The 115,343-nt window shown below is 56.4% G+C and carries 93 protein-coding genes and 5 pseudogenes (2 of these 98 only partly in view); 39 read left to right on the top strand and 59 right to left on the bottom strand.

Annotated features, from left to right (window positions below):
• Window positions 1-2,222: the 5' portion of a hypothetical protein gene (locus F1C16_RS05700; RefSeq protein WP_185283381.1), read on the bottom strand. Its footprint begins 514 nt before the window's first position; the window shows 2,222 of its 2,736 coding nt (coding positions 1-2,222); the start codon lies at window positions 2,220-2,222; its stop codon lies beyond the left edge, outside the window.
• Window positions 2,223-2,352: 130 nt separating this feature from the next.
• Between F1C16_RS05700 and F1C16_RS05695 the strand changes: the two genes are divergently transcribed.
• Entirely contained in the window at window positions 2,353-3,828 is a 1,476-nt protein-coding gene (locus F1C16_RS05695; protein ID WP_185283380.1) for an APC family permease, read from the top strand.
• A 93-nt stretch (window positions 3,829-3,921) separates the two neighbouring features.
• On the opposite strand, the gene F1C16_RS05690 is transcribed toward F1C16_RS05695, so the two are convergent.
• The 7 genes from F1C16_RS05690 to F1C16_RS05660 form a co-directional block, all read right to left on the bottom strand.
• A complete protein-coding gene (locus F1C16_RS05690; RefSeq protein ID WP_185283379.1) occupies window positions 3,922-4,380 on the bottom strand; it encodes a carboxypeptidase-like regulatory domain-containing protein in 459 nt (152 codons plus the stop codon).
• Window positions 4,381-4,839: 459 nt separating this feature from the next.
• Window positions 4,840-5,217, bottom strand: a complete 378-nt coding sequence (locus F1C16_RS05685; RefSeq protein WP_185283378.1) for a hypothetical protein — start codon at window positions 5,215-5,217, stop codon at window positions 4,840-4,842.
• A gap of 204 nt (window positions 5,218-5,421) precedes the next feature.
• The gene (gene arsB, locus F1C16_RS05680; protein ID WP_185283377.1) at window positions 5,422-6,528 is read right to left on the bottom strand and encodes an ACR3 family arsenite efflux transporter; all 1,107 of its coding nucleotides are present in this window, start codon (window positions 6,526-6,528) and stop codon (window positions 5,422-5,424) included.
• An 18-nt stretch (window positions 6,529-6,546) separates the two neighbouring features.
• Window positions 6,547-7,038, bottom strand: a complete 492-nt coding sequence (locus tag F1C16_RS05675) for a GNAT family N-acetyltransferase (RefSeq protein WP_185283376.1) — start codon at window positions 7,036-7,038, stop codon at window positions 6,547-6,549.
• A gap of 11 nt (window positions 7,039-7,049) precedes the next feature.
• Window positions 7,050-7,823, bottom strand: coding sequence for a metallophosphoesterase (locus tag F1C16_RS05670; RefSeq protein WP_185283375.1), 774 nt, complete (start codon window positions 7,821-7,823; stop codon window positions 7,050-7,052).
• 84 nt (window positions 7,824-7,907) lie between these two features.
• Complete coding sequence (locus F1C16_RS05665; protein ID WP_185283374.1) at window positions 7,908-8,366, bottom strand: DUF6428 family protein; 459 nt, start codon at window positions 8,364-8,366, stop codon at window positions 7,908-7,910.
• Window positions 8,367-8,393: 27 nt separating this feature from the next.
• The gene (locus F1C16_RS05660; protein WP_185283373.1) at window positions 8,394-8,744 is read right to left on the bottom strand and encodes a helix-turn-helix transcriptional regulator; all 351 of its coding nucleotides are present in this window, start codon (window positions 8,742-8,744) and stop codon (window positions 8,394-8,396) included.
• Between the two features lie 227 nt (window positions 8,745-8,971).
• On the opposite strand from F1C16_RS05660, the gene F1C16_RS05655 reads away from it, so the two are divergent.
• Window positions 8,972-9,199 (top strand): hypothetical protein, encoded by a 228-nt coding sequence (locus F1C16_RS05655; RefSeq protein ID WP_185283372.1) that lies wholly within the window; start codon window positions 8,972-8,974, stop codon window positions 9,197-9,199.
• A 168-nt stretch (window positions 9,200-9,367) separates the two neighbouring features.
• Here the strand turns inward: F1C16_RS05655 and F1C16_RS05650 are convergent, their stop codons facing one another.
• The 8 genes from F1C16_RS05650 to F1C16_RS05615 form a co-directional block, all read right to left on the bottom strand.
• A complete protein-coding gene (locus F1C16_RS05650) occupies window positions 9,368-10,615 on the bottom strand; it encodes a tol-pal system protein YbgF (protein ID WP_185283371.1) in 1,248 nt (415 codons plus the stop codon).
• 396 nt (window positions 10,616-11,011) lie between these two features.
• Window positions 11,012-12,016 (bottom strand): alpha/beta hydrolase, encoded by a 1,005-nt coding sequence (locus F1C16_RS05645; RefSeq protein WP_185283370.1) that lies wholly within the window; start codon window positions 12,014-12,016, stop codon window positions 11,012-11,014.
• Between the two features lie 63 nt (window positions 12,017-12,079).
• Entirely contained in the window at window positions 12,080-12,640 is a 561-nt protein-coding gene (locus F1C16_RS05640; RefSeq protein WP_185283369.1) for a hypothetical protein, read from the bottom strand.
• A 19-nt stretch (window positions 12,641-12,659) separates the two neighbouring features.
• Window positions 12,660-13,688 carry a LacI family DNA-binding transcriptional regulator gene (locus F1C16_RS05635; protein ID WP_185283368.1) on the bottom strand — a complete coding sequence of 343 codons (1,029 nt, stop codon included), beginning with the start codon at window positions 13,686-13,688 and terminating at the stop codon, window positions 12,660-12,662.
• Between the two features lie 319 nt (window positions 13,689-14,007).
• Window positions 14,008-14,859, bottom strand: a complete 852-nt coding sequence (locus tag F1C16_RS05630) for a hypothetical protein (RefSeq protein WP_185283367.1) — start codon at window positions 14,857-14,859, stop codon at window positions 14,008-14,010.
• A 115-nt stretch (window positions 14,860-14,974) separates the two neighbouring features.
• On the bottom strand, window positions 14,975-15,538 hold the full coding sequence (locus F1C16_RS05625; protein ID WP_185283366.1) for a heme NO-binding domain-containing protein: 564 nt from the start codon (window positions 15,536-15,538) through the stop codon (window positions 14,975-14,977).
• Window positions 15,539-15,669: 131 nt separating this feature from the next.
• Window positions 15,670-16,530, bottom strand: a complete 861-nt coding sequence (locus tag F1C16_RS05620; protein WP_185283365.1) for an anti-sigma factor domain-containing protein — start codon at window positions 16,528-16,530, stop codon at window positions 15,670-15,672.
• A gap of 2 nt (window positions 16,531-16,532) precedes the next feature.
• Window positions 16,533-17,090 carry an RNA polymerase sigma factor gene (locus tag F1C16_RS05615; RefSeq protein WP_258049036.1) on the bottom strand — a complete coding sequence of 186 codons (558 nt, stop codon included), beginning with the start codon at window positions 17,088-17,090 and terminating at the stop codon, window positions 16,533-16,535.
• 234 nt (window positions 17,091-17,324) lie between these two features.
• Between F1C16_RS05615 and F1C16_RS05610 the strand changes: the two genes are divergently transcribed.
• A complete protein-coding gene (locus F1C16_RS05610) occupies window positions 17,325-18,722 on the top strand; it encodes an NAD-dependent succinate-semialdehyde dehydrogenase (RefSeq protein ID WP_185283364.1) in 1,398 nt (465 codons plus the stop codon).
• Window positions 18,723-18,870: 148 nt separating this feature from the next.
• Here F1C16_RS05610 and F1C16_RS05605 read toward each other — a convergent pair whose 3' ends face one another.
• From F1C16_RS05605 to F1C16_RS05580, 7 genes and pseudogenes are all read right to left on the bottom strand, one after another.
• Entirely contained in the window at window positions 18,871-19,653 is a 783-nt protein-coding gene (locus F1C16_RS05605) for a YdcF family protein (RefSeq protein WP_185283363.1), read from the bottom strand.
• A gap of 53 nt (window positions 19,654-19,706) precedes the next feature.
• The gene (locus tag F1C16_RS05600; RefSeq protein ID WP_185283362.1) at window positions 19,707-20,048 is read right to left on the bottom strand and encodes a thioredoxin family protein; all 342 of its coding nucleotides are present in this window, start codon (window positions 20,046-20,048) and stop codon (window positions 19,707-19,709) included.
• 215 nt (window positions 20,049-20,263) lie between these two features.
• Complete coding sequence (locus F1C16_RS23325) at window positions 20,264-21,034, bottom strand: DUF885 domain-containing protein (protein ID WP_374940594.1); 771 nt, start codon at window positions 21,032-21,034, stop codon at window positions 20,264-20,266.
• An 88-nt stretch (window positions 21,035-21,122) separates the two neighbouring features.
• Window positions 21,123-22,055, bottom strand: a pseudogene (locus tag F1C16_RS23320) (DUF885 family protein); the annotation flags it as partial.
• A 230-nt stretch (window positions 22,056-22,285) separates the two neighbouring features.
• A complete protein-coding gene (locus F1C16_RS05590) occupies window positions 22,286-23,770 on the bottom strand; it encodes a helicase C-terminal domain-containing protein (protein WP_185283361.1) in 1,485 nt (494 codons plus the stop codon).
• Window positions 23,676-25,007: a hypothetical protein gene (locus F1C16_RS05585; protein WP_185283360.1), complete on the bottom strand. Its 1,332-nt coding sequence runs from the start codon at window positions 25,005-25,007 to the stop codon at window positions 23,676-23,678. The genes F1C16_RS05590 and F1C16_RS05585 overlap by 95 nt, the downstream gene beginning before the upstream one ends.
• Window positions 24,986-25,894, bottom strand: coding sequence for a hypothetical protein (locus F1C16_RS05580; RefSeq protein ID WP_185283359.1), 909 nt, complete (start codon window positions 25,892-25,894; stop codon window positions 24,986-24,988). The genes F1C16_RS05585 and F1C16_RS05580 overlap by 22 nt, the downstream gene beginning before the upstream one ends.
• Before the next feature lie 397 nt (window positions 25,895-26,291).
• Here F1C16_RS05580 and F1C16_RS05575 point away from each other — a divergent pair, with 397 nt between their 5' ends.
• The 12 genes and pseudogenes from F1C16_RS05575 to F1C16_RS05530 all read left to right on the top strand — a co-directional run bounded on the left by F1C16_RS05575 (window position 26,292) and on the right by F1C16_RS05530 (window position 41,533).
• Window positions 26,292-26,837: an RNA polymerase sigma factor gene (locus F1C16_RS05575; protein WP_185283358.1), complete on the top strand. Its 546-nt coding sequence runs from the start codon at window positions 26,292-26,294 to the stop codon at window positions 26,835-26,837.
• A gap of 198 nt (window positions 26,838-27,035) precedes the next feature.
• The gene (locus F1C16_RS05570; RefSeq protein WP_185283357.1) at window positions 27,036-28,070 is read left to right on the top strand and encodes a FecR family protein; all 1,035 of its coding nucleotides are present in this window, start codon (window positions 27,036-27,038) and stop codon (window positions 28,068-28,070) included.
• Between the two features lie 145 nt (window positions 28,071-28,215).
• Window positions 28,216-30,105: pseudogene (locus tag F1C16_RS22835) on the top strand (TonB-dependent receptor plug domain-containing protein); the annotation flags it as partial.
• Between the two features lie 109 nt (window positions 30,106-30,214).
• On the top strand, window positions 30,215-31,549 hold the full coding sequence (locus F1C16_RS22830; protein ID WP_258049035.1) for a TonB-dependent receptor: 1,335 nt from the start codon (window positions 30,215-30,217) through the stop codon (window positions 31,547-31,549).
• Window positions 31,550-31,567: 18 nt separating this feature from the next.
• Window positions 31,568-33,094 carry a SusD/RagB family nutrient-binding outer membrane lipoprotein gene (locus F1C16_RS05560; protein ID WP_185283356.1) on the top strand — a complete coding sequence of 509 codons (1,527 nt, stop codon included), beginning with the start codon at window positions 31,568-31,570 and terminating at the stop codon, window positions 33,092-33,094.
• Between the two features lie 104 nt (window positions 33,095-33,198).
• Complete coding sequence (locus F1C16_RS22825; RefSeq protein WP_219733427.1) at window positions 33,199-34,029, top strand: alpha-L-fucosidase; 831 nt, start codon at window positions 33,199-33,201, stop codon at window positions 34,027-34,029.
• On the top strand, window positions 33,956-34,834 hold the full coding sequence (locus F1C16_RS22820; RefSeq protein WP_219733496.1) for an alpha-L-fucosidase: 879 nt from the start codon (window positions 33,956-33,958) through the stop codon (window positions 34,832-34,834). Before F1C16_RS22825 ends, F1C16_RS22820 begins: the two co-directional genes overlap by 74 nt.
• Before the next feature lie 175 nt (window positions 34,835-35,009).
• Window positions 35,010-37,319 carry a family 20 glycosylhydrolase gene (locus F1C16_RS05550; RefSeq protein WP_219733426.1) on the top strand — a complete coding sequence of 770 codons (2,310 nt, stop codon included), beginning with the start codon at window positions 35,010-35,012 and terminating at the stop codon, window positions 37,317-37,319.
• Window positions 37,320-37,325: 6 nt separating this feature from the next.
• Window positions 37,326-38,630, top strand: coding sequence for a gluconate:H+ symporter (locus F1C16_RS05545; protein ID WP_185283355.1), 1,305 nt, complete (start codon window positions 37,326-37,328; stop codon window positions 38,628-38,630).
• A gap of 211 nt (window positions 38,631-38,841) precedes the next feature.
• On the top strand, window positions 38,842-39,306 hold the full coding sequence (locus F1C16_RS05540) for a RidA family protein (RefSeq protein ID WP_185283354.1): 465 nt from the start codon (window positions 38,842-38,844) through the stop codon (window positions 39,304-39,306).
• Window positions 39,307-39,349: 43 nt separating this feature from the next.
• Complete coding sequence (locus F1C16_RS05535) at window positions 39,350-40,456, top strand: D-TA family PLP-dependent enzyme (RefSeq protein ID WP_185283353.1); 1,107 nt, start codon at window positions 39,350-39,352, stop codon at window positions 40,454-40,456.
• A 3-nt stretch (window positions 40,457-40,459) separates the two neighbouring features.
• Window positions 40,460-41,533, top strand: coding sequence for a dipeptidase (locus F1C16_RS05530; protein ID WP_185283352.1), 1,074 nt, complete (start codon window positions 40,460-40,462; stop codon window positions 41,531-41,533).
• A 61-nt stretch (window positions 41,534-41,594) separates the two neighbouring features.
• On the opposite strand, the gene F1C16_RS05525 is transcribed toward F1C16_RS05530, so the two are convergent.
• Both F1C16_RS05525 and F1C16_RS05520 read right to left on the bottom strand, forming a co-directional pair.
• A complete protein-coding gene (locus F1C16_RS05525) occupies window positions 41,595-42,599 on the bottom strand; it encodes an endonuclease/exonuclease/phosphatase family protein (RefSeq protein ID WP_185283351.1) in 1,005 nt (334 codons plus the stop codon).
• 137 nt (window positions 42,600-42,736) lie between these two features.
• Entirely contained in the window at window positions 42,737-44,179 is a 1,443-nt protein-coding gene (locus F1C16_RS05520) for a M48 family metalloprotease (protein WP_185283350.1), read from the bottom strand.
• A 351-nt stretch (window positions 44,180-44,530) separates the two neighbouring features.
• On the opposite strand from F1C16_RS05520, the gene F1C16_RS05515 reads away from it, so the two are divergent.
• Both F1C16_RS05515 and F1C16_RS05510 read left to right on the top strand, forming a co-directional pair.
• Window positions 44,531-45,940: a DNA/RNA non-specific endonuclease gene (locus tag F1C16_RS05515; RefSeq protein WP_185283349.1), complete on the top strand. Its 1,410-nt coding sequence runs from the start codon at window positions 44,531-44,533 to the stop codon at window positions 45,938-45,940.
• Between the two features lie 136 nt (window positions 45,941-46,076).
• Window positions 46,077-47,774 (top strand): ATP-binding protein, encoded by a 1,698-nt coding sequence (locus F1C16_RS05510; protein WP_185283348.1) that lies wholly within the window; start codon window positions 46,077-46,079, stop codon window positions 47,772-47,774.
• 98 nt (window positions 47,775-47,872) lie between these two features.
• Here F1C16_RS05510 and bglX read toward each other — a convergent pair.
• From bglX to rsmA, 12 genes and pseudogenes are all read right to left on the bottom strand, one after another.
• A pseudogene (gene bglX / locus F1C16_RS05505) lies at window positions 47,873-50,039 on the bottom strand (beta-glucosidase BglX).
• Between the two features lie 262 nt (window positions 50,040-50,301).
• A complete protein-coding gene (locus F1C16_RS05500) occupies window positions 50,302-51,099 on the bottom strand; it encodes a prolyl oligopeptidase family serine peptidase (RefSeq protein ID WP_185283347.1) in 798 nt (265 codons plus the stop codon).
• Window positions 51,100-51,269: 170 nt separating this feature from the next.
• Window positions 51,270-52,631, bottom strand: coding sequence for a glucoamylase family protein (locus tag F1C16_RS05495; protein WP_185283346.1), 1,362 nt, complete (start codon window positions 52,629-52,631; stop codon window positions 51,270-51,272).
• 169 nt (window positions 52,632-52,800) lie between these two features.
• A complete protein-coding gene (locus tag F1C16_RS05490; RefSeq protein ID WP_185283345.1) occupies window positions 52,801-54,285 on the bottom strand; it encodes a RagB/SusD family nutrient uptake outer membrane protein in 1,485 nt (494 codons plus the stop codon).
• Window positions 54,286-54,312: 27 nt separating this feature from the next.
• Window positions 54,313-57,606 carry a TonB-dependent receptor gene (locus F1C16_RS05485; RefSeq protein WP_185283344.1) on the bottom strand — a complete coding sequence of 1,098 codons (3,294 nt, stop codon included), beginning with the start codon at window positions 57,604-57,606 and terminating at the stop codon, window positions 54,313-54,315.
• A gap of 125 nt (window positions 57,607-57,731) precedes the next feature.
• On the bottom strand, window positions 57,732-58,763 hold the full coding sequence (locus F1C16_RS05480; protein ID WP_185283343.1) for a FecR family protein: 1,032 nt from the start codon (window positions 58,761-58,763) through the stop codon (window positions 57,732-57,734).
• Between the two features lie 148 nt (window positions 58,764-58,911).
• Window positions 58,912-59,499, bottom strand: coding sequence for an RNA polymerase sigma factor (locus F1C16_RS05475; RefSeq protein ID WP_185283342.1), 588 nt, complete (start codon window positions 59,497-59,499; stop codon window positions 58,912-58,914).
• A 144-nt stretch (window positions 59,500-59,643) separates the two neighbouring features.
• Window positions 59,644-59,712, bottom strand: coding sequence for a hypothetical protein (locus tag F1C16_RS23315; RefSeq protein ID WP_374940597.1), 69 nt, complete (start codon window positions 59,710-59,712; stop codon window positions 59,644-59,646).
• Between the two features lie 70 nt (window positions 59,713-59,782).
• A pseudogene (locus F1C16_RS23195) lies at window positions 59,783-60,538 on the bottom strand (HIT domain-containing protein); the annotation flags it as partial.
• 146 nt (window positions 60,539-60,684) lie between these two features.
• Entirely contained in the window at window positions 60,685-61,158 is a 474-nt protein-coding gene (gene greA / locus F1C16_RS05465) for a transcription elongation factor GreA (protein ID WP_185283340.1), read from the bottom strand.
• Window positions 61,159-61,302: 144 nt separating this feature from the next.
• A complete protein-coding gene (locus F1C16_RS05460; protein WP_185283339.1) occupies window positions 61,303-62,253 on the bottom strand; it encodes an NAD(P)-dependent oxidoreductase in 951 nt (316 codons plus the stop codon).
• Window positions 62,254-62,381: 128 nt separating this feature from the next.
• The gene (gene rsmA / locus F1C16_RS05455; RefSeq protein ID WP_185283338.1) at window positions 62,382-63,167 is read right to left on the bottom strand and encodes a 16S rRNA (adenine(1518)-N(6)/adenine(1519)-N(6))-dimethyltransferase RsmA; all 786 of its coding nucleotides are present in this window, start codon (window positions 63,165-63,167) and stop codon (window positions 62,382-62,384) included.
• 132 nt (window positions 63,168-63,299) lie between these two features.
• On the opposite strand from rsmA, the gene F1C16_RS05450 reads away from it, so the two are divergent.
• The 12 genes from F1C16_RS05450 to F1C16_RS05395 all read left to right on the top strand — a co-directional run bounded on the left by F1C16_RS05450 (window position 63,300) and on the right by F1C16_RS05395 (window position 75,946).
• Window positions 63,300-64,751, top strand: coding sequence for a M17 family metallopeptidase (locus F1C16_RS05450; RefSeq protein WP_185283337.1), 1,452 nt, complete (start codon window positions 63,300-63,302; stop codon window positions 64,749-64,751).
• A 199-nt stretch (window positions 64,752-64,950) separates the two neighbouring features.
• Window positions 64,951-65,967 (top strand): 4-hydroxythreonine-4-phosphate dehydrogenase PdxA, encoded by a 1,017-nt coding sequence (gene pdxA / locus F1C16_RS05445; RefSeq protein WP_185283336.1) that lies wholly within the window; start codon window positions 64,951-64,953, stop codon window positions 65,965-65,967.
• Between the two features lie 104 nt (window positions 65,968-66,071).
• Window positions 66,072-68,951: a glycoside hydrolase family 2 TIM barrel-domain containing protein gene (locus F1C16_RS05440; RefSeq protein WP_219733424.1), complete on the top strand. Its 2,880-nt coding sequence runs from the start codon at window positions 66,072-66,074 to the stop codon at window positions 68,949-68,951.
• A gap of 269 nt (window positions 68,952-69,220) precedes the next feature.
• Window positions 69,221-69,568 carry a helix-turn-helix transcriptional regulator gene (locus F1C16_RS05435; RefSeq protein WP_185283335.1) on the top strand — a complete coding sequence of 116 codons (348 nt, stop codon included), beginning with the start codon at window positions 69,221-69,223 and terminating at the stop codon, window positions 69,566-69,568.
• Window positions 69,569-69,644: 76 nt separating this feature from the next.
• The gene (locus F1C16_RS05430; RefSeq protein WP_185283334.1) at window positions 69,645-70,178 is read left to right on the top strand and encodes a DUF177 domain-containing protein; all 534 of its coding nucleotides are present in this window, start codon (window positions 69,645-69,647) and stop codon (window positions 70,176-70,178) included.
• 48 nt (window positions 70,179-70,226) lie between these two features.
• Window positions 70,227-70,451 carry a 50S ribosomal protein L32 gene (gene rpmF, locus F1C16_RS05425; protein ID WP_185283333.1) on the top strand — a complete coding sequence of 75 codons (225 nt, stop codon included), beginning with the start codon at window positions 70,227-70,229 and terminating at the stop codon, window positions 70,449-70,451.
• A gap of 71 nt (window positions 70,452-70,522) precedes the next feature.
• Entirely contained in the window at window positions 70,523-71,467 is a 945-nt protein-coding gene (gene plsX, locus F1C16_RS05420; RefSeq protein WP_185283332.1) for a phosphate acyltransferase PlsX, read from the top strand.
• Window positions 71,468-71,525: 58 nt separating this feature from the next.
• Window positions 71,526-72,530: a beta-ketoacyl-ACP synthase III gene (locus F1C16_RS05415; RefSeq protein WP_185283331.1), complete on the top strand. Its 1,005-nt coding sequence runs from the start codon at window positions 71,526-71,528 to the stop codon at window positions 72,528-72,530.
• A 125-nt stretch (window positions 72,531-72,655) separates the two neighbouring features.
• Entirely contained in the window at window positions 72,656-73,219 is a 564-nt protein-coding gene (gene efp / locus F1C16_RS05410) for an elongation factor P (protein ID WP_185283330.1), read from the top strand.
• A gap of 30 nt (window positions 73,220-73,249) precedes the next feature.
• On the top strand, window positions 73,250-73,750 hold the full coding sequence (gene accB, locus F1C16_RS05405; protein WP_185283329.1) for an acetyl-CoA carboxylase biotin carboxyl carrier protein: 501 nt from the start codon (window positions 73,250-73,252) through the stop codon (window positions 73,748-73,750).
• Window positions 73,751-73,871: 121 nt separating this feature from the next.
• Window positions 73,872-75,218 (top strand): acetyl-CoA carboxylase biotin carboxylase subunit, encoded by a 1,347-nt coding sequence (accC, locus tag F1C16_RS05400; protein WP_185283328.1) that lies wholly within the window; start codon window positions 73,872-73,874, stop codon window positions 75,216-75,218.
• Between the two features lie 104 nt (window positions 75,219-75,322).
• Window positions 75,323-75,946: a Uma2 family endonuclease gene (locus tag F1C16_RS05395; RefSeq protein ID WP_185283327.1), complete on the top strand. Its 624-nt coding sequence runs from the start codon at window positions 75,323-75,325 to the stop codon at window positions 75,944-75,946.
• On the opposite strand, the gene F1C16_RS05390 is transcribed toward F1C16_RS05395, so the two are convergent.
• Both F1C16_RS05390 and F1C16_RS05385 read right to left on the bottom strand, forming a co-directional pair.
• Window positions 75,943-76,515 (bottom strand): DUF3109 family protein, encoded by a 573-nt coding sequence (locus F1C16_RS05390; protein ID WP_185283326.1) that lies wholly within the window; start codon window positions 76,513-76,515, stop codon window positions 75,943-75,945. The genes F1C16_RS05395 and F1C16_RS05390 overlap by 4 nt on opposite strands.
• A 114-nt stretch (window positions 76,516-76,629) precedes the next feature.
• The gene (locus tag F1C16_RS05385) at window positions 76,630-77,793 is read right to left on the bottom strand and encodes a glycosyltransferase family 4 protein (RefSeq protein ID WP_185283325.1); all 1,164 of its coding nucleotides are present in this window, start codon (window positions 77,791-77,793) and stop codon (window positions 76,630-76,632) included.
• A gap of 111 nt (window positions 77,794-77,904) precedes the next feature.
• Between F1C16_RS05385 and F1C16_RS05380 the strand changes: the two genes are divergently transcribed.
• The 3 genes from F1C16_RS05380 to murA all read left to right on the top strand — a co-directional run bounded on the left by F1C16_RS05380 (window position 77,905) and on the right by murA (window position 82,425).
• On the top strand, window positions 77,905-80,160 hold the full coding sequence (locus F1C16_RS05380) for an ATP-dependent helicase (protein ID WP_185283324.1): 2,256 nt from the start codon (window positions 77,905-77,907) through the stop codon (window positions 80,158-80,160).
• 147 nt (window positions 80,161-80,307) lie between these two features.
• Window positions 80,308-81,003 (top strand): DUF4290 domain-containing protein, encoded by a 696-nt coding sequence (locus F1C16_RS05375; RefSeq protein WP_185283323.1) that lies wholly within the window; start codon window positions 80,308-80,310, stop codon window positions 81,001-81,003.
• A 117-nt stretch (window positions 81,004-81,120) separates the two neighbouring features.
• A complete protein-coding gene (murA, locus tag F1C16_RS05370) occupies window positions 81,121-82,425 on the top strand; it encodes a UDP-N-acetylglucosamine 1-carboxyvinyltransferase (RefSeq protein ID WP_185283322.1) in 1,305 nt (434 codons plus the stop codon).
• A gap of 76 nt (window positions 82,426-82,501) precedes the next feature.
• Here the strand turns inward: murA and F1C16_RS05365 are convergent, their stop codons facing one another.
• The 8 genes from F1C16_RS05365 to F1C16_RS05330 all read right to left on the bottom strand — a co-directional run bounded on the left by F1C16_RS05365 (window position 82,502) and on the right by F1C16_RS05330 (window position 92,450).
• Window positions 82,502-82,837 (bottom strand): phage holin family protein, encoded by a 336-nt coding sequence (locus tag F1C16_RS05365; RefSeq protein ID WP_185283321.1) that lies wholly within the window; start codon window positions 82,835-82,837, stop codon window positions 82,502-82,504.
• A gap of 95 nt (window positions 82,838-82,932) precedes the next feature.
• Entirely contained in the window at window positions 82,933-84,024 is a 1,092-nt protein-coding gene (locus F1C16_RS05360; RefSeq protein WP_185283320.1) for an agmatinase family protein, read from the bottom strand.
• A 112-nt stretch (window positions 84,025-84,136) separates the two neighbouring features.
• On the bottom strand, window positions 84,137-84,760 hold the full coding sequence (locus F1C16_RS05355) for a chemotaxis protein CheC (RefSeq protein ID WP_185283319.1): 624 nt from the start codon (window positions 84,758-84,760) through the stop codon (window positions 84,137-84,139).
• A 78-nt stretch (window positions 84,761-84,838) separates the two neighbouring features.
• Window positions 84,839-86,473 carry a chemotaxis protein CheA gene (locus F1C16_RS05350; RefSeq protein WP_185283318.1) on the bottom strand — a complete coding sequence of 545 codons (1,635 nt, stop codon included), beginning with the start codon at window positions 86,471-86,473 and terminating at the stop codon, window positions 84,839-84,841.
• Window positions 86,470-87,540 (bottom strand): chemotaxis protein CheB, encoded by a 1,071-nt coding sequence (locus F1C16_RS05345; RefSeq protein ID WP_185283317.1) that lies wholly within the window; start codon window positions 87,538-87,540, stop codon window positions 86,470-86,472. Before F1C16_RS05345 ends, F1C16_RS05350 begins: the two co-directional genes overlap by 4 nt.
• Window positions 87,541-87,593: 53 nt before the next feature.
• A complete protein-coding gene (locus F1C16_RS05340) occupies window positions 87,594-87,977 on the bottom strand; it encodes a response regulator (RefSeq protein WP_185283316.1) in 384 nt (127 codons plus the stop codon).
• Between the two features lie 89 nt (window positions 87,978-88,066).
• Window positions 88,067-88,579: a chemotaxis protein CheW gene (locus F1C16_RS05335; RefSeq protein WP_185283315.1), complete on the bottom strand. Its 513-nt coding sequence runs from the start codon at window positions 88,577-88,579 to the stop codon at window positions 88,067-88,069.
• A 76-nt stretch (window positions 88,580-88,655) separates the two neighbouring features.
• A complete protein-coding gene (locus F1C16_RS05330; protein WP_258049034.1) occupies window positions 88,656-92,450 on the bottom strand; it encodes a HAMP domain-containing protein in 3,795 nt (1,264 codons plus the stop codon).
• Between the two features lie 345 nt (window positions 92,451-92,795).
• On the opposite strand from F1C16_RS05330, the pseudogene topA reads away from it, so the two are divergent.
• The 4 genes and pseudogenes from topA to F1C16_RS05310 all read left to right on the top strand — a co-directional run bounded on the left by topA (window position 92,796) and on the right by F1C16_RS05310 (window position 100,890).
• Window positions 92,796-95,287 (top strand): annotated as a pseudogene (gene topA, locus F1C16_RS05325) (type I DNA topoisomerase).
• A gap of 74 nt (window positions 95,288-95,361) precedes the next feature.
• Entirely contained in the window at window positions 95,362-96,054 is a 693-nt protein-coding gene (locus F1C16_RS05320; RefSeq protein WP_185283314.1) for an NAD-dependent deacylase, read from the top strand.
• Window positions 96,055-96,146: 92 nt separating this feature from the next.
• Window positions 96,147-99,839 carry a hypothetical protein gene (locus F1C16_RS05315; RefSeq protein ID WP_185283313.1) on the top strand — a complete coding sequence of 1,231 codons (3,693 nt, stop codon included), beginning with the start codon at window positions 96,147-96,149 and terminating at the stop codon, window positions 99,837-99,839.
• A gap of 67 nt (window positions 99,840-99,906) precedes the next feature.
• Complete coding sequence (locus F1C16_RS05310; RefSeq protein ID WP_185283312.1) at window positions 99,907-100,890, top strand: phosphatase; 984 nt, start codon at window positions 99,907-99,909, stop codon at window positions 100,888-100,890.
• 213 nt (window positions 100,891-101,103) lie between these two features.
• On the opposite strand, the gene ppk1 is transcribed toward F1C16_RS05310, so the two are convergent.
• Both ppk1 and gyrB read right to left on the bottom strand, forming a co-directional pair.
• Complete coding sequence (gene ppk1 / locus F1C16_RS05305; RefSeq protein ID WP_243900086.1) at window positions 101,104-103,440, bottom strand: polyphosphate kinase 1; 2,337 nt, start codon at window positions 103,438-103,440, stop codon at window positions 101,104-101,106.
• A 149-nt stretch (window positions 103,441-103,589) separates the two neighbouring features.
• Window positions 103,590-105,566: a DNA topoisomerase (ATP-hydrolyzing) subunit B gene (gene gyrB, locus F1C16_RS05300; protein WP_185283311.1), complete on the bottom strand. Its 1,977-nt coding sequence runs from the start codon at window positions 105,564-105,566 to the stop codon at window positions 103,590-103,592.
• Window positions 105,567-105,818: 252 nt separating this feature from the next.
• Here gyrB and F1C16_RS05295 point away from each other — a divergent pair, with 252 nt between their 5' ends.
• Window positions 105,819-106,031 (top strand): hypothetical protein, encoded by a 213-nt coding sequence (locus F1C16_RS05295; RefSeq protein ID WP_185283310.1) that lies wholly within the window; start codon window positions 105,819-105,821, stop codon window positions 106,029-106,031.
• A 99-nt stretch (window positions 106,032-106,130) separates the two neighbouring features.
• Here the strand turns inward: F1C16_RS05295 and F1C16_RS05290 are convergent, their stop codons facing one another.
• The 3 genes from F1C16_RS05290 to F1C16_RS05285 all read right to left on the bottom strand — a co-directional run bounded on the left by F1C16_RS05290 (window position 106,131) and on the right by F1C16_RS05285 (window position 108,237).
• A complete protein-coding gene (locus F1C16_RS05290) occupies window positions 106,131-106,679 on the bottom strand; it encodes an SDR family NAD(P)-dependent oxidoreductase (protein WP_219733421.1) in 549 nt (182 codons plus the stop codon).
• Window positions 106,634-106,867 (bottom strand): SDR family NAD(P)-dependent oxidoreductase, encoded by a 234-nt coding sequence (locus F1C16_RS22815; protein ID WP_219733418.1) that lies wholly within the window; start codon window positions 106,865-106,867, stop codon window positions 106,634-106,636. The genes F1C16_RS05290 and F1C16_RS22815 overlap by 46 nt, the downstream gene beginning before the upstream one ends.
• Window positions 106,868-106,977: 110 nt before the next feature.
• Window positions 106,978-108,237 (bottom strand): family 1 glycosylhydrolase, encoded by a 1,260-nt coding sequence (locus F1C16_RS05285; protein ID WP_185283309.1) that lies wholly within the window; start codon window positions 108,235-108,237, stop codon window positions 106,978-106,980.
• A 302-nt stretch (window positions 108,238-108,539) separates the two neighbouring features.
• On the opposite strand from F1C16_RS05285, the gene F1C16_RS05280 reads away from it, so the two are divergent.
• Entirely contained in the window at window positions 108,540-109,610 is a 1,071-nt protein-coding gene (locus tag F1C16_RS05280; protein ID WP_185283308.1) for a 3-oxoacyl-ACP synthase III family protein, read from the top strand.
• A 261-nt stretch (window positions 109,611-109,871) separates the two neighbouring features.
• A complete protein-coding gene (locus F1C16_RS05275; protein ID WP_185283307.1) occupies window positions 109,872-111,230 on the top strand; it encodes a phage integrase SAM-like domain-containing protein in 1,359 nt (452 codons plus the stop codon).
• 490 nt (window positions 111,231-111,720) lie between these two features.
• Here the strand turns inward: F1C16_RS05275 and F1C16_RS05270 are convergent, their stop codons facing one another.
• The 7 genes from F1C16_RS05270 to F1C16_RS05240 all read right to left on the bottom strand — a co-directional run.
• The gene (locus tag F1C16_RS05270) at window positions 111,721-112,119 is read right to left on the bottom strand and encodes a hypothetical protein (RefSeq protein WP_185283306.1); all 399 of its coding nucleotides are present in this window, start codon (window positions 112,117-112,119) and stop codon (window positions 111,721-111,723) included.
• Between the two features lie 218 nt (window positions 112,120-112,337).
• A complete protein-coding gene (locus F1C16_RS05265; RefSeq protein WP_185283305.1) occupies window positions 112,338-112,682 on the bottom strand; it encodes a DUF6717 family protein in 345 nt (114 codons plus the stop codon).
• Between the two features lie 18 nt (window positions 112,683-112,700).
• The gene (locus F1C16_RS05260) at window positions 112,701-113,354 is read right to left on the bottom strand and encodes a glycosyl hydrolase 108 family protein (protein ID WP_185283304.1); all 654 of its coding nucleotides are present in this window, start codon (window positions 113,352-113,354) and stop codon (window positions 112,701-112,703) included.
• Between the two features lie 17 nt (window positions 113,355-113,371).
• Window positions 113,372-113,875, bottom strand: coding sequence for a hypothetical protein (locus F1C16_RS05255; RefSeq protein WP_185283303.1), 504 nt, complete (start codon window positions 113,873-113,875; stop codon window positions 113,372-113,374).
• Between the two features lie 8 nt (window positions 113,876-113,883).
• Window positions 113,884-114,201 (bottom strand): hypothetical protein, encoded by a 318-nt coding sequence (locus tag F1C16_RS05250; RefSeq protein WP_185283302.1) that lies wholly within the window; start codon window positions 114,199-114,201, stop codon window positions 113,884-113,886.
• Entirely contained in the window at window positions 114,201-114,650 is a 450-nt protein-coding gene (locus tag F1C16_RS05245) for a hypothetical protein (protein WP_185283301.1), read from the bottom strand. Before F1C16_RS05245 ends, F1C16_RS05250 begins: the two co-directional genes overlap by 1 nt.
• A 133-nt stretch (window positions 114,651-114,783) precedes the next feature.
• Window positions 114,784-115,343 carry the final stretch of an Ig-like domain-containing protein gene (locus tag F1C16_RS05240; protein WP_185283300.1) on the bottom strand. 1,582 nt of this gene lie beyond the right edge of the window, so the window shows 560 of its 2,142 coding nt (coding positions 1,583-2,142); its start codon lies beyond the right edge, outside the window; its stop codon occupies window positions 114,784-114,786.

Below are 115,343 nucleotides of genomic sequence, written 5' to 3'. Positions count from 1 at the left end.
CCCATGCTGATGGGGAAACCAGGGTAGAGCCCGCCCTGCGCATCGTAGGCGTAGACATATCCGTTTTCCAACGGCACCACAATGATGTCGCGGCCGTTTATGCTTAGGTACTGCGGCTCGCCGGCCAGACTGAACTCTACGCGTTTGGGCTGCCAGCCAGCGTAGGGCTGCCCGTTGGTATCATACAAAAACAGATTGTTGCCGCCCCCCAGCACCAGCAGGCGCGTGGCGGTATTGCCTACGGGAGGTGAGGCGACCAGCCCCGTAGCCTGCACGGTATCAGGAAGATTGAAGGGGAAATGTGGCGCTTCTGTCCCGCGCTCGTTCAGCAGATGCAACTGGGTAGGCGTTAGCAGCAGGTGCTGATTGCTGCCGTCGCGCCGCAGCCGCTGAATAGGCTGCACCAGCGGCCCCGGCAGCGAATCGGACCACGCCACCACATTTTCGGGCGTTACGTAGTGCAGCACTTGGGCTGCGTCCTGCACCAGCACACCAGCATTGCGAGTGCCCGGCACGGCCACCAGCGCCGGCCCCGAGGTAAGGGCTGTCTTGAAGGTAAGCACAGCGTCGTTGCCGTTGGCGCCCTGTGCCTGCGACACCGCCGGCCCAATAGCCGGATGGCGTAGCAAAAACTGCGTGAAGTACTGCGCAGTCGTATCGTTTTCATTGGTGGCAGGCACCCACTGAAAAGCAATCTGCGGAAAGCGCTTGAACAGGTTCTCGTTGCGCAGTAGGCCTGCCCGACGGTCTTCCACAGCGGCACGCAGTAGCAAGTTCCAGGCGTTGCGCATGTCCAGCAGTACGCTCAGGCGAGTCATTGAAGCAGTTTCCTGCAAAAAAGCTACCTGCACCGGCGAGCGGCTCCACACCTCACGGGCGGCTATGTCCGTCAGCCAGGTGCGCAGGGTAGCCGCATCGGTTCCGAAGGCTACGTAGTTGCCTACCTGCGTCATCACGGGCTGCCCAAAATTGGAGAACTGCGGCCCCAACAACCGGGCCGGCAGCTCGGGCACGCCGGTTTGGTACATCTGATACGGCCCTACCCGCTCAAACGACGGCGTAGTTCCCGTAGCCCGGCGCAACTGCCCCAACAGGATACCAGCGCGGTCGGGGGTAGCACAATACGCCAGCGCCAGCTTGCCCGGCACCGCCCGCGCCGACGGAGCCGCCAAGTAGCACAGGGCCACTTCGCGCGAGAACTGCCCGGCCAGGCTATCGAGCAACGGCTGCGTAAGCTGGCTCAACGAGTCGGTATCAAGGGGATGAGGGTCGCGCAGTACGCTGGCCGGCCCTACCCCCATGTGCACCAGCAGCGCCGTGCGCAGCGAAAGCACCTCGGCCATTTGCAGGCGCTGCGTCGGCTGCCCGCGCAGGCGCTGGTGAAGAGAGCCACGGGCAATTTCGGGATTACTGAATCCACTCAATATCACCTTATTGCCCGCCAATCGAATACCCAGCATGCCGTTGCGGCTCAGGCTGGTGAAAGCCGTCAGGTCGCCTTCCAGCTCCGACCTGAAAAACACACCCAGGAGCTGCGGCAGCCGCCGGTAGTTCACCAGCAGGGTAGCATCGGTATTGGGCATGTTCAGGTAGTCGGTGTTCTGAAAATCGGCGGCTACTGTGGGGGCATCGGGGTGTTCCAGGCGCAGCACCACGGCTTCTACCAACGTCGGGTTGGCGCTAATGAGCAATTGGTTGCGGTAGTTGAAGTAGGTGAGACTGGTGCCGTTGCCACGCTGCTGAATGGTCACGAGCTGGTTGTCGTGAAACGTGCGCGTGCTGACTTGGTAGCGCGCATCGCGGCGCAGGGCGTCTTCCAGGGCCCGCACCTGCCGGTACTCGCGCACAGTGGCTACGGGCACCTGAAACAGCACATCGAACGTGCCCGGCGCCGTGACGTGCACAGAGGTGAACACCCGCTTGTGGCCCAGGAAACGCAGCACTACGTTGCGCCCCCCTACCAGGCTATCGGCTAGCGTTAGGTTGTCTTCTACTTGCTGGAAGTAACGCACGGCCGTGAGGTTGTCCCAAAGCTGGCTTTCCTGCAAGTGGCGCACCAGCGTGGGGTGGTCGTCGGTGGTGAGCACCAGCGCCGCGTCGTCGGGCACCAGCGTCCAGGGGTCTACGGGCACGGCCGCCACAGTATGGCGATAATACACATAGGAGCCCAGGGCCGAAACCAGGAGCAGCCCAATCAGAAAGACGAGTAGCTTATGCGACATGCAACCGCAAAAGTAGCTATTCGTGATTGGGCACGACAAAGTTGTTCCGGCAGGTTCCCCGTTTGGCTAGCTGGCTACCCAACAGAATCTAATTATCTTCCGCCCCTGAACACACTCCTACTCCCTATCTATGTCTGAAAAACAAGGCCACTTTCAGCGGGCCATTACGCTGTTTGATGCCGTCATGATCGTGACCGGCGGCATGATTGGCTCCGGTATCTTCATCGTTTCCACTAGTATTGCCCGGCAGGTTGGCTCGGCGGGTTGGCTGCTAGTAGTGTGGATTATCACGGGCCTGATCACGCTGGCCGGCGCCGTGAGCTACGGCGAGCTGTCGGCTATGTTCCCGAAGGTAGGCGGGCAGTACGTGTACCTGCGCGAGGCCTACAACAAGCTGGTGGCGTTTCTCTACGGCTGGTCGCTGTTCACGGTCATCCAGACGGGCGTTATTGCGGCCGTGGGCGTGGCGTTTGCCCGCTTCACGGGCGTGCTGGTGCCGTGGTTCAGCGAGGAGCACGTGCTGTTCAACGTCGGCCCGCTGGCCTTCACCACCGTGCAGCTGCTGGCCATTCTGATGATTGTGGGCCTCACCTGGATCAACGCCAACGGCGTGCGCAGTGGCAAGCTGATTTCCAACGTATTCGGCAGCACCAAGCTGGTGGCGCTGGCTTTGCTCATCTTGTTCGGTCTGATTTTGGGTGTCAACCACGAGGCCGTGCAAATCAACTTTACGGATATGTGGCAGGCCGCCAGCTTCGACGATCTGGGCAACGCTACCCCCTTGGACACCTGGGGCCTGGTAGGCGCCATCGGCCTGGCCATGACCGGCTCCCTGTTCAGCTCCGACTGCTGGAATAACATCGGGTTTTCGGGCGATGAAATCGTACGGCCCGAGCGCACCATTGTGCTCAGCATGGCCATCGGCACGGCCATTGTCACGGCCTTGTACCTGCTCATCAACGTGGTATACCTGCTGGTGCTGCCCATCCCCGGCAACCCTACCGCCGCTGCTACCGATGTGGTAGGGCGCGGCATTATGTACGCCGCCAACGACCGGGTAGCCACCGCCGTGGCCGAGAGCATGCTGGGCCGCACCGGCGCCTACGTGATGGCCGTACTCATCATGATCAGCACCTTTGGGGCCAACAACGGCATCATCCTCAGCGGTGCCCGCGCCTACTATGCTATGGCAAAGGATGGCCTGTTCTTCCCGCCCCTGGCCCGTCTGAACCGCGCCGGCGTGCCCGGCGTAGCCCTCTGGACCCAATGCGCCTGGGCTTGCCTGCTTTGCCTTACGGGCTCGTATGGCGAACTGCTCAACTATGTGATGTTCTCAGTGATTCTGTTCTACGTCATCACCATCATCGGCATCTTCGTGCTTCGCCGCACCCGCCCTACCGCGCCCCGCCCCTACCGGGCGTTTGGCTACCCGCTGGTGCCGCTGTTCTACATTGTGCTGGCCTCAGCCTTCTGCCTCATTCTGCTGTTCAGCGACGCTACAGCTGCATTTTCTCAACGCGGGTTACTCCTGCTGGCGCTGGGTGTGCCAGTTTACTTTTTGCTGGGCCGGCAGTTCAACAAACAACTACCCAACGAAGAGCAGTAAGTAATCTAAGTTGTGGACTAACCGCTAGTTACTTTCCACAAAAAAACGCCCCGTTACCAGTAACGGGGCGTTTTTTGTGGAAAATCATTTCACTTAACGCTTGATGCGTTTGAAAGCATCCGGCCGGTATTTCAGCACTACTGTCTGGTTGGTGGCCGTTGGACGGGCAGACACCTCATCATCGTAGTAGCCCGCGGAGCCGCAGCGGAGCGTGTAGCGGCCCGCAGGAATGGTGAGTTTGTAGCAGCCGTCGGCATCCGTGATACCGATTATCTGGGTGCCTTTCACCACAATGGTAGCTCCTACCAATGGATCTTTGTCCACGTCTATCACGCGCCCTTGAATCGTCATCATGGGCACTCGGGCGCTAGCCGTCGTTGTCGTTACACGAGGCGCCTCTGCCTCTTTTTCATCTTCTGCTACCTCCCCTACAGTCGTTGCAACGGTGTTGCTAGCCAGCAAAGCGTCGTCTGCATATCCTTGAGCATAGCTACCCATGCTTACTACGAGTAGCAGTACAACAAGAACGAGCGTGGTAAGCAGTGATTTCATTTGTGCTAGCTTGATAATGTTCGTAGTGACAATATCGCCCCGGTTGTGTCATGGCTAGAGTTCAACTCATTGAACAGTATCCTTCTTCCGATCAGGCATACAAATATATTGTACTATTATCAGAAATCCATATCACTTTAAAATTTTTTATTCCAAAATTGACTAAAATTATTCTAATAATGAGCCAATGACTTTTCACTGAATCAGGCGTATTTAGGGAATTTTTGCATATATAGTTTCATAATGGGTTGCGTTATGCTATTACACTTCCTTTGCTACTTACGAGTAAAAAGAGCGTTTTACTTATAATGAGCACACATACAGCATGACACGAACCATAATTACTACCTTGGCAATATCATATTATCAGAATAGCCCATCTGTCTTGCAAACGCAAGAATCCCGCACGTTGTCGTACGGGATTCTTATTAGACAGTGTAATCGTGGGAAACGAAAACGCTAGTCGTGCGCCGGGCGCGAGGGGCCGCTTGGGGCATCTTCGCCAAAATCCTGGTCCTGGGTGCGGATGCTGTTGCCCATTTCGTAGCTACCTTCTTTGGTGAAACCCGGCCCTTGGGCGTTTTCGCCTTCGGCATGGTGCTCGTTGCCACCCTGGGGATGGGTTTCGTCGCCGCCGATGTGCAGGTTTTCGAGTTGATCTTTCTGGTTGCTGCGCTGTTTGTAGCCGTTGGCTCCGGTATAGCGTGCCGCCGAAGGGTCGCTCATCTCTTTGCCATTGCTCTGGCTTTCGTCAAAATCCTTTTCGTTTTCGAGCTGCTCGTTTTTCGGAATAATGTTTTCCTGGTCGGTGATGCTACCGTCTTTATCTGTGGCCATATGCTGAGGATGAATTGCGTGGGAAAATACTCTCTAGCAATACGCAGTCCGGCAAGCATAGTTGGGGATGCTTAGGGCCAGTAGATGGTTTAAAGCTGTGCTCATGCAGTGCCCTGAGCGCAGATAGCACAGCGTTGCACGTATGAGCATGATTTGCAACGTAATGCAGCATCCTCATTCTACCCATACCCCATTATCTGACCACTAGAAACTATGCGGCTGGGGTTCCTGCTTGTCCCCGTACCAGCGGCGACGAAACCAGAAAGCCAGGTTGACTAAAGCAATCAGGGCCGGCACCTCAATCAGCGGACCAATAACGCCCGCGAAGGCCTGGCCCGAGTTCAACCCAAATACGCCAATGGCTACCGCAATAGCCAGTTCGAAGTTGTTGCCGGTGGCGGTGAAGGCAATGCTGGCATTTTCGGCATAATCGGCTCCCAGGTACTTGCCTGCCGCAAAGCTGAGCACAAACATGATTCCGAAATATAAGGCCAGTGGCAAGGCGATGCGCAACACATCGAACGGAATACGCACTATAGTTTCGCCTTTTAAACTGAACATCACGACAATCGTGAGCAGTAGGGCTACTAGCGTAATGGGGCTAATAGCCGGGAGGAAAGTCTGCTCGTACCATGTGTCTCCCTTCAGCCGCCGTAACACCAAGCGCGAAAGAAAGCCAGCCGCAAACGGAATACCCAGGTAGATGAGCACGCTCTGGGCAATGTCGCCAATGCCGATGTTCACGGCGTAGCCTTTCAGGCCGAAGTAGGGCGGCAGCACGGTAATAAACAGCCAAGCCAACACCGAGTAGAACAGCACCTGAAAAATAGAGTTGAGCGCCACCAACCCGGCCGCGTACTCGCGGCTACCGTCGGCCAAATCGTTCCATACCAACACCATAGCAATGCAACGGGCAATGCCAATCAGGATCAGGCCCATCATGTACTCGGGCCTATCAGGCAGCAGCCACACGGCCAGTAAAAACATAAGCAATGGCCCCAGAATCCAGTTCAGAAACAAGGATAAGCCAATAATGCGCGTGTTCTTAAAGACCTTCGGCAGCTGCTCGTACTTCACCTTAGCTAGTGGTGGGTACATCATCAAAATCAGGCCTAAGGCCAGCGGTACGTTCACTGTGCCTACTGAGAAGTAATTCACGGCTTCGTTGATGTCGGGTACGAAATAGCCCAGCGCGACACCCAGCGCCATCGCCAGGAATATCCAGAGCGTAAGGCCCCGGTCAAGACCCGAAAGTTTCTTTTCTGCCAGCACGACAGGGGTTGCCGGAAGGGGTTGAGGGAGCGTGTTCATGGAGAGGTAGGGAATACGTTACGTCAGGCCGATGTACGGGCTGCGTCGCTCCAGCAGCACGGTGTTGCGCCATACACCGTGGTGCTGGCCAATCCGCTCGCGGTAGCCAACGACGCGAAAACCAGCCTGCCTGTGCAGGCCAATACTGGCTGTATTCTCGGCAAAGGTGCCGGCTTGTAACGTCCAGATACCATGCGCTTCCGAGTCGAGAATGAGGCTTTGCAGCAACTGCCGACCCACGCCTTGCCGGCGGGCGTCAGCGGCGATGTACAGGCTGATTTCAGCAACCCCGCCGTACACGCAGCGGCTCGATACGGGCGAAAGGGCCGCCCAGCCCAGCACTGCACCACCAGCAATAGCGACCAAGCGGCTGTGAACCAGGTGCGCCCGGTCCCAGGCCTCCCATGTGGGTGCCTGGGTTTCAAAGGTGGCGTTGCCAGTGGCTATACCCTGCTCGTATATGGTGCGCACGGCGGGGTAGTGCGCGGTGGTCATTGGTTGAATCTGCATGGCAGAACGGCTTAATATGCCTTGCGCAGCATATCGGCATACGCATTGGGCAGCGGCGAATCTTCCACGGCTTTTGCCGCTTTCTCCACATCATACGCCACACGAATCAGCTCGGAACGCACGCCGTCCGGGCTGATTAGCTGCGTGTCCTCATCGAGGTGCAGCAGCTGGTAGGCGGCGCGGGGGTCGCCGTCTTTAGGCTTGCCCACCGAGCCAATGTTGAGCGCATGCCGGTAGCGGGTTTCGCCTTCTACCTCATAGGCGAAGGTGCGGTGGTAGGGCTTATGCGTGTGCCCAAAGAGCAGAATGTCGGCTTGGGCATCGGCCAGCACCCGCAGAAAGCTGGCTTCGGGTCGGTCTTCAAATAGGTATTCGTTGATTTTGCGCGGGGAACCATGCACCATCAGCAAATTCAGCGTACACGGCTCGTCCTCAAAGTCGAGACGCATGTGCTTGGGCAGCAAGCGTAGGTAGCGCCGTTCGTCGTCGCCCATTACGTGGTTGGTGTAGGCAATACTCTGCGCGCCCAGATCCTTTTCAGTGTCGGTTTTGTAGGCGCAGCCGCAGTTGCTACTAGCCAGGCCAATGCCTTGGTCGTAGTTGCCAGCCAGGGTAGGAATACCCCGACGGCGCACCTCGTTCACTACCTCATTGGGCCAAGGCGCATAGCCTACCAAGTCGCCGAGGCAGAAGATCATGTCGGGGCGGCGCTGCTCCATGTCGGCCAGCACTGCTTCCAACGCCGGCAGGTTACCGTGCACATCGGAGAAAAAGGCAATCGTCATCAGAAACAGAAAGAAGAAGTTAGGAAAGAGGAAACCAGACCTGCAAAACGGCGCTTCCCTTCCCGGTAGCGCCGTTGAAAAGGGTTAGCAGCATCCGCCGCCGGGCGTGCAGGCCAGCATTTGCAGTTGGGGTGGGGCAACCTCTTTGCTTGGAATGCCACAGGCATCCTGCGCCAGGCAGGCCGTTTGCTTGGGTAGGAGCACAAAGTCCTGCCCGTCGAACGAGAGGCCAAATTTGCCTATGGTGGCCTGCTGATACTCAACCTCGATATCCAAATCTTCCTGGCCCAGAATTTTCTCTGATAGCGCGAGAATGTGCAGGAACTTCTGTGGAGCCAGGCGATGGTCGTAGTCACCGGCTTCCCAGAGCTGGAAGTTGGCAACCGTTTCCTGGCGCTCCACGCCGCCGCAGTCAATGAAATGCTTGCTCACCAACCCCACTTCCGTCACATGGAAATGCGGGGGTAAATACTCGCCCGAGGGTAGGCGAAAATGAACAGCGTCGAGCCCAGCCAATGACTGCTTCATTTCGGAGATTTTCATCGTCAGTAAGTAAGGTGAATAAAAAGATTAGCAGGCGCAGGCATCGTCGGGGCCGCAGGCCGTGCCGCTTGTTGCCTCTATGAAAAAGCTGACAAACTGCTGCTGCACCCGTTGTAGCAATTCGGTATTGAGGCAATAGCAGACCGTGAGGCCGTCAATCTCTCCTTTTATTAACTCCAGCGCTTTCAGCTCCTGTAGGTGCTGCGACACTGTGGTGCGCGAGAGCGGCAACTCAGCAGCAATATCGCCGGAGATGCAGGTTTGCTTGCTGGCCAGCAACTGGATAATAGCTACTCTGGCCGGATGGGCCAGGGCTTTGGCCACGCGGGCTAACTGCTGCTGCTCGGCGGTGAAAGCCTCGGTTTTAGCGTAAGTCATGGATAAATGGATGACAACAGTAACTTTATGTCGTAAATATACGACACAATATGACGCATGTTTACGACATGCGGTTTTTAGTTGTAATTAGCTACACTAATCTGAGTTTTGCAGCCATGTGTAACTTGACCACTACGACCAAACCTGCGTACTCAGAATGTTTTCGGACTTTTGCTCCTCTTTCAGCCGGTAGCGTCCTTCTGCTTACCCTTAGCTCCCTCCTACCCGTGGATTTTTCTAAACTTTACCATCCCAGCGCCCTCAACAGCTATCAGTTCATTGCCCTCACAGGTCTCATCATGAGCGGTGGGGCGCACCTGTTGTTGCATTTTGTGTTTCACCACACGGTGCAGGGCTTCAATTGGCTCTACGTGTGTTGGGCTGCTTTATATGTGATAGGTACGCTACGCAACCTCTTCGGCAAGCCTGATGCGGGCCACCATCATCACCACTAAGAAAAGTGAAGTTGTGAAAAGTGAGATTGTGAATGAGTATCATTCTGAACAGCGCGAAGGCCCTTTTCACGGCTGAACCAATCGTTGTTACGGTTGTCGTTCAGCCGTGAAAAGGGCCTTCGCGCTGTTCAGAATGACAGTTTGCTCTAACGCACTACCCCGCTATTTCTAGTTGTTCTTCAGGTAGATTTGGGCTTCACGGCACATATCCGATTTGCGCTCGGCGCGCTCTGCTACTACGGCGTAGTACTGCTTGGCGCGGCGCACGTCTTTTTCGCCGTTTGCCAGGTGTGCTAGGTTCAGGTTGGCGTAGAGATAGAAGCCGCTCTGCGTTTCGCTGGTGCTTTCGGCAAATACGATGCAGCGCTGGTAGTATTCCTTGGCTTTAGCCAGGTTGCGCACTTTGTTCTGCATAATCCACCCCATGAAGTAGGTCGCGTAGCGGCCGCTAGTGCCTTCGTAGCCGGGTAGGCCTCGGTTTAGCTTGTCCAGAATGTCCTTGCTGATCTTCTCGCACTCCCAAAATTCGCCTTCGTTGAAGCACAGCATGGCGTACAGGCGCTCGAAGTAGGCATTGTCGGGGTAGGTTTGGTGGAGCTGCTGGGCTACGGCCAAGGCTTCGCGGGCCGAGTTTTTTTGCTCAGACAGGACTTTCATCAGAAAGTATTTGGCCTCCGGCGCGGCATAGAAGCCATTGTTAGCCACTATGCGCAATTGCTCAACACCTAATTGTTGGTTGCCTTTCGGGAAAAACAGCAGCACGGGCCGCAACAGCTTGTAGGTTTCTGACAACCACACCGAGTAGTAGTTGATCAAAGCCTGACCGCACAGAAACTCGGGGCTCAGGTCGTTGGCCTGCTTGCTAATTTCAAGGTAGTCGAGGGCGCGTTTGCTACTTACGGTCACGCGGCGCCAGTTGTGCCGCTCGCCGTTCAGGCGGGCATCAAACCCGTAGGCGGCAGCCAGAAAAAAGCAGGCTTCGTAGTTTTTGTTATCGGCTTCGTAGAGGCGCGTAGCGTAAGTAATGGCGGTATCCATGTAGGCAAACAGCAGGTTATCATACTGCTTGGTTTGCGCAATGTTGGGCATAATCTTCCACCAGGTAGTCAGGCCCATCAGGAAGTAGGGCATGGGGTGCTGGGGGTAGCGCCGACGGAGCGAACGGAATTGCTTCTCGGCTTTGTCGTACTTGAAGTTGTAGAGGTTGTGCATGGCCCCATCCAGCTCCGTCTGAATGTCCTTGTCCAGCAGCAGCCAGCCGTCGATTTCCACCGCGCTGGGCAACACGTCTACGTTCTCTATATCAATGTTGCGGATGGGTGCCTCTTGTCGACTGGTCGTGTCTGGCTGTTGCTGCGCGTGCAGCAGCAAGGGTAGTAGCAGAAGTAATAGGAAGAAGTAAAACTTTTTGCTCATACACGAATGGTTGGGGCGGGCGTGGCAACCAATAGTAACATAGGCTTTTTGCTATCTACACAGCCAGCAGCCATTTCATTTTATCCAAAAAGCGGTGACATCATCTTGATAGTACCGCTAGTAGTTAGCTGTAATCTCTTATCTATGCGATACAACAAGCTTGGCTTAGCAATATTAATGCTGTTTTTGCACTTCATCCATATTGAACCAATATCATAAGCACAATTTGCCTTTTTAGATATATTTAAACTGTACTTTTACATGATAACACTATACTAATACACGAAGTATATTCTTGTTTATATACTGTAATTCCCAAAAAAACACTCGTAACATAAAAAGAGAAGCCTTTCGGGCTCCTCCTTATTATATACTACATTTTCAACTACCTATTTTCTATAGGAAAGCCAATAGCGCTTTGTAAAACTGGTCTGGCACCTGCACATGCGGAATGTGCCCTACTCCGGCTAGCGGCACTAGTTTGCTTCCTTTTATCTGGTTGGCAGTGCGGCGGCCAAGCGCCGGGTACTGCCCCAACGTTGCCAATACGCTAGGGTCACGCACGAGACCTTTGCCCACTACCGTGCGGTCGTCTTGCCCAATAATGAGCAGGGTAGGCACCTGCACCCGCGCAAACTCGTAGCACACAGGCTGTTGATAGATCATGGCGTACGTGAGGGCGCTGGCTAGGGCCACTTTGGCGTAATCGGGGTGGGCGAGTTGCGCGGTAAGTGGGGCCAGCCACTCTTCGTGCGTGGCAGGGTAGCCGTTGGGGTAGTAGCTCTGGTGGTAGGCGCGCATACTTTGTGCGGTAGTATGCAGTTCCTGCGCCGTGGCTTCGTCGGTGCTTCGGAAAGGCACCGCCAGCCGGTAGTCTTCGAGTCCAATGGGGTTTTCGAGCACCAGTTTCTCGGTGGTTTCGGGGTAGAACAGGGCGAAGCGCGTGGCCAGCATGCCACCCATGCTGTGCCCTACCACCACGGCCCGCCGGATGCCCAGCGTATCGAGCAGGTGCTTGGTGTTGCGCGCCAATTGGTGAAACGAGTAGTGGATATCCGGCTTATCCGACTTGCCAAAACCGATTTGATCGGGCACTACCACCCGAAAGCCGGCCTGCGTGAGCGTTTGCACCGTACCGCGCCAGTAGGCGCCGAAAAAGTTTTTACCGTGCAGCAACACCACCGTGCGCCCGTTGGCTTTGGCGGTTGGTGCCACGTCCATATAGGCCATTTGCAAGCGCTGGCCTTCCAGGCGCAACGGCAGGTGGTGCACGGGGTAGGGATAGGCGTAACCATCGAGGGTGGCGTTGAGTGACATCAGCCCTACGCCCGATTGGGCGTACCCAACACCAGCCGCTCCCAACCACCAAGTTAACACGAACAGAAAAACCGTAAAACGCATACAAAAGGTTGTTGATGATACCTCCCCAACAACCCTATTCCATCAGGGTTTACTTTTTCTGACCTACCCGTTGGACTGAAGCTTCAGGTGCAACTCTATTACGCGGGTGTCCTCATCACTCCATACTACGTTGCGGACATCCTCCACCCGAATTGCCGCCAAGCCATCGGCCACTCCGAATTCGGTGTAGCATTCCAGTAGCGCTTCGCGCTCCGTTAGTTGCCGCACGTAACCATAAAAACTAGTGGAAAGGTATGTGCTTAAATACACCAATTGCTCGTGCTCGCGCGCCATTTCCAATAGGTAGGGCGTGCTTAATTCACTTACCGTAAGGAAAGAGGGTGTTTTCACGCTAGCGTACACCCGATCCAGATTATTGGCTTTAAACTCCACATTGCGAATGTATTGGTCGTTGAAATCAACTTGAAATACATCGCTCAGATTGAATGACTGCATGCCTGTTTGCATACCATCGCGATTGATGACGCGCAGCAGAAGCACATCTTCACTGTAGCTCTGCACAAACCCAACGGCAAAACGCCCCGGTTCGCCCGCGTTGCTGCGGATACCTACCATTCGCTGCTCCTGTTGGGCACGCGCAAATAAGTCGTTATAGACACTCATAGCCGTTGCTTGCCATATGTTAGCGCATCGACGACTCGCGGATGTGCAGCTGAGGCTTGAGCACGACACGGTGGGGCGCAAAATTGTCGCTGCGCTTGAGCATTTGCAGAAACAGCTGCACCGCCGAGTGCCCCATCTGCTCGCCCCGCTGGTCCACCGATGTCAGCTTGGGTGTGGTGAGGGTAGTGAACGGCTCGTTGCTGAAGCCCGCCAGGGCAATATCCTGCGGCACCCGAATGCCCTGGGCATGCAGCACCTCCAGCGCCCCCGCCACAGGAATGTCACCGGACCCGAAAATAGCATCAGGTGGCTCGGCGAGTTGCAACAGCTCACGCATAGCCTGCTCGCCGGCGTTCTGCTGGAGTTTGGGCAGGAAGTGCATCAGCTGCTCGTCGTGGGGTAGGCCAAACGCTTGCAGGGCGTTGAGGTAGCCCTTGTGGCGGTTGCTGTAAATGTTTAGGTGCTGCGGCCCGGCAAAGTGGGCAATGCGGCGGCAACCCTGCTCCAGCAAGTGGCGCACGGCCATGTAGGCCCCCTGGTGGTCGTCGAGCACCACGCCGCTCACGCTGGACACCTCCGGCATCCGGTCAAAAAACACCAGCGGAATATTCTGCTGCCGTACTTTCTCGAAGTGCTGAAAATCGTGCGTGGTGCGGGCCAGCGACACCAGAATGCCTTCTACCTGCGCGTTCAGCAGGGCGTCGATGTTGTTCTTTTCGCGCTGCACGTCCTCGTTCGACTGGCAGATCATCACGTTGAAGCCTGCCTTGCTGGCTACGGTTTCGATGCCGTGCATGATCGACGGGAAAAAGTGCCCGTTGATGTGAGGCACAATCACACCCAGCATATTGCTACGGCCCCGGCGCAGGGCGGCAGCCAGGTGGTTGGGCTGGTAATTCAGCTCTTTGGCTACTTCCCACACGCGCTGCTTGGTAGCCTCGCTGATGTCGGCGTGGCCATTGAGTGCCCGTGAAATAGTAGAAGGCGACAGGTTCAGGATCTTTGCAAGGTCCGTGATGGAAGCGCGTTTGTTGAGTTTTTGTGCCACGGCGTTATGCGTATACGGTAAGGTAAGCATACGGAGAATACCCGCATACCATTTTCCGCTCATTGTTCAGAAAAGAAGCCAGGGCTAACGATGCAAGTATCCATCCGAGGACACCCATTATTGGCCGCTTACTGGCTTAATCAGCAAATTACCGGCATAAATGCAAATGCAAGCAACGTTAGTACGTTATTTCTTATTTAATTTTTTCCGTGTACTCTCCCTGTAATAGCTGCATCGTTGGTGATGCAACCTTCTCAACGGAAAACAAGCGTAAATAAGTCTAACCCGGCAGCCTAGCTGCTTGTTTAAGTGCCCTACCCTACTGCATGCCATAAGGTGCCCGGGTTACGGACTTTAGCCGACGCAAGCGGCCGTTCCATGTAATCTGGCGCAACAGCAAATGCGGGTAATCGTGGGCAAACCAATACACGTTTTGTTTCTCCTTATTAAGATTGATGGTTACGCGCCAGCTGGCCGCCAGCGTATCGGTGGCAGCCTGGTCGGCTACCGTTACGTGGGCCTGGTAGAGTAGCGGCGGCGCGGCGCTGCTGGTTTGCTGCTGCCCGGCAATGGTTACATCAAACGAGGGTAGATCTGCAAACCTGAGGCTGCGTAAGCAATAGCTCAACGCATCCTCAAACAGCACCTCGTGGCGCAGCAGGCGCCGACCGGCACCCTGGCCATCGTGGTAGGAGTTGTAGGTTTCTACGTACTGCAAGTCATCATCCACAAACGCCTTAAATGTGTTGCCGGCGGGCTCTTGCAGGGTAGTAGTAAGCTTATGTAGCACCGTGGGCCGGTCGCGCCGGAAAAACAGCGTGGTTAGAAAATGAAAAGGCGGCATAGCCGTCGGCAGCGAGCCGAACTGGCTGATGTGCATCACCGGAAAAACATCGTTGCGCCGGAGACTGTCCGTGCGCACATCAAACTGCTGGTTGAACTCCTCCAACTGCGTTACCTGGGTCAACTCGTAGGATAGCGCCTCGCCGTTGATAACCTGCTGGGCGTCGTAGCGCACAATTTCGGCTAGGCCGTCTTCCCACAGCGGGCGCATGGCCCAGTCATTATCAAAATACGCATCGAAGTGTTGCCGCCGCAAGGCTGGCACCGACTCTCCTCGCTGCTCGCCGGGGTCGGTGGGTCCTGAGGAGCAGCCAACCAGCAGTAGCATGGTGCCAATGCAAGTCATTATCGCCTTCCAGTGCATTGTTCTACTCATAAGCTATGTACGCCAGATCCTGCTGTCTCTACAGGCGCGTGTGTTCCCTACTACTGTATATATTCCCTTACTCGCAGGCAGACGCCACTAGGCCAGTAAGCGCACCCGCATTTGTACCCGCTCGCCATTTTTCGCTGGTAAGCGGCTCTACTATAATACGGTCTTCCTCATCGAAATAGCGCGCCAAGCCGCGCACAATGCCTAGCGCCAGCCCTCCCATACGCCGCGGCGACACATACTCAATAAATACTTCGTCGGGGGCCACGCGGCGCACGTCCAGCACAGGCGGCCTATAGCCTTCGTGCGCGGCCCTCACCTGCGTGTGCATGGCCGTTTCGGTGTGCTCCAGCATATCCAACGTCCGCCACTCCGGCCGGATGTACTTCTGGTACATATACAGCAAGTCCGGCACCAAGTACTCCCCAAATTTCTCGTGCAGCTCATCGGCCGAAAGACCAGTCATTTCAGCTGCCTGCCCTACCAGGGCATACATGTGCTCGTCGGGGTACACGTTGCGGTGGTCGAAGTCCACCTCCGTAAGCCCGGAGTGCTCTACTAGGCGCACCCAGGTACTATGGTCGTACTGCGTTTGCACGTAGCGTTTCAGCAGCGAAAAGATGGTCCCGTGCACGAATTAAAAGGCGAAATAGATAAAATCTAGCCTATATACGCAAAAAAGCGCTTCATAGCCAATAGTTCAGCTACGAAGCGCTCGTGAGGTGAGTGACAGGCAACGACTTCTGATGAAATTGTTGCCTGTTATTAGATATTGCCTACCACCGTCATCGTCGATAGTGTGGGGGTAGGACTGCCGCCGGCGTCCTCTACAGTCATGGCAAAGGCCTGAGCGCTGGCAATATCTTTCATGTGTTGCAGGCTTTCACCAGAAGCGGTGGCGTAGTCCAGCACACCCGCATCTACGGGCTTGCCGTTATCGAGGGCCCACAGCTGGTATTGCTTGCCTGCGGGCGGTTCGGGTAGGCTGCGCACATCCACATACACCGTGCGGGTGTTGGGATTATAGAGCACCTTGGCGCGGGCCTTGGGTGCAGCAGGCGTGCCGTTCAGCGCTACCGTCCGAAACTCGTCGCTGCGCAACACCGACAACTCATTGGTTTGATCGCCCAATCGTTTCTCCACCGCCATGTGCGAGGCCGCCAGCAACGACCGGTCGCTTTCCACGGCGGCCAAGCTGGTTTCGGCGTTCTGCCATTTCGAGTAGAGCAAGAAGTTGATGCCCACGCTCAGCAGCAAAAACGCAATGGAAGCGGCCATCAGCCAGTTGAAGCGGGGCGCAGCTGGTGCGGCTTCTTCTACTGGCGCCGAGCTGATGGAGCGCACCACTGGCTCGGGTGCGGCCACGGGCACCGAAGCAGCTGCATCGGCGTCGGCGTCGATGGCGGCTTTCCAGCCGGCCAACACCCGGTTGCGCATGTCGGCAGGGGGTGTTTGGGCATACTGTGCCGCATAGCCGCTGAGGGCTTCAATCACGCTGTCCAGCTCCTGCCGGATAGCGGGGTGCATAGCAGACAGGCGTTCTACCTCTGCCTGTTCTACTGCTGGTAGCTCGCCGAGGGCGTACTGCTCCAGAATGCCTGATTCGATGTATTCCTGAATGTCCACGGCTATCGAATCAATTTTGATAATACCTTAATTGCTGCCCGGGCCCGAGTTTTTACGGTGCCCAACGGCAAGTCGAGTTCTTCTGCCACTTCGCTTTGAGTAAAACCGCCAAAGTATAACAGGTCAATCACTTGTTTCTGTTCAGGGTTGAGCTGATTTGTGATTTCCTGCAATCCAATATGCTCAGGCTGAAACCCGGAGGAGGCCGCCTGACGCATGGCACCACTATCCTCCAATGGTGTCATGCGAGTACCTACGCGGTACTGTCGAGAGCGGATTTTATCAATGGCTAAATTGCGGCAAATATTCAGTACCCACGTAAAAAGCCGCCCTTTGGACGAATCGTAGAACTGAAAGGAATGCCAGATTTTGACCAGACCTTCTTGCAACACGTCTTCGGCTATTTCTTCCTTCTTTACGATGCGCAGGATGACCCCGTACAGCGCTGCCGAATATTTGTCATAAAACAAGGTCATGGCTGACTCGTCGCGGTCACGCAAGCGCTGTACGAGCAGTTCCTCCGGGTAGGAGGTCGATGACTCTAGGGTAGTAGCTGACACAGATTAGTACAATAAATGGGCGAGTGAAGCAGCGGTGGGGAGGGCCCGATAGGGTGGCAAAATACGGGATAAAGTTTTATTCGCGTAGTGCGACTTGCTTTCCTCGGTGCGGCCCCTACCCTCTCCAGCCTTCTACGTGCTTTATGGTTGTGGTTGTGTTATAAGTTTTCGGGTAGGGTAGCCGCAAGCGAGTGGGACCGCGTAACTATATCTTTTGACGCTTGTTTTTCCGTAATGGCTATCACTTCTATTAATCCCCACACCGGGCAAGTGCTGCAAGAATTTGCGCCTTTTGCCTGGGCCGAAACCGAAGATATCTTACGACAGGCGCACGAGGCTGCCGCCACATGGCGCACCACCTCCTTTGCGCATCGCGCCGAGCGAATGCGCCGCGCCGCCGCTCTGCTACGGGAGCGGGAGCAAGAACTGGCCCACCTAATGAGCATCGAAATGGGCAAGCCCATTGCCGATGGCCGCGCCGAGGCGCAAAAGTGCGCCACCACTTGCGATTACTACGCCGAGCACGCCGAGCGTTTTCTGGCGGATGAACTTGTGAAGACAGAAGCCCAGCGCAGCCTAATTGCCCACGAGCCGTTGGGCGTGGTGCTAGCCATCATGCCCTGGAATTTTCCGCTGTGGCAGGTTATCCGCTTTGCCGCGCCGGCGCTGATGGCTGGCAACGTGGGCCTGCTCAAGCACGCGCCCAACGTACCGCAGTGCGCCCTAGCGCTGGAAAAGATTTTTCACGATGCCGGTTTCCCGCCTGCTACCTTCCGCACCCTGCTTATCGATACGGACCAAGTAGAACCGCTGCTGGCCGACGACCGGGTGCGGGCCGTAACCCTCACCGGGAGTACCCGCGCCGGTGCCAGCGTGGCGGCACTGGCTGGCAAATACCTCAAGAAAAGCGTACTGGAGCTGGGCGGCTCCGATGCGTTTATTGTATTGGCCGACGCTGATTTGAACGTGGCAGCCAAGAATGCTGCCCAGGCGCGCATGATCAACGCAGGGCAGAGCTGCATTGCGGCCAAACGCTTCATTGTGGAGCAGCCGGTAGTGGACGAGTTCACCCAGAAGTTGAAAGAGCACATGGCGGCCTTTCAAACTGGCGACCCACTCGACGAAGCCACGCAATACGGCCCCCTCGCCCGCCCCGACCTGGCCGATACGCTTACCCAGCAAGTGCAGGATTCCGTAGCCAAAGGCGCCCACATTGCGCTAGACGGCGGCCAGGACGCACCCGGCGCTACCCTGTTCCGGCCCATGATCCTGACCAACGTACAACCCGGCCAGCCGGCCTACCACGAGGAGTTCTTTGGCCCGGTGGCGCTGGTGCTGGAAGCCTGCGACGCCGACGATGCCATTCGCCTCGCCAACGACTCGCCCTACGGCCTGGGTGGCTCCATCTGGACCCGCGACGTGGCGCGCGGCGAGGCCCTGGCCCGCCGCATAGAAGCCGGCGCAGTATTCGTCAACGCCATCGTGAAGTCGTCACCCGAAATGCCGTTTGGGGGCGTGAAGCAGTCGGGCTATGGGCGGGAGCTTTCCTACCTGGGTATTCGCGAGTTTGTTAATCAGAAGAGCTTGTGGATTGCGGCGGAGGAGAAGCCGGAAGAGAAGAAAACGGAGTAAGTTGATATAAAGGCATCTGTCATCCTGAGCTTGCGAAGGACCTTCTCACGCCTGAGCGACAGGCGTAACAACTACTCGTTCAACTGGCAGAAGGTCCTTCGCTCTCCTCAGGATGACAGACGTTTTTTCTACTTACCATTTCACCATTTCAACAATACCCCAGCACCTTATACACCACATACCCAACCAATTCGTGGAGCAGTATACTCCAGTTGGCCAAGGCGCCGGCATCGGGTAGCAGCCAGTAAGCGAGGGTTGCCTGACGGTTAGCGGAGTAGTAGCCCGCCGGAAAAGGTATGGGGTGCAGCCCTACCTGCCGGAAGCAGCCCAGTGCCCGGCGCTGGTGAAAGGCGGACGTGACCAGCACCAGCGACTTGATTTCCGGGTGCTGAGCGAGTAGCTGCCGAGTGTACAGCGCATTTTCGCGGGTGTTGCGGCTGCGTTCCTCCAATAGAATGTCCTGCGGCGGCACGCCCGAGAGGCGCAGCAGCGTAGCCAGTTGGGCAGCCTCGGAGCGCCCGGTTTTGCTACCCCCTACCTCCCCCGAGCCACCCGACACGATGATGCGCCGGATGCGGCCGGCCCGGTACAGCCACAGGGCATTGGTGAGGCGGTCGGCACCGGTGCTGAGGTATACCCGATCGTGGGGCGACTTGCTGCCCTTGGTGATACCCGTGAGCAGCACACCGGCATCTGACCGAGTTGGCAACTGCGTGGGCCGCACCGGCGGCAGCTCCCAGGCCAGCAGCGCTTCGTTGAGGAGGGCACCGTTGGTGAGCACCACAAACAGCACGGCGCAAGCCACCAACAACCGGCGCGACCACCTGGGACGGCGCACAACTACAGCACCCAGTAGCAACGCCAGCAGCCACACGGCTGGCATAATGGCGTAGAACAGAATCTTGGAAAGCAGAAAAAAACACGTCCGCAAAACTACACAAGTGTGGAGTTGCGGGCGTGTTTAACGCGCAGATAACATAATCCTTACACGACTGGCGTAGGCGTGTAATTCAGTAGCTGAACAAGATACCCCTTCACTTCCTCTTCCGTTTTCAGCGTATCGCACTCCAGCATACGGCCTTTGTAATAAATGACAAAAAACGGAGCAACACGCTCATCCATCATCTTCTTCGCCACGGGGTTCTGGTCCGAATCGAGTCGTAGGAAGGCAATGCCCTGGTAGGCTGGTTCGGCAGCAAACTTCTCGAACGGCGGCGCCAGCAGTTCGCAGACAGCGCAATTTGCTGAAGTGAACTTGGCAATCACCTTGGGGTAGTCATGAATCAGCGTGCGTAGGCCTTCGTCGTTCGTATCGATTATTTTCATGGACAGCATATTTCGGGCGGCAAAGATAGGGGGTTGAGTGGGTGTCTGTCCTGCGCAGACACAAAAATGAACCCATAAATTCCCATATTGACATATTGCGTGGGCACACGCTACCATAGGAAGTAGATCGTCTACATGGAAAAGCCAGACGACGGAGTTGCTTAAACACCGTCGTCTGGCTTTTCCATGTGGGCTATCAAGAAGCTTCCTCTACGCTACTCAGCCTTTCTCAGCATTAGCTGCCGGATGTATTTCACCGGGGCGTTGCCGTAGCTCAGGAATTGTTCGTTGAACTGCTTCACACTGAAATCGTTACCCTCGCGCTTTTTCACTTCCTCGCGCAGACCATAGATATCGGTGTAGCCGCTGAAGTAGCTGCTGAGCTGCACCTGGCTGAGGGTAGCACGGCGCCACTTGTTGCGGGCCTCCGTTTCTTCCTGAAAACCGTCGCGGCGCAGCATGGCCACGGCTTGCGCCTCGGTGATGTTGCCGGCGTGCACCTCGTGGTCGAGGATGGCGTTCAGGGTCACGCGCATGTTCCACTTGTCCCACATCAGCCAGATTTCATCGGAGCCGCCAGCATAGCCATTTTCCAGCATCATGCGCTCCGAGTACACGGCCCAGCCCTCAATCATGGCGCCGTTGCCGAAGATGCTCTTGATGAGCGAGGGCGCGCGGTTAGCATACACCAGTTGCGTGTAGTGGCCCGGAATAGCCTCGTGGATGTTCAGGATTTGCAGGGTGTAGTCGTTGTACTCGCGCAGGTAGCTCTCGGCCTGAGCGTCGGTGAGGTTGTCCAGGGGCTCCACGTTGTAGTAGGTGTCGGCTCCCTTATCGTAGGGGCCGGGGGCTGATACGCTGGCACCCGCGCCACCGCCGCGCATATATTTGGGCGTTTCGCGCACTACCAGCGGCTTGCTGGGGTCCTGGGTCAGCAGCTTCTTGTCGTCGACGAACTTGGTGAGGGTAGGAATCTGAGCCTTCACCGCGTCCACGAAACCATTTTTTCGCCACGTGCTTGGCGGATAGCTTGCTGATAACCTGCTGAATCAGGGTCAGCGTGTCGGCGGGCTGGGGCTGATTGGGGAAATATTTGGGCCAGAGATGGGTAGCGCGCACTTGCATATCGCGCAGCAGTTCCTGCTTGTGCGCCAGGGCTTTTTGGTACACCTGCTCAGCCGTATAGCTCGACTGAATATCGTAGGCGAATTTCTTATCAAACAGGGCTTTGCCCAACCGGAAGCTGCGAAAGTTCTTTTTCGGCATCACTTCTTCCTTCAGAAAGCGCACATACTCCTGCATGGCCAGCCGCGTCACGCCAATGCGCGTGGTAAGCTGCTGCTTTTCCTGTTCCGACAGCCCCGAGCGAGCCACTGAATCGGCCAGTGCTTTCCCGAATACGTCCATCCCGCCCTGCGTTTGCAGAATGGCCAGCTCGGTGTGCTCTTTTGTAGGCCGACTAATATTGGCTTTGGCCGCTTCGTAGTAGTCCGTTGTGCGGTTGATTTTCAGGGAGATATTGCGCAGGCGGCGGTCCAGGGGCTGGTAGCGGCCGTTCAAGATTTCGGCTACCCCCCCGCTAACGTTGTAGTTCGAGGGGTCCCACTGCCAGGTTTGCAGGGTGTCGTTGTACCAGCGGGCGCCGTGCAGGTAGTTCTGCATCAGCTGGTAATCAATCTGGTTGTCGGTTGATAGCTCGTTGAGCTGCCACGTTTGCATCTCTTTCAGGCGACGCGCCACAAAGGCGGCCTCTACCTGCCGCCGCCCTGCCGAGGGAATGGTCAGCAGCGAATCGTAGCGGTGGTAGCCGGCGCCGGAAGCCCACTCTGGATTGTAATACCACAGCGAATCAATGAATTGCGTTTTGTATCGCCCGAAGGCAGCATCGGGCTTGGCTTCAGCCTCCGCTATTTTACGGCTTTCCGAATCGCCTCCACAGCTAGCTAGCAAGGACGTGGCAGCCAGCAGGGTAGGCAGGATAAGTTTTGAGGAGAAAAGGTGTGGCATAGGGGGTGGTTGAATGGGGAGGCAAGGTAGGAAGGTGAGAGATAATAGTTTATATGAGTCGTTTATCATCCTGAGCGGAGCGAAGGACCTTATGCTCGTAGAACGGGTCGTATGCCTGTCGTTCTGCGGGCATAAGGTCCTTCGCTCCGCTCAGGATGACAGGCATTTTTCTATTCCTACCCTGTTCTTACGATGGGCGGCTGCAAGCCGCCCCTACCCCAACCTTTCCCCTACCCTCCCAGCAACCCCACCAGCTTCTCCAGGCTCAAGCCGCGGCGCTGGAACTCGGTGCCGAGCTTGAGCAGGTGCAGCAGCGGGCCGGTGGTGCGCGTGAGCAGGGCGTGGGCGTGTGGGTCGGGGGTGAGGAGAATTTCCAATTCCTCCAGCACGTCGGCGTAGAAAGTAGCGGCCACGCGGGCGTCGAGGATGACGAAGGCACCCCGGTCCTTCTCGCGGCGCACGAGACGCCCGAAGCCCTGGCGCAGCTTCAGGCGGGCAGCGGGGCGGTAGAACTGATTCCAGAACACGTCGTCGGCCTCGTAGCGCTTGCGGTGGCTGATGAGTACGTCGCCGAGCGAGGGGAACGGCAGGCGCCACACAATCACCTGCGAGAGGGTAGGCCCAGCAAAGTCTACGCCCGTCCACATGCGGTCTACCCCCAGCAGCACCGACTGCGCCACCCGCCGAAACCGCCGGATTTCCCACTGGCTGGCCCCACGCTGGCAAATCAGCTCGATATCGTGCGCGGCCAGCGGGGCGGCCAGCCAGTCAGCGGCAAAGCGCAGGTCTTCCACGGAGGTGAACAGCACCAGCGTGCGGCCTTCCAGCGCCACCAGCAGCGGCAGCAACGTGCGCAGTTGCGCCACGCGCCAGTTTTCCAGCGCCGCCGGTGTCAGCCCCGCCCGAAACGGCGGCAGGTAGGCCGGAATGCTGCCCAGCACCGGCTCGCGTTCCTCATCCTTGAAATCGAATACCGACGCAATGCGCTCCTCGGCCACAAACGGCACCCGCTGGTCTAGCTGTCGGCGGAAGTAGTCGAGCTTATTCTCCACATACAGCGTGGCTGAGGTGAAGATGACTGTTCGGAACAAGTCGAACAGCGGCGTGGCGGGCTCGTTGGCCAAGCGGCCAGCGGCTTGCCGGGCCACGGCCTGGCGCTCTGCGAAGGTGGCGGCTGATTCATCTTCCAACTGCTCCAACACGGCCAGGGAGGTAGGGTCGTGGGTGGTGAGGTAGGGCCAGAGGTCGTAGGGCTTGCGGATGAGGTTCCAGCCCAGCTCGTCGTGGTCGCGGGTGCGCTCCAGCACCGGCACGAAGCCCCGGCACGGGAACTCTCCCAGCAGGCGCGTGAGCACTTCCACCTGACCCAGTGCCGTATCGACCAGGCGCACGGTGCGCAGGCGCAGGCGCTCGTCGTGGTCGGGGGGCGAGTCGGATTCTTCCTCGTCCATGTCCACGGCGTTGCCCAGGTTGAGGGCTGTGCCGAGCTGCCGGGCAATGAGGCCCAGCTCGCGGGCGGCGGCGGTGAGGGGAGCCAGCAGCGGCCGAAGCGCAGCTTGCAGCGGCTCGGCCAGGGCCATGCGCCCTCCCCTACCCCCGTAGGCCGGACGCACCCATACCTCATCCTGCCAGTGCGTTTCGCCCAGCGGAAACGGCAGGCGCACCGCTTCTCGTCCGGCTGGCAGAAAGTGCTGCCCTACCTCCTGCAAACGCATTCCGACTCACTAGCAACGGCTCACGTACGGCTTCTACGGCCTGCCGCACCGTGCGCAACGCCCGACGGCGGCGCAACGGGTCGGCCGCAGCGGCAGCGGCCGCTGAGGCCAGGTGGGCCGTGAGGAGCGCATCGGCGGCGGCGGGCGTGTCGTGCATGGCTTCGGCTACTTGGTGCAGCAGGGCGGCGTGGTTCACGAGGTCATGCAGACGGGCTTCGTCCCAGGCTTCGTAGGCGCGCTGCTCAGCATCAGTGGCGCCGGGGCGCTCGTCGAGTGGAATCTTGCTCCAAAGGGCGTACTCTTCGTCGCTGAAACGGGCGTCCAGCTCACGCAGCAGGCCTTCGGGCGGACGGCGCGTGCGCTCTTTTTCCGTTGGAGCAGCTTCTTCCGGCCGGCGCGGCATGGTGCTGGGGCCACCTAGTAGCGGCTCTACTATCTCCTCCACCAACTCACGGGCATTGAAGGTGCGGGCCAGCGCCGAGCGGAAGTTGTCGGGGAAACGGTCAGCTTCGTCCACAATGCACACCTTGGCGCGTTCCAGCAACTGCGGGGGTAGGAGCGCCAGCTTGTGGTGATTCACGATAATTAGATTAGCTTCCTCGGCGCGTTTGCGGTGAGCGGGGTACACGCAGGCGGTGCGGTCGGGTAGCTTGCCGTGGCGGCAGGCGCGGTCGGCCGTTACACGGCGCAGCAAGCCGAACAAGGCCCCGCCGAGGCGGTCGGCTACCTGGGGCGCAATGTTTTCTACCTCGCCGTGGGTGTCGCGCAGGCGCAGAGCCAGGTACAGCCACGCCAAGCGCTCGGCCCAGTCGGCGGTGCGCTCGAAGCTGGCCTCGAAGTTCCTACCCAACGCCTCGGCGCAGAGGTAGCAGTTCTTGCCCTTCAGCATGGCCGTGCGAATGGCGGCGTAGCGGGGCACACGCTTGCCATCGGGCTGGCGCAACAGAGCCGGCAATTCGCCGTGCTGCATCTGCTCCTGCAAGTTTTTGGTGGAGGTAGCCACAATCACGGCCGCACCGGGTGCGATACGCAGGTATTCCAACGCGGGCACCAGGTAGCCGAAGGTTTTACCCGTACCTGTGCCGGCTTCTAGGGCATACGGCCCTTCCTCGCCCGCAATGGCCCGCGCCACGAAGCGGGCATAGCGCAGCTGGGGCTCGCGCACTTTCAACTCCTCGGCGCCCACCTGCTTGCGCAGCTCGGCAAAGGCTTCGGTTACGTGTTCTTCTTTGAGCACCTGGTTGATGCCCAGGCCGGGCGTAGCGGCATCGTCGGGCTGGTCGCGCCAACGGGCCAGCCACTCCAGCAGCAGCTGTTGCGCCTGCTGGGCCTGGGGGCGCTCGGGGAAGGCGCGGGCTTGGGTAGGCGGCGCTGGGTGGCCTCGCGGGTGGTTTCGGTAGGGGCCGGGGTGTCGTCACAGCAGTCGGGTTGCTGGGCCAGGGCGCGCAACAACCGGAAGCCGCGCAGGGCTACCGGCCGGCGCGTGGCATCGACTACAATGCTGTGCAGCAAGGCGTAAGTGGGCAGCCAAGAGCCGCTGCCGGCGCCCTGCACACGCAGCAGGCTAGCCAGCACCCAACGCACGCTTCGGCGCATGGCGTGCAGCACAAAGGACAATTGGGGTAGGCTTTTTTCGTAACCGAGCTGCTCGCGCCAGGCTTTGTCGGCGAGGAGCTTTTCCTTGAGGTCGTCGGCGTCATCGAGCACCTCGTGGGGTAGGAAAAACGCCAGCAGCTCGTCGAGGGCTACGCAGATAGGCGCTTTCGGCATGTCAGCCAGTACGACTTGCTCCAACCACAGGCGCTCGGGCGAGGGCTGCCCGGCGCGGTCTAGAATCAGCAGGGCGTCATACTGCGCGAAGGCGGCTTGCACCTCCGCTTTGCTTTCCAGCCAGGTAGGGGCTTCAGCGGCTTTCTCGTTGCTGATGCGGCAGGCCTGAAACACGGCCGCCGAGTGCTCCCGCCCAGGGTTCAGCGGCCACGCCTGCACCTGCGCATCGGGCACCAGCGGCAGCAGGCCCACGTGCAATAGGCCGTGGCCGTTGCCGGGGTGGTAGGGGCCGGTGGCAAACACGTGCACCACGGCCGCCCGCACGGGTTTCGCCGCCGAATCGAATAAGCTCATACTTCTTTAATCCGGCGCGAAGAGGGTGATGGCGCGCCGGGGGAAGCTTCAAAGATACGGTACATGCGTCGGTACTACACATGGCCATTACACGACGCTACACTGTTACTTGGTAGTTTCTGTGTCACCGTTAGCTGTACCGTTCAGGACTTCCGCTTTAAACAGGAATGACTCACGGCACTACAACTATAGCATCTCATACTTCTTGCAAATTTTATAAAAAATATTATATCAAAATAAATAAAGTACTATTACAATCTGCTTTTATTAAAAAAAGCTAACCAAGATTTAAGATTCATTGAATTAAATGGTATTTATGGGTTGGTATAGTAGGCTCTACTATATCATACGGCTCCATTCATTACATAAGTTTTATTTCTGATTCTACTAATCTCTCATGCCTTCACCTGAAGAAGTATTGGTGTTATGGAATCTTTTCAAGCAAGGTGACTGGAGCGCTTATACTGCTTTGTATGATCAGCATTTTACCCCATTGAATAATTACGGCTATAAATTCACTAAGAATGTTACTCTAATTGAAGATGCTATACAAGATTTATTTATTGGTTTATGGACCAATAGACAAAACCTAAGTACTCCTGTATCAGTCAAAAACTATTTATACAAATCCTTACGCAATATCTTACTTCGGAAAGCGCAGAATCAATCCCGATTTTTGGAAATTTCCGATGACAGTTCAATACCGTTTGAAGTTTCTTTTGATCAATTCATAATAGTAGGAGAAGAAGAAAAAGAGCTACAAACTAAGATTACTTTTTTTCTTACTAAGCTTCCGCCCCGGCAGCAAGAAATTATTTTTCTCCGTTTTTATGAAGATTTTGATTATCAAGAAATTGCCGATATCATGGGTATAACGGTATCCTCAGCCTATAAACTCCTTTACAAAGCGTTGCATAGCATGGAAGTGGCCTTGAACAAGTAACGCCACAGTTAAGTGCTTTCACGCGGCTGGTAATCCAGCACTTCCTTACAACACATAATGCCTTGATATTCAACTTATTTGGCAAATAAATTTCTATTATCGTTACGTCATCGTTATGTTTTTCTTATTTTTTCTTCTGGAGGAGGGATAATTCAGTCCCCCCCAAGTCTATAGGAAGTGTACAGTTCGTGCGCTTCTATGGATTTTGCCAAATACGCTTCCTTCACCACAACCGACCTACTGGCAGATGATGACTTCGTCGCTGCGGTGCTTCGTCCCACAGCCGAGTCTACCTACTTCTGGCAGCAGGTAGCAGAGCGCTACCCAGCTGTACAGGTGGCCATGACGGAGGCAACCAGTGTTATTCGCGCTTACCGAACGCAGGACACGTTTTCCAACCAGGCACGGCAAGCAGCTGTTTGGCAGCGCATTGCGGCGGAGGCAGGACCAGTAGCCCGCCCTACCCGGCAGCTTCCCCTACCCATGCCCAGACGCCGATTGGCGAGGGTGCTGCGCGCCGCGGCCGTGGCCCTACCCGTGGGTTTGGGCTCTCTCGCACTCTGGTACAACCAGGAGCAGCGTTTTCAAACGGCGTTTGGCGAGCTGAAAACCGTAGTGCTGCCCGACGGCACGAGCGTATTGCTAAACGGCAACTCGGTGCTGACTTACCAGCGGGGCTGGGGGAAAAATAGTCGCGAAGTATGGCTGCAAGGAGAAGGCTTTTTTCGAGTAGTACACCTCAATACGGACCCTGCGCACATTAAGCCCACCGAACGTTTTGTAGTGCATTGCCACGATTTATCCATTGAGGTACTAGGAACTACATTCAATGTGCACAATCGTCGCAAAAAAGTTGATGTGGGATTAGTATCGGGCAAAATTAAATTAACCGATACAGCAGCAATTGCACCTACCTCGCTGGTTTTAGCACCAGGCGACTATGTAGAATATGCCGCCCATACCATTACAGCTAAACAAAAGTTAGCTCATCCCGAAAAATTAACTACGTGGTCGAAACGGCAATTTGTTTTTACCAATGCTAGGTTAGTAGATATTTTACAGACGTTAGAGGATTCTTATGGCTACCAAATTAAATATGCAGATAATGCCATTAAGCAGTTAAAAATCGAAGGAGAAATACAGGTTACGGGGGTAGCGCCCTTATTAGAAATTATTTCAACCTCCTTACACGTGAACATCTACCAAAACGGAAAACAAATAATTGTTCACTAACTCTTTCAATTTAACTGCATGAGAAAACTTGACTCTACGAGTTCCGGTAAGTGGTGCGTTCCATTGCTGGTCGTTTTATTGAAGAGTGTTCCTACCCACGCGCAAGTGGCGTTTGCGGCACACACAACACCTCAAAAATCGTCCTATGATCAGCAGGCGCAATACCCCGCCGAAACCGCAAAAAAAGCCGTTGCGGGAGGCTATCGACGAGCTGAAGTCCCGCTATCAGATTCAGGTGGCTTTCCAACAGGGCCTACTGGATGATAAATACGTAGTGGCAGCGGCTGTTGCAGACCTTAGCAGTTCAAAACTAACCGCAGAAAATAGCCTGGCCCAGTTGCTGGTTGCGGTGCATTTGCAGTTCAAGCGCATTGGTGCCAAGCAGTATGTTATCTACTCCTCAACCAACGCCCAGCTCGCCGATGACGTGGTGAAGGGAAAGGTGGTGCTAGAAGATGGATCGGGCGTACCGGGCGCCACGGTGGTGGTGAAAGGCACGCAAATTGGCACTGGCACCGACGCCGAGGGCAACTTTGAGTTGAAGCTCCCCCCTACCTCCCAGGGCCAACCCGTGGTGCTGGTGGCCTCCTTTATTGGGTACGCCAAAATGGAGGTGACGGTGACAAATCGGGCGGCTCCCCTCACCATCAAGCTCGCCAAGAGCGACCAGACCCTGGATGAAGTGGTGGTAACGGCACTGGGCATTGCCAAGCAAAAGCGCGATTTGGGCTACGCCGTGGCTGAAGTGAAGGGTGAAGACCTGGTGCAGGCCCGCGAAAACAACGTGGCCAACGCCTTGACCGGCAAGGTGGCGGGCGTGAACGTAGCGGGCCTTTCCACGGGGCCGGGCGGCTCCAGCCGGGTGATTATTCGCGGCAACGGTTCGTTGTCGGGCTCGGCCAACAACCAGCCACTGTACGTGCTGAACGGTATGCCCATGGACAACTCGGTGCCGGGGCAGGCGCCTACCGCCAACGGCGGGGGCACCAACGTGGACCGCGGCGACGGCATTGCCAGCATCAACCCCGATGATATTGAATCGATTACGGTGCTGAAGGGCGGTACTGCGGCGGCCCTGTACGGCTCGCGCGGCGGCAATGGCGTTATCTTGATTACTACCAAAAAGGGTAGAGCGCAGAAGGGCATCGGGGTAGAATTTAATTCGACCTCTACCATCGAATCCATTTCCGTTATTCCTGAGTTTCAGTACGAGTATGGGCAGGGCGATGGGGGCGTGAAGCCGACTACCCTGGCCGCTGCCCAATCGACGGGGCGCCGGTCGTGGGGCGCGCGGCTCGACGGTTCCACCGACTACGTGGGCGTAGACGGGCAGACGCACCCCTACGTGGCGCAGAAGGACAACCTTAAGCACTTCTACCAGCTGGGGCGCACCTTTACCAACACGCTGGCCTTATCAGGTGGTAATGAGGGTATTGCCTACCGCTTTTCGCTGTCGAATCTGGACAGCGAGGGCTTGCTGCCAGGCAGCACCTACAACCGCAAAACCGGCAACCTGAACCTGAGCGGGAAGCTGAGCCCACGGCTCAGCTACGAGGCCTTGGCCCAGTACAACATCGAAACGGCGAACAAACGCCCCAGCGCCGGCGACGCCCTGGCGAACCCCAACTGGTCGCCCTACATGATTGCCAACACCGCCGACGTGCGCTGGCTGAAGCCGGGCTATGATGCGAATGGCTACGAAACCGTGTGGAACGACGCCAGCGTGGCTACCAACGGCTATTTCGTGGTCAACAAATTCCAACAAGACGACCGCAAAAACCGCTTTATCGGGCAGGCCTCGCTGAGCTACGAGCTGGCGAAAAACCTGGTGCTGAAGGGCACCGTGAGCCAGGACCACTACGATTACAACTACCGCAATATCACGCCCACGGGCACGCTCTACGCGCTTACGGGGCAATACGCGGGCATCAAATCGGACGTGAGCGAAACCAACGCTTTGGCTACCCTTACCTATACTAAGCAGATTAAGGAGGTAGGGCTGTCGTTTTTGGCCGGGGCTAACAAGCGGCGCTCGTCGCTGAACGAGCTAGACCAAGCGGGCACGGGCTTCACCATTCCGTTTTTTCTACAGCTACAACAACCTGGCAACGGGCACCACGCTGGCACTGGCTCAGCGCCAGGATGTGAACTCGATTTTTGGCTCTGCCGATTTCAACTACAAGAGCTTGTTTTTCCTGACTGTGACTGGCCGCAACGACTGGTATTCCACGCTCAGCCCCAGCAACAACAGCAAGTTCTACCCTAGCATCAACGGCAGCTTTATCGTGTCGGATGTGGTGGACATGCCGCGCGCCGTGAACCTGGTGAAGCTGCGCGGCGCCTACGCCCAGGTGGGGCAGGGCGCGCCCGAGCCCTACGCCGTGAACCTGACGTACAGCAACGTGCCCAGCTCGGGTAGGCCGTTGCAAAACGTGAGTAGCAACGTGCCCGGCTCCGGCCTGGCGGGCATCACCAACGCCAACCTGGGCCCGGTGCTGTCGACTACCGCCGAGGGTGGCCTGGAAGCCCAATTGCTGGACAACCGCCTCAGCCTCGACCTAACGTACTACAACCGCCTGACGGACAACGACATCGTTAATACCACCATCAGTCCTACCTCGGGCTACAACAGCGTGTATCTGAACGCGGGCAAAGTGCGCAACCGCGGCATTGAGGCCCTGGTGAGCGGCACGCCTATTCGGACGGCTAATTTTTCGTGGAACACCAGCTACAACCTGGCCTACAACGACAACAAGGTATTGCAGCTGGTGGAGGGCATCAACTCCATCAACCTGGCCTCGACGGTGGGCAACTGGGCCTATATCAACAACACGGTGGGGCAGTCGGCCTTCGAGATTGTGGGAACCCGCATTCAGAAAGACGAAAACGGCAACACCGTGTTCGACGCGGCCAGCGGCTACCCGGTGGCTACGGCCCTGCAACCGCTGGGCAAGAGCGTGGCCCCGCTGACCATGGGCTTCAGCAACGACTTCCGCTACAAGCGTTTGTCGCTGAACGTGTTGCTGGATGGCAAGTTCGGCAACAAGGTATTCTCCATTAGTGAAGTGTACGAAACGCGCCTGGGCCTGCTGAAATCGACGCTACCGGGCCGCGAAAATGGGTTGCAGCTGACAGGCGTAACGAGCACTGGCGACGCCTACTCCCGCCTGGTGCCGGTGAGCGGCCTGCGCGCCTACTACGACAACTATAAGAACTACTCGGAGCTATTCCTGCACGATGGAGGCTTTATCAAGCTGCGTCAGGTGATTCTGGCCTACAACCTGCCGGCGTTTCAGATCAGTAGCTTCAAGCTGCAATCGGCCACTATTGCTTTCGTGGCGCGCAACCTGCTGATTCTGATGAAGCATACCAACTTCGACCCGGAGCAGAGCTTCAGCAACAGCAATTACCAGGGATTGGAGTCCATTGGCCTACCTCGTACCCGCTCGTACGGCCTGAACCTGTCCGTGAAATTCTAACTCTCAGCCCCCACAACGATGTATAGATTTTTCCTTAAGTGTGTTCTACTGGTCGGGGTTGGTGTACTGACGCTGACCGCGTGTACTAAGGATTTCGAGGAAATCAACACCAACCCCAACGCCGTGGGCACCATCACCCCGGAGTACGTCTTCACCAAGGCGCAGTACGATGGGGTAGCCAACATGCTGTACCTGCTGCTGGGCACCATGCAGTACACCACTAGCTTCAACGATGTGGCCGGGTTTGGCTCCAAGTACATTGCCAGCCAAGTGAACTCGTCGTCGGGTGCCTTTAGCACCGCCTACCCCAATGCGCTGAACGAAATAAACCTGGTCATCAACGCCGTGCGGGACGACCCCGCCAAGGTAAACATGCTGGCCGCGGCGCGCATCTGGCGAGTGTACTGCTACAGCCGCCTCACTGATGTGTATGGCGATGTGCCTTACTTCCAGGCCAACCAGGGCTACACCGATGCGCAGTATACCCCTGCCTACGACCCGCAGAAAGACATATACGCCGATATGCTGAAGGAGCTGGACGAAGCCGCCACAAGCCTAGACCCTGCCAAGCCGACCTTCGGCGCCGCCGACCTGCTCTACAACGGCAATACCGCCCAATGGAAAAAGTTTGCCTACTCCCTGATGCTGCGCCTGGGTATGCGCCTGACCAAAGTGGATGTGGCCGCCGCCCAAACCTGGGCTACCAAGGCCCTGGCTGGCGGCGTGATTACCGAAGACGCCGACATTGCGAAGGTCAACTACCTGGCTAGTGGACAGATTATCAACCAGAACCCGCTGGCCTACAACCTGCTCATCAACGACTACATTGCCGCCAACGGCAGTAGCAACCAGGAAGGTGGCAAGTACCAGAAGGTGTTCATCGACTACCTCAAGCAAACCCGCGACCCACGCCTGGGCATCATCTCGGTGGTGTATACCGGGGGCACGCCCAACCAGACCGACACGGCCTTTGCCAAGCAGCAGGGCATGCCGGCCAACCTGAGCGCCAAACCCGCCAACTTTGCCCAACTGAGCGAACCGAATCCCAAAACGGTCTTGCTCCTAAACTCGCCCCGCCTGGTTTTCACGGCGGCTGAGTCGTATTTCCTACAAACCGAAGCCGCCCTGCGGGGATGGTCGAGCGGGGCAGCCCCTACCCTGTACAGCAACGGCGTGCGGGCGGCCCTGCGGCAGTGGGCCATCATCAGCCCCACCGACGGCGCCCTTTCAGCCCAACGGATTACGGCGTATGTGAACAACAACCAGCTCATGGCGGGCAGCTTTGAGGAGCAGATGCAGCAGATTTACACGCAGTTTTGGGTGAGCATTTTCCCGGATGCGCAGGAGGCCTTTGCCAGCTATCGGCGCACGGGCTACCCCGCCCTCACGCCCAACAACTACCCCGGCAATGCTACCGGCGGCCAGTTTCCGCGTCGGTTCCTGTACCCAGTGTCTGAGCAGAACCTGAACACAGCGGCCTACAACGCGGCCATTGCCCGCCAGGGCCCTAATACGTTGCTCACGCGGGTGTATTGGGATAAGTAGAATACTAGAAGCTAGTCCCCTCTCCTTTTTGGGGAGGGGGTTAGGCGCCCGCCAAGACGGCACGCCTACACGACGTTTCCACCCAGACACCTTACGCTTTCCGCATGAATCGAATACTACGGACCAGTCTACTCTTCTTTCTACTCTTTGGCGGCCACATTGCCCTAGCGCAAAACGACGTGGTGAACGACGACGAGAAAAGCAGCTACAATCTGAACAAGCCCGAGCGCGAGCAATGGCTAAAAAACACCGCCGCGGGCTTGTTTATCCACTTCAGCGTAGATGCGCAGTTGGGTGTAGTTATCAGCCACTCGCTGGTAGGCGCTTCGGATGAGTACGCCGACCGGTTTTTCAATGAGTTACCCAAGACCTTCAACCCCAGCCAGTTCGACCCCTACCAGATAGCGGTGCTGGCCAAGCTGGCGGGCATGAAGTACATTGTGTTCACCACCAAGCACCACGCGGGCTTTTGCATGTGGGACACCAAAACCACAGACTTTAACATCACCAAAACCCCTTATAAAAAGGATCTGCTGAAGGAGTTTGTGACGGCCACCCGCGCCGCGGGGCTGGACGTGGGCTTCTACTTCTCGCCCGAGGATTTCTACTTCCTGCACGCCAACCACTTGCCCATCAGCCGCGACAATGTGAAGATGGATGCGGCGCTGGCGAAGAAATACGAGGACTACAATCGTCGGCAGTGCGAGGAGCTGATGACCAACTACGGCAAAATTGACGTGTTCTTTATTGATGGTGAGCCCAAGGAAGTGGTGAAGGAAACCTGCTGGCGCTTGCAGCCCAACATTCTGATTACCCGCGGGGCCATCAAAAACGCCGGAGCAAACCCTACCCGGCACGCCCATCACCCAGCCGTGGCTGTCGCCCATCACTATTGGCACGGCGTGGCAGTACCAGCCTACCAACGAGCGCTATAAGTCGGGTACCCAGCTGATTGACCTATTGGTGGAAGCCCGCTCCAAGGGCGGCTCCCTGCTGCTAAACGTGGGGCCAAAACCCAACGGCGCCCTACCCCAGGAGCAGGAAGATCGCCTGCGCGAAATGGCCGCCTGGTACTTCCTCAATCACGAGGCCATCGACAGCACCCGGGCCTGGGTGGTGAACAAGGAAAACAACGTGCTGTTCACGGCCAAGGGCGACGCCCTGTACGCCATCGTGACGGACGTGGCCGACTGGAAGGAAGGCGAGCGGCGCACCTTTACGCTGCACTCGGTGAAGGCGCAACCCAATACCGCGGTGAGCGTGCTGGGCCAGAACAGCAAAATCATGGAATACAAGCCGAACCTCGACGTGAGCGCCCGCCACAAGCAGACCACCAACGGCCTGGAGGTATCGGTGGTGAAGGCCCAGCGTATCTACGACGACCACCGCTGGCCCAACGCCGTGGTCATCAAGCTCGACCACGTAGCGCCCGCCATGGCCGAGGCCGTGACCGTGGAAACCGGCGCCGCCAAACCCGGCACTGCCGGCACTGCCCTGAGTGGCCGTCTCTACAACTACAAAGGCAAGCAGGTGACGCGCGCCCGTTTTGCCTATCGCGCCTACCGTGGCCGCGTGGAAACCCTCTACGCCGACCCGTGGAAGTATTCTAACTGGGTGAAGGTAGGGCCAGATGGCCGCTTCACCGGCACCACGAAGCTTACGAAAGGCGCCTTCGAATACAAGGCCGTGGCCGAGCAGACCGGGGTAGCCGTGGAGGGCGACACGAAGCTAGTGGACTAGTAGCATGTACCGCGAAGCTCTGCTTCGCGACCGGGCGCCCTGCTGTCCCTTTACGCTTCTTGCGCTTGGTCACGAAGCAGAGCTTCGCGGTACATCCCGGCCCTGAGCGCAACGGCTGCCCTGTTTGGGTGTCTCTCCCCTATCTGTATTTCCTAAACGTCCCATTTTGCTGCACTTGCTTTCCTCTTCCTACCGCCTCTGGATGTTGCCACTGCTGGTGGTGCTAGGGTGGGTAGGGCTGCTACCCACAAGCCAGGCGCAGACCACGGAATTGCCCCTGCTTCCGCGGCCGGTGCAGGCTACTACCACTGGGCAGGTGTTCACGCTCAGCCAGCATACGGCTTTGCAAGCAAGCCCTGGCCTACCCTCCAGTCAGGTAGACGGCTTCCGGCAATACGTACACCAGATGAGCGGCATTGCACTGGCCCCCAAGCCCACGAAGCGACGTACCGACGTGCTGGTACTGCAACTGGATAGCGCAGCAGTACAGCAACCCGAAGGGTACACACTCACCATCGACCAACGCCGCGTGACAGTGACCGGCCACGACGAGGCGGGCGTGTTCTACGGCTTGCAGACGCTAAGCCAGCTGGTGCCGCCCGGTAAGGCTGACCGCGTATCGCTGCCCGGCTGCACCATCACCGACTACCCGCGCTTTCCCTACCGCGGCATGCACCTGGATGTGAGCCGGCATATGTTTCCGGTGGACACTATTAAAAAGTGGCTCGATGTACTGGCGTTCTACAAAATCAACACCTTTCACTGGCACCTGACCGACGATCAAGGCTGGCGCATTGAAATCAAGAAGTATCCGCGCCTACAAACCGTGGCCGCCTACCGCAACGAAACCCTGATCGGCCACAAGCGCAACCTGCCCCACCGCTTCGACGGACAGCGTTACGGCGGCTACTACTCGCAGGACGAGGTGCGGGAACTGGTGCGCTACGCCGCCCAGCGCCACATCACCATCATCCCCGAAATTGAAATGCCGGGGCACGCCTCGGCGGCGCTGGCGGCCTACCCCGAGCTGGGCTGCACGGGCGGCCCCTACCATACTGCTACTTTCTGGGGCGTGTTTGATGACGTGTATTGCGCCGGCAATGAGGCCACGTTCACCTTTCTGACCGATGTGCTGGACGAAGTAGCGGCGCTGTTTCCAGGCCAATACCTGCACATCGGCGGCGACGAATGTCCCAAAACCCGCTGGAAAGTTTGTCCCAAGTGTCAGCGCCGCATCCAAGAGGAGCACCTGCGCGACGAGCGGGAGTTGCAGAGCTACTTCGTGCGGCGCATCAGCAAGCACTTGGCTACGCTGCATAAGCGGCTACTGGGCTGGGACGAAATTCTGGAGGGCGGCCTACCCCCCGCGGCCACCGTGATGAGCTGGACCGGCGAGCAGGCCGGCATCGAGGCGGCGCGCCTGGGCCACGATGTGGTGATGACGCCCGAAAAACAAGTCTACTTCGATTACTTCCAAACCCTCTACCCTACCGACTCGCTGGCGGCCGGCGGCTACACGCCCTTGCAGCAGCTCTACCGCTACGAGCCGGTGCCCGCCGAACTCACGCCCGCCCAGGCCCGCCACGTGCGGGGCGTGCAAGCCAACGTCTGGACCGAATACATGCCCACGCCCGGCAAGCTGGAGTACATGGTGTTCCCTCGCCTACTGGCCCTAGCCGAAATAGCATGGTCGCCGCCAAGCGGGCGCAACTACCCCGCGTTCCTGCAACGCGTGCGTACCCACGATGCTGTGCTACACGCCCAAGGTGTGGCGCCTTCCCGCACCTACGACTGGCTGACCGATTCGCTCTGGGCTGGCCCCAAAGGGCTACCCATGCTGCAACTGCGCACTACCGCAGCCAACGAGGTCATCCGCTTCACCACCGATGGCAGCGCGCCTACCCCACAAAGCGCTGTCTACCAGGCACCGCTAGCCATTCGGGAGAGTTGCGTGGTGCAGGCTGCTGTGTTTGAGGGGTCTACCCAGGTGCAACCTCTCTACCGACGGGAGTTCACCTTGGGCCTCTCCACTGGCAAGCCCGTCACGCTGGCCTACCCGGTGGCGGGCAGCTACCACCAGGGCCGCCCGCTGTGGGGACTGGTGAATGGGGTGGCGGGCAGCCCCCGCTACAACGAAGGGCAGTGGTACGGCTTCAGCGGCACCGACCTGGTAGCGACCCTGGATCTGGGCGATGTGCAGCAGATTCGTACCTTGGGCACCCACGTGCTCAACTACCACTGGCAAAAAATGTGGCCGCCTACTGCGCTGGTCTTCGCCGTTTCCACCGACGGCGTGCACTACCGCGAGGTGTACCGGCACACGCAGTTTCCCGCAAACGGCATCAACCCGGTGCGCGCCACCATTGCCCCGGTGACGGGGCGTTACGTCCGAGTTACGGCCCTCAACCAGGGTACTATTCCGGCCGGGGAGTACGGGGCGGGCGGCAAGGCCTGGCTGCTGGTAGATGAGCTGTACGTAAACTAAAATCTCATGACCCTCGCTCTTGTTCTGCTCTGCATTGTAGGCCTCGTCTTGCTGATAGCAGTTGGTAAAATCAACGCGTTTTCGGCCTTTTTGCTGATTTCCGTAGTCGCCGGGGTGGTGTTGGGCATGCCGCTGGCCGATATTCCGAAATCCATTGAAAAGGGCATTGGCGATACGCTGGGCTCGTTGGTGATTATCCTGTGCTTCGGGGCCATGCTGGGCAAACTACTGGCCGAAAGTGGTGCTGCCGAGAAGCTGGCCGCCGCCCTGATGCGCGCCTTCGGCCCGCGCTATATTCAGTGGGCGATGGTGGTGGCGGGCTTCGTGATTGGCATTCCGCTGTTCTACGGCATTGGGTTTGTGCTGCTGGTGCCGCTCATTTTTTCGGTGGCGTATCAATATAAGCTGCCTACTATCTACATCGGGCTACCCATGCTGGCGGCCCTGTCGGTCACGCACGGCTTCCTACCCCCGCACCCCTCGCCTACGGCCTTGGTGGTGCAGTTTGAGGCCAATATGGGCCTGACGCTGGTCTACGGCCTGGCTGTGGCCATCCCTACTATCATCATTGCTGGGCCGCTGTTTGCCCGCACGCTCAAGAGCATTGTGGCCCAGCCCTTGCAGGCGTTTGCCGCTACCACGCCCGCCGCCAACCCACCCGGTACGGCCAACAGCTTTTTCACGGCGTTGCTGCCGGTACTGCTGCTGATGCTGGCCGCCGTTTATCCTTTTCTGACGGGCCTACCCTTCCAGCGCCTGATGGCCCTGCTGGGGCAGCCGTCGGTGGTGATGCTGCTGGCCGTGGCCTACGCCACCTACTCGTTGGGGCTGAAACAGGGCCGTAGCATGCCGCAGATTATGGGCATTTACGGCGACGCCGTGAAGGATATCAGCATGATTCTGCTCATTATTGGGGCATCAGGGGCGCTCAAGCAGGTACTCACCGACAGCGGTGCCAGCCTGGCCATTGCCGAGCAGCTTCGGCACGTGGCCCTACCCCCGCTGGTGCTGGGCTGGCTAATGGCGGCCATCATTCGGGCCTGTGTGGGCTCGGCCACCGTGGCGGGCCTCACTACCGCCGGCCTCATCGCACCTTTGCTGGTGCAGACGCACACCAACCCCAACCTGATGGTGCTGGCCGTGGGCGCGGGCAGCCTGATGTTCTCGCACGTCAACGACTCGGGCTTTTGGCTATTCAAGGAATATTTCAACGTGAGCGTGAAAGACACGCTTCGCTCCTGGTCCGTGATGGAAGCCCTGGTGGGCGGCCTGGGCTTGGTAGGTGTGCTGGTGCTGGATGCGCTGGTGTAGCGACAACTACGTCTGTTGGTTATCTTATATAACTAGTGAACGGTGTAGAGACGCATACTTGCGTCTCGTCGTTGAACGACATCGGCCATGCGGCGCGGACGATAAGACGCAAATATGCGTCTCTACACCGTTCAGGTTGACTCAAACTACCGTCAGCCATTCCACTTAAATGCCACTCAAAACTCAACACGTAAAACTCAATCCTTCTACCATGTCCACTCCTTCCGAAAACTTTGCCGCCACGGGACTGAACCTACCTCCCGCCCCTACCCCCCTGGGTGTGTACAAGCCCTACCTCATCGACGGCAAGTACCTCTACGTATCCGGCCACGGCCCGGTGCAGGATGATAAGAGCCTGATTATCGGCCGCATCGGCGACGCCCTGGATATGGAGCAGGGCAAGCTGGCTGCCCGGCAGGTAGGGCTCACCATTCTCTCCACCATCGCTACCCACCTGGGCAGCCTGGATAAGGTGAAGCGCGTGATCAAGGTGCTGGGCATGGTGAATTGCACCTCCGATTTCGAGCGGCATCCCTACATCATCAACGGGTGCAGCGAGCTGTTTGCGCAGGTGTGGGGCCCCGAAAACGGCGTAGGTGTGCGCAGCGCCGTGGGCTTCGGCTCGCTGCCGGATAACATTCCGGTGGAGATTGAAGCGCTGTTTGAGCTGGCGTAATCATCTTACCCCACCCAACTTGCTTCCCCTACCTCTCCCTATTATGCCAGAAGATTGGTTCCGCCTCAACAACCCCGACCAGCTGGATACGCCTACCCTAGTGGTGTACCTGGATAGGGTACAACGCAATCTGGCCCAGCTCACGGTGAGTATTGACGACGTAGCCCGGCTGCGGCCGCACATAAAAACGCATAAGAGTGCGGAAGCCACACGGCTGATGATGTCCGCTGGCATCCACAAATTCAAGTGCGCCACTATTGCCGAAGCCGAGATGCTGGCCGGCTGCCACGCCCCCGATGTGCTGCTGGCCTACCAGCCCGTGGGGCCTAAAGCCCAGCGCTTTCTTCAACTGGTACTACGCTACCCGCACACCCGGTTTTCCTGCTTGGTAGATCAGTACGAAACCGCGCGCTACCTCGATGAGCTGACCGCCGCCAGTGGCGTAACCGTTACAGTTTTTCTGGATTTGAACGTGGGCATGAACCGCTCAGGCATTGCGCCGGCTGCGGCGTTTGCGCTATACCAGCAGTGCGCCACCCTACCCCACCTCCACGTGGCCGGGCTGCACGCTTACGACGGCCACATTCACGAATCGGATCTGGCCGAGCGCACGGCCCGCTGTCACGCGGCGTTTGCGCCGGTGGAGGAGTTGGTAACGCAATTGCAGTCTTCTGGATTTCAGCCCATTGTGGTGGCGGGCGGCACACCTACCTACCCCATCCACGCGGCGCGGCTGGGGGTGGAGTGCAGCCCTGGCACGTTCATTTACTGGGACGGGGGCTACGGGCAGGCATTCGCGGAGCAACCATTTGAGCCGGCGGCCCTGGTGCTTACGCGAGTGGTGTCGTTGCCTACCCCTACTACTCTGTGCGTGGATTTGGGGCACAAGGCCATTGCCTCGGAAAACACGTTGGACAAACGTGTGACCTTCCTAAACGCCCCCGAATTACGGCCTATCGGGCACAGCGAAGAACACCTCGTGCTGGAAGCCGGCCCCGGACATCCATACCGGGTAGGCGACCTGCTCTACGGCCTGCCCCACCACATTTGCCCCACGGTGGCGCTCTACGAGCAGGCCGTCGTCATTCAACATCACCAACCGGTTGCGACGTGGCAAACCGTCGCGCGCGGCCGGACTCTTACTGTGTAGCTTATGCTGATCGTCGACGCGCACCTGGATTTGAGCATGAACGCGCTGGAGTGGAATCGGGACCTGACCCAGCCCGTGGCCGCCCTCAACGCCCGCGAAGCCGGCCTCACCGACAAGCCCGACCGGGGCAACGCCGTGGTGAGCCTGCCCGAGCTGCGCCGGGGACACATTGGGCTGGTGGTAGCCACCCAAATTGCCCGCTTTGTGGCGCCCGACAACCCGCTGCCCGGTTGGCACTCGCCGGCCCAGGCCTGGGCCCAAACCCAAGGCCAGTTGGCGTGGTACCAGGCTATGGAAGCCGCCGGCGAAATGGTGCAGGTGCACGACCTGCCTACCCTGGAGCAACACCTAACCCTGTGGGCAGACGATAATATGCCCGCCGAAACCAAGCCCATCGGCTACATCTTGAGCTTGGAAGGCGCCGACTCGCTGATAACGGTAGACTATCTGGAACAGGCTCACCGCTCTGGCTTGCGGGCTGTGGGGCCGGCCCACTACGGCCCCGGCCGCTACGCCCAGGGCACCGACGCTACCGGCCACATGGGACCAAATGGCCACGCCTTGCTGCGCGAGATGGAGCGCCTCAACATTATTCTGGATGCCACGCACCTGTGCGACGACAGTTTCTGGGAAGCTCTCGACCACTTCAACGGGCCGGTGTGGGCCAGTCACAACAACTGCCGCGCCCTGGTCAACCACAACCGCCAATACAGCGACGAGCAACTTAAGGCCCTAATAGCCCGCGGGGCCGTGATTGGCGGCGCCCTAGACGCTTGGATGATGGTGCCCGGCTGGGTACGGGGCGAGTCGACGCCGGTAGGTATGGGCTGCAACCTGGCGGTGGTAGTCGACCACCTGGACCACATCTGCCAGCTGGCCGGCAACACCCTGCATGTGGGCATCGGCTCCGACCTAGACGGCGCTTTCGGCCGCGAGCAGTGCCCCTACGACCTCGAAACCATTGCCGATCTGCAACGCCTACCCAACTTGCTAGCCAAGCGCGGCTACTCCGATCAGGACATCGAAAATGTGCTACACGGCAACTGGCTGCGTTTTTTGCGCTGGGCGTGGGCATAGACAGCACTGGGTAGCAACACCTTTACCCGTTGCGGCGGGGGATGGTGGTGGGCTTCTAGGTTTAGTCTACCAGCACCAATTCCGCATACAGGGGAAAATGGTCGGAGTCGACGCTGGGCAGGCGTTTCAACTCTACCAGTCGAAACTCCTTGGTGACAAACAGATGGTCGAGGGGCCAGCGGATGGGAAACCAGTGGGCATCGAAGGTGTTAAACAGACCGCGCCCCAGGCTCACGTTATACAGCTCGCCATCGGCCTCAAACATGCGCGTGGTGTGCGACCAGGACACGTCGTTGAAGTCGCCGCACACGAGGGCGGGGCGGGTTTCCTGCTTCACCATGCGGCCCACTTTGCGTAGGGCTACGTCCTTCATACCCACACTATTGGGGTAGTTGTCGGGGAAGGGCGGGGTAGGATGCACACCGTAGAACGTAACCACGCGGCCGTTGGGCAGGCGCAGGCCGGTACGGATGGAGGGCACGTTTTTCTGTTGCAGAATGTGCTCCTGTGGGTCTACCAGCGGTAGTCGCGAGTACAGCACTAGGCCGTAGGTATTGTCGCGGGGCAGCTCTAAGCGGTAGGGGTACTGCGGTTGCAGGGGGCGCAGGGCTTGCACCCACCACGTGTCGGTTTCTACGGCCAGCAGCACGTCGGGCTGCACGTCGCGCACCAGCTGGAGCAGCGGCGCAGCCTTGCGGTTTTTCATGTACACGTTGATTTCAAGCAGGCGCAGGCGGCCCGCCGGATTGCTGGCCTGGGCAGGCGTGGCATCGGGCACAGGCCGGGTAGCCAGCGGGGAATACGGCAGTAGCAAATGCGCCTGCAACGCCAGCCCTACTCCCGTGCCTACCAGCAGCAGCAGGCGCGCCGTGCGGTGGCGTTGCCAGCCCAGCAGCACCAATCCCAGCAACACCAGCGCGTGCAGAATCAAGGTCTGAAACCGAAAAAAATCGAGCACCTGTAGCCACCACACCGATGCGTTGAATAGCGAAAGCAGGGTAACTACCAGGGCCAACGTACCCACCACTGCCAACAGGTAGCCGGCAATCCGTTTAAAAAAATGCATGAAAGAAGAGGTAAAGAAAGAACCGCATCAGGCAAAATTGGTCATCATGCCTTTTCTACGGATATATAAAGCCCCCGGCACACTGAAATTACCATTTCGGCGTGCCGGGGGCCACTTGGGACAGGCAGGGTTCGGTTCTACTTGCCTACCACCTTATAGAGCGTGCCCGCGCTGAGCTTATCCGTGGTTTTCATGCCGTTCAGAATGGCTAGTTCCTCGTAGCGTTTGCTGGGAATACCATTGGCCGCGAAAGCCTGCGCGAGCGTCTGGCCGGCTTTGGCGGTCTTGATACGGATTTTCTCCGACTGACGGTTCAGCTTACTGGCCTCGGTGAGGCGGGCAAAACCCTGGGCGGTGCGCTGAAAGCTGGGGCCGTAGGTATCGAGCGTGTTGGGCGCGCACAAACCAATGAAGGCATACAATATTTTGCCATCCTGAATTACGTAGGAAAGCGTGCTGGCCGTGATGCTCTGCCGGCCGGTTTGCTGGTCTTGCCCTACCTGGCTCCCTTGGATAGCCACCGCCGGAAAGCCGTTGATGGTGGTGCGCGAAGCCTGCGGCGACTGCAACTTCAACTGCTCGGCCAGGCTTTGGGCGGCGGCCTCAAGGGTGCCGTTGCCAGCCGTGGTCAGGATTTGCACAGCTTTGCCGTTGGGCTCGGCCATCTGGAACTGCGAAGGCGAGTTCTCCGACTTCCAGCCACTAGGAATCGGGAAGCGGAACTTCAGATCGGGGTGGTAGAACACGCCGCCTTCCACGAAGCCCTGGCGCGGGTCTTCGCCATAAGGCAGCCCTTCAATCAAGCGCAGGTAGGAGTTGCGGTTGACGGTGAGGGCGCGGCTGCCGGTTTGCCGTTTGGCATTGGCTGCCAGTTGCTTCACGGTGGTGTAGCGGTCGGCAGAGTTGGGGTGCGACGACAGGAAATCCGGTACGGCATCGGCCCCGCTGGCGGCCTGCTCGCGTTGCAGGGTCTGAAAGAAATCGGCCATGTTGCTGGCGTCGTAGCCGATTTTGGTGCTGTAGGCCACACCTAGCTTATCGGCCTCGCGCTCATCGTCGCGGCCATACTTCAGGAACAGCAGCCCTACCCCCTGCGACAACGGCTGGGCAAGCTGCGCTATGCGGCTCGAAAAGATGGACCCCAGTAGCAGTGCCCCCGTGGCCAGGGTAGAGCGCGTTTGCTGCTTCTGGCCGTGCTTGGCCGTGATGTGCCCAATCTCGTGGCCCAGCACCCCGGCAAATTGCGCCTCGTTGTTGAAGTGCGCCATAATGCCGCGGGTGAAGTACACGTTGCCATCAGGCGCGGCAAAGGCGTTGATAACAGGCGAATCGACGATGGTGAAGTTGTAGCCGTAATCGGCGCGGTTGGATACGGCGGCCATCTGCTGCCCTTTCACGTCGATAAACTTCTGCAAGGCTGGATTATTGAGCAGACCAAACTGCGCAATCACCTGCGGATCGGGCTGTTTGGCTTGTTTGGTTTGTTGGGGCGAGCGAAAGGCTGTGGAACCTGCTAGGGGCAGCAGTAAGCCCAGCGCACCGAGGCGGGCATGGCGAGCAAAGAAAGAGACGAGCGACATGGCAAACAGGGAGAGAGGGTAGGAAAACAGAACAATAGCACCGACTTCGTTGGATGGAAGCACACTGCTATCCTACGCTAGGCGAAAGTTGTACCAATCGTGGCAAAAGTAGGATAACAGCTAGGTATATACGCCATACTGTTCAACTCCCTACTAAGTTGCCTGGCTACAGACAAGGATGCCATATTGCCGCAAAAAGTAGTCTGCTGGCTATCTAAAGCCTATTGTCGTAGTCCTGCTTGTATGTTTCTAAGGCCAGCATACCAGCTAAAGAAAGGAAAGGCCGTATTTGACAGGTGTAGTACGATGCACTGCTGAGGTAGTCTCCAACCAGCCTAGTACTTTCGTGCTATGGCCCGACTTCTCCTGCTTCTTCCTGTAGCGCTACTTGCCTGCTCCCAGCAATCTGCTGAAACGCGCACGGCGGCCGTGGTGCTCCCTACTCCCGCCCAAACTGCAACTGCCCAAGCAGCCCCGCCCCTCACCGAAACCTTCGAGACGGGTAGCAAAGGCGCCTACGCTACCGCCGATGAGGCCCTACCCTCTGGCTCCTGGCGCTTTGCGGAGGCCCTCATTGGCACGTCGGACCAGGACCATAAGGACGGCCAACGCGCTGCGCGCCTGCGCGAAGGCGGCCGGCTGGGCATGAATTTCGACGCGCCTACAGGCGTGCGCACCATCCGCATCAGCAGTGCCAGCTACGGCACCGACCCCGCCAGCACCTGGGAGCTATGGCTGAGCCAGGACGGCGGCCGGCGCTACGCACGGGTAGGCCAGCCAGTACGCACCGCTGGCGCGGGCTTGCTGACAACTACTTTCACAGTACCGCAAGCAGGACCGGTTCGTCTGGAAATCAGGAAGGCAGACACAGGCAAGGGCCGCCTGAATATTGACGACATTGAACTGCTGCGCAACGGCAGCTCTGCCTCTACGCCCGCTCCTACTTCACCTACCCCCTCACCTACTCCTACCCCCCAGTCGCCCAGCCCTTCAGCCCCCACCCAAGACCCTAGTTTGCTCCTTGGCAACCCCAGCGGGGCTACGGCCAGCCTAAGCACGCCAAATAATTACCTGCTGGTGAAGCCGCAGTACACGCTAAGCTACAACGCCCAGCGCGGCACGCCTACCTGGGTGAGCTGGCACCTGAGCAAGGCTGAAATGGGCTCAGCCCCGCGCCAGGACGACTTCCGCCCCGACCCGGCCCTACCCCGGCAGTTCTACCAAGTGACACCGAAAAGCTACTCTGGCTCGGGCTTCGACAAAGGCCACAACTGCCCCTCCGCCGACCGCACCTACACGCTGGACGACAACTCGGCTACTTTCCTGATGACCAACATGATTCCGCAGGCGCCCAACAACAACCAGCGCACGTGGTCGGCACTGGAAGAATATGGACGCAGCTTGGTGAGGCAGGGCAAGGAAATCTACATCGTGATGGGCAGCTACGGCCGGGGCGGGGTAGGCGCCAACGGCGCCGCCACCACCATCGACCAGGGCCACGTGACGGTACCCAAGCGCGTGTGGAAGGTGCTGGTGGTGCTACCCGAAGGCACTGACGATCTGCGCCGTATCGCGGCCGGGCAGGCCCGCATCATCGCCATCGACACTCCTAACGACAACACTGTGAGCCCCAACTGGGGCCAGTACCGCGTGAGCGTAGACGCCCTGGAAGCCGCCACGGGGCTGGATCTGCTGAGCGCCCTGCCGGTGGCTGCCCAAACGCGCCTGCAAATGGGGGTAGATACGGGTTCTACACGGTAAATATTCCGCCTTCTGCGCCAACTCAACACTATGTAACGTAAAACGTGCGGGTTGCTTCGTGTTGGCTGCCTACTTTTGCTTCGTATACTGTTACCAATTTGGCAACCGCTGTACTACACGCAACTTTACAGTCATTATGAGTGCAGATATCCTATTTACGGGAGGCGGGGAAATGGGCGAGCGAATCAGAACACTCGATTGGTCCCAAACCAAGCTGGGGCCAGTGGCTGACTGGCCGCAAAGCCTGATTAGCGCCGTGCAGATCATGCTCGGCTCGCGCTTTCCGATGATGGTGCACTGGGGACCGGAGTTGATTCATTTCTACAACGATGGCTACGCCAGCATCCTACAGGGCAAGCACCCTGGCGCGCTGGGCCAGCCGGCGCAGGCTTGGTGGAGCGAAATGTGGCCTTTTCTGACGCCTATCTTCGATCAGGTGTGGGCCGGCAATACCACGCATTTTGAAAACCAGCTGGTACTACCCAACCGGCAGGGATTCGTCGAAGAAACGTACTTCACTTTCAGCCACAGCCCCATTCGTAATGAAAGCGGGCAAGTGGCCGGCATCTTCGTGACGGCCATAGAAACCACTACCACGGTGCTGAACCAGCGGCGGTTGGCCATGTTCAGCTCCCTGATGGCCCACGCTGCCCTGGCCACCAAACCCGTAGAAGCCGCTCAGCACTTGGTAGCTTCCTTGGCTACCGACTCGCAGGATATTCCGTTTGCGTTGCTGTATAGCATCGATCAACCGGCTCAGCTGGCCCACCTAACGGGGTGGTTTGGCCTACCCGCCGGCGAGCCCACGGCTCCCAGCACTATCCCTCTCTCCTCCGATCGGTACTGGCCGATGGCCGAAGCGCTGTATTCCCGCCAGCCGGTACTGGTTGCTGATTTGGCTGCCCGCTTCGGAAGTTGGCCGGAGGGCGAATGGGCCGTGGACCCAAGACAGGCCCTTATGCTACCCCTGCGGCTACATGAGGCCGACCAGATAGTAGACAAAATCCTTGTGGTGGGCCTGAGCGCCCGGCGACCCCTCAATGCCGATTATCAAGGCTTTTTCTCCCTGGTAGCCGATTACGCCGGGCGGGCTCTCAACCACGCCGCAGCCACCTACGAGGCCTACCGCCTCAACCAGGCGCTGCAAGAGGCCAATAACTCCCTGGACACCTTCGTGCACATTGCCGCTCACGACCTGAAAGGACCAGTCAATAATTTGCATAGCCTGCTGGAAGTGTACCACGAGGAGCCCGCCGGCACGGCGCAGGAACACGTGATGTCGCTGCTGAGCAAGGAGGTGCACCGGCTCACGAGCACCGTATCGGGGTTGCTGGAAATCCTGCGCAGCCAGCACACGGTGGCTCCGCCCGCCGAGAAGGTAGAGCTGCAAACGATTTTCAGCCGCGTCTACACCGACCTTATCGGTTACATACAGGCCCAGGATGGAGTCATTACGGCCGATTTCAGCCGGGCGCCGGTGGTGGTATGCCCCCCGGCTTATCTGGAGAGCATCCTCAAGAATCTGCTGCACAACGCCCTCAAGTACCGCGCCCCCGATCGGCCGCCGGTGGTGCACCTGAGCAGCCGCAGCCGCGACAATACCGTGGTACTGACCATAACCGATAACGGCATCGGCATCGACCTTACGCGGGATAAGGAGCGGCTGTTCAGCCCCTTTACTCGCCTCACGGCCGAGGGCGAGGGCGCTGGCCTGGGCCTCTACATGGTTCGCTCCCTGGTGCAGCAGCAAGGCGGCATGCTAGATGCCAGCAGCACGCCCGGCGTGGGCACCACCTTCACGGTGGTGCTGCCCGCTACCCGCATCAACGACTAGGCCTATACAACAAGCGCGCGACAAATACTTGTCGCGCGCTTGTTGTATAGGCCTTTGGGGGTAGTTGCGTCTCTACCTTGGCACGCAGCTCCAGGCTATTATTGCAGCTTGAAGCTGGCCATCTGCACGTCGCGGGAGTTGCCGCCTACCATCACCTGGAAGTCGCCGGGTTCGGCTACGAAGTTCAGTTCGTTGTTGTAGAACTTCAGGGCGTCGGGCGACAGGCGGAAGGTGAGGGTTTTGCTTTCGCCCTTTTTCAGCATCACTTTCTGGAAGCCTTTCAACTCTTTTACGGGGCGCGAGAGGCTGCCTACCATATCGCGGATGTAGAGCTGGGCCACTTCCTCACCATCGTAGTTGCCGGTGTTGCGCACCGTTACCTTCACTTCCAGCGGCTGGTTCATGCCTAGCGTGGCAGCACTCAACTCGGGTTTGCCGTACTCAAACTTGGTGTAGCTCAGCCCGAAACCGAAGGGGTAGAGCGGCTCGTTCACCTCGTCCAGGTAGCGCGACTTGTACTTGTCGAGCTGCACGCCGCCATAGGGGCGGCCGGTGCTCTTGTGGTTGTAGTACAGCGGAATCTGGCCTACGGAGCGCGGAAAGGTCATCGTGATTTTGCCCGAGGGGTTGTAGTTGCCGAACAGCACATCGGCTATGGCGTTACCGGCTTGGGTACCTGCAAACCACGTTTCCAGAATGGCCGAAGCGTTTTCATCTTCCCAGGTCAGCGTGAGCGGCCGGCCATTCATAAGCACCAGCACCAGCGGCTTGCCAGTGGCTTTCAGCGCTTTTAGTAGAGCAAGCTGCTGACCGGGCAGGCCAATATCGGCGCGGCTGGCGGCTTCGCCGGTCATGCCCTGGCTTTCGCCCACGGCGGCCATAATCACATCGGCCTGTTGGGCTACCTGCACGGCTTCCTTAATCATCTCCTCCGACGAGCGTTTGTCTAGCTCCAGGTCGCCGCCGTGGTGGTTGAGGCGGTCGAGCATCTGCTGGTCGTCGGCAATGTTGGCACCTTTGGCGTACACGATTTTCGCCACGCTGCCGGCCACATTCTTAATACCCTGCTCCAACGACACGGCTTGTTTCCAGTCGCCGGCGCCGCTCCAGTTGCCAATCATGTCGCGCTGGCTCTGAGCCAACGGGCCAACAAGGGCAATGGTCCCCGACTTCTTCAGGGGTAGGGTTTGGTTGTCGTTCTTCAGCAGCACCATGCTTTTGCGGGCAATATCGCGGGCATCAGCAATGAACTCTTTGTTCATGATGACCTTCTTGGCTCGCTTCTCCGACACGCCGTGGTAGGGGTCTTTGAACAAGCCGAGGCGGTACTTGCCTTCCAGCACGCGGCGGCACGCCAGGTCGATATCGGCTTGCTTCACGAGGCCATTTTTCAGGTCTTCGCCCAAGTGCTTTAGGAACAGTTCCCCTACCATGTCCATATCGGCACCGGCTTTCAGCGAAAGGGCAGCCACCTCTTTCTCGTCGCCCATGCCGTGGGCAACTAGCTCGTTGATGGCCGTGTAGTCGGTGGCCACGAAGCCTTTGAAGCCCCACTGCTGGCGCAGCAGGTCCGTAAGCAGCCAGCGGTTGGCGGTAGCGGGTATCCCGTTTACGTCGTTGAACGACGACATCACGGACCCTACCCCAGCATCGACGGCGGCTTTGTAGGGCGGCAGGTACTCGTTGTACATGCGCACCTTGCTCATATCGGTGGTGTTGTAGTCGCGGCCGGCTTCGGCGGCCGCCGTAGAGGGCGAAGTGCTTGAGGCAGGCCATCACGGCGTTTTCCTTGGTGAGGTCGGTGCCCTGGTAGCCGCGCACCATGGCTTCGGCCATGCGCGAGCCAAGGTAGGCGTCTTCACCAGCGCCCTCGGCCACACGGCCCCAGCGCGGGTCACGGGCAATATCGACCATTGGCGAGTATACCCAATGTAGGCCGTCGGCCGAGGCTTCCTCGGCGGCAATGCGGGCGCTACGCTCCACGGCCGTGAGGTCCCAGCTGGCAGCCAGCCCCAGCGGAATTGGGAAGATGGTGCGGTGCCCGTGAATCACGTCGTACCCGAAGATCAGCGGAATTTTCAGGCGAGTTTGCTTCAAGGCCAACTCTTGCAGCTTGCGGGCCGCAATGGGCGTGTAGGTATTAAATACGCCGCCCACATTGCCCTTCGAGATATTCTCGTTCACGTTTTGGCTCACCACCGGCCCCGTCACATCAAACCCCACCGACACCAGATTCAGCTGGCCGATCTTCTCTTCCAGCGTCATTTTCTGCATCAGATTATCGATGAACGCCTTCATCTTGGGGTCGTCCTGCATCACTTGGGGGGTAGGCGCTGGCTGTTGCTGCTGGGCGTGCAGCGGCGCCGTGAAGGTGAGGCCCAGCGTGAGCAGCAGGGCAGCGCGGGAAATTTTATTCATGGGTGTTATATGTGGGAAATTTGAGTTTAATGAATCAGTTCGGGAAGGTAACTGCTATGACTATCTCCGTCTTATTCTGAAGCAAGCAGAAACCGCCTTGGCCCCTACCCTACTTGTGTTGGCTGAACAGCCACGGCAGTAGTTCCGGTTCGGCAAAGGCGCTGTCCCAACTGTTGTGGTTTACGCCGGGATACTCGGTGTATTTCACCTGAGCGCCGGCCTGTTGCAGGGCCGCTACCATCTCGCGGGAGTATTTGGGTGCCACTATGTCGTCGGCGCTGCCATGGAAAACCCACAGCGGTAGGCGCTTGGCATAGCGTTTCACCGAAGAAGGCTCACCACCGCCGCAGATGGGAGTGGCCGCCGCAAACAGCTTCGGCTCGCGGTACAGGGCCTCAAACGTGCCCATTCCTCCCATCGACAAGCCCATGATGTACACCCGCTTTTTATCGACGTGCTCCTGGCGGCGCAGCTGCTGCACTAGGTCGAGGGCGGCGCGCAGGGGCCATTTGGGGCCGTCGGCGTAGCGGAACTGGATATCGAGTGGGTGTTTCGTGCGGTCAATCTGGGTAGCGGCCCAGTAGCTGTTTTCGGGGCACTGCGGAAACACCACAATAGCCGGGAAGCGCTGCCGGTTCTCGGGAGTCAGAAACAACTTGCTGCCGTGCGTGAGCTGCTTTTGGTTGTCAGAACCCCGTTCCCCGGCCCCATGCAGCACTAGTATTAAGGGATACTTTTTGGCGGGGTCGTAGTTTTCGGGATACAGAATGCGGTAGGGCAGCGAGTGGCCGTCTTTGGCGGCGTAGGTGCGAGGCTGGAAACCGGATTCTTGTTGAGCTTGCGCGGTTGTGATACAAGTGAACGTCAGCAGGTAGATGAGCAGGTAGCGAAAGAGGGAATTTTGCATACGTGTAAGCAATCAGGTAACGTGGACTTCAGCCCTATCTCCTCGGGGAGCCAACCGCTAGCAGCTAATAGCTATTAGCTGCTAGCGGTTGGCTCTTGTTCAACAAAAAGCTAATAGCTCCGATACTGGCTCCTTGAGGAGATAGGGCTGGGGGCTGATGTAAATCGTTGCTATTTCTTCAATTGCGGGCTTTCGAGGCCTAGCTTTTTCAGACCCTTCTGCACGTCGGGGCTGCTCATGAAGAGTTTCCAGAGCAAGCCGGTGCGGTGGTTCTCAATCATGCCCACAATAGGGCCTTGGTCGATGGCGAGGTAGGACTTGGCCTGCCAGTTGTGCTGCTCACTGAAAGCGTCCACAAAGCCATACTCGCCCCAGATTTTGTCGCCCAGGTCGTTGTAGAAGTGCTTCAACGCCCGCATCGACTCCTTAGGCGCGTAGGGCATGGCCGACAGCGCGGCGGTGGGCGAAATCACGCCCAAATCCTCCGTAGGCGAGTGCGCAGCATAGCCTTTGTAGCTATCCGACGCCGTGAGGCCCCAGGTGTCTTTGCCGTAGCCTTTGTACTTCTTGGGGTTCTGCACGCAATAGTCGTAGTTGATGCGCGTGTGCGCCTGGTTTTGCTGCCAGTAGTCGGCGTACTGGTCTTTAAGGCCGCGCGGGTCGATGCCCAGGAAGGAGTAGTGCGAGAAGAACAATGGTCCGCCGTAGTCGAAGCCCAGCGGCAGGGTAGTACCCAGGTATTTCTTGCCGTTTTTGAAGGCGTTGCCAGTGGCCCAGCCTTCGTCGTACACCTTCTTATCAATGCTGTAGCGCGGCGAGGACGCGGCCAGTACGTAGGTCACGAAGCACTCATTCCAACCGTGGATCTGGTGGTTCATGCTCCAGTCGTTGTTGGGGCTCCAGTGCCAATAGAGCACGTTTTGGTTTTGGGTGTACCAGCTCCATTCCACGCCTTCCCACATCCACAGCACCTTGTTGCGCAGGTTGCTTTCGGTGGGCGTGTCCTTGGTGAAATACTGGCGGGCGCAAATCAGTCCTTCGAACAGGAACGAGGTTTCTACCAGGTCGCCGCCGTCGTCTTTGGGGCTGAAGCGGATGGTTTTGCCCGTCTCACCGTTCAGCCAGTGCGGAAACGCGCCGTGAAACATATCGGCCTTCCACAGAAAGTTGACGATCTTCCCTACCCGCTCGGCCGCCTGCTCCCGCGTAATCCACTTGCGCTCGGCCGCCACGATAATGGCCATGATACCGAAGCCCGTGCCGCCGGTCGTCACCACTTCGTCGCCGTAGTCGAAGCTCACGTTGCTGCGTTCCCGCGCCATACCCGATACAGGATGGCCGAAATCCCAGAAGTACTTGAACGTCTGGCGTTGCACCTCGTCCAGCAATTGCTCGTCGGAAAGGTTTTTCTGACGCGGGGCGGTGTAGGTGAGTTTGGCGGCCGGGGCAGTCGTTTGAGCGTGGCTAGCCAAGGGTAGCAGACTAGCGCCTGCCACACCAGCCGCCAGTAGGTAGGCAAAAGAAGTGTTCATAAGAGAAGGTGTAGGGTAGGAAAAGCGCGGATTTAAAAGTAAACAGAACGTCATGCTGAGCTTGTCGAAGCATCTCTACCGCTTCGTTGAATACTACCTAACGAAGCGGTAGAGATGCTTCGACAAGCTCAGCACGACGTTCTGTTTTTTATCTACTTAAACCGACAGATTAGTAGCCTGGGTTTTGGGTAATCAATCCGCCACTGATGTCGATGCGGTTTTGTGGAATCGGGAACACCTCATTTTTACCATCCACGAAGTTTTTGCCTACGGCCCGCAGCACGGTGCCAGCGCGGCCCTGGCGCACCAGGTCCCAGAATCGGTCGTGCTCCATGGCCAGCTCCACGCGCCGCTCGCGCCAAATGGCCTGGCGCAGGGCAGTTGGTTCGGTAATCGTTACGTCGGGTAGCACGGTGGTGCTGGTGCCGCGGGCGCGCTTGCGCACTAGGTTCAGGTCGGTGAGGGCCTTGGCCGTGTTGCCCTGTTGGTTGGCAGCTTCGGCGTTCATCAGCAGCACATCAGCGTAGCGCAGAATGCGAATGTTCTTGCCTGAGTCGCCGAGGCCGTTGGGCGAGCGGGGGTCGGTGGCGCGCACGTAGGCCTTCTGGTTGTAGCGCGGGTTATCAATCACCGTCGGAATGGTGATACCGTCGCCCAGGTTTTCGCCGGCGTAGATGATGGTAGCCTGACGGCGTGGGTCGCCGTCTTCGTAGGCGTTATTCAGGTTTTCGGAGGGCACGTTGAAGCCCCAGCCACCCGTCGGGATGGGTGCGCGCGGGCTCTGTACCTCGGCGTACTGCGAGCCGCCACCGCCTTGCGGCAGGGTAGCGCACTGCACCTCAAAGATGGACTCGCTGGAGTTCTCACCTTCCAGATTAAACAGCAACGCGTAGTTGTTGTAGAGACTGTACTCGCCTGAGGCAATTACAGCGTCGGTAAGGGAAAGCACCTGGCCCCAGTTTCCCTGGTACATATACACCTTGGCGAGCATACCTTGGGCAGCTCCCTTTGTGATGCGGCCTAGGTCGGCGGCGGGGTAAGCAGAGCGTACGGGTAGGGCTTCAATAGCCGCGTTCAGGTCGGCAATGATGAAGTCATACGTCTGCTCGCGGGTGGCGCGGGGCTTAGATGAATTGCTACCGTCGCGGGGTGGCAGCTCGTCGATGATAGGTACGCCACCGTAGGTACGCACCAAATTAAAGTAGAAATAACCACGCAGGAAGCGGGCTTCTGCAATCAGGCGAGCCTTTAGAGCGTCGTCCATCTGAATGTCGGGCACGCGCAGAATTACCTGGTTGGCGCGGGCAATGCCCAGGTAGTGGCCCTGCCAGAAGCCATCGAGCAAACCGTTGGCGGCCGTGGCCGTGAAGTTGTCCAGCTCGCCCATGGCGGGCGCGTCGCCGGGGGTACTGCCCTTGTCGGCATCATCGGAAGCCACGTTGGCAATTCCGATAAAGGAGAAAGTATGTACCGAGAAGTCGCGCAGCTGGTTGTAAACAGCGTTGGTGGCCTGCACGGCGCCATCGGAGGTAGCAAAGAAGTTTTCGCTCAACTCCTCGCCTAGGGGCTGGGTGTCCAGAAAATCCTGGCAGCTGCTAACGGCCATGCTCAACGAGAGGCTGGCCAGGGCAATGATATAGTGTTTCGCTTTCATGATGCGATGTGCTTATCAGGTTCTGAATTACAGAGAAATGTTTACCCCGGCGTTGTAAGAGCGCGTCACGGGCACCACGTTCAGCTCGATGCCGCGGCCGGCATCGTTGCCGCCTACCTCTGGCGAGAAGCCCGAGTAGTTGGTGAAGGTGAAGGGGTTGAGCGCGTTAACGTAGAAGCGGATGCTGCCTACCCCAAACGACTCAGTAAGAGCGCGCGGGATGGTGTAGCCCAGCTGAATGGTACGGAAGCGCAGGAACGCACCCGACTCAAGGAAGTAGCTGGAAACCTGCGGAATAACGTTCGACACACGCGGCTCGGTGGTAGAGGGGTTGGTGGGCGTCCAACGATCCAGGCGCGAGGCCTCGAAGTTTTCGTTGGTGAAGCGCACGGCTTTCTTACCGTTGTAGATTTTGTTGCCCGATACACCTTGCAGGTCCACAGCAATATCGAAGCCTTTGTAGGCGGCGTTGGTGTTCAGGGCGTAGGTCAGGTTCGGGATGGGCGAGCCCAGGCTCACGCGGTCGTTTTGGTCAATCACGCCGTCGTTGTTTACGTCGCGGAAGCGCAGCTCACCGGGAGCTTTGCCGCCGGGTTGGTTGGGCGCGGCTGCTACCTCGTCGGCGGTCTGGAAAATACCTACCACATCGAAGCCGTAAAACTCACCGATAGAAGTGTTCACGCCGCTGCGCGTTACCACGTTGCCGTTGCCCAGGCTACCCCCAATGATGGGCTGGCCGCCGTTGCCCAACGACACAATGTTGTTGCGCAGGGTAGAGAGGTTGGCGTTCACGCCGTAAGTGAATTCTTCCTTCACATCGCCACGCCAGCCCAGCGTAAACTCGAAGCCTTTGTTGTCGACGGTACCAATGTTGCGGTACAGCGCCCCCACGGCTACCGGCACCTGCGTCACCAAGTCGTTGGTGCGACGGTCGAAGTAGTCAGCCTCGAAGGTCAGGCGGTTGTTGAGGAAAGCGGTTTCAAAACCAATGTCCAACTGGTTGATCTTCTCCCAGCGAATCTGCGACACGGTGGGGTTGGTTTCGGTTTTGCCAATGTTCAGCGACTCGCCGGGGCCGAAGATGGCGTTCAGGTTGTTGTTGATGCGGGCGTAGTACTGGTAGCTGGGCACGTTCACGTTGCCCACTACCCCGTAGCTGGCGCGCAGCTTCAGGTTATCAAATACGTTGAGGTCTTTGATGAAGTCTTCCTCCGACAAACGCCAGCCGGCGCCAATAGCGGGGAAGTAGCCCCACCGGTCGCCCTGCGAGAAGCGCGAGGAGCCGTCGGCACGGAAGGTAGCCGTCAGCAGGTAGCGGTCCTTAAACGCGTAGTTGGCGCGGGCCAAGCCCGACTGAAACGCGTACTCGCTGGCCGAGTTGTTGGCAATGTTGCCCTGGGCGTTGCCCACGTTCAGGTACCACAGGTCGTCGTCGTAGCCGGGCACGTCGTTGCGCTGGCCGAAGAGACTTTCGTTTTGGTCGCGCTGCATGGTGTAGCCAGCCAGCAAGGTCAGGCGGTGGTCATCGCCAAACTGCGTATCATAGGTCAGCGTGTTTTCCCACAGCCAGGTAGAGTTGGTGTTGGTCCGGCGGCCCAGGCGGCTACGGTCGTTGCGCTGGTTCTGCGACACGAAGTAGACAGGGGCATACACGCGGTTTTCGGTGTAGCCCAGGTCGGTACCGAAGCTGGTGCGGAAGGTCAGGTTTTTCAGCAGGTTGGCTTCGCCGAATACATTACCAATCAGGCGGCCACCTTTGTTGCGCTCATTGTTATAAGCCAACTGCGCTACCGGGTTGGCCACGTTCTGGTTCAGCGAGTAGCTGTAGTTGCCAGTGGTGGGGTTGAACACCTGCTGGGCGGGGTCGGCGTTATAGGCATTGCCGAACACCGAGCCAGGCGTGATATTCTCCTGAATGCGGCTGATGGCCACGTTGGCGCCTACCCGCACGCGGTCGGTGAGCTTGTACTCGTTGTTGACGCGGAAGTTGATGCGCTCAAAATCCTGGCCTTTCACGATGCCCTGCTGCTTGTTGTAGCCGCCGCTGATGCTGTACGTCGACTTCTCCGAGCCGCCCGAAGCGCTCAGTTGGTAATCCTGAATAACGCCCTTGCGCAGAACCTGATCAAACCAGTTCACACCGTTACCATAGTCGTAGCCGGGGCCGCGGAAGAGGTTGGTAGCGTTGGGGGTAGTGTTCAGAATGGCTTCGTTCAGCAGCGTCTGATACTCGCTGGCGTTGGCCATATCCACGCGCCTGGCAATTTCCTGGTAGCCCGCGTAGGCGTTCAGCGAAATGCGCGCCTTACCCGACTTGCCTTTTTTGGTAGTCACGATAATCACGCCGTTGGCGCCACGCACACCATAAATAGCCAGCGAAGAGGCATCCTTCAATACTTCAATCGACGCAATATCGTAGGGGCTCAGAAACTGGATGTTGTTGGTGAACATACCATCTACCACAAACAACGGCTGGTTGGCGGCGTTGTTGTCGTCGCCGGCCGTGCGCACCGACGTCACACCCCGAATACGAATATTCGGTGCGGCACCAGGAGCACCTGAGGTGGAGGTGATGTTCACGCCAGCAATTTTGCCTTGCAGAGCCTGCTCGGCGTTGGCTACCGGACGGTTGGCAATTTCCTCGGCCTTCACCGAGCCAATGGCGCCCGTCACGTCGGCTTTGCGCTGCGTACCGTAGCCCACTACCACTACCTCGTTCAGGGTTTTGGTATCGGCACCCATGGTGATGTTGATGGCCGTGCGACCATCTACGGGCACCTCCTGGGTGTTGTAGCCAATAAAAGAGAAAGTGAGGATAGCGTTATCGGGTACCGTGAGGGAGTAGTTGCCCTCCACGTCGGTCTGGGTGCCGTTAGCGGTGCCTTTCACTACCACGTTCACGCCGGGTAGGCCACCACCCTTTTCGTCTAGCACGCGGCCAGTTACGGTGATGTCGGCCTGGGCGGGCTGCAACACAATACCGTTGTCCACCACTTCGTATTTCACAGCCACTGGCGACAGAATCGTGCGCAGTACCTCTACCAGAGGCTGGTTCACGGCTTTCACCGATACCCGCCGAGTGGCCTTAATCACCTGCGGGCTGTACATGAAGTGCGTGTTGGTCTGCGCTTCCAGCTGCCCGAGCAGGTCTTTTACGGTTTCGTTGTTTGCCTGCACCGTCACGGGTTGGTTCAGGATTTCCTGGGCTAGCGCTGGCCGGCCCCAGGCAATGCCGGTGCAAAGCATCAGGCCAAACAGTTGCAATAGCAGCACGCTTTTGAAGCGTTTGCCCAGCGGTGGGATTTGTAGAAGAGGACTCATACAGCTTGTTAGGGTTGGTGAGAAGGTTTGGGAATTAAGCGAAGCAGTAAAAAGAGTTAAACACAGTCGCAATCGTTTGCGGAAATTTCGCAGAGAAGAGGTAGCTGAAAGGAGTTGGAAACGTGTCAGGATTTGCAGCCCTGGCTATACAGCTGCACGTGCGCATCTACCGATTTATAGGTAGCGCCCAGGGTCTTACACAACAGACCTAAGTTACTGAATAACTGATCTTTTTGCAGCACAACGCTTACGGTGCAGTGTGCCAAAGCCACCTTGTCGTAGAGAATTTCTACCCCGTAGGCTTGTTCCAGGGTGGCAATCACGTCGGCTACGGGCTGGTCGTCGAAGGAAAAGGTAGAGGGCGGGGTGAGCAAGGCAGGCTGGGCTACCAGATCCTTATGCAACTCGTGTGCAGCGGGCGAATACACTACCTGCTGGTTGGGAAGCAACTCCACAGCGGCGGGTACCGCCGCCACGGTGGCTGCCGCCAGCTTGCGGGGCTGCACACGTACTTTGCCGCGCAAGACCTGCACCCGCGTGTTGGGTTGGCCAGCGTAGGCTTGCACCGTGAAGCTCGTACCCAGCACCGTAGTCAGCATTTGCTCGGTATATACCTCAAACGGCTGTTGTGAATTGTGAAACACGTCAAACGTAGCTTCACCTGATAGAAATACCTGCCGGCGAGCCGCCACAAAACGGCGTGGGTAGCGCAGACGGCTATGGGGTGCCAGCACCACCGTGCTGCCATCGGGTAGGGTGAGCCGGCCGGGCTCGGTGCGTATGGTCCATTCCATTTGAGCGGTGGCCACTCCCGGCACAGCGGGCTCTATCCAGGAGTTGGGTAGCTGCTGTAGTGCCGCTAGGCCAAGCCCTAGGGCCAAAGCCGCTGCGGCGGCCCAGCGGGTAGGTGTGCGCACGTACCACGGTTTGGGGGCAGCAGTTAGCGGGATAACCGGCGTTTCCAGGCCGGTTTGTTGGGCAATGCGTGCCCACAGTGCGCTTTGCAATGCTTCCCGCTCCTGCACGGTCAGGGGGGTGCTAGTGGGTACGTGATGTTCCAGGGTAGCGTACCATTGCTCTACTTCGCGCTGCTCTGCGGGCGTGCATTCGCCACGCTGGTACCGCTGCAATAAGGTTTGAAAGTACGCGTCTGGCATAAGAGAAGCCTTGGTTTGCTCGTATAGTCGAACAACCGCGCTTTTACCCTAGTGCAGTCATAAAAAAACCTGCTGCTCAGACACGCACTAGGCCACTAATCACCCATTAACTAATTGACTATCAATATAAAATATTCAATAAAAATTTTTACTTTATCAACCAGAAAAAAAGCAACAATGTCAAAAAATCTTTCAACCGTACACGCAATAGCTTCAGGGCGCGCGTGAGATGATACTCCACCGTTTTGGGCGATAAGTGCAATTGATCGGCAATTTCCGCTACGCTCTGGTGCTCCAACCGGCTCAGCCGAAATACTTCCCGCGTCGACTCGGGCAGCTGGGTGATGCTTTCTGCCAGGGCCACCGACAGGTCATCGGCCGCCACTACCTCCTCAGTGCTTCGGTCCAACGCTAGCGGCTGTGCCTGCCGGTAGCTCAGGTAGCCCGCGTGGGTGGTACGCACCCGCAGGTAGTCGATAATCCGGTATTGCAGGGCTTTGTTCAGGTAGTGGGGTAGCTTTTCAATCTGGCTACTGGCGCGCTTTTGCCAGAGCGCCGTAAACAGGTCCTGCACCAGCTCTTCGGCGGCCTCGCGCGAGCCCAACTTGCGTTGCGCGGTGCTAAACAGCTGCCACCAATACCGCTCGTAAATCTCCGCGAAAGCCCGCGCATCACCGTCGCTCAGCGCCTGTACCAGGGCTGCGTCGTCGGATATAGCGTGCGATTTTGGAGTCATAAGCTATTGAAAACGGAGAAGCGAATGTACGGTAAGTAGCAGATTCACAGCGCGTATCTATTGATTAATCATTTGTATTTATCTCTATAACAGCACAACCATAAAAAGTATACCCGCGCCGGGTGCCGGCGCGGGCTTGTGCTTTTAGGTTTCGCTGAGTTGCGTTTTAAAGCCCATCAGTTGTCCATTGGCTGTCTTGCCCAACACATACACCGGTATCTGAGGGCCCTCGCCGATGCGGTATACCTGCGTATCGTCCAGCTCCTGTTTTCAAGAACATCTGCAACGCTTTGAAACGGTTGGCGGCCTCAACGGAGCCTTGGGGACCATTATCGGCCGTTTGCTGGCGCAGAAATACCGTTAGCTCTTGCGTCTGCACAGGCTCTTCAGATGGTGCGCCTACCAGTTCGCGCACGGTTTCCGGAGTCAGCTCGGCCTGGGGCGCGGGGTAACGCACGGCTTCCAAGGGCGCTTCGGTTTCGGCTACGTAGCGTAGGCCCTGTGTGAGTTGGCGCAACTGCGCGAAGGGGCCATCGTTATCGGAAGCAGGAGCCGCCGCAGCAACGTTGCTGCCCACAGTTTCGCGCTCGGCCTTGCTTTCCAAAGGCGGGGTGCCCGCTGTGCCTACCCCACCGGTATCGGTGGCAGGCACCTGGGCGGCAATGGCGGCGGCCAGCTCCCGCATGCGCTCCTCGGGTACTTTAATTTTGGGGTTGGCGAAGTTCATGTCCGCCACATGGTTCATCGGAATCAGGTGGATGTGCGCGTGGGGCACTTCCAGGCCAATTACGGCTACCCCAATGCGCTTGCACGGCACGGCGGCCCGCACGCCCTGGGCCACGCGTTGGGCAAACACGTGCAGCACCGCCAACTCCTGCGGGGGCAGGTCGAAAATATAGTCGATTTCCTTTTTCGGAATCACCAGCGTGTGGCCTTCCACTAGGGGCGTGATGTCAAGAAAAGCCAGGTGCGCGTCGTCTTCAGCTACTTTGTAAGCCGGTAGCTCGCCGGCTACGATACGGGAGAAAATAGAAGGCATGTGGTAGGGGCGCCTTGCAGGCGTCCGTGGTTAGGTAGAACGATGAGTGAGTATATAAATACGAAAAGGGAAAGCCAACGTCTGACCTCCCCTTCTCCCATGCTATGATGATGCGCTACCCCAGACCGGGCGCGTACAACGCATCCCTACCGCGAAATTTCCAGAATCTCGAATTGCAGCTTGCCAGCGGGCACGGTAATCTCGGCCGTATCGCCGGCCGACTTGCCTAGCAGGCCTTTACCGATGGGCGACTTCACGGAAATTTTGCCGGCCGCCAGGTTGGCTTCTTCCTCGGCTACCAGCGTGTAGTCGAGCACCATGCCGTTTTTCAGGTTTTTCAGCTTCACTTTGCTCATAATGAGCACTTTGCTGGTGTCGAGGTTGCTCTCGTCGAGCAGGCGGGCGTTGCCCACAATCTCTTCCAGCTTCGCAATCTTCAGCTCCAGCAAACCCTGTGCTTCTTTAGCGGCATCATATTCGGCGTTTTCACTCAGGTCACCCTTGTCGCGGGCTTCGCGCAGGTCGTCGGCAGCTTTAGCCCGACCACGAATTTTCAGGTCCTGCAACTCGTCTTTGAGTTTCTGCAAACCTTCGGGGGTATAATAATTAACAGTAGCCATGTCGGGTTGGTGGATTAGCTAAAAAACAAGGAGAACGGTCAGCAGCGCCGACCGTTCTCCGAAACAGGTTTCCTGCAAATATACACATTCGCCACAAACCAAGCACGAGCACCGGCCCGATCCGGTAGCAGCGGTGCAGCGCGTCTACCCTGCGTGCCGGCGCAGGAAATCGTGGATTTTGCGAGCTAAAACCTCATTGATGCGGTGGTAGGATTGGTACGTCCAGCCGCCGATGTGCGGCGTAAATAGCACGTTGGGGTCGGCTTCGAGCGTATCAAAGGTAGCGCGCTGGGTAGGCGTGAGGGTCGCTAGCTTTTCATTTTCAAGCACATCGAGCCCGGCACCGCGCACCTGGCCGGCAGCCAGTTGGCGCACCAAGGCGGCGTGGTCCAGCACCTCGCCGCGCGCTGTGTTCAGCAGCCAGATGGCGTTGCGGAATCCCGTCAGCATTTCCTCATTCACTACATGATGATTGGCCGCCGAATAGGGAATGTGCAAACTCAGCACCTCGGCCCGCTGTTGCAGTTCAGCCAATGAAACAAGGGTAGCAAACTGGTCGGGGGCGCAGTTGGGGTCGTGGTCGTATGCCAACACGGTGCAGCCGAAGCCCTCGAGGCGACGGGCAAACGCCTTGCCCATGTGGCCATAGCCAATCAGTCCGATTACTTTGCCACCTACCTCCTCGCCACGGTTGGCCTCGCGCCGCCACTGCCCGGCGCGCACCTCGCGGTCGGCCCGGCCAATGTTGCGCAACACGCTCAGCAGCAAGCCTACGGCAAACTCGCCCACGGCGTCCTGGTTGCCCTCGGGGGCATTCAGCAAGGTCACGTTGGCCGCGGCCAAGGCCTCTTCATCAATATTATCGACACCAGCGCCGGCGCGGGCTACCCAGCGCAGCGCCGGGCCGTGCGCCAGCAGCGCGGCGGTGATGCGCAGCTTGGAGCGCACCATCAGGCCATCATAATGATGCGCAGCCAGGGCGGCAGGCACTTCGGCGGCGGTAAGGTCGGGCCGGTAGTGAAGCTGCACCCCAATTTCTGCCAGCATGTCGGGCAGGCTGGGGTGCATTTCGTCGATGCAGAGACAGGTTTTCAAGTTAAGAATGAAGAGTAAGGATTAAAAGATAGGATGCGCTTTGAGAGAGTAGCGCCGTTTGTAAGCTTTGTCATCCTGAGCATGTGGCGCATCAAGCCAAATGCTTAGGATAACAGGTAAGGTAGGGTCTACTGCTTATGCTGTTCCACCCACTTCGTCAGTTCGACAAACTCCCCTACCCCTAGCTGCTCGGCGCGCTTGTCGAACACGGCATCCGTAGTAGCCTCGGCGGGCATACCGAAAGGCTTAAGGGCATTGCGCAGCGTTTTGCGACGAGTTTGAAAGGCTTGCTTCACTACCTGAAAAAACAGCTTTTCGTCGCAGCCCAGGTGCTCGATGGCGTTGCGGGTGAGGCGAATAACGGCCGACTGCACTTTGGGCGGCGGGTTGAACACGTGCGGCGGCACCGTGAACAGGTATTCAACTTCATAGAATGCCTGCAACAGCACGCTTAGGATACCATAGGTTTTGGATCCGGGTCCTTCGGCTAGGCGGTCGGCCACTTCCTTCTGTATCATCCCTACCACCTCGCGCACCTGCTGGCGGTGGGCCAGCACCTGGAAGAAAATCTGGCTGCTGATGTTGTAGGGAAAGTTGCCGATGATGCTCAGCGGCTCGCCGGGGAACAGCTCGTTGAGGTCCTGGCGCAGAAAGTCGGCGGAGATGATGCGGTCTTCCAGCGCCGGGAAGTGCTGCTGAAGGTAGACCACCGATTCGCGGTCAATTTCCACCACCGACGTGCGGTAAGCCGGGTTTTGCAGGAGCGTGCCGGTAAGTACGCCCATGCCGGGACCAATTTCGAGCACCTCGCGCACACCGTTGGGTAGGCGCAGCGCCTCCACGATGCGCCGGGCAATGTTGGGGTCGGCCAAAAAGTGTTGACCTAAGTGTTTTTTGGCTCTAACAGAATCCACGGGCAGGGCGTTTAGGGAAAAGGCCGGGCAAAGTGCCTACCTTGCGAATTGCCAAAGATACGCCCGAAACCGCCGTTTTGAGCGGCTCTGTTGTTCTCGCTTTCGACTTTCAGTACTTCTCCTACTGTCTTTATGTCCCTACAACTCACCTATGCGGCCACCGCGCCCGCTGCTGCCGACACCGTTTTCATCCTACCCGCCGGCACCACCACACTGCCCGATGCTGCCGCTACCGACCTACCCGAAGCGGCTCGACAGTACGTAGCCGACCAGCTCGCCGCCGATAGCAAGCTCATCAGCCTCAACCACTTCACGCACCAGCACTACTTCGTGGTGGCCGCCGATAAGGCTACCCCTGCCCTCGCGGCAGAGGTCCTGCGCAAAAGCGGCCACCAGCTGCACGCCCGCCTGAAAACCGACAAAGTAGCCGCACTCTACGTGCAGGACCTCACCTCCGACTCGGCCGGCGCCCTACCCCTGGCCGAGGGCATCGCCCTAAGTGCCTACCAGTTTGCAGGCTATAAGACCGATGAGAAGTCGCAGCAAGCCCCTACCCTGGCGCAGGTGTACCTCACCGGTTCAGCCTTCACGACTCAACTGGTCCAGGAGCTGCAAGCAGTAGTGGAGGGTGTGTTCCTGGCCCGCGACCTGGTGAACGCACCGTATAATAAGCTCAACGCTACGCAGTTTGCTGAACGCATGGCTGCGGCGGGCGAAGAAGCCGGCTTCCAGACCGAAATTCTGGATTTGGTGCGCATTGAAGCCTTGCGCATGGGCGGCTTGTTGGGCGTGAACCAAGGTTCGCCCGAGCCACCTACCTTCACCATTATGGAGTACAAGCCCGAAGGCGCTACCAACGCCAAGCCGTTTGTGCTGGTAGGCAAGGGCGTAGTGTACGACACGGGCGGCCTCAGCCTGAAGCCTACTCCCAACAGCATGGACATGATGAAGTGCGACATGGCCGGCGGCGCGGCCGTGGTGGGCACACTCTACGCCCTGGCCAAAAACCAGGTACCGCTGCACGTCATCGGCTTAGTGCCAGCCACCGACAACCGCCCCGGCGGCCCCGCCTTCGCCCCCGGCGACGTGCTGACCATGTACAGCGGCCTAACGGTGGAAGTGATGAACACCGATGCCGAAGGCCGCTTGATTCTGGCCGATGCGCTGGCCTTCGCCAAGAAATACAACCCCGCGTTGGTAATTGATATGGCGACCCTCACCGGGGCCGCCGCCCGCGCCATCGGCCAGGAGGGCATTGTAGGCATGGGCACCACCGACGACTACATGCCGCAACTCCAGCAGGCGGGCCGACGCGTGCATGAACGGGTAGTGGAGTTTCCGCTCTGGGAGGAGTACGCCGAGCACATCAAGTCCGACATTGCCGACATCAAGAACCTGGGCCGCGCCGAGGCGGGTGCCATTTCGGCGGGCAAGTTCCTGGAGCGCTTCGCCGAGGGCTACCCCTGGATTCACCTGGATATTGCCGCCCCCGCCTACCTCATGGCGCCCGACAGCTACCGTGGCAAAGGAGGTACTGGCACCACCGTGCGCCTGCTCTACGATTTCCTGAAAATGCAGGCGTAAGCGGCTTTCTAGTAGTTAGTCGTTGAAAATCGTCTGTCATCCTGAGCTTGCGAAGGACCTTCTCACGCGTGAACGACAGGCGTAACAACGACTCGTCCTAACGTGAGAAGGTTCTTCGCTCCGCTCAGGATGACAGACGATTTTCAGACATTAACCCACTGAAATCAACAACCCACAACTTCACAACTTCACCATTTCCATGAGCCACCTCCCCCGCATCGGCATTTCCGTTGGCGATTTGGCCGGCATCGGGCCGGAAATTATCTATAAGACCTTCCTCGACGCGCGTTTGCTGAAGTATTGCACGCCTGTGGTGTATGGCATGGCTACGTCGCTATTCGACGATTTTCCGGTAGATGAGCAGGTAGGACCGCTCACGTTCCGGCAGGTGCGCTCGGCCGCTGATATCGACCCCGGCAAGCTCAACGCCGTGACGTGCTGGGAAGAAGACTTCGTGCTCACGCCCGGCCAGCCTACCCAGGCCAGCGGCGCAGCCGCTCGCGAGTCGCTGCTAGCCGCCTGCCGCGACCTGAAAGACGGCCTGCTCGATGGCATCGTGACGGCGCCCATCAGCAAGGAGAATACGCAGTCCGACGAGTTTCGCTACCCCGGCCACACCGAGTTTCTAACTAGCTTCTTCGGGGCCTCCGAGAGCCTGATGCTGCTGGCCAGCGACGACCTACGCGTGGCTACCCTCACGGGGCATATCCCATTGAAAGATGTGGCTACCCGCGTCACGCCCGAGCTGTTGCGCACTAAGCTGCAAATCCTGCTGAACTCGTTGCGGCAGGATTTCGGGATTGAAAAACCGCGCGTGGCCGTGCTGGGTTTGAATCCGCACGCCGGCGAAAACGGCCTGCTGGGCACGGAGGAAGGCAAAATCGTAACGCCCGTTATTCAGCAATTTTTGCAGGAAGGACACCTCGTGTACGGCCCCTACCCTGCCGATGGCTATTTCGGCACCGGGCAGTATCACCAGTTTGATGCTACCCTGGCACTGTATCACGACCAAGGCTTGATTCCGTTTAAAACGCTTGCCTTCGAGCGGGGCGTGAACTACACGGCGGGCCTACCCATCGTGCGCACCTCGCCCGACCACGGCACGGCCTACGGCCTGGCCGGCCAGTTCCGCGCCGACCCTACCTCCTTCCGCGAAGCCTTATATATGGCTTGCGACCTGGTGCGCCAGCGCGCCGGTCAGGTAGTGGTGTGGTAGCCGCCGCCAGATACAGGACACTACCGGATAGTTTGTGCCCGGCTTAGTAGGTACTTTACCTACCAAGCCGGGCACGGCCTTTTCCTCCCACTTACTATTCTATAGTGAAGCTCCTTCCCTTTTTGCTGCTGATCCTCGGCGGATTCTGCGCCCAGCCAGCCCTAGCCCAATCGGGTGTTCCGCAAAAGCAGGTACAGTACCTTTCGGGGCGCGACAACCGCCCCATCGTGCAGTGGGACTTCTACTGCACTGGCGGCCGCAAAAGCGGTTTCTGGACTAAAATTGCGGTGCCCTCGTGCTGGGAGCAGCAGGGCTTTGGCGCCTATAACTACGGCCGCGACTACAAAACCTACGGCAAGAACTTTCGCTTTGCCGATGAGCAGGGCAAGTACAAGCACACGTTTCGGGTACCGGCCAGCTGGCAGCAGAAGCGGGTATTTATTGTGTTTGAGGGCTCGGTGACCGATACCGAGGTCAACATCAACGGGCAGTTGGCCGGCCCCATCCACCAAGGCGCGTTCTACGAGTTCAAATACGACATCACCGACAAGTTGCGCTCCAATGGTCAGGACAACCTGCTGGAAGTGACGGTGAGTAAGATGTCGGCGAACCAGTCGGTGAACAACGCCGAGCGATTGGCCGACTACTGGGTATTCGGCGGTATTTTCCGGTCCGTGTACTTGGAGGCCTACCCACAGCAGTTCATCACCCGCACCTCGGTTGACGGGCAGGCCGATGGACGCTTCGGAATGCAGGCCTACCTGCGCAACGCGCCGGCCAACACTCAGGTACAGGCCGAAATCCTCGACGCGGCGGGCAAAGTCGTAGGCACAGCGCAGGCCACCACAGCCGCCAACGACACCGTGGTGACGCTGCGTACCACCGTGCGCACACCCCAGCAGTGGACTTCCGAAACGCCCACCCTCTACCACGTGCGCACCAGCTTGAAATCGAACGGCAACACGCTGTACCAAACCACAGACAAGTTCGGGTTTCGGACCATCGAAATCCGGCGGGGCAAGGGCATCTTCGTGAATGGCACGCAGGTAAAGCTCAAGGGCACCAACCGCCACAGCTGGTGGCCCGAAACCGGCCGCACCCTCAACGACTCCATCCAGCTGGCCGACGTGCGCCTCATTAAGCAAATGAATATGAACGCCGTGCGCATGTCGCACTACCCGCCCGACGTGAAGTTTCTGGACCTTTGCGATTCGCTGGGTCTCTACGTGCTCGACGAGCTGGCCGGCTGGCAAAAGGCCTACAGCATCAAGGCCGGCGCGCCGCTGGTGCGCGAAATGGTGACGCGCGACGCCAACCACCCCAGTATTATCTTCTGGAGCAATGGCAACGAAGGCGGCACTAATAAGGAGCTAGACGACGATTATGCACTCTACGACTTCTCCCGCCGCGCCGTCATCCACGCCCACCACCGTCCCGGTAACCAGCACAACGGCATCGACACCAACCACTACGAGAACTATTACAGCACTGAGAAAATCCTTCAAGACTCGCTCATCTACATGCCCACCGAGTTTCTGCACTCCCAGGATGATGGCGGCGGTGGCACCGCCCTGGCCGATTTCTGGGAGCTACACCGGAAGTCACAACGCTCGGGCGGGGGCTTTCTGTGGGCGCTGGTAGACGAGGGCATCGTGCGCACCGACCAGCGCGGCATCATCGACGTGAACGGGGTGAATGCACCTGACGGCGTGGTAGGGCCGCACCGCGAGAAGGAAGGCAGCTTCTACGCCATTCGGGACATTTATTCACCTGTTAAAATCAACCTGACGGAGCTACCAGCCAAGTTCAAGGGCACGGTACCGGTGGAAAACCGCTACCATTTCCTGAACCTGAATCAGTGCGCGTTTCGGTGGGAGCTGGTGAATTTTCGTAAGCCCACCGACCCGTTTACGGGTTACATCAGTCAGCAGAAAGGCACTGCTAAAAGCTCTGCCGTAGCTCCGCTGGCCACTGGTCAGCTCAAGCTGGACCTGCCCAAAAACTGGCAGCAGTACGACGCGCTAGTGCTTTCGGCCTACGACCCACAGCAGAACCTGGTGCAGCGCTGGACCTGGAAAACCGGCTCCAACACGCAGTTGCTCAGCGGTGTGCTCTCTACCCCCGCCAAAGGTGCGGTACAAGTAGCCGAAACCGACTCGACCCTGATGCTGACGGCCAGCAACATTAGCGTAACCTTCAACAAAACTAATGGCCACATTACGGGCATCAAGGGTAATAATGGCTCCACGCTTTCCTTTGCCAACGGCCCGGTGATGGTGAGCGGCAAGGCGGCCTTCACTAGCCTCACGCACCGCACTGAGGCCGACGGCGAGGTAGTGGAAGCCCGTTACACCGGCGACCTGAATACCGTACGCTGGAAAATGCAAGGCTCTGGCTGGTTGCAGCTCGACTACGAATACGCCCTACCTGCCGGCGACTATTCGTTTGAAGGCGTGAGTTTCACCTACCCCGAAAACTACGTGCTAGGGGCCAAATGGCTGGGCAAAGGCCCCTACCGCGTCTGGAAAAACCGCTTGCAGGGCGTCGGCCTCAACGTGTGGGAAAACCCCTACAATGACACCCAAACCGGTGCCGCGCCCTGGATTTATCCTGAGTTTAAGGGCTATTTTGCCGATGTAGTGTGGCTGGAGATGAACACCGTAGAAGGCAAGTTCCTGGTTGCCAGTCCCGACCCTGGCCTCTACGTGCGCCGCTTCGAGTTCTATGGGCTGTCGGGCGTGAAGTCGTTTCCGGCCCTACCCGTTGGCAACTTGTCGTTTCTGGATGCCATTCCGCCGCTGGGCACCAAGCTGGCCCTCAACATCGACACTAACACCCCGAACCTTGGCCCAAGTGGCGAGCTGAACCACGTACGCGCCGGCGACGCGCCGAAGAAACGTACGCTCCACTTCTACTTCGGCCTACCCCAGACGGATAGTAAACCCCAATCCTACACGGCGCCGGTAAAGGACGATCTGTTTTAACCGTATGGAGCAACCACGTCACGGCACTTATGGCGTTGGGGTTGTTTAAAAGCCCTGAAGCCATACTACTGAGTAGATAAATTCAACGCTTTTCTCGATTTACAAATACCTTTTTACACACATAACTTTTCGCACAACATGTTGTTCCATAGCACACTATCATCTACACGAGCTTTATAAAATCTTTCCAAAATCGAAACTTTATTTCACGTCTGAAATTTATTAACGACCTTTGCACCAGCTTTTAAAACCGGTTGCTCTTCAGTCGCATGACGCTTTCCACTCCAGCTCAATATCGCCAGGCGCTGCGCCGTTTGGATGCCTTGCTGGCGGTGGCAGATGCGGGGGAGGAAACGCAGGCACTGGTAACGGCACTGGCGCAGTACGAAACCCGACTGCAACACCTGCCCAGCCTACCCGTCACGCTGGCCGAAATGATTGAGCTGAAGCGCCAGCATTTGCAGCTCAAGCAAAAGGAATTGGCTCAGTTGCTGGAGGTGCCGGCCGGCCGCTTGTCGCAGATTTTGAGCGGCAAGCGACGCGTGACGTTGGACTTGGCCAAAAAGCTTTATGAACGCCTGGGCATCAGTCCGGAATTTATTCTGAAAACTGCCTAAGCCTTTTCCGCGTCTGCCCGCACTTTCACAAACCGCGGAAATCTTTCTACTTTTGCCCCCTGCTATTCAGTCGACCGTGAAAAAAGACTCTCAATTTGACCTCAACATCGCCAAACTGGCGGATAAAATGCATCACTATGCATTTGAGTTGGGGCCGGACTTCTTCGCCCGATTTGATCAGCAATTGATTCAGGAAGGCAACCTGCACGTGGATCTGGACTTGCTCAAGACGGACCGCCTGATGACCCTCGACTTTCACATCAAAGGTACCGTGCAGGTCACCTGCGACCGAAGCCTAGATGATTTCGATCAGCCGATTGACGTGCAACGGCAGCTCTTGGTGCGCTTCGGCGACACCTACGCTGAGCTGGACGAGGACGTACTGCAAATTACGTCCGACACGCAAGTGCTACCCATTGCGCAGCACCTATTTGATTATATCGGTTTGGCTATTCCGATGAAGAAGCTGCACCCGCGCTTCCAGAACGAGCCCGACGAAAATCCTGATGCCGACAGCAAACTCATCTTCACGACTCGCACCGAGGGCGAAGATGACGATGACGACGACTACACTGACCCCCGCTGGAACGCATTGCGCAACCTGAATTAGCGCTTGGTCATTCAACATTTAACACTCAACATTTAACATTTCAATACCATGGCTCATCCTAAGCGCCGCACCTCCTCCGCCGTACGTGACAAACGCCGTACCCACTACAAACTGACTCCTAAAGCTGTAACGGCTTGCCAAACCACTGGCGAACTGCACCTGCGTCACAAGGCCTACGTGGTAGACGGCGACCTGTACCTGAACGGTAAGGTAGCTATCAAGGACTACGCTCCGGTAGCATCGGCTGCGGCTCCGACCGAAGACGAAGAGTAGTCCCCGCTACCCCTCGCTGCTGGCCCCTCCCGGCCGATTAACCTGACCTTTGACTTCCTTAACACCCGTTCATGAAGATAGCCCTGGACGCAATGGGGGGCGATTTCGCTCCCCAGGCTGCCGTCGATGGTGCCGTGCTAGCCGCGCAGAAACTAGCCGGTAAAGCTCAAGTTGTGCTCATCGGCCAGGAGGAGGCTGTACGGCCGCTGCTCCAGCAACATGGAGCAGCGGCCGATAGCCTGGCTTTCATCCCCGCTACACAGGTAATTGCCATGGGCGAGCACCCTGCAAAAGCCTACCAGCAAAAGCAGGATTCGAGCATTGCCGTAGGCTACCGGATGCTACACAGTGGTGAGGTAGACGCATTCTGCTCGGCGGGTAGTACTGGCGCCATGCTAGTTGGTGCCATGTTCAGTGTGAAGGCAGTACCTGGTGTATTGCGCCCGGCTATTGCCAACTTTGTTCCGAAGCTGCACGGTGGCTATGGCATCTTTCTGGACGTAGGCGCCAATGCCGAGTGCAAACCCGAGATGTTGGAGCAGTTTGGCGAGTTAGGTTCGCTCTACGCACAATATGTATTAGGCATTGCTACCCCCAAGGTAGGCCTGATGAATTTGGGTGAGGAAGAAGGCAAGGGCACTGCTCTGCTGCAAGCCGCTCATCAATTGCTGAAAGTCAATCCGCATATCCACTTCATTGGCAATATCGAAGGGCGCGACCTGTTCAACGACAAGGCGGACGTGGTAGTATGCGATGGCTATACCGGTAACGTGATGCTGAAAATGGCCGAGTCGATTTATGATATTCTGGTTGAGCGTCATACCATCGTAGATCCGTTCTTCGAAAAGTTTAACTACGAAGCCGCTGGCGGTAGCCCTATCCTAGGCATCAACGACAATGCGATTATCGGCCACGGTGTAAGCACACCCACCGCCATTTGTAGCATGCTGGTGCAAGGCTATCAAATGGCCGAATCCGGTATTTCTGACCAAATCAAAGCTACCTTTAAGTCTTAGTGACGTTAGTCCGGCTCCGGCCGGACTTTGTGTTACCGCGCTTCTCTCTCCCCCAAAGATGAAGATAACTGCCGCCATTACCGGAGTAGGGTCCTACGTACCCGACTACGTGCTTACCAATCAAGAACTTGAAACTCTGGTAGATACTACCGATGAGTGGATCGTAAGCCGAACGGGAATCAAGGAGCGGCATATTCTGAAAGGCGAAAACCAGGGCACGTCGGTGATGGCTATCAAAGCCGTAGAACAGCTGCTTGCCAAAACTGGTACGCGTGCCGAGGAGATTGATCTACTGATTTGCGCTACTACTACGCCGGACCTGGTTTTTCCGGCCACTGCCAACATTATTTCGGCAGCCATTGGCACCACCAAAGCATTTAGCTTTGACATGCAAGCTGCGTGCTCAGGCTTTTTGTATGCCCTCACCACGGGCGCACAGTTCATCCAGTCTGGCACCTACAAAAAAGTAGTGGTAGTAGGGGCGGATAAAATGTCGAGCATCATCGACTATACGGACCGTTCTACCTGCATCATTTTTGGCGACGGCGCCGGCGCCGTATTGCTGGAGCCTACTACCGACGGCCTGGGCCTACTCGACCACGAGCTGTGCTCTGACGGCCGCGGCGAGCAGCACCTGCACCAAAAAGCCGGTGGCTCACGCCGTCCGCCCTCTGCCGAAACGGTGGCCAACCGTGAGCATTTCGTCTACCAGGAAGGCGCGGCTGTCTTTAAGTTTGCCGTGAAAAACATGGCCGACGTAGCCGCTCAGGTAGCCGACCGCAACCACCTCTCTGCCGACGACATCGCTTGGCTTGTGCCGCACCAAGCCAACAAGCGCATCATCGACGCTACGGCTCAGCGTGTGGGCATCGGCCCTGAGAAAGTGATGCTTACCATTCAAAAGTACGGCAACACTACCAACGCCACCATCCCGCTTTGCTTGGCCGACTACGAGCAGCAGCTCCGCAAAGGCGACAACCTCATTTTTGCGGCCTTCGGGGGTGGCTTCACTTGGGGCGCGCTCTATGTGAAATGGGCATACGACAGCGCTTCGCGCAATTAAGAATTACTAATTAGGAAGTATAAGATTGACCGTTTCAACAGGTTTTCACCCCATAATAGCGACCAATTTCACGTCCTGATTTTTTCAATTCTTAATTTTAAATTCCTAATTCCTAATTAAGAGAAATGGCTACTACCGCAGACTTCCGCAACGGGCTCGTGCTGAACTACAACGGCGACCTGCACGTCATCACTGAATTTCAGCACGTGAAACCCGGTAAAGGACCGGCTTTCGTGCGTACTAAAATGCGCAACATCAAAACCGGCAAAACGCTAGATAACACGTTTAATGCCGGGGTGAAGGTGGAAACCGCCCGTGTGGAGCAGCGCCCGCATCAGTACCTGTTTCAGGACGACTACGGCTACACTTTCATGGACAATGTTTCGTTTGAGCAGGTAGTGCTGCCCGAGGCTATGGTACCCTTTGCCGATTTGATGAAGGAAGGCCAGGAGGTAACCATCCTGTTCCACGCCGAAACCGAGCAGCCTCTCACGGCCGAACTGCCCACCACTGTAGACTTAGTAGTAACGTACACCGAGCCCGGTTTGCGCGGTGATACGGCTACCAACACCCTCAAGCCCGCCACTGTAGAAACGGGCGCCCGCATTCAAGTGCCGCTATTTATTGATACCGACACCAAAATCCGCATCAAGACCAGCGACTACAGCTACGTCGAGCGGGTTAAGTAATTCTGCCAGCAACTCCACTCTACCGTGCTCATGAAAGCCAAAGAACTACAAGACCTAATCGACTTCATCGCCAAATCGGGCCTGAACAAAGTCAACATTGAAACCGAGGAATTTAAAATCTCGGTTCAGCGCGAGCCTAGCTACAAGCCGGTGATTAGCAGCGCAGCCCCTGCTCCGGCGCCAGCAGCTCCGGCTGCCCCTGCTCCGGCAGCAGCCCTACCCGCCGCTCCTGCTCCAACTGCAACGACCCCGCCAGCTCCAGCCTCAGAACCCGCATCCGCGGCTGGCAACTACCAGCCGTTGAAAGCGCCGATGATTGGCACCTTCTACCGTAGCAGCAGCCCCGAATCACCCGTATTTGTGCAGGTAGGCGATTTGGTAGAGAAAGGCCAAGTGATCTGCATCATCGAAGCCATGAAGTTGTTCAACGAGATTGAAGCCGAGCAGGCAGGCCGCGTGGTGAAGATTATGGTTGACAACGCTACCCCCGTTGAATACGACCAGCCGCTGTTCCTGATTGAGCCGATGTAATTTGTTGGGGTCTTGGGGTCTTGGGGACGTAGGGTCTTGGTTTGTTGCCAGCTCTACGTCCGCAAGACCCTTTCCTTTTTCTACTAAGACCCCAAGCTCCTAAGACCCCAAGACCCCACTCATGTTTAAGAAAATCCTCATTGCGAACCGGGGCGAAATTGCCCTGCGGATTATTCGCACCTGTAAGGAAATGGGTATCAAGACGGTAGCCGTGTACTCGACTGCCGATAAAGACAGCTTGCACGTGCGTTTCGCCGACGAAGCTGTGTGCATCGGGCCGCCTGCTTCGTCGCTGTCCTACCTGAATATTCCGAGCCTGATTGCGGCCGCTGAGATTACCAACGCCGATGCTATTCACCCTGGCTACGGCTTCTTGTCGGAAAACGCGGAATTCTCGCGCATCTGCCAGGAAAACGGCATCAAGTTCATCGGGGCCTCGCCCGAGATGATCAACCAGATGGGTGACAAGGCATCGGCCAAAGCCACGATGCTGAAGGCCGGCGTACCTTGCATTCCGGGCTCCGTGGGCCTGCTCGACTCGCTAGAACAGGGCAAGAAGGTAGCTACCAAAATTAAGTACCCCGTTATCCTGAAAGCTACGGCCGGCGGCGGTGGCCGCGGTATGCGCATCATCAACTCGGAAGAGGAGTTTGAGAAGGCTTGGAACGACGCCCGCACGGAGGCCAAAGCGGCCTTCGGCAATGACGGGGTGTACCTGGAGAAGTTCGTAGAAGAGCCCCGTCACATCGAGATTCAGGTGATTGGCGACCAGTACGGACACACCAGCCACCTCTCGGAGCGCGACTGCTCCATTCAGCGCCGCCACCAGAAGCTGGTGGAGGAAGCGCCTTCGCCCTTTATGACCGACGAGCTACGCGAGCGGATGGGCAAAGCTGCCGTAGCTGGAGCTTCGGCTATTGGCTACGAGGGGGTAGGGACCATTGAGTTCCTCGTAGACAAAAACCGAGATTTCTACTTCATGGAAATGAACACCCGCATTCAGGTGGAGCACCCCGTGACGGAGGAAATCATCAACTACGACCTCATCAAGGAGCAAATCAAGGTAGCCGCTGGCATCTCGATTACGGGTAATAATTACTACCCTCAGATGCACGCCATGGAGTGTCGCATCAATGCCGAGGACCCCACGAATGGCTTCCGCCCGTCACCCGGCAAAATCACGACGCTGCACATCCCTGGCGGCCACGGTGTGCGCGTGGATACGCACGTATACGCAGGCTACACTATTCCACCCAACTACGACTCGATGATTGCCAAACTCATCACCACGGCTCAAACCCGCGAGGAGTGCATCGTGAAGATGAAGCGTGCTCTCTCTGAGTTTGTGGTAGAAGGCGTAAAAACGACCATCCCATTTCACTTGGCCTTAATGGACAATCAAAATTTCCGGGATGGTGATTTTACCACCAAGTTCTTGGAAACGTCGTTTGACTTTTCGACGCTGTAAGCCGTTTTAAGACGATGCAAGCAACACAAAGAAGCGCTGGGGATAGCCCTGGAGCTTCTTTGTGTTTAATCTTGTTATTTTACTAAGTATAAATACACTACCCTATGCCAACCCAGCCTGACTATACGCGCCGCTACACGGTGGAGGAATACTTTGCATTAGAAGAGGCGTCGGATATCCGGCACGAGTACTACCACGGCGATATTTTTCCGTTGGATACGCCTGAAAACAAAGTAGGCGGTACAAAGAGACATAATTTAATTATTCAGAACTGTGTAGTGGCTCTACGCGGAGCATTGCGCGGCCGAGGATGCTCCGTCTTTGCTGAAAACGTACGGGTAGCCGTGGATGAAAACCAGCATTATAACTACCCAGATGTAGTGGTCAGTTGTGCCCCTAACGATGCTGATCCACGGACTGTGCATCAACCAGTGCTTATCATTGAAGTACTTTCAACTTCTACAGAGGCGCGCGACAGAGGCTGGAAGTTTCAACAATACCAGCAGATTCCTTCGCTTCAGCACTACGTGCTTATTTCACAGAGACGCCGGCTTGTGGAATACTACACACGTCATGCAGATGGAAACTGGTTGCTGACTTCTGCAAGAGATTTACAGCAGAAGATTACGCTGTCAGCTCTCGATATCCAGGTTTCGCTGGCCGTTATCTATGAGGATATCGAAACCGGACCGGATGAAGACTCGCCTTTACTTCGCCTACCGGATTAATCCTGCGCACTACTCTCAATCTCCTGCACCAGTTCGCCGTACCACGCCTCACCGTACTTCCGAATTAACGGCTCTTTCAGAAACTGGTACACGCGCACGCCTAGCTCGCCCCCAAAGGCACAGGCCGGATTACAAATGCCCCACCGGTCGTAATTCAGTGCCTCAAAATCTTCGTACTTGCTGATACGAATAGGGTAGAGATGGCAGCTAATGGGCTTTTTGAACGTGGTAGCGCCCGCTAGGTAGGCCTGCTCAATACCACATTTCAGGATGCCGCGCTCGTCGTAGAGGGCGTAGGCGCACTCCCGGTCGTTGATAGTGGTAGTGCTGAAATCGCCTTCCCAATCCTTGATGTAGAGACCTTGTTGCTCAATGGCATCGCGGCCAGCTTCGGTGAGGTAGGGCTTGATGGCCTCGTATTCTTGCTCCAGAATTCGCAGTTCGTTTTCCTCCAGGGGGGCGCCCAGGTCGCCCTCTACGCAGCAGGCACCCTTGCAAGCTTCTAGGTTGCACACGAAAAAGTTGTCGCGCACATCGTCGGAAATGACGGTATTCTGAATGATGATCATAGCGTAGGTTTCTGCTGAGGTTCGCAGAGATAGTATAATGTGCAAACAGCTCCTGAGTGGCGCGTTGTCACGCAAAGCAAAACGCAAAGATAACCATTCGTTGGCGGCTTTAGGTTACAACAACTGATACAGAATATCCTCCGTTAGTGCGCATTGCTGGTGGTGCGAGTAGGTACGTATGGCCGTTTGTTGGGCCCGCAGGCCCATTTCCTTCGCCTGTGCCGGTTGTTGCAGGCACCAGCCCACTGCGGTTAGCCACGCTTGCGTATCACCAAGCGGGTAGAGAATACCTGTCTCGTCGTTCACCAGAATTTCGGGGGTACCGCCTGCTTCTGTTGCCACGATGGGTAGGCCGGCGGCCATGGCCTCAATGGTAACCATCCCGTATGTTTCGTTGACAGAGGCCACCAAAAACACGTCGAGGGCGCAGTAGGCAATCTGGGGCTGATCTGTGAAATCACGAATGTGCACGTAAGGCGTCAGCTCTAACTCCCTTATTCGATCTAGCACTGTTGCTCGGTAGTGGCTGGCGGGCTGATTATTTTTGGTCGCTTCTCCTACCAGCACCAAGTGCAACTCTTGCTCTGGAAACTGCCGCCGCAACTGGTGAAAGGCTTCCACTACAAACTGCTGCCCCTTTCCTTCGTCGAAACGGCCAATTAGGCCAAGCAGTTGGCCCGTGGCGGTTAGTTGCAACTGCTGCCGCGCTTGCTGCGGGGTGAGGCCCGGATGCAGGAAACAGTCCAGTTCAATCCCGAGTGGCACCACGTGCACACGGCGCATATCCATGCGGGTCTTCTCCCCTACTTGCTGGGCCAGGCCAGGCAACGGGGTAAGCCAGGCATCCAATGCACGGTAGCGCAGTGTGTGGATCAAATCGCGCTTGGCGAGGCCTAGCTGCATGTGTTGCTGATACACCAACCGCACGTGCGGCGCCAGCCACCGTTTGCAGAGCACCGCCAAAGGCAGGTCCTGATTTTGCGTAACGATAAGTACGCGCGCGCCGTGCCTCCGCAACGCTGTGCGCAACCGCCAGGCAGCGGGAACATCTACGACGCGCAGGGGGTTGGACAAGTAGCAAATAGGCACTCCCTGCCGCTGTGCCTGTGCCGCTAGTGGCGAACCGGCCAACCCGATAAGCTCCACGGGCCAACCACGTTCGAGCAACCAGCCGGCTAGCTTAACGGTGTTGATTTCCAGACCGCCCCAGCTGGCCGAAAGACACAGAATGGTCAGCGGAACCGGTGTGGAAGCATTGGCAAGACCAGCAGCAGACATAGGGTAGAAAGGCAATGACACAAGCGAAAAAGAACCGCAAAGATACTTCGTTTCGTCTGCCGCCCGCAAAGCCGTATCTTTGCTAACCCGCCAAAACGCTTAGCTTTTCGCATGGCCTTAGATTATCTTTCTTTACTGAACCCTTCGCAGGGCGCCGCGGTGATGCAGACCGAGGGCCCGTGCATGATTATAGCCGGCGCCGGTTCCGGTAAGACGCGCGTATTGACGTATCGCATCGCCAACCTGCTCGAAAAAGGTGTTGATTCGTTTAACATTTTAGCCCTCACCTTCACCAACAAAGCGGCCCGCGAGATGCGCGCCCGTATTGAGAAGGTGGTAGGCCCCGAGGCTAAAAACCTCTGGATGGGCACGTTTCACAGTATTTTCGCCCGCATTCTGCGCTCCGAGGCCGACAAGATGGGCTTTCCGCGCAGCTTCACCATCTATGACACCCAGGACTCCAAAACCCTGGTAGGGCAGATTTTGAAGGAGCTGGAGCTGGACGACAAGCTCTACAAGCCAGGCATGGTGCTGGGCCGAATTTCGGCCGCCAAAAACAAGCTGATTTCGGTGCAGCAGTACCTCAACGACCCAGCCATCCGGGCCGACGACGAGGCAGCGTTGCGGCCCAAGATTGGCGTGATCTACCAACAATACCAGCAGCGCTGCTTCAAGGCCGGTGCCATGGACTTCGACGACTTGCTCTACCAGACCAACGTCCTGTTCAAAGACCACCCCGATGTGCTGAATAAGTACCAGAACATCTTCAAGTATGTGATGGTCGACGAGTATCAGGACACCAACTACTCACAGTACCTCATCACGCGCAAGCTATCGGCCAAGGACCGCAATATTTGCGTGGTAGGCGACGATGCGCAAAGTATTTACGCCTTCCGAGGCGCTGATATTCAGAACATTCTGAATTTCGAGAAAGATTACCCTGAGTTGCAGGTGTTCAAGCTGGAGCAGAATTACCGCTCCACTAAAAACATTGTGCGGGCGGCCAACTCCGTTATCAAAAACAACCAAGCCCAACTGCGCAAGGACGTTTTCTCGGATAACGAGGAGGGTACGCTGATTGAAGTACTGAAAGCTGCTTCTGACAATGAGGAAGGCAAGCTGGTGGCGCAAAGCATCTACGAAGACAAGATGAACCAGCATCTGTCCTATGACGATTTTGCCATCCTGTACCGCACCAATGCCCAGAGCCGCGCCATGGAAGAATCCCTGCGCAAGCTCAACATCAAGTACAAGATTGTGGGTGGCTTGAGCTTCTACCAGCGCAAGGAAATCAAGGACTTGGTGGCCTACCTGCGCCTCACGGTGAACCCCAACGACGAGCAGGCCCTGCGCCGCGTGATTAACTACCCCAAGCGCGGCATTGGCGATACGACTATTGCCAAGCTGGTGGAAGCGGCCGAGCAGAGCAACCACTCCTTGTGGGAGGTGGTGAGCAATGCCGACCAATTCTTACCTGCGCGCGTGTCTAATCCGGTGGTGGGATTCGGGGAGAAAATCAAGGAGTACACTGCCAAAGCGGCCATCCACGATGCCTACGAAGCCGCCAAGCAGATTGCCAAGGAGTCGGGCATGATTGAGGAATTGTACGCCGATAAAAGCATTGAGGGCCTGTCGCGCTACGAGAACATTCAGGAATTGCTGAACGGGATTAAAGCGTTTGTGGAAGACCCCGAGCGCGAGGAAAAGTCGCTGGGCGCGTTTTTGCAGGACATTGCACTGGTGACGGATGCCGATACCAAGGACGCGCAGGCTGAGGGCGAACAGGTGACGCTGATGACGATTCACTCAGCCAAGGGTTTGGAGTTTCGCAACGTGTACATCGTGGGTATGGAGGAAAACCTATTTCCCAGCCAGATGATGATTACCTCGCGGGCCGATCTGGAAGAAGAGCGCCGCCTATTTTATGTGGCCATCACGCGGGCCGAGAAAAAGCTCACGCTCAGCTACGCTACTTCACGCTACCAGTGGGGTAACCTGCGCAGCTGCGAGAAAAGCCGCTTCCTGGATGAAATCGACCCACAGTTTGTTGACTTCAAGTTTGCCGCTACGCCGGCCGGACCGGGCGCGGGCGAGTCGCCGTTTGGGCATGTGTTTGAGCGCCGTTCCAATCTGGTGCCACCTGCTCCACGTAAGACTGTCGCTACTAAATACGTAACGCCTTCCGATTTCAAGCCCTCTGACACCAGCAGCCTGCAAACAGGCCAACGTGTAGAACATCCTAAATTCGGCTTCGGCACCGTAGCCAAGCTCGAAAAGCAGGATGGTACTACCAAGGCAACCATCAAGTTTGAGGAGGTAGGCGAAAAAACGCTACTCCTGAGTTTCGCGAAGCTGCGAGTGCATTGAGGAAATGTTGAGTTGAAAACTCAATACTTCCCTACCGTATATTTAACCTCGAATTGCACTAAACCGGAGTAGGGCATTTCTTGACTAGCGCACGGCAACCGCTGTGCGCTAGGTGTATCTCCTACCCTCCGGTTGTTTTCTTTCCTCATGACTATCCCTACTGAACATAATTTGCTGGTGCGCGAGTACGGCCAAAGCACCTACGAGCTGGTGCAGCAGCTGAGCACCATCGAAGACCGCGACGAGCGCACCCGCCGCGCCCAGCAGCTTGTGCAACTGATGCTGCGCCTGCAACCCAGCTTGCGCGACCAGCAAGACGTGCAGCAAAAGCTCTGGAACCACCTCTACATTATGGCCGGTGAGGACCTGGACGTGGACGCGCCCGTAACCATGCAGGGCACCCTCAACCAAGCCAAGCCTGCTCGCGTCCCCTACCCTGCCAAAGCCCCCAAGCTCAAAACCTATGGCCGCGGCGTGGAACTGATGATTGAGCAGGCGTCCGAGTTGGAAGACCCGGCGGAACGCGAACAGGCCACCATCACCATCGGGCGGACCATGAAGTTTTTGTACCGTTCCTACAACAAGGAAAACGCCAAAGACGTGACCATCCTGAAGCACCTGAAAGAGCTGTCGGGAGGTAAGCTCACGCTCGACCCGGCGCAGGTAGACGCGCAGAATCTCTTTGAGTTTGCGACCAACGGCCGGCCAGCGCCTTTCATCGTGCCGCAGCCCCGCAACGACCGCAACGACCGGCGCGGTAGTTCCGGCAACAACAACCGCCGCGATAAACAGCGCGGCCGCGGTAAAAAAGGCCGTCAGGAGCCGCAACAACCGCCGCAGTAAGCTTTATTGTTAGCTGTTGGCTAATGGTAGTTAGCTGTTAGCTTTGTTCCCTCAATTTCTCTCCCAACGCCTTGAAAAGCTGATAGCCGACCGCTATCAGCTACTAGCTCCTAAAAAATGGCATCTTTTGAAGTAATCGGCGGCCAGCCCCTCAAGGGCGAAATCATCCCCCAGGGCGCCAAAAATGAGGCGCTCCAGATTTTGTGCGCTGTGCTGCTCACCGCCGAGCCGGTCACCATCAGCAATATTCCCGATATCCGCGACGTGAACAAGCTCATTGAGCTGCTACGCGACATGGGTGTGAAGGTGGGCAAGATTGGCGTCGACACCTACGTATTTCAGGCCGACGACGTGCATTTAGACTACCTCGATACGGAAGCCTTTGTGGCCCAGGGTAGGGCGCTGCGCGGCTCGGTGATGATTCTGGGGCCGATGTTAGCTCGTTTCGGCAAGTGCCAGCTCCCACGCCCCGGCGGCGACAAAATTGGCCGCCGTCCGCTAGACACGCACTTCGTGGGCCTCGAAAAACTGGGTGGTAAGCTCACACTGGAAGGCAACGACTTCTACCGCATCAGCACCGACGGCAAGCTACAAGGCACCTACATGTTGCTGGATGAGGCCTCCGTAACGGGTACCGCCAACCTCGTGATGGCGGCCGTGCTGGCCGAGGGCACTACCACCATTTACAACGCCGCGTGCGAGCCCTACCTCCAGCAACTATGCAAAATGCTGGTACGCATGGGTGCCAAAATCAACGGCATCGGCTCCAACCTGCTCACTATAGAAGGTGTGGAAAGCCTTGGCGGCACCGAGCACCGCATGCTACCCGACATGATTGAAATCGGCTCGTTCATCGGGTTGGCGGCCATGACGGGCTCCGAAATCACCATCAAGAACTGCCAGATTGCGGAGTTGGGTCTGATTCCGGATACGTTCCGCAAGCTGGGCATTCAATTGGAATTTCGGGATGATGACATTTACATTCCGGCCCAGGACCACTACGAAATCAATACTTACCTTGATGGTAGCATCCTGACCATCTCGGACCACACCTGGCCTGGCCTCACACCCGATCTGCTCAGCATCATTCTGGTAGTAGCTACCCAAGCCAAAGGCACGGTGCTGATTCACCAGAAAATGTTTGAGTCGCGCTTGTTCTTCGTAGACAAGCTGATCGACATGGGCGCGCAGATTATCCTCTGCGACCCGCACCGCGCCACCGTTATCGGGCTGGATAAGCGCACGCGCCTGCACGGCATCAGCATGACTTCGCCCGACATCCGGGCTGGGGTAGCGCTGCTCATTGCTGCGCTATCGGCTGAGGGCCGCAGCGTGATTGAGAACGTGGAGCAAATTGACCGCGGCTACCAGCACATCGACAAGCGCCTGACGGCGCTGGGCGCGCAGCTGCGGCGGCTGTAAGTATATAGCGCTAAGCCAAAGAAAAAGCCGGTTGCTCTGTATGAGCAGCCGGCTTTTTCTTTGGCTTAATTGATAGTTAGTCAACTACCTTGTCTACAACCGTAGTTACCAACGACAGCACAATGCTGAATAGCAGCGCCGCGAAGAAACCACTGATTTCAAAGCCGCTCAGCAGATAGCTGGCTAGCATGATGATCAGGGCATTGATAACCAGCAAGAACAAGCCCAGAGTGATGATGGTGATGGGTAGGCCAATGAGTTGCAGAATTGGCTTCACAAACGCGTTGAGTAGTGCCAGCACGATAACCAGCCAAATAGCCGAGCCGAACCCATCGATGTGCGCGCCGGGCAGGAACGAGGCCAGTAAGTACGTCAGAATAGCCGTAAGCAGGAGTTTGAGTATGAATCCCATGATTGGAGAGGGTTGGGGAGAGAAAAAAGACCAGCCTGCAACCGCAGGCTGGTCCATTCATACGCAAATACAGCATTAGCGTTCGGCTATATAACCTATTCGGCTTTGCGCGCTTTCAAACGGCCCTGCGATACGGCCATCCAGTTGCACAGATTGTAGAGTAGTCGAGCACCTACAATGGCATTCCATTCGGTGTCGCCGGGGGCTACTTCGTTCAGGTCGAAACCAATGATTTCGCGGCCCGAGCGCACAATTTGCCGCACCAGATATACGGCTTCCTCAAACTCCAATCCGCCGGGTACGGGCGTGCCGGTACCGGGGCACAGCTTGGGGTCCAGCCCATCAATATCAAAGCTGATGTATACTTTTTGAGGTAGCTGCGCGATGATTTTGCCGCACTGCTTTTTCCACGATTTCTTGGCGTACATCTCATCGCGCAGAAAACGGTTGTGGAACATTACCACGCGCCCGCCCGATTGGTCGATGGTTTCGGCCTCCTGCTGGCACAAATCACGGATGCCTACCTGCACCAGCTTCTTCACCTGCGGCAGTTGCAGAGCGTTGTGCATAATGGAAGCGTGCGAATACGTGAACCCCTCGTAGGCGGGACGCAGGTCGCAATGCGCGTCGATTTGCAGGATACCGAACTCCTGGTGGCGCTCGGCTAGGGCGTGTAGGTAGCCTAGCGGCGTACTATGGTCACCGCCTAGCACGACCACGGCTTTGCCAGCGTCGAGATGGGCGCCGCTCTTATTTTTCAGCCACATGAGCAGTTCCTGGCCACGTTGGCTGATGGCGTTGGCTGTGCCGGCAAAACGCGTTGCATCGGCGGCGGGTTGGCCCGCCTCCAGCCAGCCGATGTAGCTGGCGGCCTGCTCGCGTAGGGTACGACTTTCCTGAGCCCAGTGCTCATCTACTTCCTCCATCGCCAGACCCAGGCGCCACGCATCCGGAATATCTGGGTCATAGAGGTCTACTTGCAATGAGGCGTCGCGGATAGCTTCGGGGGCTTCGGCGGTACCAGCACGGTAGGAAACAGTGACTTCCCACGGCACGGGCACAATTACCATTTGAGCTTCCTCCACCGTGAAGGGTAGGCCATACACCCCGCCCGCCGTGTCACCAAGTGCATTGGGGTCGAAGTTAGCCAGCTTTTGTTCCAGCGAAGAATCAGCGGAATATTCCATGAAAAAGCGGTAAAAAAACGAATGAAAACAAAACGCCAGCTACCGTCCGGCTGAGTACGCTAGTAGTCAACCAAACAATAGCCAGCGCGAAAATACTTCGCAAACGGCGTACTTACGCCGGGGCTTGCCCGCCCATGAAGTTATAGGTGCGGATAATCTCCAGCATTTTAGCAAACGTCTCGCGGTCAAAGAAAATCATCAGTGGCAATTCCACGGAGTTGTCCTTGTCGGAAAACTGGGTGATAACCGAGAAAATCAGCGGTTGCACCATGGGCCGGTTGCTCATCAGGCTATTGAGCGAGTCCGCGATATTGCCGCGAGGTGCCACGGGCGGCGCGCCGTAGATATTCGACTTTAGAATGTTAGCTAGCTGCGTTACCAAAGCCCCCGTAATAATGTTGCTTATTTCCAGTAGCAATGATTCCTGCATCGCGTCTATCTTGATGCTGTCGCTCACATTCATCCGCAGGCACACTTTGGAAAGTCGCTGCACATGCTGCCCCGAAAAGAACATGAGCGTGGTGCCGTTGAAGTCACCCTTAATATCAGACTGAATGATGACGTGCGTACCCTCGTACTCATGCACGCGCCCCAGGATGTTGCTGCCCGGCACTAGGTCCAGGTTGGGCACCTCTAGCAGCACCCGCTCCTGCGCAATTACCGCGAAGGAGTCAGCTGCCCTAGCCAGGCCAATGTTCAGAATCTCGCGGATGATGTCCCGCTCTAGTTCTGTCATGTGCAAATCCATAGGAATGTATCAATTAAGCGGCCTTTCTCAACGGTTGAGATTGTCCGGTGTCTGCAAGTACGTGTTTTATGGGCGCTTGGCTAAAAAAAGTCGGGTGAGAGCGGGTACATCCAGCACCAGGCAAACCTGGCCGCTTCCCAAAAGGGTTACCCCCCCGAACAAATCAATAGTATCAAGCGGTTTACTCATGGGCTTGATCACGATGCTCTGCTGACGCAGAAACCGGTCGATGATCAAGCCCAGCTTACGATTATTGTAATTGACGATGATGATGTCCTGCCGGCCTTGCAACTCGTGGCGGTTGGTGGGCGGCAGTGGGCCGTCGCCATTATGCAGCAAGCGGCGCAAGTCCACCACGGGCACGTTTTCGTCCTGTACCTCGGCCAGCAGCAAGCCGCCTACCACGTGCAAGTCCTCCGGCTGCAACGATACCACCGAGTCGGTGTGCATCAGCGGAATGGCGTAGCTGCGTGCATCCAACTCGAAAAGCAGGGCGCCTTTTACCGCAATAGAGGTAGGCAACACCAGCGTGAACGTGGTGCCTTTGCCTAGAGTAGAACTAACGCGCAATTGCCCTCCAAGCGAGTCGATAGCCAGCTTCACAACATCCAGCCCTACCCCACGGCCTGAAATATCAGTAATTTCCTTCGCCATGGAGAAGCCCGGCTCAAACAGAAACGCCCGCACGGCATCGTCGTCGAGCTGCTGAGCTGCTTCGGCACTTACCAGGCCACGTTCCACGGCCTTGCGACGCACACTGTCTACGTTGATACCGGCCCCGTCGTCGGATACTTGAATCAAGACGTTGTCGCGCTCCGTTTGAGCAGCTAGTGTCAGTTGGCCTTGGGCTGGCTTGCCGGCTTGCTCGCGCACGGCTGGCGCCTCAATGCCGTGTCCAATGGCGTTGCGCACTAAGTGCAGCAGTGAATCGGTAATGATTTGTAGGATGTTGCGGTCAATCTGGATATCCTGACCGTCTACCTCCAGCGCAATATCTTTCTTCTCGGCGGCCGCCACGTCGCGCACTACTCGCGGAAACTTGTTGAATAATGAGCCTACATTCACCAAGCGCACGTCCATGATGCTGTACTGCAACTCATCGGAAATGCGGAATAAATGGGCAGCCGTGGCTTGCAACGCCGGGCTGTCACTTTCCTTGCTCAGTGTCAGGATTCGGTCGCGGTCAATGATCAGCTCTCCTACGAGATTCATCAGGTGGTCTAGCTTCTTGATCTGGATATATACCAGATCCGACAACTCCAGTTTGCGGTTGGCATCGTCGTCATCGGCTTCCGGTTGGTCTTCCAGGATAGGCTCCTCACCGTTCACCAATCGGTCAAGATTCGCCAGCAGCGTGTCAGCGGAAGGCAGTTCGTTGCCGGCGCCTACTGCCCGAATCATTTCGCCTATGGTGTCTACCCCAGTGAATAGCACCGGCACCACGTTACCCTCAAAGGTGCGCTCTTTGTCGCGGATGAGGCCGAAGATGGTCTCCATGCGGTGCGCTACCTCGCTGATGGCAGGGTAGCCCATGGCGCGGGCGTTGGCTTTCAGGTTGTGCATCAGGCGAAACAGCTCGTTGAGCGCCGCCGCATCTGCCGGATTTTTCTCTAACTCACTAATATGGCGGCTCATGGCGTCGTAGTACTCGAGCGCCTCCACCATAAATATTTCGCGGTATTCTTCTTCTCTCGATTTCATAGCTGACTAGCGGGAGAAACAGAAGAAACCAGGCGGCGGCCAGGCCGGGCCTGCAACGCAAAGCGATTGATATAACCAGGAATGTCTTTTAGTAACAGTTCCTGATCAGCATACCCCGCTTGCAGCACCGATTGGGGCATAGCGGCTACGGCAGCCCCACGCTGCACAATCACTTGCCCGCCGCGCTGGCGAATAGCACGGGCACCTTGCGTCCCATCGTTACCCAGGCCACTGAGAATAACGCCCAGTGTAGGTCGCCCCGTCGTCTGCACAGCAGATTGCATCAACAGATCGATAGAGGGTAGGTTATTGGGAGCACTAAGCTCCACCTCTGTGAAGCTGGTTTGCCAGCTAATCCAGGGCGTGCCCGTGGCTGTTTTGATGGTGGTGTTGCCGCCACCGGGCACCACTATTATTTTACCGGGCGTCAGGATGGTGCCCGCTTTGCCGTTCACTACAGGCAGCGACGTAACGCGGCGCAGACGGTCTACCAGTGTTTGGGTGAAAAGGGCCGGCAGATGCACCGCCACTAAAATAGCACAGTTGGAAGGGAGTAGTTGATGCACTACGCTTTCCACAGCTGCCGAACCGCCCGTAGCCCCCCCTAGCACCACAATACCAGTGGGTAGCGAGGTAGGCCCTGCCTCCGGCAATGCTTGGACAAATGTCTCAGGATGTGTAACGACCGACCATAGTTTCTGCAACAAGGACAACCGCCAATTGAAAAATGCCGGGCTTTCCTGCGGTACCCAAGGCCCAAAATAGTCGTGCACATTCCAGCGGGTAGCCTGCCGGAGACGGGCGCCCCCCAACGAGAAAGCACTGTATAAAACCACTGGCACCGGATGCACCTGTGCTAGCTCAGCCAGTTCCATCATGCCACTTTCATCGGCAATCACCAGGTCTACCTGGTATTGTCGGGCCGTGACGGCTATCCTACCCCGTGCCGGTTGCACCGGCACCACCTGCCAAGCGGGTTCGCTACGCAATAGGCACGCCAATTCCGCCCGCACCAGCGGTGGCAAATTGCCAATTAGGACAGAAATAGGAGTGAAAGGACTAGACACGAAATGGGTACTACAAGTGACGGCACCATGGGCCGCGCACAAAGAAAACAGGCTTAGGCTTCGCTGGAACCGCTGGTTTGCAAAGCACTGCCCACAATTTCCAGCACTTTTTCCTCCGAGAAAGGCTTGACGATGTAGGCCGTAGCACCGCTTTCCAGAGCTTCGTTCACGATTACCTCCTGCCCCACGGCGCTACACATCACCACTTTCACGTCGGGTTGGTCTTCGCGGATGCCTTTCAGCACGTCCAGCCCCGTGTTGTCGGGCAGAATAACGTCGAGGGTGATGAGGTCGGGCCGGGTAGCGGCAGCCATTTCCAGGGCTTGCTGACCGTTTGCGGCTTCGCCTACCACTTCGTAGCCCGCGTCGGTGAGCATATTCTTGAGCATCGTGCGCATGTAGAAGGAATCGTCTACAATGAGAATGCGGTTTTTCATACGAAAAGAGTGCAGTAGTCTGAGTTTAGAGAAGAGGGAGCAGGACAATGAGCCGCCCCGGCTCTTGTACGTAGGGAAACAGGCGAAGATTAGCTTTTTGCGGGTAGCTGCATGATTTCGGCGGGCGTCAGCAGCTTCAACATATCCAATACCACGATAATGCGCCCATTTACCTTGGCAATACCTTCGATGTATTTGTCGTGAATGTTTATGTCCTGAATAAATTCAGGTGCTTTTTCGATGATGGAAGCAGGAATAGACAGCGGCTGCGGCACCTCACGCACCACAATCCCGATGGTATACTCCTTACCCTCAATCGCCATCGTATAGCTAACGGCAGGCATTTCCGTTCCGGCTGAGCGCAGCTGAAACCGCTCTTCTAGGTCGATAATCGTGATGATATCGCCCCGCAGGTTGGCAATGCCCTTCACGAAATCCGGCGTTTTGGGCATACGCGCTATTTCAGGCGTCAGCGTCACTTCCTTCACCTGTTCAATCCGAATCCCATAGTCTTCGTCTCCCAGGCGAAATACGATCAGCTGAATTAGAGGCTCCTGCTTGGTGGTTTTCTTTTCGTTGGTGGCGTTATCAGTGTCTGCCATGCAGCAAATGCTTACGGATGCGGTGTATAGGCCAGCCTGTATTCAGACTGGCCCACTCCCTACCCCAGGAGGTTATTTATTTTGTGCGCGCCTTACGTGTCGGTTTGGCAGAGGCAGATGCTTCCGGCTTGGTAGCCTTACCATCAGCCGAGGGCTTCTCGGTGCGAGCTTTCGCGCGGGCCGTTTTTTTCTGACCGTTGCTATTCTCGGTTGGTTCGGCAGATGCAGCAGGAGCCGTACCACGCCGAGCGGTCGGCGCTCCGGGCTTGGTCGGCCGTGAAGCGGCTGCCTGAGGCCGTTGCGGCGTAGCGCCATTGGTTGATTGCGCAGCAGCAGCGGCAGCTTTCGCTTGTTCACGCCGCCGTAGACCCAACCGCCGCTGTGGTTCTGGCTCGGGCTCTGGCTCGGGTTCCTCCTCTTCCATCAGCAGGAAGGCTGCCAGTCCGTCTTGCAGGTCATCGGCGATGTCAGTTAGGTTCTGGCTGGAAGTCGTTAGCTCCTGCATGGAGGTAGAGAGCTGCTTGGCTGTGCTGGCTACCTGCTGGGTGCCAGAGGCCGTTTGCTCGGCAATGGCTACCACTTCCTCCACGTACTTCACTACATCGCCAATTGAGGCCTTTTGGATTTCGGTGGCCGTGAGAATATCGCGGGAAGTGCGCAGGGTTTCGCCGCTGCTGGTTGCAATATTCTTAAAGGCAGCGCTAGCCTCGAAGGTGGCGTTCTTGCCTTTCATTACGCGTCCTTCCATAGTGGAAATAGCGGCGGCCGCCGTTGTGGTGTCCTTCTTAACATCATCTACCAGCGTGCTGATTTCGTTGGCTGAGCGACGGGAGCTTTCTGCTAGTTTCCGAATTTCTTCGGCTACCACCGCAAAACCACGACCAGCTTCGCCAGCTCGGGCGGCCTCAATGGCTGCGTTCAAAGCCAGCAGGTTGGTTTGGGCCGCAATGTCGGTGATAACGCCCAGCGACGTGCTAATTTCCTGCGAACGAGTGCTCAGGACCTCAATCGTGCGTGAGGTTTGGGTAGCGGCGCTGGAAATCTCTTCCATGTTTTTCACCACTTCTGCCACCGTTTTCAAGCCCAACTGAGAGGTTTGCTCACCCAGAATAGCGGCCTTAATCCCCACATCAGCTTTGCCGGCGGTTTCTTTGGTGGCCTGCATAATCTCTTCGATCAGCTTGAAGGCCTGATCAGTTTTTAGGGCTTGGTTCTGCGCGCCTTCGGCCATTTGCTGCATGGCAAGGGCTACGTCCACCGTTACGCGGCTCATCTCTTGGCCTTTCATGGCCATTTCGCCCGAAGACTGCCCTACTACCTGAGCCGAGTCGTTGATTTCGCCCAACAGCTCGTTCAGGTTTTCCACAGCCAGGTTCAGGGCACTCGACATGGCTTCGATGTCGCCAGCGGTGGGTACTTCCACGTGCTGGGTTAGGTCGCCCTCGGAGATGCCCCGCACTACGCGGCTCACTTCCAGCACCGGCGAGGCAATGGATTCGAGCAGGTCGTTGAGCGTATCCACCAGTTCTTTCCAGGAACCGCTCACGCCACCCACGGTGGCGCGCTCGGTCAGCTTACCTTCTACCCCAGCTACCTTGGCTACGCGGCTTACCTCCACAGCTAAGCGGTTGAGGTCAGCCACCATGCGGTTAATAGTATCGGCTAGATCGGCTACTTCGCCTTTGGCATCCAGCTCTAGGCTCTGGGTCAGGTCGCCCTGCGATACGGCCGTTACTACCTTCACCAGCCCACGTACTTGGGTAGTGAGGTTGGCAGCCATGGTATTTACGTTGTCAGTCAGGTCTTTCCATACACCACTCACGCCGGGCACACTGGCCTGGCCGCCTAGGCGGCCTTCAGTGCCTACCTCCTGCGCTACGCGGGTTACCTCGCCCGCAAAGATGTTCAGCGAGTCCACCATGCGGTTGAGGTTCTCTTTGAGCTGGAGCAGCTCACCTTTCACATCAACCGTTACTTTCTGACTCAAATCACCTTTGGCTACAGCGGTGGCCACGTTGGCAATGTCACGCACCTGACTGGTCAGGTTCGAGGCCATCGTGTTCACGTTGTCCGTCAGCTCTTTCCACGTGCCGGCTACGTTGGGTACCACGGCTTGCCCGCCCAAGATACCTTCGGTGCCTACCTCCCGCGATACGCGCGTTACTTCGCCCGCAAATACGTTCAGCGAGTCCACCATCTGGTCCAGAATATCTTTCAATTCCAGAATCTCGCCCTTCACGTTCACCGTCATCTTCTGGCTCAGGTCGCCGCGGGCTACGGCGGTGGCTACGTTGGCAATGTCACGTACCTGACTAGTCAGGTTCGAGGCCATCGTGTTCACGTTGTCGGTCAGCTCCTTCCATGTGCCGCTCACGTTTGGTACAACGGCCTGCCCACCCAGCTTGCCCTCGGTGCCCACTTCGCGTGATACGCGCGTCACCTCGTCGCCGAATGTGTTCAGCGAGTCCACCATTTGGTTCAGGATGTCCTTCAGCTCCAGGATTTCTCCTTTTACATCAACGGTCATTTTCTGGCTCAGGTCGCCGCGGGCTACAGCGGTGGCTACGTTGGCAATGTCGCGAACCTGACTAGTCAGGTTCGAGGCCATCGTGTTCACGTTGTCCGTCAGCTCCTTCCATGTGCCGCTCACGTTTGGTACAACGGCCTGCCCACCCAGCTTGCCCTCCGTGCCTACCTCCCGCGATACGCGCGTTACCTCGTCGCCAAATGTGTTCAAGGAGTCCACCATCTGGTTCAAGATGTCCTTCAACTCCAGAATCTCGCCCTTCACGTTCACCGTCATCTTCTGACTCAGGTCGCCGCGAGCCACGGCAGTGGCTACGTTGGCAATATCGCGCACCTGACTGGTCAGGTTGGCAGCCATGTTGTTCACGTTATCCGTTAGGTCTTTCCACACGCCGGCCACGCCGGGCACGCTGGCTTGACCGCCCAAGCGGCCCTCGGTGCCTACCTCCTGCGCTACGCGGGTTACCTCGCCGGCAAACAGGTTCAGCGAGTCCACCATCTGGTTGAGGTTCTGCTTGAGCTGGAACAGCTCGCCTTTCACATCAACGGTGATTTTCTGGCTCAAATCGCCTTTGGCTACGGCGGTGGCTACGTTGGCAATATCGCGCACCTGACTGGTCAGGTTCGAGGCCATCGTATTCACGTTATCGGTCAGGTCTTTCCACACGCCGCCCACATTGGGCACGTTGGCCTGACCACCCAGGCGGCCTTCGGTACCTACCTCCTGCGCCACACGCGTTACCTCGCCCGCAAATACGTTGAGGTTGTCGATGGTTTTGTTGATGGTTTCGGCCATCAACTTGAAGTCGCCCGACACCGGAATCTGGAACGTCTCGTCCAGGTTGCCTTTCGAAATGTTCTTCAGCACCTTGCCTACCTCCAACACCGGCACCGCGATGCTGTCCACTAGGCCGTTGATGTTGTTGATCATATCGCGCCAGAAGCCAGAGGCATTCTCGGCCGAGGCGCGGGCTTTCAGGTTGCCCTCTACCCCCGCTACTTTGGAAATGCGCGACACCTCGCCCCCTACCCCGCTAATCATCTCCACCATGGAGTTGTAAGCCTCGGCAATGTCGGCGAAGATGTCGTTGTTTTGCTTGGTCAGCCGCACCGATATGTCGCCTTTCTTAAAGGCATCGAGGGCGTAGAGCACACGGTTGAGCTGGTCGTCGATGTAGGCAGCTTCCTGGGCGCTGGTGGCTTGTCGTTGCAAGCCGCGGGTCTGGCCTACGCGTCGGGCCAGACCCGCAGCCTTCTTTTCATCAACGGGCTTTACCGCCTGATCGGACTCCGGTGCGGACGGAGCTGGGTTGACCGTCGATTGGATATTCTTACCTGATGCCATATAATACGAGATGGGCGGGCTGAGAGCAATTCGATAAATCCTATCAGTTTGCGTGAGCACGACGGTTTTACCTGACTGGCAAAGGTAGTAAATACGTTGTTGGGGCGCACAGGCTTTTTTTGGGGAACGGCTTTTGTCAAAATGAGCAACGGCTGAACTACTTACACCCTCGCAACTGTATTTATCGGTGATACGCCGACCTAATGCGGACGAAGGGTAGCACAGTACATGACGCGGCACACCGGATTATTCCAGCATCTTTGCCCCTAAATCAACTTTTACTGCCCCCACCCGTTTTCTTAGTTGATACCCACCTCCAGTACCCCACCTCCGGGCTTTCTTCCTATGATTAAAAATCTAGTTATTGTTGAGTCTCCTGCCAAGGCAAAGACTATTGAAGGATACTTAGGCAAAGATTTCATTGTGAAATCCAGCTTTGGACACGTTCGCGACTTGCCGAAAGACAACAACGCTATTGATATTGCCAATGGCTTCAAGCCTACCTACGTAGTTTCGCCAGACAAGCGCGAGTTGATTTCGGAGCTGAAGAAATTGTCGAAAGAAGCCGAAACGGTTTGGCTGGCCAGTGACGACGACCGCGAGGGCGAAGCCATTTCGTGGCACCTCGCCGAAACGCTGAATCTCACTAACGCGAAAACCCGCCGTATCGTATTTCGCGAGATTACGAAGAACGCCATTCTCAATGCCATCGACTCGCCCCGCGAAATCGACCTGAATCTGGTAAATGCCCAGCAGGCCCGCCGCGTGCTCGACCGTTTGGTAGGCTTCGAGTTAAGCCCCGTGCTGTGGAAGAAAATCAAAGCAGGCCTGTCGGCCGGCCGGGTGCAGTCGGTGGCGGTGCGCCTGGTGGTGGAGCGGGGAGCGGGAGATTCAGCAATTCAGCGTGTCGTCGGCGTACCGTGTGGTGGCCCGCTTCGATGCAGGTCAGGGCGCCGTGCTGGAAGCCGAGTTGCCTACCCGCTTCAAAACCCGTGAGGAGGCCGATGCTTTTCTAGCCCGTTTGCGCAGGTGCGGTTTATACCATTGAAAACCTGGAGAAAAAGCCTGGTAAACGCTCGCCGGCACCGCCTTTCACTACTTCTACCCTGCAACAAGAGGCCTCGCGCAAGCTAGGTTTCTCGGTGGCCCAGACCATGAGCGTGGCTCAGAAGCTGTATGAGGCCGGCAAAATCAGCTACATGCGGACGGACTCCGTGAACCTGTCGGCAGAGGCGCTGGCTGGGGCACAGACCGAAATTACGCGGGCATACGGCGCCGAATATGCGCTGGAGCGCCACTTCAAAACTAAGTCGGCCTCGGCCCAGGAAGCGCACGAAGCTATTCGCCCCACCGATTTTTCGCTGGCTAAGGCTGGCGGCGAGTCGGCCGAGCAGCGCCTGTATGACCTGATCCGAAAGCGCGCCATGGCTTCACAAATGGCCGACGCGCAAATTGAGCGCACAGTTGCTACCATTGGCATCAGCACCCAGCCGGGCGTGACGCTCACGGCCACAGGCGAGGTGATTACGTTTGAAGGCTTCCTGAAAGCCTATGCCGAAAGCAAGGACGAAGGCGACGAAGACGCAGACACTGAATCTTCGTTCTCGCGCGGCCTACCCCCTATCACGGTCGGACAGCGCCTACCCCTGCAACTGCTGCGGGCCACAGAGCGGTTTTCGCAGCCGCCAGCACGCTACACAGAAGCTTCGCTGGTGAAGAAACTGGAGGAAATGGGCATCGGTCGGCCTTCTACCTATGCGCCTACCATCTCTACCATTCAGAAGCGCGGCTATGCCGAGAAAGACTCTCGCGAGGGCAAGGAGCGCAAGTTCCACGTGCTGACGCTGGACGGCGACGCAGTGAAAACTGAAGTGAAGACCGAAACCTACGGCGCCGACAAAGCCAAGCTGTTCCCGACGGATACAGCCATGATTGTCAACGACTTCCTGGTTGACCACTTCCCGGTGATTGTGGACTATCAGTTCACGGCCAAGGTAGAAGACGAGTTCGACCAGATTGCCAACGGCCTGGAGCAGTGGGAGAAGATGATTGGTGACTTTTACGGCACCTTCCACGAAACTATCGAGCGTGGCCAGGATATTGAGCGCAGTACCTTGGGCTCGAATCGCGAGTTGGGCACGCACCCCGAAACCGGACAGAAGATTACGGCACGCCTGGGCCGATTTGGGCCCTATGTGCAGATTGAGCCGCTGGAAGGCGCGCCCGAGGATGAAAAGCCGGTATATGCCAGCTTGCGTAAAGGGCAGTTCATCGAAAATCTTACCGTAGAGGAAGCGCTGGAGCTATTTAAGCTGCCACGCATAGTAGGGCAGTACGAAGACAAGGACATGACGGCAGCTGTGGGCCGCTTCGGCCCGTATATCCGCCACAACAGCAAGTTCTATTCCTTGGGCAAAACTCAGGACCCGCTATCCATCAGCGCTAACGAGGCCATTGACCTAATTGAGGCCAAACGGAAGGCCGATGCGGAGCGCTTGATTAAGGACTTTTCGGAAAATCCGGAAGTACAGGTGCTCAACGGTCGTTTTGGGCCATATATCGTGGTTGGCAAGAAAAACGTGAAGATTCCGAAGGGTGAAGAGCCCGCTGACCTCACGCTGGAACGCTGCCTGGAGCTAGCCGCCGCTACCCCCGACAAACCCGCTAAAGGCGGGCGCTTCGCCAAGAAAACCGCTCCTGCGGCCGACGCCACCGAAACCGCCGACAAGCCGGCGAAGAAGGCAGCTACAGCGAAGAAACCTGCCGCTAAAAAAGCAGCGCCAAAGAATAAAGCGACGGGCGCTACTGCCAAAAAATCGGCAGCCAAGGCCAAATAACTTACCTCTTTCTGCGTATATAAAAGGCCCCAATTGCTTGGGGCCTTTTCAATTTTAACTAAGTGAGTTGTTTGATGAAAAAGAAAATTGTAGCCCTAACGGGCGCCGGAATTTCGGCCGAGAGTGGCTTGGCTACCTTTCGTGGGTCCGATGGGTTGTGGGAAGGCCACCGTGTGGAGGACGTTGCCACGCCCGAAGGTTTCGCCAAAGACCCCACCCTGGTGCTGGAGTTCTACAACCAGCGTCGCCGCGCTGCCCGCGAGGCGCAGCCCAATGCGGGGCATTTGGCCTTGGCCGAGTTGGAAAAGGATTTCGACGTGGTAGTGGTAACGCAGAACGTAGACAACCTACACGAGCGGGCCGGGAGCAGTCACATCATTCACCTGCACGGGCAGCTATTTGAGTCGCGTAGCACGCGCCACGACGAGTTGGTATACCCTATGACGGGCGACCGGATTGAGCTAGGCGACCTGTGCGAGCGGGGGCACCAGCTACGGCCCAACATTGTGTGGTTTGGCGAGGCCGTGCCGCTGATGGAGCAAGCCGCCGCCGAAGCGGCCACGGCCGACGTCTTTCTGGTGGTAGGCACGTCTCTGCAAGTGTATCCGGCGGCGGGCTTGGTCGATTATGCGCCGCGCTATTGCCCGGTATATGTTATCGACCCGCACCAGCCGCCCTTGACCAGCCGCCGCCATGTGCACTTTATTACGGAGCCGGCCAGTACGGGTATGGCTCGGGTAGCCACTCAATTGCGGACTATGTTCTAATGAATTTCTAATCTACTTTTCAGTTGGCTTTTCGTAAGAACGGTTTCACCCTCCGTTCTATGCTAAAACTAATATCCTCCCTGTTGGCAGTTATGATACTGTCAACCAATTTCTTACATGCTCAATCTTCAGTCCCCCCTACCCATACGGTTTATCTGCTAGGCAACACCGCCACGGCTAAACTGCCCACTAGTCACCTCCAAACGCTACGGCATACGTTGGAGCAAACGACGGGTACTTTCACGGTGGTGCATCTGGGCGACGTTGTGAGTAACAATGGCCTGGGTAGTAAGAAAGACTCAATGCGGGCCGGCGAAACCGAACGCATCGACGCGCTGATTGGCCTAGTGAAAGACCTACCCAACGGCCGCATCTACTTCGTGCCCGGCGATAAAGACTGGGACAACTCCGGCCGTGACGGTCTGAAGCGGGTGCGCCGGCTGGAAAAGTACATTGAGAAACAGCTTGGTGGGCAGGATGCGTTCCTACCCAGCAACGGCTGCCCCGGCCCCGACATCATTGACGTGGCCCCCAATGTGCGCCTGGTTGCCATCAACTCACCCTGGTGGACGCATCCCTACCACAAACCCGAAGCACCCGATACGGACTGCAAAACCTTAACTCAGGATGAGTTTCGGGAAGAATTGCAGGATGCGCTGGAAGAAACCGACGGCCGCAACGTGCTGTTGCTGGGCCACCAGCCGGTGATTAGCAACGGCATTTACGGCGGGCACATGCCATTCAGCCGCCACCTGCTGCCGCCTGTCTTTGGTACGCTCTACGCTGCTTACCGCCAGAACGTGGGGGCTCCGCGCGATATGGCCAATCCGGCCTACAAGGAGTTCACTAAGCAACTGCTGGCTACACTCCAGGAAAACCCCGGCGTGATCTACGCCGCATCGCACGACTACAGCCTACAACTCAATCAGTTTCAGGGCAACTACCATCTGATTTCAGGTAGCTTCGCGGAAAACAAGCACGTGGGCGTCAATGGCAAGTCGCTGTTCAACAAATCGGAGGAGGGCTTCTCGAAGCTGGAGTATTTCGCCGATGGCACCGTGAAGGCCTACTTCTACACATTTGACGCAGCTGGCTCCGCTGCGAAAGAAGCGTATGCCAACACGGTGTTTCAGTCGGCGTGCCAGGAGCCGCGCCTACCCAACGTGCCGGTGAATGCCTACATACCGGAGTGCCCTTCGGCGCCAAAAGGGGTAGCGGCTCCTAAGCCCGATGCTCCTGCTCAGGCAACCGTAACGGTAGCACCCGGCCCGCAGTACGCGGCCGGTGGGTGGCGGCGCTTCTGGATGGGGCCGCTGTACCGCACCTCCTGGACGCAGCCGGTGAAGGTGAAAACGCTCGATTTAACTACCGAAAAAGGCGGGCTGCGGCCGTTCGGGCGCGGGGGCGGACGCCAAACTACCTCGCTCAAGCTTATTGCCGCCGACTCGTCGGAGTACGTGTTTCGGTCGGTAGACAAGGACGTGACGCGCATTCTGCCGCCGGAACTGCGCGGTTCTGTAGCCGCCGACATTCTGCGCGATATCACACCTACGGCACACCCCTATTCGGCATTGGTTATTAGCTCGATGCTGGACAAGACAGACATTCTGCACGCCCGGCCGCGCCTGTTCATCCTACCCGACAACCAGCAGCTAGGCCCCTACCGTGAGGACTACGCCGGCTTGTTGGGTACGCTGGAAGACCGCCCCAAAGACCCCAAGCCCAACCTACCCGGCTTCGGCAACTCCGATAATGTGCGGCGCTCCGGCAGCTTCTTCCGCCAGCTCTACAAGGATAACGACAACCGCGTAGATGCCTACCAACTGGGCAAGGCCCGCGCTTTTGATATGCTGGTGGCCGACTTCGGCAAGCACCAGGACAACTGGAAGTGGGCTGGCTATGACAAAGGCAAGAAGACCATCTACGAGCCCATTCCGCGCGACCGGGACCAGGCGTTTACCAAGTGGAATGGGGTACTCACTTACCTCGCCAACCGCGAGTGGGCCGTGCCGAGCATCGAGGATTTTCAGGCCGAGTTTCGTGATATGAAAAGCCTGAACTGGCCCGCCCGTCATTTAGACCGGTTCCTGTTGCAGTCACTGAGCCGGGAAGACTGGCAGCAGATTGGCCAGTACATGCAGCAGACCATGACGCCTGCCGTCATCGATGAGGCCACTGCTACCCTACCTCCCGAGTTGAAGGAAATTTCCACGGATGAGCTGAACCGCAAGCTGAAAGCCCGCGTGCAGGAATTGCCCAAAGCACTGGACGAGTACTACCTGTTGCTGGCCAAACGCGTGGACGTGGTAGGCTCCAACAAAACCGAAGTGTTCCTGGCCGACCGCCTACCTGATGGCAACTTGCGCATACGCATGTACGACAAGGACAAAGACAAAGCGGACCAGCTCGGCGAGCTGCTGTTTGACCGCACGTTCAAGCCCAACGAAACCGATGAAGTCTGCCTATACGGTCTCGATGGCAAGGATATTTTTCGGGTGACCGGCGAGGCTCGAAAGAGCGTTCTGCTGCGCATTATTGGCGGGGAAGGCAAAGACCAGATCATCGATAACTCCCGTGTAACGGGCCTGCGCACGCTCACCAAAGTGTACGACGTGCCCGACACGGACCTGCAACTGGGCAAGGAAAGCGACAACCGCACCTCTATCCGCCCCGGTGTGAACCGCTACGACCGAGAGGGTTTCGAGTACGACAGCTACCGCCCTAGCGCTACGCTGGGCTACAACCGCAACGACGGTTTTATCATTGGCGCGGGTATCAGCTTGTTTCAACAAGGTTTCCGCAAGCCCGATTTCAAGAATATGTATACGCTGGATGTGCGCGGATCCAGCAACGGCAACTTCCAAGTGGGGCTGGCCACGCGCTACCGCTACGCCATCGGGAAGTGGGATATTGGCGCCCGCACCGAGTACGGCAACTATTTCCCGTACTACAACTTCTTTGGGCTGGGCAATAATTCGGTGAAGGACGAGGGTTTGTACGACGCGAAATACTACAAAGCACGCTATAAAGGCTTTACGCTCGGTGGCTTTTTGGAGCGCACGTTCTTCAACAACAAAAGCACGTTCCGCGTTGGCCCTACCTACGAGCAGTACACCAGCAGTTTTTCCGGCAATAGCTACTTGGGCGATTTGGTGCGCAACCCCACCACCGATACGCCAATACCCAATACAGATTTTCAGCGTTTGATTGGGTTGAATGCCCTATTTGATCTGGATTTGCGCGACCGGCAGACGTTTGCCCAGCGCGGCGTGCGCCTATTGGTGCAGCACGACAGCTACCACCAACTCAACCGCGCCAAGGGCAACTTTGGTCTCACGCAGGGCTTTGCCGAATATTACGGTACTGCCCGCATCGGCATTCCGGTAACGCTGGTAGTAAAAGGTGGCGGCGCCAAAAACTACGGCGACCGGGACGAAATTCCGTTCTACAAATACACCAGCCTGGGCCTGGCCGAAAACCTGCGCGGCTACTACCGCAACCGCTTCACCGGCGACGCCAGCCTATACCTAAACACGGAGTTGCGACTGGCCCTGGGCCACGTGCAAACGTCGTTCTTACCTTTCTCCTACGGCATATTTGGCTTCTACGACCAAGGCCGGGTGTACTACCGCGGCAGCTCGCCCGATGGCTGGCACCGCGGTACCGGCGCCGGTTTCTACGTGGCGCCCGTTACCGACCAATTGGCGTTGTCCATCTCATTTCAGCACTCCAAGGAGCAGAACGTGCTGTTCCGATTTGGGGTAGGCTTCCGCATCGATCAATAGCATAAGCGGGTCGTTTTGGACTCAACGGCTATATTTGAGCACTTTTCTCTCACGTTCCCCTCTCTTTATGGAATATCCACTGCTGAAACTGGCCGCTATTGATATCGGCTCCAACGCCGTCCGTTGCCAGATTTCGGCAGTTCTCCTCTACGAAGGGCAGTTTCGGCTCAAGCGCGTGGAGTACGTGCGCTATCCCATGCGCCTGGGCGAAGACGTATTCGCCACCGGCCAGATTTCGGCACCCAAGGAAGAGAAGTTTGTGAAGTTTCTGCACTCGCTGAAGCTGTTGATGGAGGTGCACGATGTGGCCCACCACCTTATTTGTGCTACCTCGGCCATGCGTACCGCTACCAATGCCCCCGGCATTGTAGAGCGGGTGCGCAAGGAGCTGGGGCTGGAAATTCAGGTGATTGATGGGCAGGCCGAAGCCGCCTACATCAATCGCGTGATGGAGCACCTGCTGGAAGATAAAAAGCACTACCTCCACATCGACGTGGGCGGCGGCAGCACCGAGTTCAACATCTACCACGACCGCCACAAGGTGGCTTCTCAGTCATTCGAGGTAGGCTCTATTCGGCGCATGCAGCAAGCCGAGCAAGGCGCCGACGGCACCGCTCTGGAAAGCACCTGGGACCGGATGGAAGCCTGGGTGCGGGAAAATGCGCGGCGCTACCACGTCACGCGGGCCATTGGCACGGGCGGCAACATTGGCAAGATTTACAACATGATCAAGCCCGCAGCCGGCACGCCCATCACCCGCAAAACCATTGCCGCTACCCTACGCGGCCTCGAAGCCATGACCATGGACCAGCGCGTGAACGTGGCCATGCTCAACCCCGACCGCGCCGACGTTATTCTACCCGCTGGCAACATCTACCTCTCGGCCATGGAATGGGCCAACATCAACACCATGCAAGTGCCTGACATTGGCTTGAAAGATGGTATGATGCAGACGCTGTTTGAGGACCACTTCGAGGAAATGCGCCCCGCTTCCTACCACACCGGCCGTATGCCCTTCCCCAACCTGCAAAGCAATCCTACCACGGAGTAATGGTGAAGTTGTGAGATGGTGAGTTTGTGAAGTGGCGAATGCAAAAGCGTCTGTCATCCTGAGCGCAGCGAAGGACCTTCTCACGCTAGAACGACAGCCGTAACAACGTCCCGCTCTATCGTGAGAAGGTCCTTCGCTGCGCTCAGGATGACAGACGCTTTTGCATTCGCCACTTCACAAACTCACCATCTCACTATTTCGCTACCTCACCTTTTAGTCCTTGCTCGGCCCTAAATGATGGTTTGGCGTTTCCAGCATTTCTTCCGATTCGTCGCATTCTTCTTCGCCCAGGGCGGCCACGGCCAGCGGGTCGAGCAGCTCGTCGGCGGGCACTTCGGGGGCGGTGCCGGCTACGGCGGCCTGCTGGGCGGTAGCCATCACCGACTCGGTGTGGCGGCGTTGCTTGTCCAGTAGTTCCAGGAGGCCTTCAGGCGTGGCATTGGCCAACAGCTCCGCATCAGGCACGTAGAAGGCCCGGTGAATGTCGATAGCCGCCTCATCAGCGCCCGGTTTGAGGCGCACGTAGGCGCCGTCTTCGCGCATGAGGTAGGAATTCTGGTTGTCCAATAGGTTCATCATCAGGATGCTGATGGCCTCGCGCTTGAGCTGCGGATTCACAATCAGGAACAGTGCCTCAATGCGCCGGTCGAAGGAGCGCACCATGATATCGGCCGAGCCGGCGTATACTTTCGGTTGCCCGGCTTGGTGGAAGTAAAACAGGCGCGAGTGCTCCAGGTAATCGCCCACAATGCTGCGCACCTCGATGTTCTCACTTAGCCCTACCCTACCCGGCCGCAGGCAGCAAATGCCGCGCACCACAAACCGGATAGGCACACCGGCCTTGCTGGCTTTGTAGAACTCATCTATTATCTCTTTGTCCTCCAAGGAGTTCATTTTCATCACAATGCCGCTGGGCAGGCCCTTTTTGGCATTCTTCACTTCCTCCCGAATGAGGTGGATGAGCTGCTGGCGCATGTCTTTGGGCGCCGTGATGAGGTACTCGTAATCGTCGGGTTGGGAGTGACCGGTGATGACATTGAAGAATTCCGACACGTCGTGGCCGTACACGTCGTTGGTCGTCAGCATGCTCACGTCGGTGTAGAGGCGCGAGGTTTGCTCGTTGTAGTTACCCGATCCGATGTGCACGTAGCGCGTGACCTTCTCGCCTTCCTTGCGGATGATCTGCAACATCTTGGTGTGGGTCTTGTACTTCCCTACCCCATAAATTACGAAGCAGCCAGCCTTTTCCAGCTTGGCGCCCTCGCGGATGTTGCGTTCCTCATCGAAGCGCGCCTTCACCTCAAACAGCACCGACACGTGCTTGCCGTTCTCGGCCGCCTTCAGCAGTGCCGCCGACACGCGCGAGTCCTCGGCCAAGCGGTAGATGGTTTGCTTGATACCCAGCACATACGGGTCTTCGGCGGCCTGCTCCAACAGCCGCACCATGGGCTCGATGCTGTTGTAGGGGTGGTGCAGCAGCACGTCGTAGTGCTTGAGGTACTCAAACAGGTTTTCCTCGGCACCTTCGGGTAGGCTGAGCGGGGGCACGGCCGAGGGCATACGGGCTCCCTTTCCCCGGAAGTTGGGGTGCTTCAGAATCTGAAATAAGCCTTTCATATCCATCAATGAGTTGATAACAAACACGTTGCCGTTATCAATCTTCCACCGTTCCTTCAGCACGTTTAGCAGTATCGGCGAGGCGTTTTGCTCGATTTCCAGACGCACTACCCTACCCTTCTTGCGTGTCTTCAGTCCCGACTGAATTTCCTTGATGAAGTCCACGTCAATGTCGTCTGACTCTTCCAGCGTGAAATCGCCATTGCGGGTGATGCGGAACAGGTTGGCCGCCAGAATGTCTACGTTGCGGAACAGCTTGGGTAGGTTGGCCCGCACAATCTCCTCAATGGGCACAAACAGCACCTTATCCTTGCGAGACAACTCGAAGAAGCGCGCCAGGTTCTGCGGAATCTGCACAAAGGTGAGGCGCTCCTGCCCTTTTTCCAGGTCGCCGTCGCCCAGGCTGCCGCTACCCGCCCGCGTCACTACCCCGAAAATGAGCATCTGGTTCATCATCATCGGGAAGCCGTGGTAGGAATCGTATACCATGGGCGTGAGCAGCGGAAACACCGTGTTTTTGAAATAGCCGTCGGCCTTTTTCAACTCGGTTTCCGTCAGGTCCTCCATTTTCAGAATGTTAAAGCCATTCTTCTCGAACAAGGGCTTCAGCTCATTCAAAAACGTGAGCGACTGGTCGTTTACGAAGCGGTGGGCAAAGTCCAGCAGCTTGCGCCGGAAGGGCAGCTCGCGCAGGCCAGAGTAGTCGATGCGCTCCTTGCCGTAGTCGAGGTAGTTGTACAGTGACCCTACCCGAATCATGAAAAATTCGTCGAGGTTGCTGGAAGTGATGGCCAGGAATTTCAGGCGGTCGAACAGCGTGCGCGCCGTGTCCTTCGCCTGGTCGAGCACGCGGTAATTGAAGCGCATCCAGCTCAGGTCGCGGCTGATGTACTTGCTCTTGCGGATGAGGTCGGAAGATTTAAAAAGCTTCATAAAGTAAATAGGGCGGGCTACGGAAAGAGAATTGGCAAGATACACGCTGTATTACCAGCTTCTGTTGTGCCAATCACAATAAATCATACGAAAGCGCGGTAGATAGATGCAAAGAAAAAGCCCGCTGATCGGCGGGCTTTTTCGAATCACTATACGTCCAATTTGGCGTACTTGGCGTTTTTCTCGATAAACTCGCGGCGGGGTCCTACCTCGTCGCCCATCAGCATGGAGAACAGGTGGTCGGCCTCGGCCGCCGATTCTACCGTTACCTGCTTCAGAGAGCGGGTTTCGGGCTGCATAGTGGTTTCCCACAGCTGCTCGGCGTTCATCTCGCCCAAGCCCTTGTAGCGCTGCACGTTCACCGATTCGGGCTTGCCTTTGCCCATTTCTTCTTGGGCATCCATGCGCTCTTGTTCGGTCCAGCAGTAGCGCTCCTCCTTACCTTTTTTCACGAGGTAGAGCGGGGGTAGGGCAATGTAGATGTAGCCCCGGTCCACCAGCTCGCGCATGTAGCGGAAGAAGAACGTCAGAATCAGCGTGCGGATGTGCGAGCCGTCGATGTCGGCGTCGGTCATGATGATGACCTTATGGTAGCGCAGCTTGTCGATGTTCAGGGAACTGTTGGTGGTGCCATCGTCTTCACTCACCTTCTTCTCCATGCTCACGCCCAGGGCCGTAATCATGTTCCGAATTTCCTGGTTTTCGTAGATGTGGTGCTCCTGCGCCTTCTCCACGTTCAGGATTTTACCGCGCAAGGGCAAAATGGCCTGGAAGCCCCGGTTACGGCCCTGCTTGGCGGTACCGCCAGCCGAGTCACCTTCCACCAGATACAATTCACAGATAGCAGGGTCCGTCTCGGAGCAGTCGGCCAGCTTGCCAGGTAGGGCCGTAGAGCCCAGCACGGTCTTGCGCTGCACCATCTCGCGCGCCTTACGGGCCGCAATGCGCGCCTTAGCCGCCAAAATTACCTTCTCGATGATGATGCGGGCTTCCTTGGGGTTTTCTTCCAAGAACTGGTTCAGGATTTCGCCCACTACCGTGTTCACGGCGCCGCTCACATCAGAATTACCAAGCTTGGTTTTGGTCTGGCCCTCAAACTGCGGCTCCTGCACTTTCACGGAAATAACGGCCGTGAGGCCCTCGCGGAAGTCGTCGCCCTGAATCTCAACCTTGGCCTTTTCCAGCATACCCGACTTATCGGCGTACGCCTTGAGCGTACGGGTAAGAGCCGCCCGGAAGCCAGCCACGTGCGTGCCGCCCTCGTGGGTGTTGATGTTGTTGACGTAGCTGAAGATGTGCTCCTGGTAGGAATCGTTGTACTGCAACGCTACTTCTACCGGGGTGCCACCCTTCTCGCTCTCCACGTGAATGGGGCGGGGCATGAGCACCGTACGACCATTGTCGAGGTACTGCACAAACTCCGACAGGCCACCGTGCGAGAAGAACTCCTCGCCCAGGTAGCTGCCATCTTCCTGCTGCTCGCGGCGGTCTGTGAGTACAATGCGGATGCCTTTGTTGAGGTAGGCTAGCTCGCGCAAACGCCCGGCAATGGTTTCATACTTATACACCGACTCCGTGAAGATGGTGTTGTCGGGCAGGAAGTCAACCTGCGTACCATGCTCTTCGGTTTCGCCGATTTCTCTAACAGGATACTGTGGGAAGCCAATTTTGTATTCCTGCTCGTACATTTTGCCTTTGCGGCGCACGGTCACTTTCAGGTCCTGGCTGAGCGCGTTCACGCAGCTCACGCCTACCCCATGCAAACCGCCCGATACCTTGTAGCTGTCCTTGTCGAACTTGCCACCGGCGTGCAGCACGGTCATCACCACTTCCAAGGCCGAGCGGCCTTCTTTCTGGTGGAAATCCACGGGAATGCCGCGGCCGTTGTCGCGGACGGTGATGGAATTGTTTTCGTTGATGGTGACCTCAATTCGGTCGCAATAGCCGGCCAGGGCTTCATCAATGGAGTTATCTACTACTTCCCACACCAAGTGGTGGAGGCCTTTCACACCAATATCGCCAATGTACATGGCCGGGCGCTTGCGCACGGCTTCGAGTCCTTCGAGTACCTGAATGCTATCCGCGGTATACTCCACGGGGACTTTATTTTCGGTGGTTTCGCTCATGTGTCGCTTGTTGTTTCAGCGCAAAGTTTAATAGACAAAGATACCGATTTTATCCGGTTTTTGCCAGTTTTAGTCCGGTTTACAGCCCGTAAGCGTTGCTGTTAAATCGGAGGTTTCTGTGGCCGCCAATCAGCTGTTTTTTCTGGGTAGGGAGCTGCTATCTGGGGCTGGCAACGGGTAAGAACGCACGGCTCAACTTGTAATTATAAAAGTATATCGATATATTAAGCTTCTCACCAAACTCCAACTGCCATGGCTACTCTACTCGCGCTTGCTGGTCGGCCCACGAAGGTTCGGCGTCTTCTGTCACTGAAATGGCAACGCTCGTCGCTGCTCACCACAGTGCACCAGCTCCACAAAGCAGAACGACTACGAAAACAGCAGGCGTTGCAGGCGCAGGAAGAGTCCCGCTGCTACGGCTATGCCTGGGTGAGTGCTTGCCAGGGCTTTGCCTCCATTTTCTGATTTTCATTTCACTAAGCTTATACAAAAGCCCGCTGCTACATCAGGTAGCAGCGGGCTTTTGCATGGTGGCCGTCTCACAACGGTTACTCGTCTTGGCTCTTACAGTTGGGCCAGGCGGCCGCCGTCTACGCGAAGCAGGGCGCCTTGTATAAACGCAGAGTCGTCGGAGGCGAGGTAGGCAATGGCGGCAGCTACGTCTTCGGGCTTGCCCACGTTGGTGGGGTCAATCTTTTCTACCCCACTTTTGATGTTGGGATTGTCCCAGAGCATGGGCGTGTCGATAGCGCCCGGCAGCACGGAGTTCACCCGGATGTTCTTAGGCTGTCCTTCCAATGCCGAGGAGCGCGTGAGCGACAGCACTGCCGCCTTAGCCGCTGCGTAGGGCGCTACCAGCGGGCTGGTCTCTATGGCGTGAATGCTGGATACATTGACAATGGTGCCGCCCTTGGGCATGTGTAAAAACGCCTGCTTGGTGAAGTAGAATGTGCCAAGTAAATCCACGCTCAGCACGCGCATCCAGTCGTCGCCGGTGAGTTCTTCTAGGGGCTTAAAGTCCATCAGGCCAGCGTTGTTGATGATAATATCCAGTTGCCCGAAATGCTTCAGCGTACTAGCCACGGTGGCTTCCACCTTCTTTTCCTTAGCCACGTCGCATACGCTGGTCCGCACGTCGGGGCGCCGGCGTCTTTCACCGTTTGCGCCGCCGCTTTCAGTTTTTCATTATCAAGGCCTACCAACATCAGGCGGGCACCTTCTGAGGCCAAGCGCTTGGCCACGGCTAAGCCAATGCCACTATCACCGCCGGTTACCAGCGCTACTTTATTTTCAAATCGCATGCTCTACTTGGTTCGTACTCTGAAAAGAATCGGGAGGGTAAACTCGACAGTACTACGGCTCCGGGGAAGGTGTGTTGGCCGGCGCGGTCGATTTATCGCGTTGCGCCTGTTTAGCCTGCGTTTTTCTTTTTGTGCGCCCACTGCTCGTCGCTTTCGCTGGGTAGGATGATGGGTACCTGCAAGCACACACTCTGGGCGGGTAGTACTTGGCGCCAATCGTGGATGAGCTGCTTGTAGGCCTCTCCTACCGGCCGGATGTTGCGGTCGAGGTCGTAGAGGCCCAGGGGGTTCACGTGACCGTTATTTTCGCGCAGGGCCGTATCCCAGTCTACCTGGTCGGTGAGCGAGTACCAGGTGAAGCCCACAATGGGCACGCCGTCGTTGCGCACGCGCAGCACGTTGGCCCACTCCTTCCAGAGCCACTGCACGGCCTCGTCGCCGTTGGGACCCTGCCAGAGGTTGGTTTCGGTGTGCATTACAGGGAGGCGGTACCGGTCGTGGTACTGTTGGGTGATGACGTGGTAGCCGAATATCTCGCCCGACGCGGTGGTGCTGCCATCGGCGCGCACACGGTGCTCGTTGGTCTTGTAGTAGTCGTTGCCCATAATGCAATGGTGCTTGAGGTTGCTCTTCAAAAAGAAGTGGTATTCCTCGCGCGTCATGCCATTATCCAGCAGATACTCATACATCTCGGAGTCTACCCGCCGCCCGTAGTTCAGGTCCAGCGACAGAAACCGCTTGGCGTTCAGCAGCTCAGCGGGCTTGATGGCCGCGGGGTTCTCGGCGTGGAAATACTCCGACGACTCGCTCTGGATAAACAGCGCATCAGGCCGCACCTCTAGGATGGCCTGCATGGCCAACACGTTGGCTTTTACGATGTATTTGAGAGCCGTCACGAAAGCCTGGTCGCTGGCCAGCTGCTCGTTCCACCAGCCATAGAGGGCCGAAAACTCGGCGCAGATATACATTTCATTGACCGGCGTATAGAGCTGTACCCACGGAAAACGCTCGGAAAACGCCCGCGCATATTGCGCGAAGAGGGCAGGAAAATCGCCGTTCTGAAAATTTCCTACCCAGTCGGGCACACCGAAGTGGCATAGGTCTACGATGGGCACAATGTCGCGCCGCCGCAACTCTCCAAACGTTTCATCCGCAAACGACCAATCGTACTTGCCCGGCCCTAGAAACGTGGTATGAATGGGTGGCCCATAGCGCAGAAATGAAATTCCCAGCTCTTGCACCAGGTCAAAATCGGTGCGCCAGTGCTTGTAGTGGCCGCATTTTTCCAGCTCATCTACCCGCTCTTTTCCGTTTTGGATAGTGGGGTTGCTGTTTTCGATGCCAGTAGCGAAGAGAAATTGGGAGGACATGGGCGGACGTAAATCGTGATGAGAAAGGGTAGGCAGTCCTCGGATACGTACCACTACCAGCAGTTTTCTTAGCAAATACTGCTTTTGTTTTGGTCACGCTGTTTTGCCAAACGCAGGTCCCTACCGCCGTGTGGTTTGGCCTCTAGATACCATAGCAGATTTTCAGCCGCAAGGCGTTACACTGCCTGTTTTCGCAAGAAATAATAGTAAATCCGATTAGGGGCTCAACAATAAGTGGTATCTATGGGTTTTCAAGCAATACACTGCCTACCCTTGGCGGTCATCACATCCCTCCTATCTCAATGATCCGATCCATCATTGCAGCTACGGGCAGCTATATCCCGGACACGGTCGTTGACAACCAGGACTTCCTAGCAACTCGTTTTTTTTCGGCCGAAGGCGCCGAAATACAACAGGCCCCAGCTACCATTCTGGAAAAATTCAGCGCCATTACCGGCATTCAAGCCCGGCGCTACGCTCACTCCGACCACACGGCGTCGGACCTGGGCTTTCTATCCGCACAAGAAGCCCTTACCAGCTCCGGCATTGACCCGGAAACGCTTGACTATATCATCGTTGCACACAATTTTGGTGACGTAATAGCGGGTAGCAACCGCGTGGACATGGTGCCATCGCTGGCCTCGCGCATCAAGGCCCGGCTGGCCATCCGCAACCCCGATTGCGTGGCCTACGATATGGCCTTTGGCTGCCCCGGCTGGCTGGAGGCCTTGGTGCAAGCCAGCTACTACATTCGCTCCGGCGACGCCCGGCGCTGCCTCGTTATCGGCACCGAAACCCTTTCCCGCATCGTTGACCCACACGACCGGGACACTATGCTGTTTAGCGATGGTAGCGGGGCGGTTATTCTGGAAGCCACCGAGCAGGAAGGTATTGGCATTCTGTCCCACCACACCCAAACGCACGCCCACGAGTATGCCAGCCTCTTACAAATGGGCAAATCCTATAACCCGGAAAGAGCCAACGACCCAGACCGTTATATGAAAATGAACGGCCGCCGGCTCTACGAGTTTGCGTTGCAACACGTGCCGCTGGTTATTCAAACGGCACTACAGAAAGCCAACGTACATCTTAATCAAGTGCGCAAAGTGCTCATTCACCAAGCCAATGAGAAGATGGATGTGGCCATTTTGCAGCGTCTCTTCAAGCTCTATGGGGAAGAATGCACCAACCAGGAGCTGATGCCCATGACCATCAGTTGGTTGGGAAATAGCTCGGTTGCCACCGTCCCTACCTTGCTCGATCTGCTTCAAAAAGGTCAGCTCCCCGGTCACCGCATCGACGCGGGTGACGTGGTATTGTTTGCTTCCGTGGGAGCCGGCATGAATATTAATGCACTGGTGTATCAGTTCTAACAGAACTTTTGTAGCATATTTTTATAAAAAAGGCCCTTAGCAGTTCGCTAAGGGCCTTTTTCGTTCTGCCGTGACCCCGATGTGATTTTCCTAAGTCTAAAAACCGCGTTTCCAGGCTAATTTCAAGGGTAAATTTTAGAAAGTAAGACCAAGTTTTAGGGAATAAGACCAACTTTCTATAGGTTCAAATAAGGTTTCTGATAAGACCAAAAACACTGCTATTCAGAGCCTTGTATTTTTGAACTTTACCAACAAAGAAGCATGAATTATACTGTTGCATTACGGCTAAAAGGACCAACTAACAAAAAGGGAGAAATAAGCATCCGTTTACGTTATACCTATCAGCAAAAGCAATATTGGAAATCTACTGGTTTAAGTGTACAGCCTGACTTATGGCTTGAGAAAGCTGAATCTATCAGTAAGAGCCATCCCGACGCCTACCGACTCAACAACCAGCTGAAGTTCCAAAAGAATATGTTGGAACTAGGGGCTAATAGTGCGAATGATAAAGCAGATTGGGAGTTAGTCCAGAAATGGTTTACATGGTGGGTAGAGGCAGAGACAACAGCAGCACTTGACGACGTAAGTCAGGAGGCAAGAGAGGACCGTGAAGCAAAGGAGAGACAGGAAACGGTAGAGTACCAGCGTGAAGTAGCAGAACGTTCAGCCAAAATCATTGACCTCAACACAGATAGGAAAGAAGAGCAAGAATTCAGGAAGCTCTTAGACGAATACCCCAACACATTCCTTACTTCTGGTAAGCTCTACAGGCAACAAATAGCCAGCTGGAAAAACTACCTCCTACGATTCGCTGAAGAGAAGAAATTTCCCTTGACGTTCGCTAACATGAACATGGATTTCTATAAACAGTACGGGGATTGGGTACTTCACGAAAACAATAACTATGATAACTATTTTGGCACTTGCATAAAGAGACTCAAAACTTTTCTTATTAAATGTGAGAGTGATGATATCTATGTGAATCCCAAATTCAGAAAGTTCAAAGTATTACAAGAGGAAAAGGAAATCATCTATCTAACTGTTGGAGAACTTGAGTTAGTCTGGAATTATAAGCCTGAGAATCCGACAATGCAAAAATATATTGATTTATGTGTCTTCGAGAACCTAACAGGATTGCGAGTGAGTGATATAATGAAATCCAAGTTCAGGGTAGATAATGGAGTATTGAAAGGAATCAACAAAAAGAATGTAACAACCTATTTCATTCCGTTGGCTATAGACCCACGAATTGAATTACTATTAGAGAAATATGATTACAATATGGCTATAGCTCAAGAACAACACTACAATAAGTATATCAAAGTAATTTTAAAAGAAGTATTTGAAAAGCATGGCATCAATCAGAACACAATTCATATTACTCGCTATAAATGGAAACAACCCTATTATTTCGAATTTAAGAAACATGAGTTAATTACTAACCATAGTGCGAGACGTGGATTCATAAGCAATATGTATAACGTGCATAAGTATAGCGTAGAGGATATTAAAGCAATGCTAGGGACAAAGAGCAATGAGATTATGAAATACCTGAAACTTGAAGAAAGTACTATAATCGAAAAAGCTGAAGCAAAGGCAAAGGAGAGAACAGTACAATAAATAAAAAACAACAACTTACTTTCAATTACACAATAAGAAATCCTCATGCATACCATTGTCTTTTTACTTTTCACGAGCATTATATTCTACTGTCTATTTATACTCCCTAAACTATATAGCAGAAAACAGATAATGACAACCTCATTTATAGTAATTATAATAACTGGATTAATACCCTCACCACTTTTACCAACACTAGCAATAGTCTTGATATTTTGTTTGCGATTGGTTGCACTATCCTCTTTCTTTAACCAGATTATAAGGCTTGCTATAGACTATGTATCAAATTGGCATAAAGAAAATAATTTCACTAACCTTCACAGACAACCTATTGCTTTTATGCTTAAAAATGAAAACCATATTAAAATGTTTTTCACTATAGCTTTACAAATAGGTTTCACTATCATTTTGGGGTGCCATTTGTTTTGCAAGCAATTCATAAAAAATCCCCTCCACGTATTGTAGAGGGGCTTAAGGATTCTATTAATATTTACACTGAGATTAGTAACACCAGACCACCAGCACCTACCAAGGCTATCAGCTTCAGGATTTTCACCAAAGTTTCTACCTCTACTCCTACCCTTGCAGCAATTGACCTCAAGAGCTTATCTGTAGAGGCTGAAGTTCCAACGCTATACAGACTGTCTCCTTTCACATGGTTCAATACCAAATCAAACAGGCTAAAACGCACCAACGAGGCAATAGGCAGCACCAGGAGACTACCAACAGCTACAGCAGTACTAAGAGCCAATAGAGCATACAAGCAAGGATACAGGACGTGTAGAGCAAGATTAACCTCTTTCTGTTCAGCTGGTGGAATATACTCTCTATTGAGCTTGGTGTAGAGACCTTGTGCAAATCCTTCTATAACCACTCCAATAGGCAGCACCAGGACCCATAATAGATTAAGCACTCTTCTTAGCCTTTCCGAACCAATAGACTACAGCTGATAAGAAGCCAAAAAACAGACCACAATAGACATTACCATTTTCAACGTAACCTTGACCCTGAGCATCTACAGCAGTATAAACGAAAACGATAACAGCAAATAGAAACAAAGTAATTATAGCTAATGCAGTTGGGGTATCGTGTTGGGGAAATAGTTGTTTAATTAGTTTCATTAATAACAGTAAAGTAAATAATTGAGGGTATATAACCCATAACAAATTTTGTCACATCACATAGCCATATTTCTATTTCACCTTCAGCAAAATAATAGTAACCACCACCTTCAGAACCACCTTCACGTAATAGCTTTAACTCTACAGCATTAGGAATTTCATCTTCAATATCACTGATAGCTAGTGTAACATTATCTTTACCTTCAGCAAGCATTAACAGCATACTATCAGCACCAAAAACCATCTCACAGTCAGCTTTTGGACCAGGATAGTCAGGTAAATCAGCGTACCAGTCACCACGGTTATCTTCTACAAATTTTATCTCTTTCATTAGTCTTTATATTTCATATCACTTACGCGCTTTAACCAGGTATTCAGGAAAAACCTTCTGGCTTGTATTAGTCTTTAGTTTCAGCTTATCTCTTAGAAATTGGTGTACTGCTAATAGACGTGGTTCAGTACCATATTCACCACTACGATAGCGGTAGAAGTCATTGCGTAACTGAGCAAACCGAGCATGAAATAAACTCTGGTTCACACCATTCAAGGCTTTGAGCGTCTTCACTCCTATCTGTCCATCAAACAGTAACTCTTTCAAGTTGAAGCTGTTTCTAAGCACGTATTGCACCATCCAACCTACTCTACCAGTACCAGCATTTACACCCATATCAGCGAGTGATTCAGCTACAGACTGATTATGTACAAGGTCAAGGTGAAGTGAATCCCAATATAGAGCCTCATAGAAACTCAATACCAGTTGCTCTAACTCTGTTGACTGTGCTAGGTATTTGGAGAAAGCTAACCAGTCCTTACGAGTAGCAAGACCTTTACCAAGAGCTAACCATTGTGCTTTATAGCTGTGTACTATTTTCCAACCCGACCAAGTTGGATGATATTTGATTGCAATACCTTTATAAGTTTCACCACCAACATCTAACTTGTTATTTGCATATCCACCTTCATTTCTAATCAGGTGAGGATAAAATAATTTAAAACTTGACAATTATATATTTTAATTAATTACTTCTTGAGCCATAGGTAAAAACCACCTAGGCATGTAACCACTATAGCTACCAGTATAAATAGTAGACTGTTATTATTCGATTCTTTGACGCTGGTAGAAGCTGGTGAATCCTTACCTGTAGTTATGGCTGAATTCTGAGGCTTTATTACCTCTGTTGCCTGTGATTGTGGGCCAACTGCTACAGGAGCCTTAGCCTTGCCTACCACACTTGAGACACTATTAGGAGCTGTCTGGACTATCAGAGTACCACCCTTCTTCACCTTTACTTTCTTACCTCCAATAACCACCGTTTTAGGCCCATCTACAGCACGTATGGTATCTGGATAGGCATTGTGTAGACTATCGATACTGAGGCTTATAGGAGTGCTTATAATAGCTTTCTCAGCACCTATCGGACGTTGGCAACTAACCAGGACTCCAAGAGCGAAACCAACAGCCAATACCAGCAGACAGAAAATAATGAATAGGCGTTTGAGGCCAGAAAAATCGGGTGTTTCCATGCAATATATTACTCCACTTTTGGCACTGACTGAGAATCAACAGACTCAATATTTACAGTATCGGCTTTGTTGACATTGATAGGCCCAGGCATTTTATTAATAACTGCTACTAACAGATGCTCACTCAGAACAGCTATGCAATAAATGAATGTCAGGCTATAGAACTCATTATCTATCAGCAAAGGCCATTTAAACAATCTAATAACAAGAGGTGAGGACACCAAGGTAAATCCAGATAATAAACTGATAACGCTATAAACATTAAATCTACCTTGTGCATCTTTAAAGAATTCACTCAGATTATTTTTATTAATATATTTTAACATTACTTACTAGACTTAATCAAATTTATTATCTCCGTATTGGATTTATCTACTGCATTCTTAACATCATTCAGACGGTCCTTAATATCTGCAATCTGGGTATTCTGTGCTTCTAATCTAATTTCCAATTGCTGAACTTTCTGAAGTACTTGGTCAACTTGTGATACCCGTTGTTCTAGCCTTGAAACGTCCTTTTTATTTGCATCTACCGCGTTTTCGTGCTGCAACTGCATTTGTGTAAATCTGTTTTCGTGGCTTACAGCTTGAGATTCCAAAGTTTTAATTCTATTGGAATATTGCTTACTACCTTCCCTGAAATGATTAATAATAAGCATAACAACCCCTACCACCAGACCACCGGCAACAGTAGGGATTATTTTACTCCAATCAAAAATAGTAGACTCTTGGCTTATATTGGCTGGAATTTCTAATAATATAGTTTCAAATAACATTATAACTTAAATAGGATTATATATATAAATACGTTGGCATATTGAATTATCCTACTTTTACATTATTTATATACACTAGAAATAATAAAAAGGGCTAATATTTACAAAAGCCCTTTTTATTATTGTTCAATAATTATACAACGGTGAAATCAGTTTCCGAAGTACCGTCTGGATTTGTTAGGCCGATTTTCACCGCGCCAGATGGAGCAGCTTGCGGGATGGTTATTTCTACATAGTTGCCGCCAAGTGTCCACTGGGCAACCGCGCCGCCTACTTTCACGGTTTCTAGTGCTAACTGATTATAGCGTGTGAAATAACCGCTAATACGAGTGGTTGTGCCTCTTGCGCCGCTGTTTGGTTGAGCACCTGAAAAAAGTTGTGGTGCGCCTGCTGGTGCGGCCTTGATAGTGCAGTCAAAAGTAGCGGGTCCACCTGAGTTCGTCACAGTTACTGTACCGGCACCCGTTGGCGTATTACGCGGTACAAATGCTAAAAACTTCGTATCACTACCTGCTTCAAAACGTAGATTAGTACAAGTGTATTTCAGGCCATCTGAGGCAGTAATTACAACGCTCGTTACTGTGTCGTAGTTGTAACCATTAAATACAAAATCACTGTACTGCTCAGGATTCAGGCCGTTATAGTTTGTAACGGGTTTGGCACCACCTTCGATAACAGTCAACTGATAAGTGC

Origin of the sequence: Hymenobacter sp. NBH84, assembly GCF_014217645.1 — a bacterium.
In the GTDB taxonomy this organism is placed as follows: Bacteria; Bacteroidota; Bacteroidia; order Cytophagales; family Hymenobacteraceae; genus Hymenobacter; species Hymenobacter profundi.
This window is presented reverse-complemented; position numbering and strand designations above follow the sequence as displayed.

Excerpts from the sequence above, each read along its gene's own strand:
- F1C16_RS05695 (WP_185283380.1), top strand. The coding sequence starts at position 2,353 with ATGTCTGAAAAACAAGGCCACTTTCAGCGGGCCATTACGCTGTTTGAT.
- F1C16_RS05690 (WP_185283379.1), bottom strand. The coding sequence starts at position 4,380 with ATGAAATCACTGCTTACCACGCTCGTTCTTGTTGTACTGCTACTCGTA.
- F1C16_RS05685 (WP_185283378.1), bottom strand. The coding sequence starts at position 5,217 with ATGGCCACAGATAAAGACGGTAGCATCACCGACCAGGAAAACATTATT.
- arsB (WP_185283377.1), bottom strand. The coding sequence starts at position 6,528 with ATGAACACGCTCCCTCAACCCCTTCCGGCAACCCCTGTCGTGCTGGCA.
- F1C16_RS05675 (WP_185283376.1), bottom strand. The coding sequence starts at position 7,038 with ATGCAGATTCAACCAATGACCACCGCGCACTACCCCGCCGTGCGCACC.
- F1C16_RS05670 (WP_185283375.1), bottom strand. The coding sequence starts at position 7,823 with ATGACGATTGCCTTTTTCTCCGATGTGCACGGTAACCTGCCGGCGTTG.
- F1C16_RS05665 (WP_185283374.1), bottom strand. The coding sequence starts at position 8,366 with ATGAAAATCTCCGAAATGAAGCAGTCATTGGCTGGGCTCGACGCTGTT.
- F1C16_RS05660 (WP_185283373.1), bottom strand. The coding sequence starts at position 8,744 with ATGACTTACGCTAAAACCGAGGCTTTCACCGCCGAGCAGCAGCAGTTA.
- F1C16_RS05650 (WP_185283371.1), bottom strand. The coding sequence starts at position 10,615 with ATGAGCAAAAAGTTTTACTTCTTCCTATTACTTCTGCTACTACCCTTG.
- F1C16_RS05645 (WP_185283370.1), bottom strand. The coding sequence starts at position 12,016 with ATGCGTTTTACGGTTTTTCTGTTCGTGTTAACTTGGTGGTTGGGAGCG.
- F1C16_RS05640 (WP_185283369.1), bottom strand. The coding sequence starts at position 12,640 with ATGAGTGTCTATAACGACTTATTTGCGCGTGCCCAACAGGAGCAGCGA.
- F1C16_RS05630 (WP_185283367.1), bottom strand. The coding sequence starts at position 14,859 with ATGCTACTGCTGGTTGGCTGCTCCTCAGGACCCACCGACCCCGGCGAG.
- F1C16_RS05610 (WP_185283364.1), top strand. The coding sequence starts at position 17,325 with ATGGCTATCACTTCTATTAATCCCCACACCGGGCAAGTGCTGCAAGAA.
- F1C16_RS05600 (WP_185283362.1), bottom strand. The coding sequence starts at position 20,048 with ATGAAAATAATCGATACGAACGACGAAGGCCTACGCACGCTGATTCAT.
- F1C16_RS05590 (WP_185283361.1), bottom strand. The coding sequence starts at position 23,770 with ATGCGTTTGCAGGAGGTAGGGCAGCACTTTCTGCCAGCCGGACGAGAA.
- F1C16_RS05580 (WP_185283359.1), bottom strand. The coding sequence starts at position 25,894 with ATGAGCTTATTCGATTCGGCGGCGAAACCCGTGCGGGCGGCCGTGGTG.
- F1C16_RS05575 (WP_185283358.1), top strand. The coding sequence starts at position 26,292 with ATGCCTTCACCTGAAGAAGTATTGGTGTTATGGAATCTTTTCAAGCAA.
- F1C16_RS05570 (WP_185283357.1), top strand. The coding sequence starts at position 27,036 with ATGGATTTTGCCAAATACGCTTCCTTCACCACAACCGACCTACTGGCA.
- F1C16_RS05560 (WP_185283356.1), top strand. The coding sequence starts at position 31,568 with ATGTATAGATTTTTCCTTAAGTGTGTTCTACTGGTCGGGGTTGGTGTA.
- F1C16_RS22825 (WP_219733427.1), top strand. The coding sequence starts at position 33,199 with ATGAATCGAATACTACGGACCAGTCTACTCTTCTTTCTACTCTTTGGC.
- F1C16_RS05545 (WP_185283355.1), top strand. The coding sequence starts at position 37,326 with ATGACCCTCGCTCTTGTTCTGCTCTGCATTGTAGGCCTCGTCTTGCTG.
- F1C16_RS05540 (WP_185283354.1), top strand. The coding sequence starts at position 38,842 with ATGTCCACTCCTTCCGAAAACTTTGCCGCCACGGGACTGAACCTACCT.
- F1C16_RS05535 (WP_185283353.1), top strand. The coding sequence starts at position 39,350 with ATGCCAGAAGATTGGTTCCGCCTCAACAACCCCGACCAGCTGGATACG.
- F1C16_RS05530 (WP_185283352.1), top strand. The coding sequence starts at position 40,460 with ATGCTGATCGTCGACGCGCACCTGGATTTGAGCATGAACGCGCTGGAG.
- F1C16_RS05525 (WP_185283351.1), bottom strand. The coding sequence starts at position 42,599 with ATGCATTTTTTTAAACGGATTGCCGGCTACCTGTTGGCAGTGGTGGGT.
- F1C16_RS05520 (WP_185283350.1), bottom strand. The coding sequence starts at position 44,179 with ATGTCGCTCGTCTCTTTCTTTGCTCGCCATGCCCGCCTCGGTGCGCTG.
- F1C16_RS05515 (WP_185283349.1), top strand. The coding sequence starts at position 44,531 with ATGGCCCGACTTCTCCTGCTTCTTCCTGTAGCGCTACTTGCCTGCTCC.
- F1C16_RS05510 (WP_185283348.1), top strand. The coding sequence starts at position 46,077 with ATGAGTGCAGATATCCTATTTACGGGAGGCGGGGAAATGGGCGAGCGA.
- F1C16_RS05500 (WP_185283347.1), bottom strand. The coding sequence starts at position 51,099 with ATGCAAAATTCCCTCTTTCGCTACCTGCTCATCTACCTGCTGACGTTC.
- F1C16_RS05495 (WP_185283346.1), bottom strand. The coding sequence starts at position 52,631 with ATGAACACTTCTTTTGCCTACCTACTGGCGGCTGGTGTGGCAGGCGCT.
- F1C16_RS05490 (WP_185283345.1), bottom strand. The coding sequence starts at position 54,285 with ATGAAAGCGAAACACTATATCATTGCCCTGGCCAGCCTCTCGTTGAGC.
- F1C16_RS05485 (WP_185283344.1), bottom strand. The coding sequence starts at position 57,606 with ATGAGTCCTCTTCTACAAATCCCACCGCTGGGCAAACGCTTCAAAAGC.
- F1C16_RS05480 (WP_185283343.1), bottom strand. The coding sequence starts at position 58,763 with ATGCCAGACGCGTACTTTCAAACCTTATTGCAGCGGTACCAGCGTGGC.
- F1C16_RS05475 (WP_185283342.1), bottom strand. The coding sequence starts at position 59,499 with ATGACTCCAAAATCGCACGCTATATCCGACGACGCAGCCCTGGTACAG.
- greA (WP_185283340.1), bottom strand. The coding sequence starts at position 61,158 with ATGGCTACTGTTAATTATTATACCCCCGAAGGTTTGCAGAAACTCAAA.
- F1C16_RS05450 (WP_185283337.1), top strand. The coding sequence starts at position 63,300 with ATGTCCCTACAACTCACCTATGCGGCCACCGCGCCCGCTGCTGCCGAC.
- pdxA (WP_185283336.1), top strand. The coding sequence starts at position 64,951 with ATGAGCCACCTCCCCCGCATCGGCATTTCCGTTGGCGATTTGGCCGGC.
- F1C16_RS05435 (WP_185283335.1), top strand. The coding sequence starts at position 69,221 with ATGACGCTTTCCACTCCAGCTCAATATCGCCAGGCGCTGCGCCGTTTG.
- rpmF (WP_185283333.1), top strand. The coding sequence starts at position 70,227 with ATGGCTCATCCTAAGCGCCGCACCTCCTCCGCCGTACGTGACAAACGC.
- plsX (WP_185283332.1), top strand. The coding sequence starts at position 70,523 with ATGAAGATAGCCCTGGACGCAATGGGGGGCGATTTCGCTCCCCAGGCT.
- F1C16_RS05415 (WP_185283331.1), top strand. The coding sequence starts at position 71,526 with ATGAAGATAACTGCCGCCATTACCGGAGTAGGGTCCTACGTACCCGAC.
- efp (WP_185283330.1), top strand. The coding sequence starts at position 72,656 with ATGGCTACTACCGCAGACTTCCGCAACGGGCTCGTGCTGAACTACAAC.
- accB (WP_185283329.1), top strand. The coding sequence starts at position 73,250 with ATGAAAGCCAAAGAACTACAAGACCTAATCGACTTCATCGCCAAATCG.
- accC (WP_185283328.1), top strand. The coding sequence starts at position 73,872 with ATGTTTAAGAAAATCCTCATTGCGAACCGGGGCGAAATTGCCCTGCGG.
- F1C16_RS05395 (WP_185283327.1), top strand. The coding sequence starts at position 75,323 with ATGCCAACCCAGCCTGACTATACGCGCCGCTACACGGTGGAGGAATAC.
- F1C16_RS05390 (WP_185283326.1), bottom strand. The coding sequence starts at position 76,515 with ATGATCATCATTCAGAATACCGTCATTTCCGACGATGTGCGCGACAAC.
- F1C16_RS05385 (WP_185283325.1), bottom strand. The coding sequence starts at position 77,793 with ATGTCTGCTGCTGGTCTTGCCAATGCTTCCACACCGGTTCCGCTGACC.
- F1C16_RS05380 (WP_185283324.1), top strand. The coding sequence starts at position 77,905 with ATGGCCTTAGATTATCTTTCTTTACTGAACCCTTCGCAGGGCGCCGCG.
- F1C16_RS05375 (WP_185283323.1), top strand. The coding sequence starts at position 80,308 with ATGACTATCCCTACTGAACATAATTTGCTGGTGCGCGAGTACGGCCAA.
- murA (WP_185283322.1), top strand. The coding sequence starts at position 81,121 with ATGGCATCTTTTGAAGTAATCGGCGGCCAGCCCCTCAAGGGCGAAATC.
- F1C16_RS05365 (WP_185283321.1), bottom strand. The coding sequence starts at position 82,837 with ATGGGATTCATACTCAAACTCCTGCTTACGGCTATTCTGACGTACTTA.
- F1C16_RS05360 (WP_185283320.1), bottom strand. The coding sequence starts at position 84,024 with ATGGAATATTCCGCTGATTCTTCGCTGGAACAAAAGCTGGCTAACTTC.
- F1C16_RS05355 (WP_185283319.1), bottom strand. The coding sequence starts at position 84,760 with ATGACAGAACTAGAGCGGGACATCATCCGCGAGATTCTGAACATTGGC.
- F1C16_RS05350 (WP_185283318.1), bottom strand. The coding sequence starts at position 86,473 with ATGAAATCGAGAGAAGAAGAATACCGCGAAATATTTATGGTGGAGGCG.
- F1C16_RS05340 (WP_185283316.1), bottom strand. The coding sequence starts at position 87,977 with ATGAAAAACCGCATTCTCATTGTAGACGATTCCTTCTACATGCGCACG.
- F1C16_RS05335 (WP_185283315.1), bottom strand. The coding sequence starts at position 88,579 with ATGGCAGACACTGATAACGCCACCAACGAAAAGAAAACCACCAAGCAG.
- F1C16_RS05330 (WP_258049034.1), bottom strand. The coding sequence starts at position 92,450 with ATGGCATCAGGTAAGAATATCCAATCGACGGTCAACCCAGCTCCGTCC.
- F1C16_RS05320 (WP_185283314.1), top strand. The coding sequence starts at position 95,362 with ATGAAAAAGAAAATTGTAGCCCTAACGGGCGCCGGAATTTCGGCCGAG.
- F1C16_RS05315 (WP_185283313.1), top strand. The coding sequence starts at position 96,147 with ATGATACTGTCAACCAATTTCTTACATGCTCAATCTTCAGTCCCCCCT.
- F1C16_RS05310 (WP_185283312.1), top strand. The coding sequence starts at position 99,907 with ATGGAATATCCACTGCTGAAACTGGCCGCTATTGATATCGGCTCCAAC.
- ppk1 (WP_243900086.1), bottom strand. The coding sequence starts at position 103,440 with ATGAAGCTTTTTAAATCTTCCGACCTCATCCGCAAGAGCAAGTACATC.
- gyrB (WP_185283311.1), bottom strand. The coding sequence starts at position 105,566 with ATGAGCGAAACCACCGAAAATAAAGTCCCCGTGGAGTATACCGCGGAT.
- F1C16_RS05295 (WP_185283310.1), top strand. The coding sequence starts at position 105,819 with ATGGCTACTCTACTCGCGCTTGCTGGTCGGCCCACGAAGGTTCGGCGT.
- F1C16_RS22815 (WP_219733418.1), bottom strand. The coding sequence starts at position 106,867 with ATGCGATTTGAAAATAAAGTAGCGCTGGTAACCGGCGGTGATAGTGGC.
- F1C16_RS05285 (WP_185283309.1), bottom strand. The coding sequence starts at position 108,237 with ATGTCCTCCCAATTTCTCTTCGCTACTGGCATCGAAAACAGCAACCCC.
- F1C16_RS05280 (WP_185283308.1), top strand. The coding sequence starts at position 108,540 with ATGATCCGATCCATCATTGCAGCTACGGGCAGCTATATCCCGGACACG.
- F1C16_RS05275 (WP_185283307.1), top strand. The coding sequence starts at position 109,872 with ATGAATTATACTGTTGCATTACGGCTAAAAGGACCAACTAACAAAAAG.
- F1C16_RS05265 (WP_185283305.1), bottom strand. The coding sequence starts at position 112,682 with ATGAAAGAGATAAAATTTGTAGAAGATAACCGTGGTGACTGGTACGCT.
- F1C16_RS05255 (WP_185283303.1), bottom strand. The coding sequence starts at position 113,875 with ATGGAAACACCCGATTTTTCTGGCCTCAAACGCCTATTCATTATTTTC.
- F1C16_RS05250 (WP_185283302.1), bottom strand. The coding sequence starts at position 114,201 with ATGTTAAAATATATTAATAAAAATAATCTGAGTGAATTCTTTAAAGAT.
- F1C16_RS05245 (WP_185283301.1), bottom strand. The coding sequence starts at position 114,650 with ATGTTATTTGAAACTATATTATTAGAAATTCCAGCCAATATAAGCCAA.